We start from the raw sequence: 112,386 nt of genomic DNA, 5'->3' as shown, positions 1-112,386 counted from the left end.
GCGAACCACAGCAGGCCGCGGACGGGGTCGTACGCGGTGGCGTCGAAGGCTCGCAGGCCCATGCCGAGCAGGGCGCCGCCGAGGGCGGCCAGCGCGGCCCCCGCGACGAAGGCCAGGAGCTTCAGGGAGGGGACGGCCACGCCCGCCGCCGACGCGCCCGACTCGTGGTCCCGCATCGCCGCCAGGGCGCGGCCCGTACGGCCCCGGCGCAGCGCCCGCGTCGCCGCCAGCGCGACCGCCAGCAGGGTCAGCTCCAGGACGTAGTAGGCGCGGTCCCCGTCGAAGCCGGCGGGGCGGCCGAGGGCGAGTCCGGAGGTGGCGTACGGCTGGGCGAAGACGAAGCGGCTCACGCCGACGCCGACCGCGAAGGTCGCCAGGGCGAGGGCCAGGCCGTGGCGGCCGATCGCGGGCCAGCCGGTGAGCAGGCCCAGCGGGGCCACCAGGAGCACCGCCACGGCCAGCGCGGCCAGTTCCGGCAGCCGGGGCAGGCCCGGGAAGCGGCCGGCCGCCAGCAGGGCGGTGAACAGGGCGCCCAGGCCCGCGTACGCCGTCTGCCCGAGGGAGATCTGGCCGCCGCGGCCGGAGACCACCACCAGGGACAGCAGGATCACGCCCAGGGCGGGAACCTGCACCGACGTGTGCAGATCGGAGCCCGCGAAGCCCAGCGGGAGCAGGAACAGCGCCGCGGCCACGATCCACGCGCCCGGCGGAGTCGGCACGCGCGCGGTGGCCGGGCGCGGCAGCGCGTCGCGCGCGCCGACGCCGGGCAGGACGAGCGCGGCGACCAGCAGGGCCACGACGAAGAGGTTCGCGCCGACCGCCTGGAGCAGCGGCGCGCCCCAGCCCGTCGGATGCAGCCGCGTCAGCTGGGCCTGCGCGATCCCGATGCCCAGCGCCGCCGCGACCGCGACCGGCAGGCTCCGCATCCGGGCCGCCACCGCGACCGCCACGACCTCCATCACCAGCAACGGCAGCCCGTACGGGTCCAGGCGCACGTACGGCGCGAGCAGAACGCCCGTCAGACCGGCCGTGAACGAGCCGAACGCCCAGCCCGCCGCGGCCACCCGGTCCGCGTCGATCCCGCCGAGCACGGCCAGCCCCCGGTCGTCGACCACGGCCCGCAGCTCCCGCCCGAACCGGGTCCGGCGGATCACGGCGCCGACCCCGGCCGCCAGCACGACGACGACCGTCAACTGCCCCCAGGGATCGGCCGGCGCGAGCTCCGGCGCGTCGTCCCGCGCCCCCTGCCCCCACACCAGCGCGGCTCCGCCCACCAGCAGCACGAACACCCCGATCGAGGCGACCAGGGTCTGCGCCGGGTCGCCGCCGAGCACCGCGAGCGGACGGAAGACGAACCGTTCCAGCACGACGCCGACGGCCGGGGCGAGGAACAGCAGCACGACGACCGCGGCGAGCCATGGCGGCCAGCCCCACACCACCACGCACTGGCGCAGCGCGTAGGCGCACACCATGGCGATCGCGCCGTGCGCGAAGTTGAGCACGCCGGTCGCCCGGTAGGTGACGACCAGCCCGATCCCGGTGAGCGCGGCGGCGCTGCCGACCGACAGACCGGCGAGCGTGAGGTCGTAGGTGAGGGAGGACGTGAGGGACGACATGAGAGAGGACATCAGAGGGCCCTCATCCGTCGGCGTGGTCGGGCTCGCAGATGGGGCACGGGTCGAGGTCGCCGCTCGCCAGCAGCGTGCCGTCCACCGGCACCGCGGTCGCCTTCCCGGCGACCAGCGGGCAGTCCGCGCGGTGCCACAGCGTGCCGCCGGGCACCATCCGCAGCTCGCCGCTGACCGCGAGGGGCGCGCTCGCCGCGGGCTCCTGCGGCGGCGCCGGATCGGCGGCCACCAGCAGGCCGTACAGCTCCTCCACGCGCGCGGTGGCCACGGCGGTGCGGCCATAGGTGAGCAGGACCGCCCCGGCGACGAGCAGCGCCGCGCCGGGGATCGTGCAGGAGGCGAGGTAGGGCAGCTGCCGGGCGGCGTAGCGCTCGCCGGAGACGCCGTACCAGCCGACCGCGCACAGCACCGCGCCGACGGCGACCGCGGCCCAGCCGGCCCACAGGACGGGGTGCGTGGTCCGCAGGACGGGCTGCATGGTCCGCAGTCGCGCTGTCCGCATCACTGGCTCCCACAGGTCGGGTCTTCGCGCATGCGCCTGTCCGCAGTTTCGGGTTCGCCGACGGACTTGCACTATGCCTTCTGGAAGCTGACCCTGAAAGCACCGGGCGGCCATGGCCCGGACCGACACCCGGTGGTGAGCCAGATGGTTCTCGGGAGCGACCGCAGGCGGGGGAACGCACGGCGGGCGAGCGGCGCGTTGGCGGCCGTCCTCGTCCTCGTGCTCGCCCCGGCGCTCACGGCGTGCGGCGACGGCGGCGGCAACGGAGGCGCCGAGGCCGGCACCGCCCCGCAGACGTCGAAGAGCGCCGCCGCGTCCGGCACCGCGCCCGCCGACCCTGCGGCCGCCGAGCAGCGGATCCGGCAGAACTGGGTGAAGTTCTTCGACCCGGCCACCTCCGCCGAGGACAAGCAGGCCCTGCTGGAGAACGGCGAGCAGATGGGCCCGGTGCTGGAGGCGTTCAGCGGTGACCAGCGCGGCGGACAGGTCGCGGCGAAGGTCGAAAAGGTCGAGTTCACCGGGCCGACCGGGGCGACCGTGACGTACGACCTCACGCTGAACGGCGCGACCGCCCTGCCGGGCGCTTCGGGGACGGCCGTCGAGCAGGACGGCGTCTGGAAGGTGTCCGTCAACACACTGTGCGCGCTGGTCCGGTTGAGCGGAGATGCGGCCTCGTCGGCGGCTCCGGGCTGCTGAGACCGCCGCCGCGGCGCTGCTGCTCCTGCTGAGCGCGGCCTGCGGCAGCCGGCTCCCGGAGAGCGACTTCGCGCCCACCCGGGCTCCCGCGCGGTCGGCGATCCGGGTGGGCGTCATCACCAGCGCCACCAGCCCCGTCGGCGGCAGCGCCTTCACCGGCCCCCGCGACGGCGCGCGGGCCTACTTCGAGCGGCTCGACGCGCGCGGGGGCGTCGACGGCCGCCAGGTCGAGGTGCGGCTGTGCGACGACGGCGGCAGCGGCGTCGGGAACAACGCCTGTGTGCACCGGCTGATCGACGAGGACAAGGTCGTCGCCCTGGTCGCCACCACCGCCCTCGACTACGCGGGTGCCTCCCGTGTCTCCCACGCGCGCGTGCCCGACATCGGCGGACAGCCCATCGGGGCCGCCTACGACACCTGGCCGCACCTGTACGGCGTCTACGGCAGCCTCGCGCCCCGCGCCGGCGCCCCGGGCTGGGACGGGCTGCTGTACGGCGGCACCGAGGTCTACCGCTACTTCAAGCGCGAGCAGGGCGCCCGTACGGCCGCCGTCGTCTCCTACAACCAGGCCGCGTCCGCCGCCTACGCCCGGCTCGTCGCACGCGGTCTGAAGGCCGAGGGCTACCGGGTCGTCAGCGAGCAGGTCGACTTCGCGCTGCCGAACTTCCGCGCCGCCGCGGCCGACCTGAAGGACCAGGGAGCCGACCTGGTCTTCGACGCCCTCGACACGCACGGCAACGCGCGCCTGTGCGAGGCGATGGACGAGGTGGGCGCGAAGGTCACCGCCAAGGTGACGAACGTACAGAACTGGACGTCCACGGTTCCCGAGGACTACAAGGACTCCCCGAACTGCCGCAACGCCCTGTGGGCGACCGGATCGAGCCGCGACTACGAGGACGTCTCGCAGCCGGCCGTACGGGAGTTCCGGGAGGCCACCGCGGGCCTGAAGACGCACTCGCAGTGGCAGCTGGAGGGGTGGGCGGCCGCGATGTGGTTCACGGAGGCGGCCAGGGCGTGCGCCGGGGACGGCGTCACGCGCGCGTGCGTCGACGACTTCATGGACCACAGCGAGGGCTTCACCGCCGACGGACTGCTGCTCCCGGTGCGCTTCGAGCGGCTGGCGCGGCCGCCGGGGACCCGGCGGACGTGTCTGTCGGTGGCGCGCTGGGAGGACGGCAGGGGGTGGGTCTCGCAGGGGGAGATGACGGACACCTGCTTCGACGTGCCGCAACTGCCGTACCCGCCGTAGGGCGGAGCGGACCGGTCGGGGTCGGCGGAGGTTGTGTGGGGAAGCCGTGCATTTCCTATGAGGCGTCAGTTATCGCGGGCCGGCGCCGGAATCGGAATGGAACGGCGTCCGGGGCGGTTCTTCGGGCGCTTTCCGGCGGGTTTTTCGAAGCGTCGTCGCGACACGCGGAAATTGCGTTCGAATGTGTGCGGAAGGCCTGCGTAAGGAGTCCGGAACCGCTCGTACGTGTGACGGAGTTCGACCGAAACGTGTGTCGTGATCCTGTGACAGAAGTGTGACCGGAGTGATCCACATCGTCGCTTCGGGGTTCCCGGCGGGCGGCTCGCGGCCTAGCGTGGCGGTATGGCACCGAATCCCACTCCGCCAGCGGAGCCCCAGGACAGTCCGGACGGATATGTCGGCCTCGACGCCGAGCGGGCCGAGCGTCTCGCCCGGGAACGGGGGTGGTCGTCCGTGCGCTCGCTGGAGCCCGGGGCGATCGTCACCATGGAGTACCGCTTCGGGCGGCTGAACTTCGAGGTGCGGGCCGGGCGAGTGGCGCGGGCCTGGAAGGGCTGAACGGAACGAGCACCACGACGAAGGCCCCGGTTCCTGGGATCAGGAACCGGGGCCTTCGCCGTGCGGGACCGGGCTGTGCGTACCGGGGTCCCGCCGTTTCGGGAGGTCAGCCGCCGGTGAGGGGGCGGGCCGCCGAGGCGGTCGTACCGCGCGGGAGGCGGTCGGAGTGGGGCGGCCGGCGGCTGCCGATCGGGGTGACCGGGGTGCGCTCGGAGCGGGCCGAGTGCGGGCCCGGCGCGAGATAGGCCGGCGCACGGGGCGAACGGGCGGCCGTGACCGTCTCGCGGGCCGCGGGGGCCTCCTCGTCCTGGGGTGCGGTGCGCGGCTTGAAGGAGACGGGCACGGCGACCGGGGCGGGCGGTGCGGGGCTGCCCGCCCGCGTCGGTTCGAGGACGGGGGAGGGGGCCGTGCGGCGGTCGCGCCAGCGGTCGCGCAGGTCGAGGATCCGGACCTCGGCGCGGGCGATCAGCGGCTCGCACCAGGGCAGGGCCAGCAGGACCAGCAGGCCGGCCGCCCAGCCCAGCACCACGTCGCTCAGCCAGTGCGTACCGAGGTAGACGGTGGTGAGGCCGACGCCGAGCGAGACCACCGCGGAGACCGCGGACAGCCAGCGCCGGGCTCTCGGGGTGGAGGCCAGATACGCCAGGATTCCCCAGGTCACGACCGCGTTGGCGGTGTGGCCGCTGGGGAATATATCGCCGCCCAGGCCCATCTCGTTGGCGCCGATGGTTGTCGCGTAGTGGGGGCCGAGCCGGCCCATGCCGAGCTTGGCGGCGCCGACGGTGATGTTCAGCAGCAGCAGCGAGGCGCCCAGGGTCAGCAGCGGGCGCAGGGTGTGCTGACGCCAGGATCTCCAGCCGAGCCAGGCCGCGACCATCACGGCGGTCGGGCCGCGCTGGCCGAGGACCACGTAGTAGTCGAGGAACGCGTGGATCTCCGGCCACTGCTGGTACGGCCGGAAGAACATGACCTGCCAGTCGAGGCGGACCAGCCACGAGGTGACCACGATGAGCCACACGATCGCCAGATAGAAGGCCAGGGTCGCGGAGAGCAGGGCGACCCGGTGCCTGCTCATCTTCGGCACGTCGATGTGGGCCGGTCGTTCCGGCTCACGGTCGAGCCTGGCGAACACCCGGTCCAGACGGGTGAGGTTTCGTTCGGTACGCACCTAAACGACGTTACAGCGAGTGAGCTCTGGACCCGGCCGATTCCGCTGGTTTGTGATGACGATGTGATGTGGGATTGCTCTCAGAAGGGCGTTAATTCCTACGGAATCGGTAATCCTCGAACACGCTTCCCTTCAATTCCTTTGATCATTCCAAGGGATAGTTTTAGGGAACTTATGAATGAGTTCACCCGGAGATTGACTGCCATTATCCGACCGGTCCGGGGGCGGCCAGTCGATCATGGCCGGGGTCGTCCGGTCGTCGGGCGGGTCAGGGGGGACCGGAGCCGTTCAGCCACCACGCGCCGTACACGGCCGAGGCGACCGCGACGCACGCCACGACCGGCGCCGACCTGGACGTCCGCAGCCGGGCCAGGGCCAGGGCCGGGGGCAGCAGCAGGGGGAACGCGGGGAGCAGCAGGCGCGGTTTCGAGCCGAAGTAGCTCGACGCGCACAGGGCGAGCGCGAGGACCACGCCGGCGTACACCAGCAGGGGGAGCGGCTGGCGCTGCCGTACGCAGACGACGTACAGCCGGATCAGCAGGGCGACGCCCACTATCAGAGCCAGACCGGCCAGTGCCGACGGGAAGGACGTGAACTTGGCGGCGACGAAGCGGGCGAAGGCGTAGCCGCCGTCGAACCCGTTGCGCCAGCCCGCCTGGACGTGGAGGTAGCCGAGAGGGCCCTCGCCGGTGCGGTGCCCGACCCAGAGGACGTAGCCGACGGCACCGAGGGGCGCGAGGAGGAGACCGAGGGCGCGCCGTGCGGGGTGCGCGCTGTCGCTCGTGCGTTCGCGCGGAGGAGAGGCGTCCGGCGGCGGGAGCGGGGCGCTGAGAGGGGTGCGTGCGCCGGGCGCGTGCGCCGCGCTGCGGGTTCGCACGAACGAGCCCTTCGAGAAGACCGAGCCCTTCCGGAAGACGGAACCCTTCGGGAAGAACGAGAGCACGCCCGCCGTCCACACCGCCGCGACCACCGCGAGACCCACCGGCCGGGTCAGACCGGACAACGAGGCGAGCAGCCCCGCGGTCACCCACCGGCCGGTGAGCACCGCGTACAGCGACCAGGCGGCCAGCGCGGTGAACAGCGACTCGCTGTACGCCATCGACTGCACGATCCCGACGGGCAGCACGGCCCACACGAGCACCGTGCACACGCCCGCCCGGCGCCCGTAGACGTGATCCGCGACCGCGAAGATCCCCCAGGCCGCGGCGAGCGAGGCGAGCAGGGAGACGACGAATCCGGCGTCGGCGTACGACAGCGGGGTCACCGCGTGCAGCAGCCGCTCCAGCCAGGGCAGCAGCGGGAAGAAGGCCAGGTTGGAGTGGACGTCGCCGTTCGGCAGGCGGACCTCGTAGCCGTATCCGAGCTCGGCGACCCTCGTGTACCACAGGGCGTCCCAGCGGGCGGTCAGCAGCGTGTACGCGCTCTTGTCGCGGGCGGCGCTCCCGAGGGCGAGCGCGAGCAGGCCGAGGGCGCGCACGGCCGCGTACCCCAGGAGAGCGGGGGCCGCCCGGCGCAGGGCCGGGGGGCAGGGGAGCGCTACGCGCGTCGCTGGATCGGTCACGGGCCCGATTATCGACCGGGCGCGCGGCGGGCCCGGTCGGCGGTGCGGGGAGTGGCGTACGCCACATGGGTTCGCCTTGGAGTGTGAGAGGTCCGCCACGTGGCCCCGGCGCGAACTCGCGTACGCTGCGTTCCACTCGTGTTCGTTTGCGCGGGCCGGAGACCACCGCTCCTCTCCGGCCGTAGTCGCGGGGAGTCCCCACCCCGTGAGCCCGCCGGATCGAGGGATCACCTGGGAGGTATCCGCATGTCCCGGACGACCACGGCCGCAGCCAATCGTTGGGTCGTCCTCGTCGTACTGTGCGTCAGCCTGCTCCTGGTCGCCGTCGACGCGACCGTCCTGCACGTCGCGGTGCCCGCCGTCACCGAGGACCTCCGGCCCGGCGCGATCGAGCTGCTCTGGATCGTCGACACCTATCCGCTGGTCTGCGCCTCGCTGCTGATCCTGTTCGGCACGCTCGGCGACAAGGTGGGCCGCAGGCGGATCCTGCTGCTCGGGTACGCCCTGTTCGGCGTCGCCTCCGCGATGGCGGCCTTCGCCGGAACGGCCCAGATCCTGATCGTGGCGCGGGGGCTGCTCGGCGTCGGCGGCGCGATGATCATGCCGGCGACGCTGTCGATCCTGCGGCAGGTCTTCCCCGACCGGCGCGAACGGGCGCTCGCGATAGGCATCTGGAGCGCGGTCGCCGCGGTCGGCGCCGCAGTCGGGCCGCTGCTCGGCGGCTTTCTGCTGGAGCACTTCTGGTGGGGTTCGGTCTTCCTCGTCAACATTCCGTTGATGCTGGTCAGCCTGCCGATCGGACGGCTGCTGCTGCCCGAGTCGAAGGGCGCGGGCGACGGGCCCTGGGACGTGGTCGGCGCGCTGATGGCGGCGGCCGGACTGTTCGGCGTGGTGCTCGGCGTGAAGCGGCTGGGCGGCGGCGAGCTGGGGCCGTTCACCGTGCTGCCGCTGGCGGTCGGCGCGGTGCTGGTCGCGCTGTTCGTACGACGTCAGCGGCGGCGCGCCCAGCCGCTGGTGGACCTGCGGATGTTCTCGCGGCCGGCGTTCAGCACCTCCGTGGGCTGCATCGTGCTGGCGATGCTGGCGCTGGTGGGTCTGGAGCTCATCGCGGCGCAGTACCTCCAGCTGGTGCTGGGTCTCTCCCCCCTGGAGACGGGCCTGCGACTGCTGCCGCTGACCTTCGCCGCGATGGCGGCGGGGCTGGCGGGGGCGCGGCTGCTGCGGCGGTTCGGGCCGCGGCGGATGGTGTGCGGGGGGTTCTGCCTCACGGCGGTCGCGGTGCTGACGCTGACCGCGATGGGCGGCACGGACAACGCGGGGCTGCTGCTGTTCGGGTTCGTGCTGCTGGGCTTCGGTCTGGAGACGACGCTCTTCGCGGCTTACGAGTCGATGCTGAGCGAGGCTCCGCAGGAGCAGGCGGGCGGGGCGGCGGCGATCGGGGAGACGTCGTACCAGCTGGGGGCCGGGATCGGGATCGCGCTGCTGGGCAGCGTGATGAACGCGGCGTACGCGCCTGGACTCACGTCCGTGCCGGGGGTGCCGGCGTCGGCGTCGGCCGCGGCGGGGCATTCGCTGGGGGAGGCGTATGAAGTGGCCGGGCGGCTCGGGGGGCCGGCGGGTGTCGCCCTGCGTCATACGGCTCGGGACTCTTTCGTGCACGGACTGCATGTCACGCTGCTGGTCAGCGCGGGGTTGCTGCTGCTGGGCGCGGTGATGGCGTTGCGGTTGCCGCGGATCATGCAGTGCGAGTCGCCCGCGGCGGCCGTGGAGGTTCCTTCCCCCAGGGAAGTCGCGGAGTCCCGCGTCTCCGCGTGAATCTCCCACCCGGGCGCCGCCCGTTTGCTGTCTCCCGAAGGGCGGCCGTCTCCCGTGGGGGCTCTTCGCCGTCGGCGGCTTGCGGTGTAACGTCTGCGGCGTTGGTGTAACTAGCGGTGCTAGTTTTTCGGAGGCTCATTCATGTCCGCGTCCGCTCCCCTGCCCCCCTTCGACCCCGCCGACCCCCTCGGCATCGACGACCTGCTGGAGCCGGAGGACCTCGCCGTTCGGGACACCGTGCGGAGGTGGGCCTCGGATCGGGTGCTGCCGTATGTCGCCGAGTGGTACGAGCAGGGGGAGCTGCCGGGGATCCGGGAGCTGGCCCGGGAGCTCGGGGGGATCGGGGCGCTCGGGATGTCGCTCACCGGGTACGGGTGTGCGGGGGCCAGTGCCGTGCAGTACGGGCTCGCCTGTCTGGAGCTGGAGGCCGCCGACTCCGGGATCCGGTCCCTCGTCTCCGTGCAGGGCTCGCTCGCCATGTACGCGATCCACCGGTTCGGCTCCGAGGAGCAGAAGCAGGAGTGGCTGCCGCGCATGGCCTCCGGCGAGGTCATCGGATGCTTCGGGCTGACCGAGCCCGATCACGGGTCCGACCCCGCCGGCATGCGGACCCACGCCAAGCGCGACGGCTCCGACTGGGTGCTCGACGGGCGGAAGATGTGGATCACCAACGGGTCCGTCGCCGGGGTCGCCGTGGTCTGGGCGCAGAGCGAGGACGGGATCCGCGGGTTCGTCGTGCCGACCGACGCTCCCGGGTTCTCCGCGCCCGAGATCAAGCACAAGTGGTCCCTGCGGGCCAGCGTGACCAGCGAGCTGGTGCTCGACGAGGTGCGGCTGCCCGCCGACGCGGTGCTGCCGGAGGTCACCGGGCTGCGGGGGCCGCTCAGCTGTCTGTCGCACGCCCGCTACGGGATCGTCTGGGGGGCGATGGGAGCGGCGCGGTCCTGCTTCGAGACCGCCGTCGAGTACGCGAGGACGCGGGAGCAGTTCGGGCGGCCCATCGGAGGGTTCCAGCTCACCCAGGCCAAGCTCGCCGACATGGCGGTCGAGCTGCACAAGGGGATTCTGCTCGCCCATCACCTGGGGCGGCGCATGGACGCCGGCCGCCTGCGTCCCGAGCAGATCAGCTTCGGCAAGCTCAACAACGTACGAGAGGCCATCGACATCTGTCGTACGGCGCGGACGATTCTGGGGGCCAACGGGATCTCGCTCGAGTATCCCGTCATGCGGCACGCGACCAACCTCGAGTCGGTGCTGACCTACGAGGGCACCGTCGAGATGCACCAGCTCGTGCTGGGCAAGGCGCTCACCGGACTCGACGCCTTCCGCTGACCCACCGGGGTGGGGCAGGGCCGGTGAGCGGCCCTGCCTCAGCTCTGGTTGAAGAAGCCGTCCGTGCGGTGCGCGGCCGGGTCCCCGTTCACGATCTCGGTGTTGGCGGGGGTCAGCAGGAACACACGGGTCGACACACGCTCGATCGAACCGCGCAGACCGAAGATCAGCCCGGCCGCGAAGTCGACGACGCGCTTGGCGTCGCCCGCCTCCATGGCCGTGAGGTTCACGATGACCGGGACGCCCTCGCGGAACAGTTCGCCGATCGCCCGCGCGTCCCGGAAGCTGTCCGGGGTGACGGTGCCGATGCGGCGGCCCTTCTCCTCGGCCGTGTCCGTGGCCACCTTCACGCGGGGGTCGGTGACCCAGGCGTCTCCGGAGTCGGTCCCCTCGGAATAGTCGTCGTCGTAGTAACGCTCGTCATCGTTGTCGTCGACGAGGCCAAGCCAGGCACTCGCCTTGCGCACCGATCCCATGGACGCCTCCTCTCACAGCGGTCCTTCTTGCTTTCCGCATGACCCATGGTCGTCCATGATGCGGATGTCGCGCCAAGTGGATAGACGCCGCGCGGGGGGTTTGTGACGGTACTGGTGCACAGCGAATACGTCGAGAGCCCGCGTCTCCCAAGGGTCCTGCCGTGCACGGCTGCTGACTGAGAGTGAAATATGATTCTTCGTGGCGTACGGGTGACGAGCGGTGCGTACGGGTGAAGTACGCGTGACCAGGACGAGCCGATCCGGCCGATCCGGCATGACGATCGGCCGATACGATGCGGCAGCTCAAAGCACTCCACCATCGTACGGACCACGGGGGTCGTCGTGTTCGGAATCGTCAGGCCGTGCAGTCACCGTCTCGGCGAGCAGCTCAAGACGCAGTGGATGGCCCACTTGTGCGGGCTGTGCCTTGCGCTGCGCGGCGACCACGGGCAGTTCGCGCGCATCGTCACCAACTACGACGGACTGCTCATATCGGTTCTGACGGAGGCTCAGGCCGTCGAGCGGGCCGGGGGCGGGGCCGCAGGCGGGTGGCGGCGTACGGCGGGGCCCTGTCCGTTGCGCGGGATGCGCACCGCGTCCGTCGCTCAGGGTGAGGGCGCGCGGCTCGCCGCCGCCGTCTCGCTGGTGCTGGCCTCCGCCAAGGTGCGCGACCACGTCGCCGACGGGGACGGGGTGCTGGCCCGCCGACCGGTCGCGGTCGCCGCGCGCAGAGTGGCCGCGAGCTGGGGGCGGGCAGGGGAACGGACCGGGGCGGCCGTCGGGTTCGACACGGCCGTGCTGGTGGACGCGGTCGACCGGCAGTTCGGGATCGAGACGCTGGCCGGGCCCGGCACCTCGTTGCTGACCGTCACCGAGCCGACGGAGACCGCCACCGCCGCGGCCTTCGCGCACACCGCGGTCCTGGCGGGCCGCCCGGGCAACGCCCAGCCGCTCGCCGAGGCCGGACGCCTCTTCGGGCGGCTGGCGCATCTGCTGGACGCCGTGGAGGACCGGGCCGCCGACGCGGCCGCCGGGGCCTGGAACCCGCTGACCGCCACGCAGACCCCGCTCACCGAGGCCCGCCGGCTCGCCGACGACGCGCTGCACGGGATACGGCTCGCCCTGCGGGACGTCGACTTCGCCGACGGAAAGCTGGCGCATCTGCTGCTCGCGCACGAGCTGGGGCGGTCGGTGGACCGGGCGTTCGGGACGCAGTCGTGCGGGCATCCTGCGGGGCATCCGGCGCAGGGCGCTTTCGGGCCGCCGACCGGGCCGTACGCCCCGCAGGGCCCGGTGGACCCGAACGCTCCCGGCAACCCTTTCGGCGGCAACCCCTACGGCGGTGAGCCGCCGCGTCCCGACAAACGGGGCTTCTGGGCCGGATGCGCCGTGGCGCTCGGGTTGTGCTGCACCTGCAAGGCGTGCTGCGCCGACGAGTTCGAGGGGCCCTGGTCGAGGAAGAAGCGTGAGGGGTGGTGCAGCAGCGGCTGTGACGGCGGCTGCTGCGACTGCTGTAACTGCTGCGAGGCCTGCGAATGCTGTGAGTGCTGCGCGTGCGACTGCTCCTGCTGACGCCTTTGCCGACGCCTGTGCTGACGGAGCGTCATTGAGTCCGTATACGTCAGCTGTAGGTCGGCCCGGACATGCGGGGCCGACCTGTGCGTATCGCCGCGCCGCATTTCGGTGAGGTAAAACAAAAACATGATCGGGTGACCGGCGTTGTGTGAGGGTCGTTGGGCGGGTGCAGAACCATTTCGCCTCCCGCCTCCCTCTTAAGGCACTTCAGTGGACGCAGTTCATACCCCACGTTTCCCGCGCACTCCCCGTGGCTCTCACGCCCCCCGCACCATCCGCACCAGACTTCTGAGGATCCTGATCCTCGCTCTCGCGGTCCTGCTGGCCCTGCTCGGCGTCGCGGCGGCCGAGCAGATCTCCGCCTACCGCAACGCCTCCGCCACCGCGGACAACGCCCGGCTGGAGATCACCCTCCAGGGCCTCGTCCACGAACTGCAGAAGGAACGCGGACTCACCACCGGATACGTCGGCGGAGTCCGCCAGTTCGGCGGCAAGCTGCCCGCCCAGCGCAAGGCGACCGACACCGCCCGCACGGCTCTCGGCCAGGCGCTGAAGGGGCGCGACGACGCGGCCGCCGGCTCGGTCCGCGAGTCCCTCGACCGGATCGACGGACTGGTCGGCATCCGGAGCGCCGCCGACGGCGGCACCGGCGTGGTGAAGGCCACCTTCGACTGGTTCACCACCACGATCACCGTCCTCGACCGGCTCGACCTCGGACTCGACGAGGTCCACGACGGCCGACTGCGCGACGCCTATCAGTCGCTCCAAGTCCTCGGCAACGCCAAGGAGTTCACGGGCGAGGAGCGGGCCATCGTGCTGGGCTCGGTGCGCGCGGGCGCATTCCGCGACGGCGACTACAGCCGCTTCATGGAGATCCGCGCCGGCCGGCTGGCCGCCCTCGACGCCTTCCCGCGCTCGGCGACCGCGGCGCAGGAACGCCGGCTGGACACGGCGATGACCACGCCGGACGCGGAACGCGCCTGGTCCTACGAGTCCACCGCGGTGCACGGCGGCGGACGGCTGAAGTGGAGCGACCTGCCGCCCATGGCGTGGTGGGACTCCACGACGTCGACCATCAACGGACTGCGGAACGTGCAGATCTCGCTCGGCGTCGACGTCGAGAACCGTGCCGCCGAGCTGGAGAGCGCCGCCCAGCGCGACCTGCTGCTGTTCCTGCTCCTCGCCCTCGCCACGGTCGCCGCCCTCGGCGGACTCGCCCTGGACTGCGTACGATCCGTCTCCGCGCCGCTCGCCGAACTCGCGCAGCAGGCACGGAAGGTGGCGAGCGAGCAGTTGCCGACGGCCGTCGCCGCCGTGCAGAACGCGCCCTCGGGCGAGACTCCCGAGCCGCCCGCCGCACTCGCCGTGGCGGACAACGCCGGGGCCGAGGTGCGGGAGGTCGCCGAGGCGTTCGACCGGGTGCAGCGGGCCGCGTTCGACCTCGCCACCGAACAGGCCGTGCTGCGTCGCAACGCCACCGACTCGCTGGTCAGCCTGGGCCGGCGCAACCAGAACCTGGTACGCCGTCAGATCAGCTTCATCAACAAGCTGGAGCACGAGGACGCCGACCCCGCGACCCTCGCCAACCTCTTCGAGCTGGACCACCTGGCCACCCGGATGCGCCGTAACGCCGAGAGCCTGCTCGTGCTCGCCGGCGAGTCCAGCCCCCGCCCCTGGGCCACCCCGCTCGCCGTCACCGACGTGCTGCGCGCCGCGCTCTCCGAGGTGGAGGAGTACCGCAGGGTCACCCTGCGCCGGATCGAGCCCGCCCAGGTCAACGGGGCCGTCGTCGCCGAAGTGTCCCATCTGCTCGCCGAGTTGATCGAGAACGCGCTGAGTTTCTCGCCGCCGGACTCCGACGTCGAGGTCGAGGGGCGGCGCACCAGCGCCGGGTATCTGGTCGCGATCGTCGACCACGGCCTCGGCATGGACGCCCAGATGCTCGCCGAGGCCAACGTACGGCTGTCCGGGACCGCCAGCTTCATGGCCGAACCCACCAGGTTCCTGGGCCACTTCGTGGTCGGCGCGCTCGCCCGCAAGCGCGGGATCGAGGTACGGCTCGGGGAGGCCCCGGCCGCCGGCGTCGTCGCCCGGGTGCTGATCCCCGCGGGGCTGCTGACGGAGGCGGCGGTGACGGTCAGGTCGACGGGTGCGGGTGCGGGGTCGACGGTTGCGGGGTCGACGGTTCCCGCACCGAGGAAGGCAGAGGTGGAGAAGAAGGAGGAGGCGGTCGAACCCGTGCCCGTGCCCGAGAAAGCGCAGGCCGCTCCGGTCGCCGCCAGGGGCGGGTCCGCCGCCCGGACCCGTAACGGCCTGGTGAAGCGGCCGCAGCGCAGCGCCATCGCGGAGGCGGTGAACGAGACCGACCGGACCGTCCGGCTCGCCCCCACCGCGCCGCCCAGCCCCGACCGGACCCCCGAGCAGGTCTCCGGGATGCTCTCCACCCTGCGCAGTGCGCACATGCGGGGCGGGATCAGCGTCGAGAAGGAGAAGCAGCGGAACGCCGAGAGCAGCACCGAGAAGAACACCGCGACGAACGAGGGTGCCGCCCAGTGACCGCCGTCGACACCCAGCACGACTCGCAGACCTTCAACTGGCTGCTCGCCAACTTCGTCCGCAGCACCGACGGGGTACGGGACGCGGTCGCCGTCTCCTCCGACGGACTGCTGATCGCCGTCTCGGACGGGCTCGGCCGCACCGAGGCCGACCATCTCGCGGCGATCGTCTCGGGCCTCAGCAGCCTGGCCCGCAGCGCGTCCAAGCGGTACGGCTTCGACGGGGTCAAGCTGATCATGATCGAGATGGGGCGGGGCTTCCTGCTCGTCTCCGCGATCCGCGACGGCAGCTGTCTGGGGGTCCTCGCCGACTCCAGCGGTGAACTCGGCCTGGTCGGCTATGAGATGGCGGTGCTCGCGGAGCGGGCGGGCGATCTGCTCACGCCGACGCTCATCGCCGATCTGCGCCAGGTGCTGCCGCGGTGAGCGGCTCGCAGCCGAGGGACGTATCTCCTGTCGAGGACGCGGACTTCGTACGGCCGTTCATCATCACCGGCGGCCGGGCCGAGCCGCTCCAGGCGGATCTGCGCCTGGAGACGCTGGTGGTCGCCGTGGGCGCGCCCGACGAGACGCTGGCGTTCGAGCGGCGGCACATCGTCGCGGTGTGCGAACGGCCGACGACCGTCGCGGAGGTCGCCGACCGGGTCGGCGTCCCCCTCGGAGTGGCCAAGGTGCTGATCTCCGACCTCGTCGTCGCCGGACAGCTCGCGTGCCGGCACCCCGCGGAGCTACCGCTCCAGTTGCTCGAAAGGATCAGGGATCATGTCCGGGCGCTCTGACAAAATCGTGCCGCTCGCCGTGAAGATCGTGGTGAGCGGGGGACTCGGGGTCGGCAAGACGACCTTCATCGGAGCCGTCTCCGAGATCGAGCCGCTCGACACGGAGGCGGCGATCACCCAGGTGTCGGTGGGGGTCGACTCGCTCGAGGGCGTGGAGTCCAAGACGACGACCACCGTCGCACTCGACTTCGGGCGCATCACCCTCGATCCGACCATCGCGCTGTATCTGTTCGGCACGCCCGGGCAGGACCGGTTCTCGTTCCTGTGGGACGACCTGGTGGAGGGCGCGCTGGGCACGGTGGTCCTCGTGGACACCCGCCGGATCGAGGAGTGCTTTCCCGCGGTCGACTACTTCGAGTCGCAGGAGGCGCCCTTCGTGCTGGCGGTGAACCGGTTCGACGGGGCCGAACGGTTCGAACTGGACGAGGTCCGGGAGGCGTTGGGCCTGAGTACGGACGTTCCGGTGCTGGAGTGCGATGCGCGGGACCGCGGCTCCGTACGGGATGTGCTCGGGGCGCTGATGGACCGGGTGATCGGGGTGCGGGCTGCCTCCAGGAAACGGGCGGTGGTGGTGCGGTAGCCGCCATAGGGGGGTGAGGGGAGGGGAAGGAAGGAGAGGGGTGCGCGTGTGAAGGCGAAGACGGGAAGGAACGAAGACGGCAAAGAGGGCAAAGAAGGCAGAGATGGAAAGCTGAAGACGGAAAGCTGAAGACGGGAAAGAGCGGGGAGAACGCGAAAGACGCCCGTCCGGTCAGGGGAGCAAGGCGCGCAGGGGGTCAGCTCAACAGGAACAGGACCACACTCGACCGAAGTCGATGTGGGAGCGGGTGACCAGCCACTGCTGTGGATGCATGGGCCAAGTGGAACAGGTCTCCGGTTGCCCGTCAACCGACCTGAGACGTACCGCTCACCATGCGGACACCCTTGACAGTGAGGGGAAACGCGGCCGTAGTCTCACTCCACGGCCCTGCTGAGGGGCTCGGCCGTATCTCTTCGCCGTGTGAAGGCACTCCACCGGAGCCTTCCCATGCCTTCTGACGCCGTCGCCCCCGCGCTCCTCGCATCGGTCTCACCGCGATGAGGCCCTCTCTCGTGATCGTCGGGGCCGGGCCGCGGGGGACCGGTCTGATCGAGCGGATCGCCGCCAACACGCCCGAGCTGTACGCCGGTTCGGGCCTCGACATCCATCTCGTGGACCCGCATCCGCCGGGCGCGGGACGCATCTGGCGGGCCGCGCAGTCGCCGCTGCTGTGGATGAACTCGCACGCCGAGGACGTCACCATGTTCACCGACGAGACGGTGGCGATGGACGGGCCGGTGCGCCCCGGGCCCACGCTGCACGAATGGGCCGGCCTCGACGGACGCACCTTCGCCGACCGCCGGATCCAGGGCGCCTATCTGCGCTGGGTGCATGAGGAGGCCGTCGCCGCCCTGCCCCCGGAGATCGCCGTCCACCACCATCCACGGCGCGCCCTGCGGGTGAGCGGATCCCGCGAGGGCCGCCAGCAGGTGTGGCTCGAGGGCCGCCCCCGGCCGCTGCTCGCCGACCTCGTCGTCCTCGCCCTCGGCCATCTCGACGCCGAACTCGACGACGAGCAGCGGGCGTTGGCCGCCTACGCCCGCGAGCACGACCTCACCCATCTCCCGCCGGACTTCACCGCGGACAGCGACCTGTCCGCGCTGCGGCCCGGCGAGCCCGTCCTGGTCCGCGGCTTCGGCCTCGCCTTCGTCGACCTGACGGTCCTGCTCACCGAGGGGCGCGGCGGACGGTACGAGGGGGACGACACCTATCTGCCCTCGGGGCGGGAACCGGTGCTGTACGTCGGCTCGCGACGCGGAGTGCCGTACCACTCGAAGATCGGCTACGACTGGACCGGGGAGCGGCCGCCGCTGCCCAGGTTCCTGGGGCCCGCCGAGATCGAGGGGCTGCTCGCGTTGCCCGGGGGGTTCGACTTCCGGCGGGACGTCTGGCCGTTGGTGGAGAAGGAGTTGGGGTTCGCGCACTACCACCGGCTCTTCACGGTCCATCCCGAGCGGACCTCGATCGCCTGGACGGACTTCGAGGAGAAGTACGCGGCCGCCTCCGACACGGTCGAGCGGGAGAACCTGGTCGCGTCCGCCGTGCCCGACCCCCGTGACCGGCTCGACCTCGCCGCGCTCGACCGGCCGCTGGACGGGGTGCGGTACGCGACGCACGAGGAGTTCCAGGACGGGCTGCGCCAGTATGTCGAGGACGACCTGAACCGCCGTCACGATCCCTCCTACAGCCCCGACCTGGCGGTCTTCCTCGGACTGCTCTCCGTCTACGGGCAGTTGGTACGGCTCGGGGACATCGGCTCCTGGTGGCACGGCTTCTTCAGCTACCTGGCTTCTGGGCCGCCCGGACCCCGGCTGCGGCAGCTGCTCGCGCTGTCCCGGGCCGGGGTGGTGAAGTTCGTCGGCGCCGACATGGCCGTACGGGCCGAGGGCGGGGTGTTCCGGGCGTCGAGCGACACCGTGCCGGACTTCTCCGTCGAGGCGCGGGCGCTGGTGGAGGCCCGGTTGCCCGAGCCCACGCTGCGGCGCGCGCTCGACCCGCTGCTGCGCGAGCTGCACGCCGACGGCGCCGGGGAGACGCCGGACGGGCTGCTGCGGGTGGACCGGATCGACGGGCGCGTCCTGGACCGGGACGGCCGCCCGCATCCGCGGCGCTTCGCGCTCGGACCGCACACCGACGGCCGTACGCCGGGCGCGTTCACCCGGCCGCGTACGGGAGGGCCCGCCTTCCGGCAGAACGACGCCGCCGCGCGCGCCGCCCTGGTGTTCCTGCGGGACCTGGGCGCCGACGCCGTCGGATGAGCCCACTCCACGACCAGCCAAGGGAAAGGTCTCCTCATATGACGTCCTCACACGTGACGTCCTCGCACGGCCGGGGCCTGCTGCATCTGGCCGCGGGCGTCGACCAGCCGGGGGTGCGCGAGGCCGACTCCTACGTCGAGCTGGTGCGGCTCGCCGAGCGCGGCGGGCTCGACTTCGTGACGCTGGACGACGCCTCCGCCGGCCCTGGCTCCGGCCCCGGGTTCGACGCGTCGGCCGTGCTGTCCCGGGCCGCGCTCGTCACCCATCGGGTGGGTCTGGTGCCCGCCTTCGCCAGACCCGTCACCACGCTCACCGAGCCCTTCGCCGCCCTCGACCAGGTCAGCCGGGGCCGGGCCGGCTGGCGGCTCGGCCTGCCCGGCACGGAGGGCACGAAGGGGAAGGCCCGCCTCCCCGGCAGCCGGCAGGCGGGCGACGCCGAGACCTGGGACGGCGCGGCCGCCCGCTTCACCGACCGGGACAAGCCGCGCCGGACGAACCACGTCGACTCAGCCGCCGACTCATCCCCCTCATCCCCCTCATCCCCCTCATCCGACTCAGCCGGTTCAGGCGGTTCAGTCGGCTCGTCAGGTTCAGCCGGCGCGGCGGACGATTCCGCGCTCCGGTCTCCGCAGGACCACCCCCGTCCCCCGCAGGAGCATCCCCGTCCCCCGCAGGGCTACCCCGTACGGGTCGTCGACGCCGTCGACGCCGCCGAGGAGCACGGCCTGGTCACCGCGGCCCGGTACGCCGACGTCGTGCTCGTCCCCGCGGCGAGCTCCGCGCAGGCCCGGGCCGTGCGCGACCTGCTGCGCCGGGAGGCCGCCGAGTCCGGCCGGGACCCGGACTCCCTGCGGGTCCTGGTCCGCCTGCTGATCGACCTCGGCGACGGGGAGCACGCGGCCGAGCCGAGCCATGGCGGGGGCGGCCCCCGGCAGACGGCACAGGGCCCCCTCTACCGCGGCGGTCCCGTCGACCTCGCCGACCTGATCGCCTCCTGGCACCAGGACGGCGCCGTCGACGGCTTCCACCTCACTCCCGTGGAACCGCGCCGCGACCTGGAACGCCTGGTCAACGGCACGGTCGCACTGCTCCAGCACCGCAGCCTGTTCCGCACCTTCTACCCGGGCAGCACCCTCCGCGAGCACCTGGGTCTGGGCCGACCGGCCCAAGCCCAGTACGCAGCGGGGACGATGTGAGGAAAGGATCAAGCACATGACGACAGACGCGGTCGACGACTTCAAGCAGTGGCGCGAGCAGCGCATAGAGACGCTCTCGGCGCCTTACGGGCCGTTGGCCCTCACCGGCACGTACTGGTTGGAGGACTATCCGGACGGTCGACTTCGGGACACCCCCGGGGTCTGGGCGGCGGAAGAGGACGCAGTGGTGCTCACCGCAGTCGAGGACGACGGGCTGAGCGTGGACGGCAAGCCGTTCAGCGGGGAGGTGCGGCTCGGCGCCGACGGGGGACCGGCGGGCGAGGCCCGGGTCGCGTACGGCGAGCGACGGCTGGTCGTGCTGGTCCGCGAGGGAGTCTGGGGGATACGCGACTTCGACCCCGCCGCCGAGGCCCGGCGCCGGTTCCGGGGCGGAGGCGGGGTCGACGTCGCCCCGTACGAGCCGCGCTGGTCGGTGCCGGCGCGCTTCACGCCGTACGGCGAGGAGCGGACCGTGCGGGTGCCGAACGCCGACGGACGCGAACGGGGTCTCGGGCTCGGCGGGGAGCTGACGTTCCGGCTCGACGGGCAGGAGCACACGCTCCAGGCGAGCGTGCAGGGCGACGGCTCGCTGTGGGCGGTGTTCGCGGACGCCGGCAGTGGGGTGAGCAGCTACCGGTTCCGATTCCTGCACCCCGGCGCACCCGCCGCGGACGGACGCACGACCGTCGACTTCAACCGGGCCGTACTGCCTCCGTGCGCCTTCGCCGATGCCTTCATCTGTCCCTTCCCGCCGCCCGGCAACACCCTTGCCGCGGTGATCGAGGCAGGGGAGCGCAACCTGGCCTGAGCCGGGGCAAGAGAGATGCAAGGGGGGTCAACTCGCCCAGTTCGTCCCGGATCCGGCGGCCGAAAGGCGCTCTTGCGCCGACCGGCCGTTCGGCCGAATACTCCCCCACAGCGCTTGTCAGGGGCACGGCGTGTCCGTTGTGCGGACGAACGTCGGCCCTGGCTGCGCCTCACGGGCCCCGACCCCACTCGACGGGCCCCCGAATTCCCCTGGGAGGGAACGAAAAGTGAGGATCAAGCGCACCACCCCCACCCTGTCCGAGAGCGGCGCCACGAGACGCACCCGTCTGATGGCCGTCGCCACCGGACTCGTGGCCGCGGCCGCCATCGCGATCCCCAACGCGAGCGCGGCCGACTCCGCCACCTTCAGCACCGCCCAGCTGAAGAGCGCCAGCAGTTCGGTGCTCCAGGCGGACGTCCCGGGCACCGCCTGGGCCGTCGACAGCAAGACCAACCGGGTCGTCGTCACCGCCGACAGCACGGTCTCGGCCGCCGAGCTCGCCAAGATCAAGGAGCAGGCGGGCGGCAACGCCGGCGCGCTCACGATCAAGCGCACGCCGGGCCAGTTCAAGAAGCTGATCACCGGCGGCGACGCCATCTACGGCGGCGGCTACCGCTGTTCGCTGGGCTTCAACGTGCACAGCGGGAGCACCTACTACTTCCTGACCGCCGGCCACTGCGGTGAGGTCGCCACCACCTGGTACTCCAACTCGGGCCAGACCTCGACGCTGGGCACGAACGTCAGCTACAGCTTCCCGACCAACGACTTCGCGCTGGTGCGGTACACCAACACGTCGGTCGCCCACCCGAGCACGGTCGGCACTCAGACCATCAGCAGCGCGGCCACCCCGAGCGTGGGCACGACGGTCTACCGTCGCGGCTCCACCACGGGCACCCACAGCGGCCGGGTCACCGCCCTGAACGCCACCGTCAACTACGGCAGCGGCGACATCGTCTACGGCATGATCCAGACCACGGTCTGCGCCGAGGGCGGCGACAGCGGCGGCCCCCTGTATTCGGGCACCGTGGCCTACGGTCTGACCTCCGGCGGCAGCGGCAACTGCACCTCCGGCGGCACGACCTTCTTCCAGCCGGTCACCGAGGCGCTGAGCTACTACGGCGTGAGCGTCGGCTGACGGTCCCGTCCGACAGCCGGTAGCCGGAAGTCGGCGGCACGGCCGCCGGTGGTCGGCAGGGTGAGGCGAGCCCCCGCACGCAACCGGCGTGCGGGGGCTCGCCCTTGTCCGGAGCGCGGGGTTACCGTCGGAGTACAGGTAGTGCTTCGGACCCCTGGGGGCCGGCATGGTCGTGGAGTTGGCGGCGGCGGGAGCGGTGCTCGTGTCCGCCGGAGTGGTGTACGTGACGGCGGCGGCCCGGGTCGTCAAGCAGTACGAACGGGGTGTGGTCTTCCGCCTCGGGAAACTCCGGCCCGAGGTGCGCGAACCGGGGCTCACCCTGATCGTTCCGGGCGTCGACCGGCTCCGCAAGGTCAACATGCAGATCGTCACGATGCCGGTGCCCGGGCAGGAGGGCATCACCCGGGACAACGTCACGGTGCGCGTCGACGCCGTCGTCTACTTCAAGGTGACCTCGCCGGCCGAGGCGATCGTCCGGGTGGAGGACTACCGGTTCGCCGTCGCGCAGATGGCGCAGACCTCCCTGCGGTCCATCATCGGCAAGAGCGAACTGGACGATCTGCTGTCCAACCGCGAAAAGCTCAACCAGGGGCTGGAGTTGATGATCGACAGCCCGGCCGTGGAGTGGGGCGTCACCATCGACCGGGTCGAGATCAAGGACGTCTCCCTGCCCGAGACGATGAAGCGGTCCATGGCCCGGCAGGCCGAGGCCGACCGCGAACGGCGGGCCCGGGTCATCAACGCCGACGCCGAACTCCAGGCGTCGAAGAAGCTCGCCGAGGCCGCGAAGGAGATGTCCGAGCAGCCCGCCGCACTCCAACTGAGACTGCTGCAGACGGTCGTGGCGGTCGCCGCCGAGAAGAACTCGACGCTGGTGCTGCCGTTCCCGGTGGAGCTGCTGCGCTTCCTGGAACGGGCCCAGCAGCCGCTGCCCACGGCGCCCGCACCGGAGAGGGCATCGGGCCAGGAGTAGCCGGCGAACGGGGTGGTGAAGGCGCGGAGGGCGTGCGGTGCCCACCCTGTGCGCGTGCGGAGGGCGACCTTGTGTGCTCCCTGTGCGGTTCGGAAGAGTGGCTGCCCGTCAACCGGCCTTCCGGCCCGTACGGTCCCCACGACCGCCCGGGTCGCCCCCCACAGGAGGACAAGAGTTGAAGCACCGACGCATACCCGGGCGCCGGACGGTCACGGCGGGCGCGGGCGTCGCAGCGCTCGTCGCCGCAGGCGTCACCTTCCAGTTCCAGAGCGCGAACGCCAGCGAGCCCGCGCAGACTTCCCGGCCCACCGCCCTCTCGGCCCTGGCGGCCGGAAAGCTCGCCTCGGCGCTGGGCGAGGACCTCGGCGCCGACGCGGCGGGCGCCTACTACGACCCGCAGCGTAAGAGCCTCGTGGTGAACGTGCTCGACGCGGCCGCCGCGAAGACCGTCGAGGCGGCCGGCGCGCAGGCCAGAGTCGTCCAGAACTCCCTCGCCGAACTGACCGGCGCCCATACGACCCTCAAGGCCCACGCCGACATCCCCGGCACCGCCTGGGCGACCGACCCGCGCACCGACAAGGTCGTCGTCACCGCCGACCGCACCGTCTCCGACGCCGCGTGGGCCAAGCTCGCCAAGGTCGTCGACGGCCTCGGCTCGGTGGCCGAACTCCAGCGCACCAAGGGGGAGTTCACCCCCTACGTCGCAGGCGGCGACGCGATCACCGGCTCGGGCGGGCGCTGCTCGCTCGGCTTCAACGTGGTCAAGGGCGGCCAGTCGTACTTCCTGACCGCGGGGCACTGCACCGACGCCATTTCCACCTGGTCGGACTCCTCCGGCAAGGAGATCGGCGTCAACGAGGCCTCCAGCTTCCCGGGCGACGACTACGGACTGGTCAAGTACACCGCCGACGTCGACCACCCGAGCGAGGTCGACCTCTACGACGGCTCGGCCCAGCGGATCACGGGCGCGGCGCAGGCCACCGTCGGCATGAAGGTCACCCGCAGCGGCTCGACCACCCAGGTCCACTCCGGCACGGTCACCGGCCTGGACGCCACCGTGAACTACGGCGACGGCGACGTCGTGAGCGGGCTGATCCAGACCGACGTCTGCGCCGAGCCCGGCGACAGCGGCGGCTCCCTCTTCTCGGGCGGCAGCGCCGTCGGCCTCACCTCCGGCGGCAGCGGCGACTGCACCTCGGGCGGGGAGACGTTCTTCCAGCCGGTGACGGAGGCGCTGTCGGCGACGGGGACGCAACTCGGCTGAGGCGATGCCGCACGCAGGCCCCGCCTGGTGGACGGCGGCGCCGGCGGTGCGATCTGCGTGCCGTCAGCCTCTTCTTCCGGCGCTCACACCGCGGCGACGGTCGCCCGCCCCGACACCAGGTCGAGCGCGATGTCCACGATCATGTACTTCCACCACCCTGCGGTCGGCGAACTCGCCCTCCCCTTCGAGGCCATGCCCATCCCCACCGAGCCCGGCCTCACCCTCACCGCCCTCAGCGCCGAACCCGGCACCCCCGCCCATGACAGCCTCCAGCTCCTCGCCAGCCGGGCCGCCACCTGCGACCAGGAGGACCGGTTTCGTCAGAAGCCAGTGTTCTTGGCGCGAGCGGTCAGTCCGCCAGAGTCGCTGGACGTAGAGCCTCCGGCCCGAAACGCCGGCGGGCGCGATCCGCGGCGGCTTCGGCTGCGCGGGCACGGGTGTCACCAGGATCCAGAGAGAGCTGGCGGTGGGCGCTTTTGGTCGGCCCCAAGCGGTCGGCACGGATGGCGAAGGCCCGGACTCGTGCCCGCTGCAGCCCCAGGGAGGTCAGCAGGCTCAGGGCAGTTGCGGCAAGAGTCGGTGAGTGGTTGGTGGGTTCCGACAGCGCGCGCGTACGGGTGGTGGAGCTGTGGTCGGCGTACCGCACGGTGAGCGTGAGTCGGCCGGCGGTCTGGCTTTCACCACGCAGGCGTTGGCCGATCCGGTCGGCGAGTGCCAGGACCGCTCGGTGATGCTGTGCCGGGTCCAGGCAGTCCCGCTCCAGCATGAGATCGGCAGCCAGGTGCGCCGCCGGTTCCGAAGGGCTCACCGGACGAGGGTCGTGACCGCGGGCGCGCTCGGCCAGCAGCCGGGCCGAACCGACTCCGAGAAGGCGTTGCAGGGTTGCCGCGGGTATGTCGGCGATCTGGCCGATGGTGTGCAGCCCGTATCTGCTGAGCGTTTCCGCTGTTGCGCGCCCGATCCCCGGCAGGGCGGTGACCGGACGGGGGGACAGCCAAGTGGCGGCCTGCCCGTCGCGGATCCAGGTGGTGTCTCCCGGTGCGGCCGCGTCGGCCGCCATGGCTGCCAGCATGCGGTTGTCTGCCAGCCCAGCGCTGCTGTCGATGCCGTAGAGGGCCTTCAGGCGGAGCTTCGCCAACTGGACGACGTCGTAGGGGGACAGGCCGAAGTATCTGAGTGCCGACGTCAGGTCGAGCTGGACGGCGTTGGGTGGGACGGTCTGGACGTGAGGCGTGATACCAGACATCAGTTCGATTATATCGGCCCACTGAGCCTCGGTCAGTGAGGCGTGCAGGTGGAGGTGGGCGATGTGTCGCCGACGGGTGGTCATCCTGCGCTCCCCGGGCTGCGGTGGCCGAACTTCTTCAGGTCGGCCGAGCGGGTGCCGGCGGGCTGGAGGTCGGCGTAGGGGTGGAGGCGGGCGCCGGTGGTGCCGTTGGCGAGGGTGCGGTGCGGCTGGGCGGGGGCGGGGGCGGGCTGCGACTGGCCCGGAGCCGACTGGGCGGGGGTCGGGTGCGGGCGGTCGGCGCCGAGGAGGGCGAGGGCGGCCTCGGGGCCGTGGTCGCGGCGGGCGGTGGCGATCTCGTCGAGGTCCCAGGCCATGGCGCCGACGACGGTACGGCGGGTGCCGCGCACCTGGACCGTGCCGCGGACCAGGAGCAGGCCGCTGTGGAAGACGGTGTGGGCGCAGGCCGGGTGGGAGTCCTCGAAGAAGGCCAGGTCGACCAGGCCGGAGCCGTCCTCCAGGGTGACGAAGATGATCCGCTTGCCGCTGGCGATCGGCGGGGTCTGGGTGGAGGCGCGTACACCGGCGACCAATACACGCTGCCCGGCACGCAGGTCGGCCAGGTGGGCCGCGTCGGTCGCGCCGATCTCGCGCAGGAGACGGTGGTGGTGCTCCATCAGATGCCTGGAGACGTCGATGCCGAGGGTGCTCAGCTCGGCGCTCAGGGCTTCGCGTCCGGTCATCTCCGGCAGACCGCTCGGCTCCGCTCCTCCAACAGCGCCTGTGTCGATGGGCAGTTGACCCTCGTGCGCGGTCCGGGCGCGGGACTGCCGGTACAACTCGGTGATCTGGAGCAGGAGATCACGTCGGGTGAGGCGCCCGTCGTGGAGGCAGTTCAAGGCGCCGATCTCGGCGAGGCGTTCGGCGACGGGTCTGTTGGGGCGGGCCCGCTGCCAGAAGTCCGACAGCGATCCGTACGGTTGCCCCTCCTCGATCCGCGCACACTCCTCCTCGCTGATGCCGCGCACTCCGGACAGCGCGAGCCGCACGCCCCACTCCTCCTTCTCGGTCATCTCCACGGTGTGCTTCACCTTGGAGCGGTTGACGTCGACGGGCAGGACGGGGACACCGCGGCGGCGGGCGTCGGCCACCAGGACGCGCTTGGGCCACATCCCGGGGTCGTGTTCGAGCAGACCGGCCAGCAGGAACGCCGGGTGGTGCGCCTTGAGCCAGGCGCTCTGCAGGGCGGGGACGGCGAAGGCGACCGCATGCGCCCGGCAGAAGCCGTACGCGCCGAAGGCCTCGACGGTCCGCCAGACCTCGTCCCGGACGGCCGCGCTGTAGCCACGCGCGCGTGCCAGCTTGTGGAACCAGTCCCTGATCTTCGGCAGTCGGTCCTTCTCCCCGAGCGCCCGCCGGGCGATCTCCGCCAGCGCGTAGTCGCAGCCGGTCATCACCGACAGCGTCTCGATGATCTGCTCGTGCCAGATGGTCACGCCGTAGGTGTCGGCGAGCACCGGTTCGAGGTCGGGGTGGGCGTAGGTCGGTGTGCCGCCGTGGCGGGCGGCGATGTAGCGCTCGGGCATGCCGCCGGCGACCGGGCCGGGGCGGAAGAGGCTGATGTCGGCGATGACGTCCTGCGGATCGCGGGGCTGGAGCCGGGACAGGAGGTCCTGCTGGCCGGGTGACTCCAGCTGGAACAGGCCCAGGGTCTGGCTCTCCTGGATGAGCTTGAACGCGAAGACGTCGTCGAGCGGCACCTGCTCGGGGTCGTCGAGGTCGATGCGGTTGCCGGTGGTGCGTTCGATCTCGGTGACGGCGTGGGCCATGGCGGACTGCATCCGCACGCCCAGGACGTCGAGCTTGATGTTGCCCAGCGCCTCGATCTCCTCCTTCGCCGCCATCGCCATGGGGTAGTCGCCCTGGGGCGTGGGCTGCACCGGCAGCCGGTCCAGGAGGGTCGCGTCGCTGATGACCACTCCGCAGGGGTGCATGGCCATGCCGTGGACCAGGGAGTCGAGGCCCTCGGCCAGCTCCCACAGCGGTCCGTACCGGTCCGCCTCGGCCGCCAGCTGCCGCAGTTCCGGCAGTTCGGCGAGCGCGTTCGTGATATCCGAGGCCCGCAGGTGCGGGAAGCTCTTGGCGATCCGGTCGACGTCCGCGGGCGCGACGCCCAACGCGAGACCGGTGTCGCGCAGGGCGCGGCGGGCCCGGTAGGTCTCGGGCATGGCGGTGACCGCCACCCGCTCCTTGCCGAACCGTTCGAAGATCGCGTCATAGCACTCCAGCCGTCGCGCGGACTCCACGTCGATGTCGATGTCGGGCAGCGACCTGCGGCGCACGCTCAGGAAGCGTTCGAACAGCAGACGGTGGTCGAGGGGGTTGGCGGTGGCGATATCCAAGGCGTGGCAGACCATCGAACCGGCGCCCGAGCCGCGGGCCGCGACCCGGATGCCCTTCTCCCGGATGTCGGCGACGACCTGGCCGACGGCGAGGAAGTACGCGTCGTAGTCCAGCTGGGAGATCACGGCGAGTTCCTGGTCCAGTCGGTCGAGCGCCGCTCGGTCGCGGTCGAGGCCGCGGCGGGCCAGGCCGGCCTCGCAGCGCAGGCGCAGCAGCTGTGCGGCTCCGCCCGCCTGGGGCTCGGCGCCGAAGAGCGACGGTTCCGGGAAGTGCGGGGCGCCCAGCCCGAGGTCCGCCGCCGGGTCGACGGTGCACGCGGTCGCCGTGGCGGCGGTGTCCGCCAGCAGGCGGCGGGCCCTGCGGGCATCCGTTCCGGCGCATTCGGCGACCATCCGTGCGACGACCGTCATCGCCCTCTCGTCCTTGAGCCAGCGCTGTCCGCTGTCCAGGCGACGCCGGTCGATCGGCCTCAGCAGTCGTGCAGCGTCCAGGACGTCGGCGAGGCGGTGCTGGTCGGGGTCGGCGTAGCGGACGGCGTTGGAGAGCACGGCGGTGGTGCGGGTGCGGTCGGCCAGGGCCAGGGTGCGGGCGGCCAGGCGCAGGGATCCCGGTCCGGTGCCGAAACGTTTCTGCGCGACGGCTTCCAGCCGGACCTCCCTCCCGAAGATCTCCCGCCACGGCGCCAGCAGCTTCATCGCGATGTCCTCCCGGCCCACCGTCAGTGCCCGGACCGGCTCCGAGAGCGGTCCGAGCAACACCGTCAGCCCGGGGCCGCCGTACGCGCGCAGCGCCTCCCACGGCACCGCCACCGGCGCCGCGCCGGACGCGGTCCCGGCGTGCGCGGCCGACGTGATGCGGCACAGTCGCGCCCATCCGGCCCGGTCCTGTGCGAGCAGCGTGAACCGCAGCGGCGGCTCGACGACGTGCGCGCCGCCGTGCGCCGGGGTGCGGCGGCGCCGGCCGGGCGGCGGGGGCGCGAGGGCCGCCACGGCCAGGTCGATGCCGAAGACCGGCCGGACCCCGGTTCCGGCGCAGGCCTGCGCGAACCGCACGGCCCCGGTGACCGTGTCCCGGTCGGTGAGCGCGAGCGTCGTCATGCCCCGCTCGGCCGCCCGCCGGGCGAGCTGCTCGGGGTGGGCGGCGCCGTAGCGAGCGGAGTAACCGGACGCGACGTGCAGATGGGCGAAGCCCGCCATGCCGTACCTCCATCACTCCACCCCTTTTCAGTCATTTCGGCCATACGCCCGATATGTTCATCGTACGCTCGTTCGATTACTCTAGCCTCGTCGACCCTGGTCAGCGACTAGATTCGAACACATAAACGATTCCTTGGCGAGACGAGCCGCGGCCGAAACAGGAGCCGGAACAGGAGCCGCTCCGTCACCTCCCCGACCGGGAGGAGCAGTTGGAGGAGAACGGTGTTTTCCGGGGGCGGCGATATCGGGGGCGTCGGCCGCCCGGGGGGACACAGGGTGCCCGCATGGCATGGCGGCGACTCTCGAGGTCGCCGACATCGTGGAGGAACTGGCGGGCCGGCCGACGGCCGTCGAGCGTTGCCGGGACGCGATCGGCCGCTTCCTGAAGGCGCCCTCCGAGGCCCACCGGGAGCTGCTGCGGGCGGCTTGCCCGGGCATTCCGCCGCACCGGCGCGTCCACAGCCTGGGCGGCATGGACCACCCGGACTGCCCCGTGCGGATCCTGCTCACCGAGCTCGGCGAGCCCGTCGACGGGGACGGCCCGGTGGCGACGGACGCGCTGCACCAGTGGGCGCTGGACTGCTTCGCACGCGGGGAGGGGGGTGTGGCGCGCGAGAGGGGACGGCACGCCGACGACGCGGTCACGGCGGGCCGACCGGTCGTCGCCCTGCACCGGCGCTACTTCCGCGACGGCCGCCCCGCGGAGCTCGACCTGGCCGCCCTGCGCAACGACTTCCCGGTCCCCGTCCGCTACGGCGGCGACACCTGCCCCTCCGTCCTGCACGGCTGCTGGGCGCTGTCCACGGCGGAAGAGGCCGACCGCGTCGCCGTACGCGAGGCCCCCACCGCCGACGAGGCCCAGGGGCGGGGCGGCTGGGCCGTACGGCGCGACGGCTGGACGGACGTACGCCTCGCCGTCATGGCCGGTCTGCTGCGCGCCAAGCCGTACTGGCGTGACGCCGGCGGCGACCGGGGCCGCAACCGGGCGGGCCGGCTCCTCGAACTGGTGCGCGCCGAGCTGCTCGCCGAGCGGATCAGCTGGCCCACGGGGGAGTGATCTGCGTCCCGTCGGCCAGTCGTGCCGTCAGGCCGACGGACGTGGTGACCCAGGAGATCGCGGTGTGATCGGTCGGGTTCTCGACGGTGAGCGTCGCACCGGCGTTGACGATCACCGTGTCGCCGGCCGAGACCTGTTCGGTGCGGCCGTCGAGCGTGATGAGCAGGTCGCCGACGAGCAGGTGGAAGATCTCCTCCCGGTCGACGGTGTGCGCGAGCCCCTTGGTCCCGGCCGGAATCTCACCGCGCCAGGCGCACAGCTCCTTGCTGCCGGTGAGGGGAGTGGCGTACGAGACGAAGCGGGCGCCGTGGATCTCGTGGGTGACGGCGTCCACGGAACGGATGACGGGCATGGGAGTGCCTCCTGGCGGGCGATGTGTCGGGTGGGCTGTCGAGGGCGACGCGCCGGGTGGCTTGTCGGCCGATGTGCCGGGTGGTTCGTCGGGTGACGTGAAATATGGTCAAGCAGCTTGACTATATGGCTCCATAGTCAAGCTGCTTGACCAGTTCGTCAAGGTGTTTCAATGCGGGCGTGCAGAACTCCGAAGCCCTCGCCCTGGCCACCGCCCTGCTCGCCGCCGCCGGTGGGCTCACGCAGCGCATCAACGACGGTGTCGTCGCCCGTGGTTTCGAGCTGCGGCCCGCCCATGGCTTCGCCTTCGCCCGGCTCGCCCCGGGCGACGCGACGGTCACCGACCTCGCCGTCCATCTCGGGGTCACCAAGCAGGCCGCCAGCCAGCTCGTCGACGAGCTGGTGCGCAAGGGGTACGTCGAGCGGCGGCCGCATCCCGGGGATGCGCGGGCCCGGCTGGTGGTGCTCACCGAGCGAGGGTGGGACTGCACCCGGGCCGCCGAGGAGGTGGCCGGCGAGGTCGTGCGGGCCTGGGCGGATGTGCTGGGGGAGGGTGAGGTGCGCGTGTTGCGCGACTGTTTGATGCGTATTGCGCCCTACGGTCCCATCAGGCCCGCCTGGTGACGGATCGTCAGTGGTCCTTGAGTCGCTGACTACCACTGGAAGTTTTTACTGACGCGTAACTTCACACGTCTGCTACTCATCCGTAACTTGATGGGTGAACAGCATCCTGGTGATCCGGATCACAGGGCGTAAGGCCATCGCACCTCCCTTGAGCCGCAAGGAGATCACACGATGCTGCCCTGGAAGCGCGTGCTCAGACCGTTCGCCGCACTGCTTCTGGCCGCCGCCGCGGCCACCGTCCCCGCCACCGCCGCCCATGCCTCCGTCGAGTCCGTCGCAGCCTCGGCCGCCTCGTCGAGCGGCTGGAACGACTACAGCTGCAAGCCCTCCGCCGCCCACCCCCGTCCCGTCGTCCTCGTCCACGGAACCTTCGGGAACTCGATCGACAACTGGCTGGCCCTGGCCCCCTACCTGACGGTCCGCGGGTACTGCGTCTACTCGCTCGACTACGGCCAACTGCCGGGCGTCCCGCTCTTCAACGGCCTCGGTGCCATCGACAGGTCGGCCGAGCAGCTCTCCGCCTTCGTCGACAAGGTGCTCGCCGCGACCGGTGCGTCCGAGGCCGACCTCGTCGGTCACTCGCAGGGCGGGATGATGCCGCGCTACTACCTGAAGTTCCTCGGCGGAGCCGCCAAGGTGAACGCGCTCGTCGGCATCGCCCCCGACAACCACGGCACCACGCTCAGCGGGCTCACCAACCTGCTGCCCTACTTCCCGGGCGCCGAGGACCTGCTCTCGGCCGCCACCCCCGGCCTCGCCGACCAGATCGTCGGCTCGGCCTTCCTCACCAAGCTCAACGCGGGCGGCGACACCGTCTCCGGCGTCCACTACACCGTCATCGCCACCAAGTACGACGAGGTGGCCACACCGTGGCGCAGCCAGTACCTCAGCGGATCCGACGTACACAACGTCCTGCTCCAGGACCTGTGCCCGCTGGACCTCTCCGAGCACGTGGCGATCGGGCTGTTCGACCGGATCGCCTTCCACGAGGTGGCCAACGCGCTCGACCCGTCCCACGCCACCGCCACCACCTGCGCGTCCGCCCTGAGCTGACGGCGGGCACAGCACGGAGGGCGGATCGTTTCGCCGGGGCCTGTCCGACCTGAGCCGCCGGTCAGGCCCCGGAGTCATTCGTCGCGGGCGCCCGGTTCGGCGCCCCGGTCCCGGCTCGGCGGCCGGGCCGGTGGGGGCCCGCCGCCCGCCTGCGCACCGACGCGAACAGCAGCGCCGCGCCCAGCGCCAGGACGGTCGCGCCGCCCACCGCCAGATACGGGACGCCGGCGTCGCCGCCGGTCTCGGCGAGGTCCTCGCCCGAGCTGCTGCTCGAGCCGGCGCCGGACCCGACCGCGGTGCGCCGGTCGTCGTCCGCGGCCACGGGGGCCGCCGTGGCCGCGGACGACGAGTCCGTGGACGACGAGTCCGTGGCCGGGGCGGCCGAAGGGGAGGCGGTCGGGTCCGTCGTCGTGGCCGCGTCGTCGTCACCGTGACCGTGGTGCTCGATCGTCGACCGGTCGGCGCCGTCCTGGATCTGCTCCTCCGAGGGCGCGGAGGCGGCCGGCGCCGCGCCGGAGCCGTCGCCGAACGTGACGTCCGAGCAGGAGTAGAACGCCTCCGGGCTGTCCGAACGCTGCCAGATCGCATACAGCAGCTGGCGGCCGGACCGTGCGGGCAGGGTTCCGGAGAACGTGTAGAACCCGCCCGACGCGACCGGGTCCGTGGCGGTCGCCACCGGGTGCTCCAGATCCAGATCGGCCCAGGCCAGCGGCTGCGCCGGGTCGTAGCCAGCCTTGGTGAGATACACCGTGAAGGTCCCCTTGTGCGGGGCGGTCACGCGGTACTCGAAGGTGTACGACCCACCGCGCACGCTCGTCGCCGGCCAGTCGGCGCGGGCCAGGTCGAGGCCCTTGAACTCCGCGTCGTTCGCGCTGCACAGCCGGCCGTCCGGGATCAGCTCCTGGTGACGCCCGTTCGCGTCGCCGATGCGGACGCCGTTCCAGTCGTACAGCGCCTGCGTCCCGCCGGCCGCGACCGCCGCCCTGCACGCGTCCGACCTCGGGTTCTCCGGACCCTCCGCATAGCACTGGGCGACGCGGCTGACCGGGTCGCCCAGCGAGCCGTGCGCCGCCGCGGGCACGGCGGACAGCGCGGTCAGGGCCAGCGGGGTCAGGCCGACGGCGACGGCGGCGGCCTTGCGGCGTGCGGGCATGGCGGATCTCCTCGGAACCGGAACCGGTGGTGACGTACTCACGTACGCGGTGCCGGAAACAAAGAAACCGTGAAATCGCCTGCTCGGGGCCGCTCGCAGCGATCTTTAGGGTCGCCTTAAGGAAGCGCTGAGACTGAGCTCAGGTAGTCGGCCGCCAGCGAGCCGCCAGCGAGCCGTCAGCCGGCTGGCAGCCCGGTCGTCAGCCGTCCGGCCACCAGGTGCGGGCGATGTCCTTGCGCACCTCGGGGCGGCCCGCGGGCCGTTCGTCCGCCTCGTCGCGGATCCGGCGCGATTCCGTCTTCTTCAGGGGCTTCTGCACGGTCGTGCGGCGCATGGCTGCCTCCTTCAGGATCACCGGGATCCGCGTTCTCACGGAGGTAGACCCTTTCCGGGAGAGTTCCTCATCGCACCTGATCTGTCAGTGGCGGCTGTCACGATTCGAGTGTCAGTGGCAGGTGTCACTCTTGGGCACATGAGGGGAAACAGTGACGAAATGACTACGGCAGGCGTCGACTGGGACGCGGAGGCGGCCGCCTTCGACGAGGAACCGGATCACGGGCTGCGCGACCCCGAGGTGCGCGCGGCCTGGGCGGAGCGGCTGCGCAGCTGGCTGCCGGGGCGCGCGTGCGACGTCCTCGACCTCGGCTGCGGCACCGGCAGTCTGTCGCTCCTCGCCGCCGAGCAGGGACACCGCGTCACCGGCGTCGACCGCTCCCCGAACATGATCGACCTGGCCCGCGCCAAACTGGCCGGGCGGGACGCGGCCTTCCTCCTCGGCGACGCGGCCGCGCCCCCGGTCGGCGAACAGCTCTTCGACACCGTGCTCGTACGACATGTGCTGTGGGCCCTCCCCGACCCCGCCCGCGCCCTGCGCCACTGGCGCGACCTGCTGCGCCCCGGAGGGCGGCTCGTGCTGGTCGAGGGCGTGTGGGGCACGGTCGCCCCCGTCGGCATACCGGCGGACCGGCTCACCGCCCTCCTCACCCCGCTCGCCGGGCGCACCCGCGTGGAGCGGCTGTCCGACGACGCGCGGCTGTGGGGCGGGGCGGTGGAGGACGAGCGGTACGCGGTGGTGGCGACGGTGTGAGCGGCCGTGTCCCCGTGCAGCCTCCCCTAGGCCAGCAGCGACTCCAGGCCGCCCTCGACGGTGGCGAGCACCTCCAGCTCGTCGAGCGCGGCCACGGCCGCCGCCGCTGCCTCCGGGTCGGTCGTCGTGAGACCGCTCTCCTCGAACTCGTCCTCGTCCAGCCGCAGTACGTCCGTGCCGTCGGCGGAGCGCCACAGGTCCAGGTCGAGGTCCTCGACGATCAGCTCGGCACCGGACAGCGTCGCCGGGCGGGTGATGTCGCAGTACCAGCCCTTCAGGGCGCCGCTCGCGTCGCGGACCTCCTTCACCGCGTACCAGCGGTCCCGCCAGTAGTACTCGGTGAAGACGTCACCCGCCTCGAAGCGTACGAAGCCGAAGTCGCGCACACCGTCGCCGGCCCAGGCGGCGCGTACGGCGATGCGCGTGCCGTCGTCCGACAGCAGCTCGGCCGCGTAACGGATCTTCGTGCGGCCGCGCTTGAGGAGGACGACGTCCACCTGGCGGGCCCGGTCAGCCGAGTTCGCGGACATACCGCACCTCCGTCGCCTGGATCTCGTATCCGAACCACTTGTTGACCGCGAGCATCGGTCCGTTGCCCGCGTCGTTGCCCGTCCACGCCTGCGCGTACCCCGCGGCGCGGGCGCGGTGCAGGGAGTCGTTCTTGGCGAGCTTGGCCAGGCCCCGGCCGCGGAAGGCGCGGGCGGTGCCGGTCATGGCGGTGAAGTAGCGGGGGCCGCCCGCGGTGTGGGCGACGCTGAAGGCGACGGGGCGGCCGTCGGCCACGGCGACCGAGGTCAGCTCCCGGTCGAGGTGGGGATGGCTCCAGTGCTGCGCGATCCACGCCGCGTAGTCGGTGGCCTCGGTGTCGATGTCGCTCGGCTCGTCGGACCCCGCCTCCGCGTCCAGGGCGAACAGCGGGCGCGGATCGTCGGCGAAGTCGGCGGCCGTGCGCAGCTCGACGCCGGGCGGCGGGTCCTGGCGCGGCGGCAGCGCGGCCCCGGCCAGGTCCAGGCGCAGGAAGTGCGCGCTGCGGCTCGCCCGGTAGCCGCGGCGCTCCGCGTGGGCGCGGTTGCCGGGCTCGTCCAGCACCCAGGCGAACAGCCGGGTCGCCCCGTGCGCCGCCAGCTGCTCCTCGGCGGTGCGGGCCAGCAGCGTGCCCGCGCCGCGTCCGGTGTGCGCCGGGTCCACGTACACGTTGAGGTAGCCCTGGCCGGGCTTCGGGCTGTTGTGGGCGAGGCCGAGCTGGGCGGTGCCGACGATCTCGCCGTCCTCCTCGGCGACGAGCTTGCGGGAGCGGGCGTCGGGGTGGGCGTGGGTGAGGTCGTGGACCACCGACTCGGGGGTGAAGAGGAGGTAGGGCAGAGCGAGGTGCCGGACCCGGACGAAGCCTTCGATGTCGGGCCGTGCGTCGGGGCGCAGCTCGCGCACGATGACGGTCATGTCAGCGCACGCTACGGGCGGGCCGCGCCCGGACGCCTCTCATTTTCAGGTGGGTGCGTGCGGGGTGGGTGCGGGCAGGTCGGGGGTGGGGGGAGGACGGGCGAGGGACGGGTGCGGTTGGGGGAGGACGGGCGAGGGACGGGTGCGGGACAATCGGCCCGTGACCTTGAAGATCCACATCGATGACAGCGCCGCTCCGTACGAGCAGGTGCGGGCGCAGATCGCCGGCCAGGCGCGCTCCGGCGCGCTGCCGGTCGGCTACCGGCTGCCGACGGTGCGCGGGCTCGCCGAGTCGCTCGGCCTCGCCGCGAACACCGTCGCCAAGGCGTACCGGGCGCTGGAGGCGGACGGGGTGATCGAGACGCGGGGCCGCAACGGCACGTTCGTCGCCGCCGCGGGCTCGGCGGCGGAGCGGGAGGCCGCGGGAGCCGCACAGGCCTACGCGGAGCGGGTGCGGCGGCTCGGACTGACGGAGGAGCAGGCGTCGGCGGCGGTGAGGGACGCCCTGCGGGCGGCGTACGAGGCGTGACCGTGCCGTTCACTGCGCGCCGCCGCCGGACCGTGCCGCGCCCGGAGCTCGGGCCGGGCCCTAGAGATACAGTCCCGCGTCCGTCCCGCCCCGCGGCTCCGGCAGTGAGGTCGGGGAGACGCCCCGGCGCAGCGCGTACAGCTCTGCCAGGGTCGCGCCCTCGCGGCCGACGCCTTCCTCGGTGCCCAGCCAGTCCGTCGCCTCCCGGCGGGTCAGCGGGCCGACCTCGATCCGGGCCAGACAGCGGCCGGGGCGGACGACGGCCGGATGCAGGCGCTCCAGGTCCTCGTTGGTGGTGACGCCCACCAGGACGTTGCGGCCCTGGCCGAGCAGGCCGTCGGTCAGGTTCAGCAGCCGTGACAGCGCCTGGCCCGCCGTGTGCTTGGCCTCGCCGCGGATCAGCTCGTCGCAGTCCTCCAGGAGCAGCAGCCGCCAGCGGCCCCTGCCCGCGGCGTCCTCCTCGCCGATGGCGATGTCCATCAGATAGCCGACGTCCGAGAACAGCCGCTCGGGGTCCAGTACGCAGTCCACCTGGCACCAGTCCCGCCAGGAACGGGCCAGCGTGCGCAGCGCGGAGGTCTTGCCGGTGCCGGGCGGGCCGTGCAGCAGGAGCAGCCGGCCGGCGATGTCGTCCGGGGTCGTCCCCATCAGCTGGTCCAGCGCCTCGGCGACGGGCGTCGTGTAGTTGGGGCGGACCTCGTCCCAGGTGCCCGCGGAGATCTGGCGGGTGGTGCGGTGCGGGCCGCGCCTGGGGGAGACGTACCAGAAGCCCATGGTCACGTTCTCCGGCTGGGGTTCGGGCTCGTCCGCCGCGCCGTCCGTGGCCTCGTTGAGCACCTCCGCGGCCAGTTCGGCGGTGGTCGCCGTGACCGTGACGTCGGCGCCGCGGTTCCAGCGGGAGATCAGCAGCGTCCAGCCGTCGCCCTCGGCCAGCGTCGCGCTGCGGTCCTCGTCGCGGGCGACGCGCAGCACACGGGCGTGCGGCGGCAGCAGGGTCGCGCCGGAGCGCACGCGGTCGATGTTCGCCGCGTGCGAGTACGGTTGCTCGCCCGTCGCGAAGCGGCCGAGGAACAGCGCGTCGACGACGTCGGACGGGGAGTCGGAGTCGTCGACGTTGAGCCGGATCGGCAGTGCGTCGTGTGGGAGTGCGGACATGCCGCCATGATCCGGCACAGGGACCCCGTCTGCACCCGGTTTCCGCAGTGCGCGCGGTGTGTCGTCTGCGTCGGGCTATGTCCGGCTGTGTCCGGCGCCCCGACGGGCCCTGCCACCAGGCAGTCCCGCCGGAGCCGCCGGCCGTTCACACCGCCCGTTCACACCGGCCGCTCACGCCGACCGTGCGCGCCGACTTCTCACACCAGCCGATGGAGCTGCCGTGTCCTGCGCACCACCGCGTACCCCTTGGTGAGCGCCCGGTCCCTGGCGAAGGTGCGGGCGATCGCGCGGCCGTCGAGGAGCCGCTCGAACTCCTCGGCGTCCGTGGACCGCCGTACCGTCACCCGCCGCAGGGCGTACGGCCCCTGGGCGCGCCGGGCGAGGGAGTTGCCCACGGCGAGCGCCTGGGCGAACCCGTGTCCGCGCACCGCCGTGCGGATCCGGCGGCTGGAGTAGCCGTACGGGTAGGCGAACGACTCGGGCAGGGCGCCCAGTTCGTCGCCGACGAGGTACCGGCAGCGGGTCAGCTCGGCGCTCAGGGTGACGTCGTCGAGCTGGTCGAGCTGTGGATGGGTGTGGCTGTGGCCGCCGATCTCGACGCCCGCGTCGGCCAGTTCGCGCACCTGTCGCCAGTCCAGCATGGCGTCCAGGCCGCCGCCGGTGTCGTACGCGCCCCGGATCCAGCCGGTGGACACGAACAGCGTGGCCGGGAAGCCGTGCCGGGTCAGGACGGGGAGGGCGTGCCGGTGCACGCCCTCGTAGCCGTCGTCGAAGGTGAGGAGCACCGGGCGGGCGGGCAGCGGCCGGCCGGCCCGCCAGCGGGCCGCGAGGTCGGCCGTGGTGAGCGGGGTGAGCCCGCGGTCCGCGATCACCGCCAACTGCCCGGCGAACGCCTCCGGCGTGACCGAGAGGGCACGGGTGGCGTCGTTCGGCTCGGCGGCGACCGCGTGATACATGAGGATCGGAACACTCGCCTCCCTCATGCGGCGGGCTCCTGGTCCGCCGGCCGCTCCGCCGACCGGGGCGTTGCGCCGTCCGTCGGCCCGTCCGTCGGCCGGTGCGCCGCCTCGTCCGTCGGCCGATTCATCACCGAGTCCGCCTTCCGGTCCGCGGTCCCGTGTGTTGCCTCGCCCGCCTCCCGGTCCGTCGGTCGGTGTGTGGCTTCGCCTGTTGTCCGGTCCGGTGGTCGGCCGGCCGTCGGGTCGATCGGCACCACCGTGAACGTCGTCCCGGCCCGGCGGGCTCGTACGCTGCCGATCGCGTAGCCGCCGGCCGCCGTGAGGACGCCGGTGACGATCGCGGCCGCGCGGCGGGCGCCGCCGGGGCGGGCCAGGAGTTGGTCGCGCAGACCGCGGGCGACTCCGGCCGGCAACACCCGGGTGGTGTACCGGCGTTCGGACTCCAGGCCTTTGTCGACGCCGACGCTGCGGGCGACGAGCGCCTTGGACAGGCCCTCGGCGTAGGTGCGCGTGCGGAAGTACCCGAAGTGCTCGCGCGCCTCGGGCACCTTGTGGTGGATCACCGCACGGTCGTCGACGAGCAGGATCGCGTCGGGTCTCGCCCGGCTGAGCCGGATGCACAGCTCCGTCTCCTCGCCGCCCATCGGCCGCTTGTTGCCGTCGCGTCCGATGCCGCTGGCGAAACCGCCCGCGAGGTCGAACGCCGTACGCCGGAAGGAGGCGTTCCCGCCGAGGACGTTGCGCACCCGGACGCGGCCGGCCGGCAGGCCCCGGTACGAGCAGCCCACCACCCAGTCGAACTCCTCGGGGAACCAGTCGGGCCGCCGCCCGGAGGCCCACACCGGCACGACCTTGCCGCCGACGGCCAGGACGCGCGGGTCGCTGTAGGGGTCGGCGAAGCGGCGCAGCCAGTCCCGTTCGGCGACGGCGTCGTCGTCGAGGAAGGCGATGACCTCGCCGCAGGAGGCCGCGATGCCGGTGTTGCGGCCGGCCGACAGACCGCGCGGGCCCGCGTTGGGCAGCACCCGTACCTCGTCGGTCTCCTTGTACTCCCGGGCCAGCCGGTCCAGGAGCGTCGGGTTGTGGTCGACGACGAGCAGGGTCTCCAGGGCCGGGTGGGTCTGCGCCCGCACCGAGGCGACCGCCGCGAGGACGTCCTCCCAGCGGTCCTCGGTGTACACGCAGACGACGACGGAGATGCCGATCGCGCTCAAGACAGCTCTCCCCGCATGGAGTCTCCCCGCATGGAGTCTCCCCGCGCCGAGTCGAGCAGGGGAGAGCGGCGGCCGACGCGGCGCAGGGCCCGCCGGTTGGAGCGCTCCCGCAGGATGACCCGCAGCACCCGCAGTCCGTCGCGCACGGCGCGCAGGTTGCTCACGCCGTGGATGCGCAGGTACTCGTGGCTGGGTATCTCCTGCACCTTCAGCCCGGCCTTGACGACCCGGATGTTGATCAGGGTCTCGATCTCGAAGCCGGTGCAGTCGAGCTCGATCTTGTCCAGGCAGTGCCGCCAGAAGGCGTTGTAGCCGTAGCACAGGTCGGTGTAGCGGGCGCCGAACTTGCGGTTGACGATGGCGCACAGGGCCCGGTTGCCCATGCGCCGGATGAAGGTCATGTCGTCGGTGCCGCCGCCGTTGGCGAAGCGCGAGCCCTTGGCGAAGTCGGCGCCGGAGACGAGCGCGGAGACGTACGACACGATCTCGTTGCCGTCGGCCGAGCCGTCGGCGTCGACCATGACGATGATGTCGCCGGTGCACGCCTCGAAGCCGGTGATCAGGGCGTCGCCCTTGCCCCGGCCCTGCTGTCCGACGACCTTGACGCCGGGCCACAGTTCGCGTGCGACGCCGACGGTGTCGTCGGTGGAGTTGCCGTCGACCAGCACCACTTCGTGGATCCAGTCCGGCAGGGTCTTGAAGACGTACGGAAGGTTCTCGGCCTCGTTCATCGCGGGGATGACCACGCTCACCGGCGGCGCGATGGCCAGGTGAGAGGAGATCGGCCGGTAGATGACGGCGATGGACGGGTCGTCAAGATCCTGGCCCGATGTCGCCGGCTGCAGAACGGAACTCATGAGTCTGGTCCCTCTCGTCCGGTGGGCCGCCCGCCCCTGGGCGGCCCGGATCCACGTCCGGTTCGAAAGGGGGGTTTCTCGCCCATGGCGGAGTGATCTCCGCGCACACAAGGGCGAGCTGGCAAAGCTGACCGGCCACCGGCGAAAGACGGCGGCCGACCGCGCGGCACGGCCCGGTCACCAGTGCGGTCACCGAGCACGGCACCCCCCTACCGCGCTCCCGCCCCGATACCGTCGCGGTCCCTGAGCCCTCCCCTGGAGCCGTTGCCGACGGACCGACGCGAGTGAGAAGTATGACGGTATTGATGATTACGCCCGGATGGCAAGCCCTTGGCGGTCCTCTGCCGTTTTTGTTCGTTTGACCGTTACAGAACGGTGTGTCCCATTGGAAGGGGCGGACGCAGGCGGACGCAAATGTTCCCCGGAGGCGACGGAGGCCTCCGGGGAACGGGTCAACTCGGTTCGGCTTCGGTGGTGTTGGTTGTGCCGGTGGTGTGGTGCCGGTGTGTCACGGAACGATCTTCAGCAGCCGGTTCGGGGAACCGGTGCCCGGGCTGGTGACCTTGCTCGCGGTCGAGCCGTTGATCAGCGCCGTGGCGACCTGGGCCGGGGTGGCCGAGGTGTGGCCGGCCAGGTAGACCGCGGCCGCGCCCGCGACGTGCGGGGTCGCCATCGACGTGCCCGAGATGGTGTTCGTGGCGGTGTCGCTGGTGTACCAGCCCGCCGTGATGGAGGAGCCGGGGGCGAAGATGTCCAAGACGGAGCCGTAGTTGGAGTAGCTCGCCCGGGCGTCGGTGCTGGTGGTGGCGCCGACCGTGATGGCCTCGGCGACGCGCGCCGGGGAGTACGAGGAGGCGCTGGCGTTGTTGTTGCCCGCGGCGACGGCGTAAGTGACGCCGCTGGCTATGGAGTTCTTCACCGCCGTGTCCAGGGTGGTGGACGCGCCGCCGCCGAGCGACAGGTTGGCGACCGAGGGGCCGGAGTGGTTCGCCGTCACCCAGTTGATGCCCGCGATCACGCCGGCCGTGGTGCCGGAGCCGGCGTTGTCGAGCACCCGCACCGCCACGATCTTCGCGCTCTTGGCGACGCCGTAGGTGGAGCCCGCGATCGTGGTGGCCACATGGGTGCCGTGGCCGTTGCCGTCGGAGGCGGTGGTGTCGCCGTCGACCGCGTCGTAGCCGTACGAGGCACGGCCGCTGATCTGCGAGTGGGTGATGCGCACGCCGGTGTCGATGACGTACGCGGTGACGCCGCTGCCCGCGGTGTCCGGGTAGGTGTAGGTGCCGGACAGCGGGAGCGAGGTCTGGTCGACGCGGTCCAGGCCCCAGGGGGCGCTGGACTGCGTGGTGTCGGCCACCCGGACCGTCTGGTTCTGCTCGACGGCGGCCACCGCCGGGTCCGCGGCCAGTCTGCGGGCCTCGGCTGCGGAGAGGGTGGCGGTGTAGCCGTTGAGCGCGGCGGTGAACGTCTTGTCCACCGAGCCGCCGTACTCCTTGATGAGGCCCTTGCCCGTGGCCGAGGACGCCTTGAAGCCGGCGTCCTGCTTGAGCGTGACGATGTAGCTGTCCTTGACGGCGGTGGGGGAGCCGGCCGCGAGGACCCTGCCCTCGGCCGGGGCGGCCTGGGCGGGGAGCGCGGTGAGCCCGCCGACGAGGGCGGCGGCCGCGACGGTGGCGGCGGCGGTGACGCGGATCCTGGTGCTGCGCAGGTGTGCCATGACGGGGGAGTCCTCCTCCTGGCGGCGCTCGCCCGGGTGGGGCGCGCGCCTGTGGGGGTGCGCGCGGTGTCGCACGCACGGCGTCGAGCGTCGCGTTCCGCTCTCGGCCGAGGTAAAGCCTCGGTCAACTACAGGGGTAGAACAAGGAAGCTGAGGAGGCATCAACAGGATTGACATGCTCACGCAACAAAGTGGACGAAGAGCGTCTGGAAACGACCCCGGAGGGGTACGAAAAGTCTTGGCATGAACACTTCCGGTCAACACGCGTGGTTGGTACGACGGTTGTGGCAGAGATCCTGCTAAAGGGAGGTTCCATGAGACGTTCCCGACTTGTCGTATTCGTCAGCTCGCTTCTCCTCGCCGCCGGCACGGCCCTCACCGGGGCAGCCGCGGCGCAGGGCGCCCCACTCGCCGCGACCGGCGGGTACGCGGCCCTCGGCGACTCCTACTCCTCCGGCGTCGGCGCGGGCAGCTACATCAGCTCCAGCGGCGACTGCAAGCGCAGCACGAAGGCCTACCCCTACCTCTGGAACGCCGCCCACTCACCGGCGTCGTTCACCTTCGCGGCCTGCTCGGGGGCCCGGACGGGCGACGTCCTGGCGAACCAGCTCGGCGGACTGAACTCCGCCACCGGCCTCGTCTCGATCAGCGTCGGCGGCAACGACGCGGGCTTCGCCGACGTCATGACGACCTGCGTGACCAGCTCCGACAGCACCTGCGTCGCCCGGATCAACACCGCCAGGGGGTACGTCGACTCCACGCTCCCCGGCAAACTCGACACCGTCTACTCCACGATCAGCGCCAAGGCCCCCAACGCCCGGGTCGTCGTGCTCGGTTACCCCCGCTTCTACCAGCTGGGCGCCCTCTGCCTCGGTCTGTCCGAGACCAAGCGCTCCGCCGTCAACAACGCGGCCGACTACCTCGACGCCGCCCTCGCCCGCCGCGCCGCCGCCCACGGCTTCGCCTTCGGCGACGTGCGGACGACGTTCAGCGGCCACGAGATCTGCTCCGGCAGCTCCTGGCTGCACAGCCTCAACCTGCTCAACATCGGCGAGTCCTACCACCCGACCGCGTCCGGCCACTCGGGCGGCTATCTGCCCGTGCTGAACGGCGCCGTCTGAGCCGACAGCGGTCCACGCGTACGCAGTTCACGCGCACGCAGTTCGCTCGGAAACCTCATTCGTACGTCGAGGACGAGGGCGAGGGGGAGGTCCCGGTCGACGGGGCCTCCGTCTCGCAGGTCACCGAGAACGGCACGAAGTCGGACGTCGCCTCCACCGGATCGCGCACCTCGACGCCGATCGCGTTCCGGTACGTCCCGCTCTCGGCGTAGGTCGACACGATCACCCGGTCCTGCTGGGACTTGCCTCCGCCCGCCGGGAAGTCGAGCGTCTTCCAGGTCTGCCCGGACAGCTCGCCGTCCTTCGACACCCAGCGGTAGGACACCGTCGCGGGCAGCCGCCCCACCGTGATCGTCGCCGTGAAGGCGGGCGCGCCGGAGTCCTGCGGCGGACAGGCGCCCGAGTAGTCCGTGTGCGAGCCGGCCACGGCGACCGTGACGCTCTGCTCGGGAGCGGCGGACGAGGCGCTGTGACTGGGGCTGGGAGAGGGGCTCGACGGCTCGTCGCTCTTGCTCTCCTGCGGCTGCGTCGGAGTGGAACTCAGCCCGTCCGTCTGGCTGTTGGTGACCCCACCGGTCCCGCCGCCCTTGCCGTCGTCCCGGTTCAGCAGTCCGTACGTCAGCCCGGCGGCCGCCAGCGCGAGGGCGGCGACCCCGGCGATCAGGACGGCGGCGGTGCGCCGGTCGCGCTTCGGCTCCCGCGGGCCGTCCGGCGGTGTGCCGGCGGACGGCGTGGTCGTCCACGGAGGCGGCGGGGGCGGGGGTTCCTGCCGGAGCCGGTCCTGTCGAAGCGGCTCGGGGCGGGTGACGACCGTCGGCGGATACGGCGTCGAGGGGCCCGTGCCCGACCGGGGGCTGCCGCCCGCCGCGACGAGCCGCAGATCCTGTTCGGCCCGGTCGGCGGGCAGCCGCTGTGCCGGGTCCTTGCGCAGCAGCCCCTCGATCACGGGCGCGAGCGGACCGGCCCGGCGCGTCGGCGGCAGCTCCTCGTCGACGATCGCGCGCAGGGTGTTCAGCGGAGTGTCGTAGCGGAAGGGCGAGTTGCCCTCGACCGCCGCGTACAGCAGCACGCCCAGCGACCACAGGTCCGACTCGGGCCCGGGCGTGCGTCCCAGCGCCCGCTCCGGCGCGAGAAACTCGGGGGAGCCGATGACCTCGCCGGTCATCGTCAGCGCGGAGGTGCCCTCGACGGTCGCGATGCCGAAGTCGGTGAGGACGACCCGGCCGTCGTTCGACATCAGGACGTTCGCCGGCTTCACGTCCCGGTGCAGCACCCCGGCCTCATGTGCGGCGCGCAGCGCCGACAGCACCTCGGCCCCGATGTACGCGGCCCGCGCCGGGTCCAACGGCCCCTCGGCGTCCAGCAGTTCGGCGAGCGAGATGCCGTGCACGATCTCCATGACGATCCATGGGCGGCCGTCCTGCATCGCCACGTCGTACACCGTGACCACGTTCCGGTTCGCGACCCGGGCCGCGGCCCAGGCCTCGCGCTCCAGCCGGGCGTACATCCGCTCGATGTCCGAAGCCGCGAGCCCGGCCGGGGCGCGTACCTCCTTGACGGCGACCTCGCGGTGCAGCACCTCGTCACGGGCCCGCCACACCGTGCCCATGCCGCCCTCGCCGAGCGGGGTCAGCAGACGGTAGCGACCCGCGATCAGACGTTCACTGCCCGGTACCTCGGTCACCGCGTCCCCCATTCGCACTTCGTATCCGGGCGAAAACCTCCGCAACTCCCCCAACGTAGCTCAGCCGAGTACGGATGCGGCCCCCTTGAGCACCAGTCCGGCCCCGAGGGCCATGACGAGGAACGCGGACCACAGGGATACGTTGCGGCTGATGAGCAGGGCGACGGGGTGCGAGGTCCAGCGCGACTGACGCTCCAGGAGACGGTTCGCTCCCGAGCCCAGCCGGACGACGGCGAACCCGGCGGCCGTCAGCGTCAGAGCCAGCCCGATGCCGTAGGCCACGACGAGCAGCAGCCCGAACCAGGCCTGCCCGAGCGCGGCCGCGCCGACGAGCACGACCACGGCGGACGGGCTGGGCACCATGCCTCCGGCGAAGCCGAGGAGGATCGTGCCGCGGAGGGTGGGCGCGATGGCGTGCGTGTGGGTGCGACCGCCGTGGGTGTGGGTGTGGGCACGGCCGTGATCGTGGGGGTGAGGGTGGGGATGGGGGTGGTCGTGCTGGTGCTCGTCGTGGGCGTGCTCGTCGTGGGTGTGGTGGTCGTGGGTGTGGTGGTCGTGGTCGTGCTCATGGCCGTGATCGTGGGTGTGCCCCTGATCGTGGCTGTGGTCGTGGTCGTGATGCGTGTGTTCGGCGGGGGCTCCGACGAGGGCGAGTTGACGGGCGGGGGGCTTCACGGGCTCGTGGGGGTGGCTGTGCCCGCCACCGCCGTGCCCGGGCTCGTCTCCGTGGTCGTGGTCGTGCCCGTGGTCGTGCGGGTGCCCGTCTCCGTGCCCGTGCTCATGGCCGGGCTCGTGCCCATGTCCCTGTCCATGGCCTCGGTTGTGCCAGGCCCGGCGTACGAGGGTCGTGCCCGCGAAGAGGACCAGCGCGCCGCTGGCCAGGCCCAGCCAGGCGATGACCGAGGGGGCCGCGGCGGACCCGGCGGTGACCAGCAGGCCGAGGGCGACGACCCCCAGGGTGTGGGTGATCGTGACGGAGGCGGCGAGGGGCAGGACGTCCTTCATCCGGGCCTTGCCGCCCCGGGCGGCCGCCGTCGCGGCCATGATGGTCTTGCCGTGTCCCGGGGCCACCGCGTGCATGGCGCCCAGGAAGATCGCGATCACCAGGGCGAGCGCGGCGAAGCCGACGGTGAGGTCCTGCCGGGCGACCAGGTTGTCCAGCGCCCGCGTCCAGCGGTCGGCGCCGCGCGGCAGGACGGACGCGGCGGGCGCGTCCCCGCCGGCCCCGTTCTCCTCGACGAGGGCCGCACCACCGGCCCGCACCTTCACGGACGCGGTCGCGGTGTCGGCGGGCGAGGAGAGCAACTCCTTGGGGTAGCTGGTCAGTTCGCCCGAGACCGACTTCTTCGGCACGTCGGAGTCGGTGAGCGTCATCCGGTCGCCGCGCGCGGTGATCTCCCGCCAGCCGGGTCCGGTGGACGCGCCCGCGCTGTGGAAGCCGAGGGAAACGCTGTTCTCCGAGGGCAGCGGGGCCGTCAGCCGGCACTCCACGCGCAACGTGTTCAGCCCGGCCTGACCGGGCCGCAGGACCGCCTTGCTCGCGCCCGCCGTCAGGGTGACCGCACGCCCGTCCACCGTGAGCCTGCTGCCGCTCGCGGCCGTGGCGCAGCGCTGCCGGGCCCACTCGGTCATCCCGAGCCGTTCGAAGTCCGGCTTCGCCTGGGTCGCCGGGATCTCCGCGAGGTCCTCGACATGGTCGACGCGGAGCTGTCCGGGGGCGGCGACGAGACCGTCGTAGCGGTTGACGGTGAAGTTGCCGAGGGGGTGCGCGCTCGCGCTGGTGGAAGGTACCAGCGCGAGCGCGCAGCCGGCCGTGAACACGGCCGCGCAGGAGGCGAACACACGACGGGGGTTCACTGGTTCGCCTCCAGCGTCTTGAGTGCCGTACGAGCCTTGGCGGCGCCCAGGGGGGAGAAGCCGGGGTTCAGCTTCAGGGCCGCCGAGAGGTGGGTACGGGCGTCCTCGGGGTGACCGGTGGCGCGTTCGATCACACCGCGGTGGTAAAGGAAGGACGCGTTGTGGTAGCCGGTCGCCGTGGCTTGCCTGGCGTAGGGGAGGGCCTCGGCGTCCTTGCCGTTGACGTGCAGGGCCCAGGCGAGGGCGTCCGCCGTGTGCACGGTGTGCCGGCGGGCCCATTCGGCGCGGGCCGCGCGCAGCGCCGCCGCCTTGTCGCCGTGGTCGGCGGCGGCGAGCGCGGTGTCGAGGTCGGCGTTGACGCCGTTCGCCCGGGCGAGGGCCGTCCATGCGTCGACGAGGGTGTACTGGTCCTGCGCCTTCGCCTCGTCGCCCTTCGCGCCCCGCGCCTCGTACAGCTCGCCGAGCTCGACCAGCGGGCCGGGCAGCGGGAAGCGGGCGACGACGTTCTCCAACCCCTTGATCGCCTCGGCCCGTCGGCCGTCGGCGGCCTGGGCGCGGGCGCGGCCCTCCAGTGCCGGGAGGTAGTTCTCGTCGGCGGCGAGGGCGCGGGCGTAGAAGCTGAGGGCCTCGGCGTACTCGCCCTGATTCCAGGCGAGTTGGCCGAGCTGGGCGGCGACGTAGGCGATGTCGCCGGGGGAGGTGGACGCGGACAGCGCCTGGTTCAGGACGCGGCGGGCGGTGGCGACGTCGCCGCGCAGTTCGTGGACATACGCGTAGCGGGTGAACACCGGGACGCCCGGGCGCCGTTCGTCGGCCGTGTCGGCGGCCTTCTCGGCTTCGTCGTAGCGGCCGAGCTCGACGAGGGCGTCGATCCGGGAGCACAGGGCGCGTTCGCTGTAGGGGTTCTGCTTCAGCGTCTGGTCCGCGTACTTCAGGGCGTTCGCGAAGTCGTGGCGGGCGGCGGCCAGGGCGGCCCGGCCGGCCAGCGCCGCGTCGTTGTCGGGGCGCAGGGACAGGGAGCGCTTCAGGGCCTGCTCGGCCTGCGGGTAGCGGGAGGGGTCGCCCTTGGTGCGGGCCTGCTCGACGTAGGCGAGCCCGAGGGTGGCCCAGCCGCCGAAGTCCTTGGGCTGGGCGCGGAGATGGGTCTGGAGCGCGGCGATGCCCGCGTCGAGGTCGGCCGAGGCGAGCAGCCCGGGCGAGACCGCCGCGGCCGCCGAGACCGGCGCGTGCCCGCCGTCCCGCACGGCCCCGAGCGCGATCGAGCCGGCGGTCAGCGCGATGGCCAACATCGCTGCACACGCCCCGAGTTCGACGACCCGCCAGCGGCGACCCGCGGCGGCGACCCGGCGAACGGCGGCGACCCGGACGTCGGGGTCGGCATCCCCACCGGTGTCGGGAGTCCCACCGGCTTCGGCATCCCCACCGGCGGCGGCGTCGGAGTCGACCTCGGCGTCGGCCGTACCGGCTCCGGCGGCCTCCGTGACCTTCGAGGTCTCCGAGGACTGCGTCTCCGCCGGTTCCTCCGCGGCGGAGCTGTCAGCGCTGGAGCTGTCCACGACGGAGCTGTCCGCGCCGGAGGCGCTCTCCGGTCCCGGGCCGTCGGTCGGCCGCTCGCGCTCCGGTTCACCGTCGTTCGTACGCGGGGACATGCCCTCTCCTAGCTCGCCTGGGGGTGGATCAGCCTGCATGTGCGGGGGGTGGCGCGGCCCGCGCCGTGGGGGATGAGTACGCGGGCCGCGCCAGTCGTCGGGCCGGGCCGGGGAGTGCAGGTTCTCCCCGGCCCGGCCCCGCTGGGGGTCCAGCGGAGGAACTAGTAGTTCCGCCGCATCCTGCGCCACCACATCAGGCCGCCGCCGATGAGGAGGATGCCCGCCGCGCCGGCGCCCGCGGAGGCGGCGATCAGCGGGGTGTTCTCCGACGTGGCGCCGGTCAGGCCGTCACCGAGGGCGCTCTTGGTGTCGGCGCTGCTCTTGGCGGTCTTGCCGCGCGAACCCTCGGTCGGCAGAGCGACGTAGGGGAAGTACTTCTCGAAGCTCTTGTCGTTCTTGTCGACCGCGTCGCCGAGGTCGTTCTTGGAGCCGACCAGTTCGCCCTCGACGACCTGCAGCGAGGCGTCGATCACGTCGTCGGTGAGGCGACGGCCGTTCGGGAAGCCCGCGTTGTCGCCGTCGAGCACGCCGAGTCGCTTGGGGTGCATGCTCGGCTTGATCGAGGTGTTGAGGCGCAGCTCCTCCGACGGCGTCACGTACGGCGGCTGGTTGAGGCCCTTCACACCCTTGAGGAACACGTCGACCAGGTCGTTGCGCGGCTCGGCCGGGGCCTTGATCTTGTAGATCGCCTCGATGAGCTTCGGCAGCTCGGGGTTGGTGACGTTCTTCAGGAACTGGGCGTCGTCCTTGGGCTCGGACGCGTTGAACTTGTCCTTGTCCTTGATCGGGTTGACGACCTCGTTGACCAGCGGGTTGCCGAGGCGGGAGACCTGCTCGTAGTAGCCCTGCGCGTTCCTGCGCTGGGTCGTCGACCAGATGCCCACGATCGGCTGGTGCTTCGACTCCGCGATCAGGTCGGTCGGCACCTGCAGGGCGATGGAGTTGACGTTGTAGCCCTTGAGGGTGTCGTTGCCGACCTCGGAGAGGTCACCGCCGTACAGCAGGTCGAAGACGCGCAGGTCCAGGAAGAACGGGTCGTCGGCCTGGCCGGCGAAGGTCTTCGCGTCGTTCGGCAGCTTGTAGATCGCCTGGTCGCGCAGCTTCGAGTAGTACGGCATGGACGCCTTGCCCACGTTCGACGGCGCCACCGGCACGTCGTCCGCGAGCTTCGTCTCGTGCTCGACCCTCTTGTTCTTCAGCTTGATCAGCTCGAGGTCGTACGTCTGCGTGATGTTCAGGTCGGGGTCGTCGAGGCTCTCGACGACACCGGTGTTGTAGAGGAACGTCTTCTTGTTCTTCGTGTGCGTGTTGAAGGTGTAGCGGAAGATCAGGTCGTCCTTCGCGTCACCGTTGTTGTCGATGTGCAGGTCGTACTGCGCGTCCTCGGCGAACTGGAAGAAGTTCGGGCCGCCGGCCGGCTCCTCGAACGGGATCCAGTTCGCGATGATGGTCGTCGAGTCCGGCTTGTCCGGGCTGACGAACGCGTACACGTCCGTGTTGTCGTACTGGGGGGTGCCCGAGATGAGAGGGGCTTCGCGGTGGCTGGAGGCGTAGGCCGCCCCCGGCGCCAGCGCCGCCGCGCCGGCGGCCGCGAGCCCCCCGGCGGCCAGTGCACCGCATATGAGAGTCGCGACGCCCCTGCGTCCCGCGCCGGTCCTGGAGATAGCTGTCATGCCGTCCGTCCTCCGCGTGCCTGCTTGCCTGACGGACAGTGATACGGAGCGGAGGGCGGGTTCGGATTGGTCGAAACTCAAAAACTTTTTATTTTCTGCTCACCCGCGTTTTAGGCCCGCCGATCCGTACCCATCCACCGGAGGTGTGTGCGCGTTGCGAATGCCTGGTGTGACGGGGCGGCCCGGCTGCGGCCGCGGAGAGGGGGACCGCATGGAGGCGGACGAGCTTCTGGTGCGCGTGGCAGGCGGCGACCAACAGGCTTTCGAACAGCTCTACGGGCTGGTGTCCGGGCCGGTGTTCGGTCTGGTGCGCCGGGTCGTACGGGATCCGGCGCAGTCGGAGGAGGTCGCCCAGGAGGTGCTTCTGGAGGCCTGGCGCTCCGCCGCCCGCTTCGACCCGAGCCGCGGCAGCGCCCTCTCCTGGATCCTCACCCTCGCCCACCGCCGCGCCGTGGACCGGGTGCGCAGCGCCCGCGCCGCCGTCGACCGCGAGCAGCGCGAGGCCCAACGCGCCCACCACCCCGCCTTCGACCAGGTGACCGAGGAGGTCGAGGCGAGCATGGAACGCGAGTGGGTACGCCGCTGCCTGAACCGCCTGACGGCCCTTCAGCGCCAGTCCGTCACCCTCGCCTACTACGACGGCTACACGTACCGTGAAGTGGCCGACCGGCTCTCGCTGCCGCTGGGCACGGTGAAGACACGGATGCGCGACGGGCTCACGCGGCTGCGCGACTGCCTGGGAGGCGCCGTATGAGTCTGCTGGGACTGTTCCGCCGCGAGGACCTGCACTCGCTGGCCGCCCCCTACGCGCTCGACGCCCTGGAGGCCGACGAGCGTCGCCGCTTCGAGAAGCATCTGAAGGGCTGCGACCGCTGCGCCGCCGAGGTCCGCGCCCTCTCCGAGGACGCCGTCCGGCTCGCCTGGTCCACGGCCGCCCCGGCGCCGGCCGCGATGCGCGACCGGGTGCTGGCCGCCGTACAGCGGACTCCGCAGGAGCCCGGGCGTGCGCCGGTGCGGGAGCACGCGCCTCAACTGCCTCCGCATGTCTGGGGCACGCAGCCGCCGCCCGGACGCTCCCGTGCGCCCCGCGCGCGCCGCCCGATGTTCGCGCCGTTCGCCACGATCACCGCCGCCGCGGCCCTCGTGGTCGCCGCCCTCTTCGCCGTGCAGGCCGAGCGGACGCAGGACCAGCTGGCCGCCGAGCGTGCGCAGTCACGTGAGATCGCCCACGTTCTCGCAGCTCCCGACGCCCGGGCGAACACCGGACAGGATTCTCAGGGCCGCAGTATCGGAGTGATCGCTTCCGCCTCTGAGGGGCAGGCGGTCGTCACCTTGAGCGGATACGGCACGCCGTCCGGCGGGCAGGTGCATCAGCTGTGGCTCATGCGCCCCAACGCGCAACCGCGCTCCCTCGGGCTCTTCGACGGCGACACGCCCTTGGTTGCCACCGGCCTGGACAAGGCGGCGACGTCACTCGCTGTGACCGTCGAGCCCGACGGGGGATCACCACAGCCCACCACGCAGCCAGTTGTCCAACTCACCCTGAAATCGGTCGGATTCGGAGAGTGATCGGAGAGGAGTCGTCAACCCCCTTACGGGGTAGGTGATTCCCGTGAGCTCGATACGCGCGTGCCCCGACGGGGCGATAGGGTTACCCTGCCCGGGCCGGGTGGACTCGTACGGGTGGGGAGTGACATGGAACAGATAACAGTGCATAGCAGGGCGAGGGTTCCTGCGATCACCTGCGGGAGCAGCGCGACCAGTTCGCGGCTGGACCGCCATCTCTCGGTGCTGGCGGGTCCCGCCATACCGCAGCGGGAGACCGTCGAGGCGACCTCGCTCATGCGGGAGCTGACCGCGCGCGAGCCCGCGCACGACCGCAGCGCCAGGACGGCACGGGTCCGCAGGGTCTCGCTCTTCGCGCCCCTGCGCCGACTGCGCCGTTCGCTGTTCGGCGGCAACAAGCACTGACCCCCGAGCCGACCCGCTCCCCGACCCGCGCTCAGGCGGTCACACCGTCCCGGCGCAGCGCTGCGATCTCCTCGTCCGTCATCCCCGCGGCACGCAGCAGCGCTTCGGTGTGCTCCCCGAGCGCGGGCCGTCTTCCCTTCGCACCTGGATCCCTTGCGCCTCCTTCCCGCCCGGCAGCGTGACCGGAGGCGCCGCCGCCCGTGACATCCCCCGTCGGGTTTCCCCGTCCGACGGGTGCGTCAGGCGCTCGGGTGCGCGTACCGCCGTACCGCCAGCGGGGCGAACACCGCGATCAGCAGCGCGCACCAGGCCAGCGACCCGGCGACCGGGTGCGCCACCGGCCAGGCGGAGCCGGCGGGGACGGGCGCGTTGCCGAACAGATCCCGCAGGGCCGTCGTCACCGCGCTGATCGGGTTCCACTCGGCGAGCGTGCGCAGCCAGCCCGGCAGGTTGCCGGTGGGGATGTAGGCGTTGGACAGCAGCGGCAGCATGAAGGTCGCGCTGCCCAGCTGGCCGGCCGCCTCCTCGCTGCGGGAGGCCAGCCCGAGGCAGATCCCGACCCAGGTGCAGGCGAACCGGAACAGCAGCAGCAGGGCCACCGCGCCGAGCGCCGCCGGCGCCGACCCCTCGACGCGCCAGCCGACCGCGAGCCCCACCAGGAGGAAGGGGACCGTGCCCGCCGCGGTGACGACCAGGTCGGCCGTGGCCTGCCCCAGCGGCACCGCGGCCCTGCTGATCGGCAGCGTGCGCAGCCGGTCCGTCACGCCCCGGTGGACGTCCTGGGCGGCCTGGAACATACCGGTCATGATCCCGTTGGCGGCGGTCGCCACCAGCAGGCCCGGCACGAGGAACGAGCGGTACTCGGCGCCGGGCATCGCCAGCGCGCTGCCGAAGACGTAGCCGAAGAACAGCAGCATGGTGATCGGCATCGTCTGGGTGAGGATCGCCAGCGCCGGGTTGTTGCGGATCCGCAGCAGCTGACGGCCCAGCATGGCCGTGCCGTCGTAGGCGAGCGTGCTCATACGGCGATCTCCTGGTCGGTGTCTCGGCCGGCGCCCCGGTGGGTCTCCGGGTCGGTCTGCTGCTCGCTCTGGTGCTCGGTCGTCAGGCGCAGGAACACATCGTCGAGGGTGGGCGGTTTGAGGCTCGCGTCCAGCAACGGCACGCCCGCCGTGTCGAGTTCGCGCACCAGCCGGGGCAGGGTGAGCGTGCTGTCCCGGGTGACCGCGCCGACCGCGCCCCGCGCGTGGTCGAACGTCGGTTCGCCGCCCGTGAGTTGATCGAGGACGCCGGCCGCTCTCGGCAGGGCGTCCGGGTCCGCGACGACGACCTCGGCGTAGGAGCCGATGAGCGCCTTCAGCTGCCGGGGCGAACCGGTCTGCGCGACGCGGCCCCGGTCCACCAGGGCGATGTCGTCGGCGAGCCGGTCCGCCTCCTCCAGGTACTGGGTGGTCAGCAGGACCGTCGTGCCGTCCTCCTTGAGGGCGCGGACGGCGTCCCAGATGTCGCCGCGGCTGGCCGGGTCGAGGCCGGTGGTCGGCTCGTCGAGGAAGAGCACCTCGGGACGGCGGATCAGGCTCGCCGCGAGGTCGAGACGGCGGCGCATGCCGCCCGAGTAGGTGGACGAGGGACGGTCGGCGGCCTCGGCCAGGCCGAAGCGGGCCAGCAGTTCGTCGGCGCGCTCGGCCGGTCCGCGCACCCGGTGCAGCCGTGCGAAGAGCCGCAGGTTCTGGCGGCCGGTGAGGTCCCCGTCGACCGAGGCGTACTGCCCGGTGACGCCGATGGCGCGCCGTACGGCCGCCGCCTCCCGGACGAGGTCGTGGCCCGCGATCCGGGCCGATCCCGCGTCCGGGCGCAGCAGGGTGGTCAGCAGCCGCACCGCCGTGGTCTTGCCCGCCCCGTTCGGTCCGAGGATCCCGCAGACCGTGCCCTGAGGGACGGCGAGTTCGAGGCCGCGCAGGGCGTGCACCTCTCCGAACCGCTTCTCCAGACCCTCACTAAGTACAGCGTACGTAGTAGTCATGGGTCGACCATAGCGCACTACGTACGGTGTACGTAACTACGATGGTGGGCGAGGTGATGATCGATGGCGGACCGAGCGGCCGTACCCGAAGTGATCTGGGCCCGTCCCGAGCGGACGGGCCGGGGGCCGAAGCCCGCGTACACGCGCGCCGACGTCGCCGCGGCGGCCGTGCGGATCGCCGACGCACAGGGACTCGACGCGGTGTCCATGCGGCACGTCGCCGCCGAACTGGGCTGCGGCACCATGTCGCTGTACAACTACGTCCCCCGTAAGGAGGACCTGCACGAGCTGATGGTGGACGCCGTCAGCGGCGAGCACGAGCTGTGGCAGCCCAGCGGCGACTGGCGGGCGGACATGCTGCGGGTGGGACGGCAGACGCGGGAGCTGATGCACCGCCACCCCTGGCTGCCCCGGCTGATGTCGCCGGTCTACGGCTTCAGCCCCAACGCGCTGCGCTATCTGGAGCACTGCCTGGTCTGTCTGGACCCGCTGGACCTGACGTACGGCACGAAGATGCAGCTGGTCGGGATGGTCAACGGAGTCGTCACGATGTACGTCGCGACCGAGCTGGCCGGCGCCGAGCGGACCCGGTCCCTGCCGTGGTCGCAGGACCAGGAGAACGCGGTGCGGATCGCCTACCTGGGGAGCCGGCTGGCGAGCGGGGCCTATCCGCGGATGGCGGCGGCGTTCACGGAGGACCCGGGGCCGATCGACATGGAAGCCGTGTTCGAACTCGCGCTGGAGCGGGTGCTGGACGCTTTCACGCCTCGGAGCCGAGGCGTTTCGGCCGTCCCTCCAGGGAAGGCTCCTCCCCGCACGGAGTGAGGGGGGCGGGCGCGTGGAGCCTTTGACGCCGGAGGACCCCGGCGAGGTCGGTCGGTACCAGCTGCTCGCCCGGCTCGGCAGCGGCGGCATGGGCCGGGTCTATCTGGCCAGGTCCGCCGAGAACGAGCAGGTCGCCCTGAAGGTGATCCAGCCGGAGCTCGCCAGGGACCCCGTGTTCCGCCGCCGGTTCGAACGCGAGGTCGAGGCGTCGCGGTCGGTGGCGGGGCCCTTCACCGCCGGAGTCCTCGACGCGGATCCGCGGGGGACTCCGCCCTGGCTGGCCACCGCCTACATCCGCGGCCCCTCCCTGCACGAGGCCGTGCGGGCCGGGGGCGCGCTGCCCGAACGGTCGGCGTGCGAGCTGGGGCTCGGACTGGTCCACGCGCTGACCGCCATCCACGCGGCCGGAGTCGTGCACCGCGATCTCAAGCCGGGCAACGTGCTGCTGGCGCCCGACGGACCGCGCGTCATCGACTTCGGCATCTCCCGGGTCGACGACGCCAGCGTGCTGACCCACACCGGGACCACGATGGGCTCCCCGGGGTACATGGCGCCGGAGCAGATCCAGGGCAAGGGCATCCGGCCCGCCGTCGACGTCTTCGCGCTCGGCGCCGTCCTCGTCTTCGCGTCCACCGGCGCCGGACCGTTCGGTGAGGGCGCCCCCGAACTGCTGCTGTACCGCATCATGCACGAGGAGCCGTATCTCGACGCCGTCCCGGACGGGCTGCTCGGCATCGTCGCCGCCTGTCTGGACAAGGACCCGGCCCGCCGTCCCGGACTGCACGAGGTCGCCGCCGCCCTCGGCTCCGGCCGCCCGCCCGCCCCGCTCTTCGGCCCCGGCTGGCTGCCCGGCGGTACGGCGGCGCCCCGCACCGGGGACCCGCGCCACATCCTCGTGCGCGTGCCGGGCCGCGGCGAGACCGGCGCCGGCCGCACCGCGTCAGCCGTCCAGCCCGGTTCCGCCCCGCCCGCCACGACCGCCGGTTCCGGCCCCGCCGCCGGCTCCGGCTCTCGCCCCGGCCCCGGTCCCGCCTTCGCCTCCGCTTCCGCCTACGGCCCCGGCCCCGGCCCCGGCCCCGGGTTCGGCCCGGCGTCCGCGCCCCAGCCGTCGCCCGCCGCGCCCGGCCGCCGCCGACTGCTCCTCGCCGCCGCCGGACTCACCGCCTCCGCCGCCCTCGGCTTCACCGGCTGGCGGCTGCTGGACGACGGCGCGGCGCCGAAGGCCGGCGCCGGGCTGTGGCGCTTCCCGGTCACCGGAGTCCTCGTCAACCACCCGCGGGTCGCCGGTGACCTGGTCTACGCGGCGAGCAACGACGGCACCCTCTACGCCGTCGACGTGTCCTCGGGCGAACAGCGCTGGTCCTACACGACCGGCGCGGCCCTGGGCTCCGCCCCCTGCATCCTGGGCGGCGTCGCCTACCTGGGCAGCGACGACGGCCGGCTGTACGCGCTCGACGCCCGGACGGGCAGGAAGCGCTGGGAGTTCCGCACGGGCGGGATCGTGCACTCGCCGACGGTGACCGGCGGGGTGGCGTACATCGGCAGCTCGGACGGGTACCTGTACGCCGTCGACGTGTCCGACGGCAGCCGGCTGTGGCGGTTCAGGACCGGCCACGACACCCACTCCCCGGTGATCGCCGACGAGACCGTCTACGTGGGGTGCAGCGACACACGCCTCTACGCCGTCGACGCCTCCCGGGGCACGCGGCGCTGGACGTTCACCACGGGCGGCGCCGTCTCCTGGTTCCCCGTGGCGACGGGCGGACTGGTGTACTTCGGCAGCACCGACCAGACCCTCTACGCCGTCCGCGCTGCCGGCGGCCGCGAGGTGTGGCGGGCCGAGGGCGTCTCCGCCCAGGCCGGCCCCCTGGTGGCCCGTGACACGGTCTACTGCGGCAGCGGCCGGGAGCTGCGCGCCTGGGACGCCACGACGGGGAAGAAGCGCTGGTCGCTGACGACCGACGGCGACGTCTGCGCGCCCGCCCTCGCGGACGGCGTCGTCTACGCGGGCAGCGGCGACCAGAAGCTGTACGCCGTCGACGCCGACACCGGCGCCCGGCGCTGGACCTTCACCGCCGGCGCCGAGGTCCACCCCCCGACGGCCACCGCCGACGCCGTCTACTTCGGGGGCGCGGACAGCCGGCTCTACGCCGTGCGCACGTGACCTCCCCCGCGCGCCGCCGTACGCCTTCACGCCCTCGCCGGCCCCGCGATGGCCGGAACCGGCCGACCACGGCGCGTGTCTGAAGCGATGCGTGACGTACGGCTGGGGCTCTCGCCGGGTGGGTGCGGTGCTCCGAGGGGGAGGATCGATGCAGTTCTCCGAGTTCTCCGGGTCCTCAAGGATCCCTGGGTCCTCAAAGATCCCTGGGTTCTCAAGGGCCCCTGGGGTCCCCGGGCTTCGGGACGAAGGGGCGCAGGAGTCGTATCGGCGCTGCGCCTGGATCACCGGACCGTTGTCGGCCCCGCAGGGCGGTGGCGGCGGACCGGTGCGGGTCGCCTTCCGCCGGGTCCTGAGCACCTCCCAGCGGGTCGTGCTCACCGCCCTGGCGCTGCTCACCGCGCTCAGCGGGATCGCGCTCGCCGGCTGGCTGCTGCTGCCCCGGCATGTGCCCGGCGGCGGCGCCGAGGCGGCGGGGGACTGGCGGCTCGTGCTGGCCCGGCTCGCCTTCTGCGTGGTCGTCGCCATCGAGGTCGTCAAGGTGGTGCAGGTCTTCGCCGTCTGGACGTTCGCCTGGCACGCCCGCGACCCGCTGCCGCTCACCCCTCCCACGGGGCTGCGGGTGGCGATGCTGACCACCGTCGTGCCCGCCAAGGAACCCCTCGACGTCGTCGAGCGCACCCTTCGGGCCATGCGGCGCGTCACCTACTACGGCGGCAGCGTCGACGTCTGGATCCTGGACGAGGGCGACGACCCCGCCGTACGCGCCATGGCGGCCCGGCTCGGGGTGCGCCACTTCACGCGCAAGGGGCGGCCCGAGTACCACCGGCCCTGGGGGATCTTCCGGACCCGCACCAAGGCCGGCAACCACAACGCCTGGCGCGCCGAGCACGAACGCGGCTACGACGTGGTCGCGCAGATGGACCCCGACCACGTCCCGCTGCCCTGCTTCCTGGAACGCTCCCTCGGCTACTTCCACGACCCCGACGTCGCGTTCGTCGTCGCGCCGCAGGTCTACGGGAACATGGACGACAACTGGATCGCCCACGGCGCGTCCGTCCAGCAGTACCTCTTCAGCGGGATCGTCGAGCGCGGCGGGAACGGACTCGACGCGCCCCTGCTCATCGGCACCAACCACCTCTACCGGGCGACCGCCTGGCGGAGCATCGGCGGCTACCAGGACTCGATCATCGAGGACCATCTGACCAGCATGCGCGTCCAGGGCACCGTCAACCCGGTCGGCGGCAACCAGTGGAAGGGCGTCTACACCCCCGACGTGATCGCCGTCGGCGAGGGCCCCACCAGCTGGACCGACTACTTCAACCAGCAGAAGCGCTGGGCCTACGGCGTCTGGGAGATCAAGCTCAACCGCCGTCTCACCGAGGGCATCCGGCTCCGCCCCCGCCAGCGACTGCTCTACACCCTGGTGCAGTTCTACTACCCCAGCGTGGCCGTGACGCTGCTCCTGGGCACCCTCGCGACCGCCCTCGCGCTGCTGCTCGGCGTCATGACGGCCGCACTGGAGGGGCCGGTCTGGCTGGGCCTGTGGTCGGCCGGGATGGGGAGCTGGCTGTGCCTGTGGTGGTGGCTGCGCCGCTTCAACCTCGCCGAGCACGAGCGGCGCGAACTCGGCGGGCTGGGCTTCGTCCTGGCGCTGTTCGCCGGCCCGGTCTACGTGGCGGCCGCGCTCTGCGCGCTTCTGCGCCGGCCCCTGGCCTACGCGGTCACCGCCAAGGGCGCGTTGCGCAGCGCCGACTCGCCCCGCACCTTCCGGCTGCACCTGATCTGGGCCGCGCTGGTCGCGGCCCCGCTGGCGGCCAGCTACGTCCTGGGCCACAGCAACCCGGCGCCGCGCCTGTGGGCGGTGCTGGCGCTGCTCACCGGGGTGCTGCCGCCCCTGCTGGCCGCGGGCGCGGCCCCCGCCGAGGAGAGCGGCCCATGAGGGTCACCGTGCCCAGGATCCTCGCCGTCGTCCTGGCGACGCTGCTCGGCGGCTATGTGTTCGTCGTCGGCCCGCACCTCGCGGGGGAGCAGGAGCGGCGGCGCACCGCGGCGATCGACGCCGCGCTGCCGCCCACCACGGGCCTTCGGCCGACCCCGGCGGACCGCGGCGGGCGGCCGCGGGTGTTCCCGGCCCGCGGGGACGCCTTCGTCGGCATCATGACCGACCAGGGCGTCCACGACCTCACCGAGGCGGCCCGCTTCACCCGCCGCACCGGACACCGCCCGCAGGTCTACGAGTTCTCCCTGGACTGGGCGAACGACCGCTTCGACGCACGGCGGTTCGACGACGTGGCCCGGCGCGGCATGATGCCCCTGCTCGCCTGGGAGCCCTGGGACCACCGCGCGGAGCCGGACGAGGAGGAACTGCGCGGCGAACAGCCCCGCTACCGGCTCGCCCGGATCGTCGACGGCGCCTTCGACCCGTACATCCGCTCGTGGGCGAAGGGCGTCGCCGCCCTCGGCTACCCGGTCGGGATCCGGTTCGCCCATGAGATGAACGGCTACTGGTACCCGTGGTGCGAGCAGTCCAACGGCAACCGTCCGGGCGAGTACGCGCGGGCCTGGCGGCATGTGCACCGCCTCTTCGAGCGGGCGGGGGCGACCAACGCGGTCTGGGTGTGGAGCCCCAACGTCCACTACGAGAACGCCACCCCCTTCGCCCGCCTCTACCCCGGCGACGCCTACGTCGACTGGGTGGGCCTCTCCGGCTACTACGGCACCCTCGGCAAGGAGAGCTACCAGTCCTTCGACCGGGTCTTCGCCGACTCCGAGCGGCGACTGCGCCGGATCACCGCCAAACCCCTGGTGATCACGGAGGTGGGGGCCACCGACACGGCCGGCCGCAAGGCGGAGTGGATCACCGGCATGTTCCGTTCGCTGCCCCGCCACCCCGGCATCATCGGCGTGATCTGGTACGAGGCGGTCCGCGTCGTCGACTGGCGGGTCACCGCCTCCGCGAGCAGCGTCCACGCCTTCGCCGCGGGAGCGTCCGCCCCGCGCTACCGCACGCCCTGGTCCCCGGACGCCGAGCCGCGCCTGCGGCTGTGAGGCCGCCTCGCGCAGTCGCCTCACAGCAGCGCGAACTGCCCCTCCGGGCCCTCCTCGTGATGGTCCAGGACCGTCGCCGGACGGCGCGCCGACTCCGGGACCGGGAGGACGCCCGCCGCGCGCAGCCCCGCCGCGGTGACCGTGCCGCCGGCGCCCGGGTCCGCGCCCGGGTCGGTGATGGTCGCCGCCAACTCCCGCTGCTGTGAGCGCAGTTCCACCAGCAGCGCCAACACCGTGATCAGCTCGAGGAGTTCGGAGGTCCACGTCTGCGGCCAGGTCGTCGGGCGGATCGCGGACAGGGCGCCGGCGGGTTCGGCGGGCTGTGCCGTCCGCGCCGCGAACCACTGCTCCAGGACCCGCACTCCGCCCGCCTCGACGTCCCAGGCCTCCGGCGGGACGGGGGAGATGCGGCCCTCGTCGAGACGGAGGGTCTCCTCGGCGCGGTCGTAGTGGAGGGTGAGGGGGCGGGCCGGGAGCGGGGCGCGGACGTAGGGGCGGCGGCCGCCGGGGAGTTTGGGGCGCTCTCCGTCCCGGCGCAGCAGCCACAGCGCACGGCGGCCCGACTCCACGCCCCGGGACCACAGTTCGGGGTCCCGGGTGAGGGGGACGGTGAGGTCGGGGCGGACCGCCGTCAGCGTCCAGGCCAGGAAGTCCACCGGATCGGGGGAATGGCCCAGGTGGTCCAAGAGGCCGGGCGTCAGGTTGGGTTCCGCGCCCCCGGGCCGCCGGAACAGCGGACGGATCCGGCCGGGCCGGACCAGCGGGAGCAGGGCGGAGACGACAAGGGGCGACTCGGGCCTGTCCACCGGCGTCTCCACCACGAAGACCTGCCGCTCGTCCGCCACCCGCCACAGCTCCGGCCGGGCCGCGTCGATCAGCCGGTGGTCGGGGATGAGCCACTGCTCGTCGAAGGGGGCGGCCAGCACCCGTACGGGCTCCGGGCAGGGGCCCGAGGCGCGCGCCAGCCTCTCCGTGCCGCCGGACCGGCCCGGCAGCCGTCCGACCGCCGTGTGCAGGGTGCGCGAGCGGGTCGGCTCGAACAGGGCCTCGCGGTCCGGGCCCTCGGCCTTCATCAGGGCGTCCCAGCGGGCCTTCAGGGAAGCCGGGTCGGCGGCCGTCGGCCACCCCCGGCCGAGCCGCGGCGGTGCGACGGACCACGGCATGAGGTCCGCCAGCGGCGGAGCGTCGTCGTCGGGCGTCACGCTGGGCATCGTACGACGGGCGCTCGGGGCGGGTCAGGTGGCGTCGAGGGTGACGGTGAAGGAGAAGCGGTCGCCGCGGTAGTGGATGACGGCCGCGTCCAGGACCCGGCCGTCCCCGTCGTAGGTCACGCCCGTGTAGTGGAGGATCGGGCTCAGCAGCGGGACCTGAAGGAGCCGGGCGGTCTCCGGGTCGGCGAGGCGGGCCTCGACCGTGTCCGTGATCCGGCTGATGTCCGCGCCGACGACGTCCCGCAGCACCTTGGTCATCGGCCAGCGCACCAGGTCCTGCGGGTCGATCCGGTCGGCGAGTTCGGGGCGGACGTAGTTGCGGGCGTGGTTGGTCGGCTCGCCCGTCGTGTCGTCGGCGCGCAGCCGGTGGTACGTCGCCGCCTCGGCCAGATCCGGGAAGTGCTCGGCGAGTTCGGCGGGGACGGCGGCGCGGCCGTGGGAGAGGAGCTCGGTCGTCATGCCGGACTGCTGGGCCACGATCGCGTCGACCGAGCCCAGCAACCGCACCGGCGCCCCCCGCAGCGCCCCGGGCTCGATGAAGGTGCCGCGCCGCCGGTGCCGGCTGATCAGCCCCTCGTCCTCCAGCTCCTTCAGCGCCTGCCGCATGGTCAGCACGCTCACCCCGTAGTGCCCCGCCAACTGCTCCTCGGTGGGCAGCCGCAGCGCGTCCCGGGGCGAGCGGCCCAGTATCGAGGCGCGCAGCGACTGCGACACCTGGTACCACAGCGGCAGCTTGCGGTTGAGGACGATGGAGTCCGGGGCGAAGGAGGTCACGGGTCATCCGTACCGGTAGGGGATCTTCAGTGCAAGGGACGGCCTTCGGCGCTGGGGACGATTTTCAGCGCGAGGGGCGGAAGTGCCGCTCCAGGCCCGACCACACGTCGTCGTAGCGCGGCTGCAGAAGGTCCGCTCCGGCCGCCTGCGGGGTGAGGGTGATCGGCCAGCGGGTCTCGAACATGAACGCGAGCCCGTCGTCGATCTTCTGCGGCCGCAGCTCGGCGGCGCTCGCCCGGTCGAAGGTCTCCCGGTCCGGACCGTGCGCCGACATCATGTTGTGCAGCGACCCGCCCCCCGGCACGAAGCCCCCCTTCCCGGCGGTCTTGGCGTCGTACGCGCCCTCGACGAGCCCCATGTACTCGGTCATCACGTTCCGGTGGAAGTACGGCGGCCGGAAGGTGTCCTCGCCCACCAGCCAGCGGGGCGCGAACACCACGAAGTCGACGCCGGCCAGCCCGGGGGTGTCGGACGGGGACGTCAGCACCGTGAAGATCGACGGGTCGGGATGGTCGTAGGAGATCGTCCCGATGACGTTGAAGCGGCGCAGGTCGTAGACGTACGGCACGAGGTTGCCGTGCCAGGCGACGACGTCGAGCGGGGAGTGGTCGTAGGTCGCGCTCCAGAGGTGGCCGCAGAACTTGTTGACCACCTCCACCGGGCCCTCGACGTCCTCGTACGCGGCGAGGGGCGCGCGGAAGTCGCGGGCGGCCGCGAGCCCGTTGGCGCCGATCGGGCCGAGGTCGGGGAGGCGGAAGGGGGCGCCGTAGTTCTCGCAGACGTAGCCGCGGGCGGTCGCGTCGAGGAGTTCCACGCGGAAGCGGACCCCGCGCGGGATCAGCGCCACATGTCCCGGCTCGGCGTGCAGCGGCCCGAACTCGGTGCGCAGCAGCAGCCCGCCCCGCTCGGGGACGATCAGCAGCTCGCCGTCGGCGTCGCTGAAGACGCGGTCCATGGAGGAGTCGGCGTGGTACAGGTGCACGGCCATGCCGGTGCGCTGGGTCGCGTCGCCGTTGCCGCCGACGGTCCACAGGCCCGCGAGGAAGTCGGTCCCGGGCGGCGGCTCGGGCAGCGGGTTCCAGCGCAGCCGGTTGGGGTCGGGGACGCTCTCGGCGAAGGGGCCGGTGCGCAGGCGCCCGTCGTCGACGCGGGTGAACGCGGGGTGCGCGGCCGACGGGCGGATCCGGTACAGCCACGAGCGGCGGTTGTGGGCGCGCGGCTCGGTGAACGCCGTACCGCTGAGCTGTTCCGCGTACAGGCCGAGGGGGGCGCGCTGGGGCGCGTTCCGGCCTTCGGGGAGGGCGCCCGCGACCGCCTCGGAGGCGTGTTCGTTGCCGAACCCGGTGAGGTACGACAGCTCCTCGGCGACCTTGCGTGCGTCCCGGCCGTCCCCGCTGTTCATGTGTGCTCCTTGCGCGCGATTCCTGTGCCGTTCATTCCTATGCATCACCGTAGGATTGCGTTTTCTCCGGCGCAAGAGGCCGACGGTCCGCTCGACGGTCTCCTCACTCAGGACGATCGTCCGACGGCCGGAACCAGCCTCCAGGGGGATCCGCGTGTCGGACCGGTGTTCTACGCTCCCGGGCATGTCGTGGACGCGCGCACCCCTCGCCGCGCTCGCGGTCTGTGTCCTGCTGGCGACCGGATCCGCGGGCTGCTCCTCCGGCGCCGCGCACGAGCCCGGGGGCGGCGCGAGCGTGGTGTCGCCCTCGCCCGTGGGCAAGGTCCTGCAGGACACGGACGGCGACGGGCGGCACTACCGCGAGGTGCAGAAGAAGGGGGCGCCCGAGGTCGGCGTCGAGGTGCAGCCGGACGCCGACGGCAGCTGGGACGTCCGGCTGAAGGTGAGCCGCTTCCGCTTCTCGCCTTCGGGGACGAAGCCGAAGGCGGTGCCCGGCCGCGGCATCGCCCGGCTCTACGTCGACGAGCAGCCCGTCGCCGATCTGCGCACCCCGTCCTACCGCATCCCGGCCGGCTACCTCCCGCACGGCACCCACCACGTCACCGCCCGCCTGTACGCGGACGACGGCACGGTGTGGGCGGTCGACGGCAAGCCGGTCGAGAGCACGGCCGACATCACGGCGTCGGAGAGCTCCTCTTGACGCGGCCTGCCTTGAGTGCACCCTGCACCCTTTTCCGTATGCGGGGGCGAGGTACCCCTGACCGCGGCGGAAAGGCATCATGAAGACCGTGCCCCAAGCGACATCGCTCCGCCGTGCGCCGGTCCAGCGGCGCAGTGCCGAACGGCTGACCAGAATCCTCGACGCCTGTGCCGACCTGCTGGACGAGGTCGGCTACGACGCCCTGAGCACCCGGGCCGTCGCCCAGCGCGCCGGCGTGCCCATCGGCTCCGTGTACCGCTTCTTCGGCAACAAGCGCCAGATGGCCGACGCGCTCGCCCAGCGCAACCTGGAGCTCTGGTCGGAGCGGGTCGCCGAGCGGCTGACGGGGGCCGAGGCCGGAGACTGGCGGGCCGCCATGGACGCCGTGCTCGACGAGTACCTGGCCATGAAGCGCACCGCGCCGGGCTTCTCCCTCGTCGACTTCGGCAACCAGATCCCGGTCGGCACCCGGCAGGCCGAACCCAACCACCGCGTCGCCGATCGCCTCACCGACCTCCTCTCCGCCTTTCTCGGCCGCGTCCCCGACGACGACCTGCGCCGCACCTTCCTGATCGCCGTCGAGACCGCCGACACCCTCGTCCAGCTGGCCTTCCGGGTGGACCCGGAGGGGGACGCGAAGGTGATCGGGGAGACCCGGGAGCTGCTGCGGGCGTATCTGGCGCGCGTGCTGGACCGAGCCGGCTCCTCGACCGACCTCCGGTAAACCCTCCCCACCCTTCATACCGGTCGGTATGCTCGGAGGAGAAGAGGCGCCGCCGCCCGCCAGGAGGCGCCGCTGCCCCCAGGAGGACCCGTGTCCCGCACCGCCCTGCGAATCTGCCCCCTGTGCGAGGCCACCTGCGGGCTGACGCTCACCGTCGAGGGGACGAAGGTCACCGGCGCCCGAGGCGACCGGGAGGACGTGTTCAGCAAGGGGTTCATCTGCCCCAAGGGCGCCTCCTTCGGGGCCGTCGACGGCGACCCCGACCGACTGCGGGCCCCCCTCGTGCGCCGCGACGGCGAACTGCGCGAGGCCACCTGGGAGGAGGCCTTCGACGCCGTCGCCGCGGGCCTGCGACCCGTCGTCGAACGGTACGGACCGCACGCCGTCGGCGTCGTCCTCGGCAACCCCAACGTGCACACCATGGCCGGCGCCCTCTACCCGCCGGTGCTGCTCGCGGGCCTGCGCACCCACAGCCTCTTCACCGCCTCCACGGTCGACCAGATGCCCAAGCACGTCTCCAGCGGACTGCTCTTCGGCGACGCCAACGCGATCCCCGTCCCGGACCTCGACCGCACCGACCATCTCCTGCTCATCGGCGCCAACCCCCTGGAGTCCAACGGGAGTCTGTGCACCGCACCCGACTTCCCCGGCCGGCTCAAGGCCCTCAAGGCCCGCGGCGGCACCCTCACCGTCATCGACCCGCGCCGCACCCGCACCGCCAAGCTCGCCGACCGGCACATCGCGATCCTCCCCGGCACGGACGCCCTGCTCCTCGCGGCGATGACCCACGTCCTGTTCGAGGAACACCTCGTCGACCTGGGCGAGTTGACCCCGCACGTCCAGGGCCTCGACGAACTCGCCGACGCCGTACGGGACTTCACCCCCGAAGCCGTCGCCCCCGCCTGTGACGTCGACGCCGACACCATTCGCGTCCTCGCCCGCGAACTGGCCGCCGCCGACACCGCTGCCGTCTACGCCCGCATCGGCAGCTGCACCGTCCCGCACGGCACGCTCGCCAGCTGGCTCGTCGACGTCCTCAACATCCTCACCGGCAACCTGGACCGGCCCGGCGGCGCGCTCTTCCCGCAGGCCGCCACCGACAGGACGCCCCGCCCGGCCGGCCCCGGCCACGGCTTCCAGCTCGGGCGCTGGCACTCACGGGTCGGCCGGCACCCCGAGGCCAAGGGCGAGCTGCCGCTGTCCGCGCTCGCCGAGGAGATCGACACCGCCACCGAGGAGGGCGAGCCGATCCGGGCGCTCATCGCGGTGGCCGCCAACCCCGTCCTGTCCGCCCCGGACGGCGACCGGCTCGACAAGGCGCTCGACTCCCTCGACTTCATGGTCAGCGTCGACCCCTACCTCAACGAGACCGCCCGCCACGCCGACGTCGTGCTGCCCCCGCCCCCGCCCTCGCAGAGCCCGCACCACGACTTCGCCTTCAACACCCTCGCCGTCCGCAACCAGGTCCGCTACACCCGCCCGGCCGTCCCCCTCGAACCCGGCAGGATGGCCGAGACCGAGATCCTCGCCCGGCTGACCCTCGCCGCGACCGGCATGCACGGCGCCGACCCCTCCGCCGTGGACGACCTCGTCGTAGGACAGACCCTCGGCAAGGCCGTCAAGGACCCCCACTCGCCGGTCCACGGCCGCGACCCGCAGCAGCTGGCCGCCCTCCTCACCGGCGAGAGCGGCCCCGAGCGCCGCCTGGACCTGATGCTGCGCCTGGGCCCCTACGGCGACGGCTTCGGCGCCCGGCCCGACGGGCTGAGCCTCGACCGGCTGCTCGACCACCCGCACGGCATCGACCTCGGGCCGCTGCGCCCGCGCCTGCCGCAGCCGCTGAAGACGCCCAGCGGGCGCATCGAGCTGCTGCCCGCGCCGATCGCCGGCGACCTGCCCCGGCTCCGTCAGGCGCTGCGGGAGCGGCCCGCCGGACTCGTCCTCATCGGGCGACGCCATCTGCGGTCCAACAACAGCTGGATGCACAACGTCCCCGCCCTCACCGGCGGCACCAACCGCTGCACCCTGCACATCCACCCCGAGGACGCCGAACGGCTCGGCGTGCGCGACGGGGAGCCGGTGCGCGTCAAGGGCGCCGGGGGAGCGGTGACCGCGCCCGCCGAGGTCACCGACGGCGTGCGCCGGGGCGTGGTGAGCCTGCCGCACGGCTGGGGCCACGACCGGCCCGGCACCCGGCTCAGCCACGCCGCCGCCGACCCCGGCGTCAACGTCAACCAGCTCCTCGACGGCAGCCTCCTCGACCCGCTGTCGGGCAACGCGGTCCTCAACGGCGTGCCCGTACAGATCGCGCCGATGGCGCCACCGAGCGTGCCGATGAGCTGAGCAAAGCCGTGACCTGGAGTTTTGCGCTTATTGCTCGCACGTCAACGTCTTGTTAACACCGTTTGAACAGACCTAACGTCAACGCACCGCCGACCCCCAGGTGGGATGTTCAAGGGCGAACGTTAGGTATCCACTCATGTTGACCATCCTCGGCTTCGCCATGATCGCGACCTTCCTGGTCCTGATCATGCTGAAGAAGATGTCGCCGATCGCGGCACTCGTGCTGATCCCGGCGCTGTTCTGCGTCTTCGTCGGGAAGGGGGGCGAGCTCGGCGACTACGTCATCGACGGCGTCACGAGCCTCGCCCCGACCGCGGCGATGCTCATGTTCGCGATCGTCTACTTCGGTGTGATGATCGATGTCGGCCTCTTCGACCCGATCGTCCGGGCGATCCTGAAGTTCTGCAAGGCCGACCCGCTGCGCATCGTCGTCGGCACGGCGCTGCTCGCCGCGATCGTCTCGCTCGACGGCGACGGCTCCACCACGTTCATGATCACCGTCTCGGCGATGTACCCGCTGTACAAGCGCCTGAAGATGAGCCTGGTCGTGATGACCGGCGTCGCCGCGATGGCCAACGGCGTGATGAACACGCTGCCCTGGGGCGGCCCGACCGCCCGCGCCGCCACCGCGCTGAAGCTGGACGCCAGCGACATCTTCGTCCCGATGATCCCGGCGCTCGCCGTCGGCCTGGCCTTCGTCATCGCGCTCTCGTACGTCCTCGGCCGCCGCGAGCGCAAGCGGCTGGGTGTGCTGACGCTGGACGAGGTGCTGGTCGAGGAGAAGGAGACCGAGACCGTCACCGAGACCGTGCTGGTCGGCGCCGGGTCCGGATCCGGCGCCGGTACGGGCACGGGCGCAGGCGCGAAGGCCGTCGGCGGCTCCGGTACCGGCTCCGGCGCGGCCCTCCCCGAGGAGTCGGACGACGAGGACGAGGCCTTCCAGGGCCTGGACCCGAACCGCGCCACCCTGCGACCCAAGCTGTACTGGTTCAACGCGCTGCTCACGGTCGGCCTGCTCACCGCCATGATCATGGAGTGGCTGCCGATCCCGGTGCTGTTCCTGCTCGGCGCCGCGCTCGTGCTCACCGTGAACTTCCCGCACATCCCCGACCAGAAGGCCCGCCTCGCGGCCCACGCCGACAACGTCCTCAACGTCTCCGGCATGGTCTTCGCCGCCGCCGTCTTCACCGGCGTCCTCAAGGGCACCGGCATGGTCGACCACATGGCCCGCTGGCTGGTGGACAACATCCCCGACGGCATGGGCCCGCACATGGCCTTCGTCACCGGCCTGCTCAGCCTCCCGCTCACCTACTTCATGTCCAACGACGGCTTCTACTTCGGTGTCCTCCCCGTCCTCGCTGAAGCCGGCCAGGCGCACGGGGTGTCCTCCCTGGAGATCGCCCGCGCCTCGCTGGTCGGCCAGCCGCTGCACATGTCCAGCCCGCTCGTCCCGGCCGTGTACGTCCTGGTCGGCATGGCCAAGGTCGAGTTCGGCGACCACACCCGGTTCGTGGTCAAGTGGGCCGCCCTCACCTGCCTGGTGATCCTCGGGGCGGGCATCCTGTTCGGCATCATCTGAACCGATCCCCGAGGCGGCGCCCGGAAAAGGGGCGCCGCCCGGACGACTGGAGGAACTTGTGAGGCCCGGCAGGAACCGCGGCTGGCTGCTCCGTCTCGTCATCGCCTTCGGCTTCGCGCAGGGGGCGGTGTCGATGGCCCGGCCCGCCGTCTCCTACCGGGCCCTCGCGCTGGGCGCGGACGAGCGGGCGATCGGCGTCATCGCGGGCGTGTACGCGCTGCTCCCGCTCTTCGCCGCCGTACCCCTGGGCCGCCGTACGGACCACGGCCGCTGCGCCCCCCTCCTCCCGGTCGGCGTGGTCCTGATCTCCGGCGGCTGCGCACTCAGCGGACTCGCCGGCTCCCTGTGGACGATGGCCCTGTGGAGCGGGGTGATGGGCCTCGGCCACCTCTGCTTCGTCATCGGCGCCCAGTCGCTCGTCGCCCGCCAGTCCGCCCCGCACGAACAGGACCGCAACTTCGGCCACTTCACCATCGGCGCCTCCCTCGGCCAGCTGATCGGCCCGATCGCGGCCGGCGCGCTGATCGGACGCGACGACATGGCGCACAGCAGCGCGCTCGCCCTGCTGGCGGCGGGCGCGGGCTGCGCGGTCGCGTTCACCTCGCTCTGGCGCATCGAGCACCGCGACACGACGCCCACGTCCCGTCCGGCGCCGGGCGAACGGGTCTCCGTCGGCCGCATCCTGCACGCCCGGGGCGTCCCCGCGGGCATCGTCATCAGCCTCTCCGTGCTCTCCGCGACCGACATCCTCACCGCCTATCTGCCGGTGGTCGGCGAACACCGGGGCATCGCCCCGTCGGTGATCGGCGTCCTGCTCAGCGTCCGCGCCGCGGCCTCCATAGCCTGTCGGCTCGTCCTCACCCCGCTGCTGCGGCTGCTGGGCCGGACCGCGCTGCTCACCGTGACCTGTCTGCTGGCGGCCCTGCTGTGCGCCGGGATCGCGCTGCCGGCGCCGGTCTGGGCGCTGGGCGCGATCCTCGCCGCGCTGGGCTTCTGCCTCGGCGTCGGGCAGCCGCTGTCCATGACGACGGTCGTCCAGGCCGCCCCGGACGGCGCCCGCTCCACCGCCCTGGCCCTGCGCCTGACCGGCAACCGCCTCGGCCAGGTCGCCGCGCCCGCGGCGGCGGGCCTGGTCGCCGGAGTGGCGGGCGTGGCCGCGCCGTTCGTGATGCTGGGGGTGCTGTTGCTGCTGTCGTCCGGGGTGGCGCTACGGTCGCCGGCCAAGCCCGCCCAGGCTTCGGGGCCGGCCGCCGGGGCCCTGCGTCCCGGGTCCGCTGTGGGCCGGACGAGGGACAACTGACGGGGCGTCGGGCGATGCTCCCGCCGCTGGGGGCCGACATGTGAAAGAGAGTCAGATGAAGTGCGATTTGTACGATAATCATCTGGCTCGGAGGAGCTCGCATGTACGTCACGCCCCGTCCACGCCGCGTCGGCGCCCGCACCGCCGCCCTCGCGGCCCTGACCGTCGCGGGGAGCGCCCTGACGGGGGCGCCGGCCTTCGCGGTCGCGCCCATGGCGCCCGGAGACAACGGCACGGTCAAGATCCACTCGGCGTCGGACCCGCGCACGCCGGTCGGTGACCCGAGGGACGAGCCCAAGGTCTGCGAGTTCTACATCGACGCCGCCCACTTCGACGACCTCGAGCAGGGCCAGAACATCAGCTACACCATCGAGACCCAGCCCCTGGACCCGAACGGAGCCACACTCCAGGGCCAGATCACGCTGGACCCGGACGGCACCGGCCACACCGGGGACATCGAACTGCCGGACGACCAGTACAAGCTCGTCTGGACCATCGTCGGCGGCAACGGTACGGGCAAGCAGAAGGTGTTCCAGGTCGACTGCGTCACCCCGCCGACCTCGCCCCCGCCGACCTCACCGCCGCCGACCACCGGGCCCCCGACCTCGCCGCCGCCCAACGGCAGCGGCGGCCCGCACGGCGGCCCGCCGGCCGGTGGTGGCGGAGCCGCTCGTGACGTCGCGGCCGGCCCGGTCGTCGGCGCGGTCGGCGTGGGCCTGGCCGCGGTCGGCGGGGCGGTCTGGTTCCGGCTCCGTCGCCGCCCGCATGGCTCCGCGTAGACGCTCCGCCGGCTCGGCGACGGGTGGACGCGCGGTTCGCCCGGCGGCGGGGAAGGGGAGTGTCGGCTCGATGCCGGGTGAGCGGTCCGCCCGCCCGGCGTCGGGCGGGCGGAGGGTTCGTTCGGCGGCGAGGGAGGGCGCTGCTCTCCCGGCGCCGGGTGGGCGTCGGGTTCGTTCGGCGGCAGGGGAGGGCGGAGTTCGCCCGATGCCGGGTGAGCGGTTCGGCCGCCCGGCGTCGGGCGGGCGAGGGGTTCGTTCGGCGTCGGGAGGACCTGCCGTCCGCTGGGCGCCGGGTGGGCGTGCTGTTCGTCCGGCGCCGGGTGGGCGTGCTCGCAGGCGCTGGTACCGGACGCGCGCCTTCCGTCTGACGCGGACGCTCGTCCTCGCCGCCACGCTGGCGGCGGTCGGCGTCTGGTCGGCCCAGGACGAGGAACTCCCGGCAGCGGTCTCGGCCGCGCCGGGGGGCTCCTCGGGGGTGGTCGACAGGGAGGCCCGGCCTGCGGGCGGTGCGGATGCCTGGCCGACGGGCGCTACGGCCGGCGGTGGGACGGGAGACGCCGGCCCGGAGGGGGAAGCGGCGTCCGGGGCGGGGAACGCAGGGGCCTCCGAGGCGGGCGCGGACGACGCGCGCGGGCCGCGGCGGGAAGAGCGGGGAGGGGCTTCTCCGGGGGCGCACCCGCGGGCGTCGGGTGGGGCGTCGTCGCCTGCCCGGTCGCCGGGCTCACGGTCGCCCCGCCCGCCGGACCAGGCGCTCCGTCCGAACCCCGTGCCGGACCACGCGCAGCCACCGCCGTCCCGCGAGCCGAGCCGCGCCGACCCCCGGCGTCCGGGAGGGGCGGGCCGCCCGGGCCGCTCAGGCGCCCCCCATCGCGCCAGTCACCCTCCCCTTGCCCCCCACCGCCTCCCACGCTCCCGCGCCACCCGTCTCGCCATCCCGTACGTCGACGTCGACGCCCCCGTCATGGAGCTCCGCCTCGACCGCCAGCGGCGGCTGACCGCGCCCCCGGTGGGCGACCCCAACCTGGTGGGCTGGTACGCCGACGGGCCGAGCCCGGGGGAGCCGGGGACCGCCGTGGCCGTCGGGCACCTCGACACCGACACCGACAGGGCTGTCTTCTGGGGGCTCTCCGAACTGAAGCCGGGCCGCATGGTCGAGGTCCGCCGCGCCGACGGACGGGTCGCCGTCTACACCGTCGACGCCCTCCGGCAGTACGAGAAGGCGCACTTCCCGAACAAGGAGGTGTACGGCGACCGGGGCCGCCCCGAACTGCGGCTCATCACCTGCGGCGGCCCGTTCCACCGCAGGACCGGCTACACGGGCAACCTCGTCGTCTTCGCGCACCTCGTCACCGTCCAGGAGCCGCGCGCCCCCGCCCCCGGCCACTGAACTGCAACGGAACTGAACTGAACCAAACCGTCCGGTTTCTCACAGGTGTGACCGTGACGTCCCGATCCTGGCGTGTCTCTTCCCCCGACCGCGCACAGTCCGTTAACTTCCGTGACTCACAAGCCAAGTGAGCCCCGGGACGCCTTCATGACACGCGCCATCTCCCTGCACGACGTCGGCAAGGTCCATGCGAAGGGCGTCCGCGTGGTGGACCGGCTGTCGCTGGACATCGTGCCCGGCGAGTTCCTCGTCCTGCTGGGACCCTCGGGCTGCGGCAAGTCCACCGTGCTCAGAATGATCGCCGGCCTGGAGCACATCACCGAGGGCGAGTTGCTCCTCGACGGCGCGTACGCCAACGACCTGCAGCCCTCGGAGCGGGACATCGCGATGGTCTTCCAGAACTTCGCCCTCTACCCGAACATGACCGGCCGCGACAACATCGGCTTCCCGCTGCGCATCGAGACGCCCGGCGCCGACCCGGCCCCCCGGGTGGACGCCACCGCCCGGATGCTCGGCATCGAGGACCTCCTCGACCGCTTCCCCGCCCAGCTCTCCGGCGGCGAACGCCAGCGCGTCGCCATGGGCCGGGCCATCGCCCGCCACCCCTCCGCCTTCCTGATGGACGAGCCCCTCTCCAACCTCGACGCCAAGCTCCGCAACCACCTGCGCGCCGAGATCTCCCGCCTCACCCGCGAGCTGGGCGTCACCACGGTCTACGTCACCCACGACCAGGCCGAGGCCATGTCGCTCGGCGACCGGGTCGCCGTCCTGCGCGGCGGCCTCCTTCAGCAGGTGGGCAGCCCGCGCGAGGTCTACGCCCTGCCGCGCAACGTCTTCGTCGCCGCCTTCATCGGCACCCCGCGCATCAACCTCCTGTGCGGCGTCGTGCGCGCCCCGCTCGACGGAGCGATGACCATCAGCCTCGGCAAGCAGGCCCTGCGCCTGCCCGAACCCCTCTCCCTGGACCACAAGCTGCTGCGGGTGCAGCAGGGCCGGGAGGTGATCGTCGGACTGCGCTCGGAGGCCGTGCGCATCGCCACGCCCGCCGAGGCCCGGCCCGGCGAGACCCACATCACCGGCCTGGTGGAGCATGTGGAGTTCCAGGGCCACGAGGCGCTCGTCCACTTCAACACCGGCTCCCGCCCCGCCGTCGTACCGGAGCTGGAGGCGCCGCGCCCCGTCCCGCGGCCCGACCGGCGCCGGCGGCGCGAGGGCGGAGTCCTGGACCGGCTGCGGGAGCGCGCGGGGAGTCTGCGGGCCGGCCCGGTCGTCGTCCTGGACGAGCCGCCGGAGCGGGACCGGCCGCCCACGTCCGCCGAGGGCCGCGCCCCCGGCGACCTGGTGGTCCGCACCACCCCCGACTTCGACCTCCGGTACGGCATGCAGGTCCCGCTCCTCGTCGACGTCGCCCACCTCTTCGTCTTCGACCAGCACGGCGACCGCGTCAGCCCGGCCCCGGCGCGGTTGCCGGACCTGGACGAGTGAGGGACGGGAGGTACGAGTGGGGCGCAGGTGAGGCGCGGCCGACATGACCGGGCGGCCCCTGGCGCCGAAAAACTAACGACGCTAGTTTAGGGCGCGGACGACGAGGCCCGCCCGGAGGGAACGCACACCATGAAGGCACACGACGGCATCTACCTCGACGGCGCCTGGCGCCCGGCCGCGGGCCAGGACGTGATCGAGGTGATCGACCCGACGGACGAGCAGGTCATCGGCCGCGTCCCGGCGGGCGACGCGCGGGACGTCGAGGCCGCCGTACGGGCCGCCCGCGCCGCCCTCGCCGGCTGGGCCGCGACCCCGCCGGCCGAGCGGGCCGCACGGCTGACCGCCCTCAGGGACGTCCTGGCGGCCCGCAAGGACGAGATCGCCGAGACCGTCACCGCCGAGCTCGGCGCACCCCTGCCCTTCTCCCAGGCGGTCCACGCGGCCGTGCCGATCGCGGTCGCGGGTTCCTACGCCGAGCTGGCCGCGACCCACCCCTTCGAGGAGAAGGTCGGCAACTCGACCGTCTTCCACGAGCCGATCGGCGTGGTCGCCGCCATCACCCCCTGGAACTACCCCCTGCACCAGATCGTCGCCAAGGTCGCCCCGGCCCTCGCCGCGGGCTGCACGGTCGTGCTCAAGCCCGCCGAGGACACCCCGCTCACCGCCCAGCTCTTCGCCGAGGCGGTCCACGAGGCGGGCGTCCCGGCCGGCGTCTTCAACCTCGTCACCGGCCTCGGCCCGGTCGCCGGCCAGGCCCTCGCCGAAAACCCGGGCGTCGACCTGGTCTCCTTCACCGGCTCCACCGCCGTCGGCCGGCGCATCGCCGCGACGGCCGGCGCCGCGATCAAGAAGGTCGCCCTCGAACTCGGCGGGAAGTCCGCCAACGTCATCCTCCCGAGCGCCGACCTCGCCAAGGCGGTCAACGTCGGCGTCGCCAACGTGATGTCCAACTCCGGCCAGACGTGCAGCGCCTGGACCCGCATGCTGGTCCACCGCGACCGCTACGACGAGGCGGTCGCCCTCGCCGCGACCGCCGCCGCCAAGTACGGCGACCGCATCGGCCCGGTCGTCAACGCCAAGCAGCAGGCCCGTGTGCGGGGTTACATCGAGAAGGGCGTCGCCGAGGGCGCGCGGCTGGTCGCCGGCGGCCCCGAATCCCCTCGCGAGCGCGGGTACTTCGTCGCCCCGACGGTCTTCGCCGAGGTCACACCGGAGATGACGATCGCCCAGGAGGAGATCTTCGGCCCGGTCCTGTCGATCCTGCGCTACGACGACGAGGACGACGCCCTGCGCATCGCCAACGGCACGGTCTACGGCCTCGCCGGAGCGGTCTGGGCCGGTGCGGAGAGCGAGGCGGTGGCCTTCGCCCGCCGGATGGACACCGGCCAGGTCGACATCAACGGCGGACGCTTCAACCCCCGCGCCCCCTTCGGCGGTTACAAGCAGTCGGGCGTCGGCCGCGAACTCGGCGTGCACGGCCTCGCCGAGTACCTCCAGACCAAGTCCCTCCAGTTCTAAGGAAGTCGGCAGAAACATGACCGTCCGCGCCGCCGTACTCCCCGCCGTCGGGGCCCCGCTGGAGATCACGGAGATCGAGCTCCCGGATCCCGGCCCCGGCCAGGTCCGCGTCCGCCTCGCCGCCGCCGGGGTCTGCCATTCCGACCTGTCCCTCTCCGACGGCACCATGCGGGTGCCGGTCCCGGCGGTGCTGGGCCACGAGGGCGCGGGGACGGTCGTCTCCGTCGGCGAGGACGTCGGGCACCTCGCACCCGGCGACGGCGTCGTCCTCAACTGGGCCCCGTCCTGCGGCCGTTGCCATGCCTGCGGGCTGGGCGAGGTCTGGCTGTGCGCCAACGCTCTCAACGGCTCCGCCGACGTCTACGCCCACCGCGCCTTGGACGGCAGCGACCTCCACCCCGGCCTGAACGTCGCCGCGTTCGCCGAGGAGACGGTCGTACCGGCCGCCTGCGTCCTGCCCCTGCCCGACGGCATCCCCCTCACCGACGCCGCCCTCCTGGGCTGCGCGGTCCTCACCGGCTACGGGGCCGTCCACCACTCCGCCCGCGTCCGCACCGGCGAGACGGTGGCCGTCTTCGGCGTCGGCGGGGTGGGCCTGGCGACCCTCCAGGCGGCCCGCATCGCCGGCGCCTCGAGGATCGTCGCCGTCGACGTCTCCCCGGAGAAGGAGGAGCTGGCCCGCGCCGCCGGCGCCACCGACTACGTCGTCGCCTCCGACCAGACCGCCCGCGAGATCCGCGCCCTCACCGGCAGACAGGGCGTCGACGTCGCCGTCGAGTGCGTGGGCCGCGCGGTCACCATCCGCACCGCCTGGGAGTCCACCCGGCGCGGCGGCCGCACCACGGTCGTCGGCATCGGCGGCAAGGACCAGCAGGTCACCTTCAACGCCCTCGAACTCTTCCACTGGGGCCGCACCCTCGCGGGCTGCGTCTACGGCGACTGCGACCCCGCGCGGGACCTCCCGGTGCTCGCCGAGCACGTCCGGGCCGGCCGCCTGGACCTGGGCATGCTGGTGACGGAACGGATCGCCCTGGAGGGCATCCCGGCGGCATTCGAGAACATGCTCGCGGGCAAGGGCGGAAGGGCGCTGGTCGTCTTCTAGGGATCCCCGGTTCTCTGGGGGCCCTCGCATGCCCGGGGGCCCAGGTTTTACTCGTGTCACATCAACTCCCGCACGGCCATTGACCCCATACCGTCCGGTCAGTATGTTCCCGGGAACGTCCCCACGCACCCACCGGAGTGTGCACGCATGGACACGTTCCCCACCGCTCACAGCACCCCCGTCAGGGCCCTCCCCACGAACCACCGCCGCCGGGTCGCCACCGCGGCCGCGCTCACGCCGACGCGTCGGCTTCCTCGGGCCGCGGCTCCTCCTGGACCGCGGCCCTCCCCGACCCCGACCTCGCCCGCGACCGGGACACCCCCACCCCCGCCAGGCACAGCGCCCCGCCCGCCAGCGTGAGCAGTCCCGGCACCTCGCCCAGCGCCAGCCATGACATCAGGACGACCAGGGCGGGCACCGCGTACGTGGTCGCGCCCATCCGGCTGGCGGACGTACGGGCCAGGGCGTACGCCCACGTGGTGAAGGCCAGCGCGGTCGGGAACACACCGAGGTAGACCATGTTGAGCGTCGCCGAGGCCGGCGCGTCGGCCGCCTCCGTCGCCAGTTGTCCGGCGAACGGCAGACAGACCACGGCCCCGACCAGACACCCGAACGTCGTCGCCTGGAGCGCGCTCGCCGTCCCGAGCGCAGGCTTCTGCGCGACGACCCCGCCGGCGTACGCGACCGCGGCCAGCAGGCACAGCGCCACCCCGAGCACCGACGCGCCGCCCCCGTCCGACATCGACAGCCCCACCGTGACCGCCCCCGCGAACGACACCGCCATCCCCGCCAGCAGCCGCGGCGGCATCGCGTCCCCGAGCAGCCGGGCGCCGAGCAACGCGATGAGAAGGGGGCCGACGTTCACCACCAGGGCCGCGGTGCCGGCGTCGACCTGCTGCTCGCCCCAGTTGAGGACGACCATGTAGAGGCCGAACCACAGCAGCCCGGACATCCCGATCCCGCGCCAGGCCGACCGCGGCGGCAACCCCTCCCGCCGTACGAGACAGATCGCCCCCAGCGCCAGGGCCCCGGCCAGCAGTCGCCCGAGCGCGAGCGCACCCGGTGAGTAGGCGGCTCCCGCGCTGCGGATCGAGACGAACGCGGAGGCCCACAGCACGACGGTGACCGTGGCGGCGCCGGTCGCCGGCAGCTTCGTACGACCACGGCCTTCCGTTGCGCGGAGGGGGTTCATCATGCTCCTGAGGTTAGGCGGCGACGCCGACGCGACGCCGGCGGAAATCGGACCGTGGACTGCTGAGCGGCGTTCGCTGCGACATCCAGGGGCGCGGGGCTGTATCGATGTGCGGCTCCGCCGCGTGGGCGCGACCAGCCGCACAGCACCCGCATCCGGCAGATCGCGGTTCCCGCTTCCCGGCAGTCGCCCATGCGAAAGCTCAGCGCAGCGCCCCCGCCTCGATGCCCAGCAGCCCGGACAGCGCGCGCTCGCCCTCCGCCGTCACCCGCACCGCCCGCTCGGAGCCGATGCGCACGCACCACCCGGCGTCGAGGACGTGCCGGCACAGGGCCGCGCCCGCGACGCCCGCCAGATGGGGGCGGCGCTCGGTCCAGTCGAGACAGGCGCGCGCCAGGGGGCGGCGGGTCCTGCGGTCGAGGGCGATGCCGGCGGCCTCGAACCACGCCACCCCGGCGTCCGTCAGCGCGAACCCCGTGTCCTGACGCAACGCCCCCCGCTCGGTCAACGCGTCCGTGACCGCGATGCCGAGCCGCCCGGCCAGGTGGTCGTAGCAGGTGCGGCCCCGGGCCATCGCCGAGCCCGCGCTCGCCTCCCGCAGCCCGCGCGGCCATGCGACACCGCTCGGGTCCACCTGCGCGGCCAGGTCCTCCAGCAGCTGCGCGACCCGGGCGTCGGCCAGCCGCACATACCGGTGCCGGCCCTGCCGTTCCTCGGCGAGCAGCCCGCCCGCGACCAGCTTGCCCAGGTGCTCGCTCAGCGTCGACGCGGCCACGCCCGCCTGCCGGGCCAGCTCACCGGCCGTCCAGGCCCGCCCGTCGAGCAGCGCCAGCAGACACACGGCCCGCGTCTCGTCGGCCATGAGCGCGGCGAGTGCGGCCAGCCCCGGCGCGCGTACGTCCCTGGCGGTCATGCGGTCCAGCATGCGCCCCGGACGCTTCGGCCCCCGCCGAACCGTCCTGGGACCTGCCCTAGTCGAGCCCCTCGTACTGCTGCGCCAGCCCGTCCAGCAGGGCCGTCAGCCCCGTCTCGAACGCCCGCTCGTCGATCTTCTCCTGCTGCTCGGCGAGGAGGTGCGCCTGGCCGAGATGGGGGTAGTCGGCGGGGTCGTACGCGCTCTGGTCGTCGACGAAGCCGCCGGCGAACGAGCCGAGCGCGGAGCCCATGATGAAGTAGCGCATCAGCGCGCCGATGGAGGTGGCCTGCGCGGGCGGCCAGCCGGCCGCGACCATCGCGCCGTAGACGGCGTCGGCGAGGCGCAGCCCGGCCGGGCGGCGGCCGGGCCCCTGGGCGAGGACCGGGACGATGTTCGGGTGGTCGCGCAGGGCGGCCCGGTAGGAGACGGCCCAGTCGTGCAGCGAGGTCCGCCACTCCCGGCCGTCCTCGAACATCGACAGGTCGACCTGGGCGCTCACCGAGTCGGCGACGGCCTCCAGGATCTCGTCCTTGGTGCGGAAGTGGTTGTAGAGCGAGGGCCCGCTCACCCCCAGCTCGGCGGCGAGCCGACGCGTGGAGAGCGCCGCCAGCCCCTCCGCGTCCACGAGCGCCCGGGCGGTGTCGACGATCCGGTCGGTGCTGAGCAAGGGCTTGCGCGGTCGGGCCATGGCGCACATAGTAGGGCTGCGCAACGAAAACTAGCAGTGCTAATTTAAGGTCCGGCTGCAAGCGGCTGCAAAGCGGCCGCAAAGCCTTCTTCAGTGAGGTGGTCTCGTGGTGAACCTGGGGCTCAGCGAGGAGCAGGAGGCCGTGCGGCAGCTCGCGAAGGACTTCGTGGACCGCGAGATCGCCCCGCACGTCGTCGCCTGGGACCGCGCCGAGGAGGTCGACCGGGGCATCGTGAAGAAACTCGGCGCAGTCGGTTTCCTGGGCCTGACGATCGACGAGGAGTACGGCGGCTCGGGCGGCGACCACCTCGCGTACTGCCTGGTCACGGAGGAGCTGGGCCGTGGGGACTCGTCCGTGCGCGGGATCGTCTCCGTCTCCCTCGGCCTGGTCGCCAAGTCCATCGCCGGCTGGGGGAGTCAGGAGCAGAAGCGGCGCTGGCTGCCGGGGCTGACCTCCGGCGAGCAGCTCGGCTGCTTCGGCCTCACCGAGCCCGGCACCGGATCCGACGCGGGCAACCTGACCACCCGCGCGGTCCGCGACGGCGCGGACTACGTCATCAACGGCGCGAAGACGTTCATCACCAACGGCACCTGGGCCGACGTGGTCCTCCTCTTCGCCCGCTCCACCGACGCCCCCGGCCACAAGGGCGTCTCCGCGTTCCTCGTCCCCACCGACACTCCCGGCCTGAGCCGCCGCACCCTCCACGGCAAGCTCGGCCTGCGCGGCCAGGCGACCGCCGAACTCGTCCTGGACGACGTCCGCGTGCCCGCCTCCGCGCTGCTGGGCGAGGAGGGCAAGGGCTTCTCGGTCGCCATGTCGGCGCTGGCCAAGGGCCGGATGTCGGTCGCGGCGGGCTGCGTGGGGATAGCCCAGGCCGCCCTGGACGCGGCCGTGAAGTACGCCGGAGAGCGCGAGCAGTTCGGGAAGACCATCGCCCACCACCAGCTCGTCCAGGAGCTGATCACCGACATCGCGGTCGACGTCGACGCCGCGCGCCTGCTGACCTGGCGCGTCGCCGACCTGATCGACCGGGGCCTGCCCTTCGCCACCGAGTCCTCCAAGGCCAAGCTGTTCGCCTCCGAGGCCGCCGTCCGCGCCGCGAACAACGCCCTCCAGGTCTTCGGCGGCTACGGCTACATCGACGAGTACCCGGCCGGGAAACTCCTGCGCGACGCCCGGGTGATGACCCTCTACGAGGGCACGAGCCAGATCCAGAAACTGGTCATCGGGCGGGCGCTGACAGGGGTTTCGGCGTTCTGAGTACCTTCTGAGTAGGAGGACGGATGTGCCGGCGGCCACATCCGGCGAAGCTTCTCCCCATGAGTGAGACACCGGTCAAGCAGCAGAGCACGGCGGCGTTCTACGGACAGGCCGTCGCCTCCTTCGGCATCGCCGTCGCGGCCACCGCCATCGGCATCTACAACCTCCACACCGACGCCTGGGTGCGCGGCTTCCTGGCGATCGCCGTCCTGTATCTGGTGACCTCCGCCTTCACGCTGGCGAAGGTGATCCGCGACCGCCAGGAGGCCGGGCAGATCGTGAGCCGGGTGGACCAGGCCCGCCTGGAGAAGCTCCTGGCCGACCACGACCCCTTCGAGAAGATCTGAGCAGGCACTCTAAGCGGGCGCTCACCTTCGGCGGTATGGTGTAGCTCCTGTACCGAGAGGGGCGAGTCAGCGATGAGTACGGCGGAGGAGACGGCCGACGGCGAGATCGAGCCGTGGGAAGAGGTCACCCCTGACGCGGCCCGGCGGCTGCTGGTCGCCGCCGTGGAGGCCTTCGCCGAGCGCGGCTACCACGCGACGACGACCCGTGACATCGCGGGCCGCGCGGGGATGAGCCCGGCCGCCCTCTACATCCACTACAAGACCAAGGAAGAGCTGCTCCACCGCATCAGCCGGATCGGTCACGACCGCGCGCTGGGCATCCTGCGGACGGCCGCGAGCGCCGAGGGCACCGCCACACAGCGCCTCGCGGAGGCCGTCAGCTCCTTCGTCCGCTGGCACGCCGGGCGGCGCACCACCGCACGCGTCGTCCAGTACGAACTCGACGCGCTCGGACCCGAGGCCCGCGCCGAGATCCTCGACCTGCGTCGGAAGGTCGACGCCGAGGTGCGCGGGATCATCGAGGAGGGCGCGGCGAGCGGCGAGTTCGCCGTCCTGGACGTCCACGGCACCACCCTCGCCGTGCTGTCCCTCTGCATCGACGTGGCCCGCTGGTTCAACGTCGACGGCCCCCGCACGCCCGACGAGGTCGGCGCGCTGTACGCCGACCTCGTGCTGCGGATGGTGGGCGCGGCGAAGTGACGCCCACGTGCGGTTACAGGTAGTACCGGGACACGGACTCCGCCACGCACACCGGCTTGTCCCCGCCCTCGCGCTCGACGGTGAAGGCGACGCTGACCTGGACGCCGCCGGCCACGTCGTCGACGCCGGTGATCGTCGCCGTCGCGCGCAGCCGGGAGCCGACCGGGACGGGCGCGGGGAAGCGCACCTTGTTCGTCCCGTAGTTGACGCCCATCTTCACGCCCTCGACCTCGATCAGCTGGGGCCCGAAGAGCGGCAGCAGCGAGAGGGTCAGATACCCGTGCGCGATGGTGGTCCCGAACGGGCCGGCGGCGGCCTTCTCCGGATCGACATGGATCCACTGGTGGTCGCCGGTGGCCTCCGCGAACAGGTCGATCCGCTTCTGGTCGACGTCCAGCCAGTCCGTGTACCCCAACTGCTCGCCCACCGCCGACCTCAGTTCGTCGACGGACGTGAAGATCCTCGGCTCTGCCATGTCCCGGCCTCTCGTGCGATGTCTAAGCAACTGCTTAGCATGGTCGGGTGCGGGGCCGCTGTCAACGGATCCCGGGTGTGACGCGGTGGGTAGGGTTCGAGGGGTGCCCCAGATTCCCGAGACGATCCACGAGCTCACGGTCGGCCAGCTCTCCGCCCGCAGCGGCGCCGCGGTCTCCGCCCTGCACTTCTACGAGACCAAGGGCCTGATCAGCAGCCGCCGCACCACGGGCAACCAACGCCGCTACCACCGGGACGCGCTCCGCAGGGTCGCCTTCGTCCGGGCCGCCCAGCGGGTCGGCATCCCGCTCGCCACGATCCGCGAGGCGCTCGCCGAACTCCCCGAGGAGCGCACCCCCACCCGCGAGGACTGGGCCCGCCTCTCCGAGGCCTGGCGCGCCGAACTGGACGAACGCATCAAGCAGCTCAACCGCCTGCGCGACCACCTCACCGACTGCATCGGCTGCGGCTGCCTCTCCCTCGACACCTGCGTCCTCTCCAACCCCGACGACGCCTTCGGCGAACGCCGGTCGGGCTCCCGCCTGCTGGTGGAGAAGAAGACCGGGCGGGGGAGCGGGAATCGCCGGCCGGCCCCTGCGACGCCTCGGGCGGGGTCGCCTACGGGGAAGGCGGCGCCGGAGACGCCGGGCGGCTGCCGCTGAACGACCGGGGAGGCCGCCGGGGCGACTGTGGAGGCCGCCGGGGCGTGCGCCCACCCCTGCGACGGCTCCCCCGCCGACGCCCCAGCCGACATTCCCCGTCGGCCCCCCGTCAGGTCCCCTCCGCTGCCGCTGAGCGACCGCGGAGGGTGCCGGGGCGTGCGCCACCCCTGCGACCGCCCCCCCGCCGACGTCCCCTGCCCATGCCCCCGCCGACGCCCCGGCCGACATCCTCAGCCGACCTTCCCCCATCGGCCCCCGCCAGGTCCCCTCACTCGTACTCCGTGCCGCCCTTCCGGGTCAGGTACGCGCCGCTCACCGCCTTGGCGATCGCCCTGCCGCCGGTGACCGGGCTGTACCGCTCGACGGTCGGGCGAATCACCACGCCCTCGCGCAGATGCAGCTCCCGACCGGACACCGTCTCGCGGCCGGTGGCGATCTCCAGGACGCGTTCGCTGTCGTAGGGACCCTCGAACAGCCTTGGCACCAGGGGAAGTTCGCCGTCCAGCAGCTCCGCCGCGTCCAGCCAGCGCACGGTGCCGTCGATCTCCGCGGAGACGTCGAACACGGCGTACCCGAGCGTGTCCCGGCGGCCGTCCGCGCCGTAGGTCAGGTCCTGCACGCCCGCGCCGTACACCTCGCCGAAGACGCCGATCCGGCGCGCGCCCAGTCGTTCGGCGAGGCGGGCCGCGGCCTCGGGGACGCCGTGGCCGCGCACGGCGCGCCAGTACAGGTTCCGCGGGTCCTCGGAGAGGGCCAGCGACTTCGCGCCGAAGCCCTTCGACGACACGTACACCCGGCCCTCGTCGGCGAGGTACGTCAGCAGGCACGCCGATCCGTGCAGCTTCTCGGTGAGGACCACCGGCTCGCCGGGCGTGAAGATGTCCGGGTAGCGCTGGATGTTCTCGATGTCGACCCAGGGCAGCAGATCCGGCGCGGACTCGACGTCGCCGCTCATCGTCGGCGGGATCGGCGGCGCCCACTTGACGATGCCGAGCAGTTCCGCGAAGTCGGTGCCCTCCTCCGCCGCCCGTGTCAGGTCGACGCCGGCCAGCGCCTGCGGCCGGCACACGATCCCCTGTGACAGCTCGCCCCGCAGCCGCACCGCCTTCACCCGGTCCGACCTGCTCCCCGCCAGCCGCCCGGTCAGCCCCAGCTCCTCGACCAGCTCGGCCGGAAGCACCGACTGCTCGGGTATGTAGAGAGCGGCCTCACCGGTGCGGTAGGCGCCCTTGGCGACGACGGCCCGGTACAGGCCGACCTGGGCCAGTTCGAGGGCGTCGGCGTTGGGGTGTTCGTGGACGGTCAGCACTTCGGCGGTGACGCGCAGCGTCGACATGCGGGCTCCTTCGGGCACATGGTCTCTTCAGGCGGGTTTCATCACCGTCGACTCTCCCCGCCGGAAAGAGGTGGAGCGACCCGATTAACGGCTGGTAGCGTCGCCCTCTTCGGCCGGCGGCGACGCCGTGCGCGGAGTCCTGACGGGATCGACTCCCTTGTCCTCACCCGCTCTTGCCGCCGCCCTCGCGGACATCGACACGGTCTTCAACGGCTTCGCCAGCCCGAACGAGACCGGCTGTGGCTACTGCCACGCGCCCGAGGAGACCGCGTATCTGCGCACGCCGTACACCCGCGTGCCGGTGGACGTGGTGCGGTACTACCTCTTCGAGGTGGCCGACCACTTCGACGACCACGCGGCCTCGATGCGGCGCCTGCTGCCGCAGGCGGCACGGTCTATGGCCGACGGCACCCTGAGCGCGATCGGCTATTCGCCCCACGGGTGGAGCCGGATGGGCTGGCGTTCCTGGCCGGCCGAGCAGTCCGCCGCGATCGAGGCCTTCCTGATCGCCTGGTGGCAGGACACCCTCATGACGCCCGAGCCGCCGTACGGCGTCGACGACGTCTTCGAGACCTGCGCCACGATCGCCGGGACCGTGACCCCGTTCCTGGACGGGTGGGTCCAAGGCCCGGTCGCCGACGCGCACCTGGCCCGCTGCACCGACGTCTGGCTCTACGACCTGCTGTCCGACTACTCCCCGTTCTCCTTCTGGTACGACGACAGCGAGGACGCCGGTATCGCGGCACTACGCGACTGGCTGGCCGGCCCCGGCGCGGTCCGCCTGCGCGCCCAGGGCGAGCCCGACCTCGCCGCCCGCGCCGAACTCCTCCCCCTCTCCTACGACGAGCGCTGGACGCACCCGTACTGGGGCAGTGCTTCGACCGCCGACTGAACTTCGACACCACTCGTCGCCGGTCCAGAAGGGGGGTGCGGCATCCCCTGCGCACCCCCGGCGTGCTCTCGGGCCGACACCGGTCGGCGTGCTCTCAGGCCGACATCGGCACCAGCAGCCGTCCGCGCCTGGCGTACGCCAGCGCCTCGGGTGTGAGCACGGGCCGCGGGACCAGGATTCCGCAGTCCACACAGACCGGACCCGCCGACGGCTCATGGTCCAGTTCGTACTTCCACAGCAGGCGATCGCCGCCGCACACCGGGCAGGAGGCCCCCGGCGCGCGCTCCAGCGCGGCGATCAGCTTGCGCAGCACGTCGGCCATGGCCTCACCGGGGTGGACCCGGGGGTCGTCGCACCAGGCCACCCCGAACCCGCCCCAGGTCAGCCGGTGCCAGTCGTCCACGGAGCCGGGCCTGCGCAACCCGTCGTGCTTCTCCTTCTTGCGGCGTTCGGCGAACTCGCCCTCGTAGGCCAGCCACACCGCGCGGGCCTCCTCCAGCTCGTCCAACGCGGCCACGAGCCGCGCAGGATCGGGGGAGCGGTCCTCGGGTCCGAACCCGGCCCGGGAGCACAGATGGTCCCAGGTCGCCCTGTGCCCGTAAGGGGCGAACCGCTCGAGGCACTTGCGCAGCGAGTAACGCCGCAGGGCCAGATCGCACCGCGGATCTCTCACCTGTCTCGCCAGACTCCGGAAACCGGCCATCGCCTTGCACCTCCGTCACATCTGCACCTGTACTTCGGTCACTTCGGCGTCGTCGTTGGGGGACGTCGACGAATAGACGTATCGACCGGCGATTCGGCTCCATCCGATTCACCGTTGCGTTCACCGTCCGATTCACCGTCCCCTTCACGGCCCGATGCGCGATCTGATGCGCCGTCCGATTTCGGATGCCCGCCGTCAGTCGGACGGGGCGACTCCAAAAAGTGACGCATGTTCATCTTCAATCCCGGGGATACCGGCGGTAACCTTCCGCGCACCCCCGTCGCTAGGAGCAGCCGATGCCACGGCGAACCCCCCGCACCGCCCTCGACACACTGAGAACTCCCGGCAGATTCCCCGGGTTCCTGAAGACCGCATCCGTATGCGCGCTCATCGCCGGTCTTCTGTCGCCGCTCACCACGGCGGCCGCGGCGGCCGACGCCACGGCCGCCAACGACTACTGCGGCGGCCAGTGCTCCGACATCCTGCCGCCCGGCGAGAACGGCAACGCCACCCTCGCCCAGATCCTGCTCAACCAGGCCTTCGGCACCCAGCCCGACCACGCCGAGGACCAGCTCGGCCCGTACGCCAACCTGGCCAAGGGCTACTCCACCCTCACCAACGCCACGATCAACACGTTCTTCAACGACGCGTCGTTCGGGGTAGCTTCCGATCAAGTCGCCTCCACGGAGAAGCCCGCCGGCCGCACGGACGTCACGATCGTCCGCGACAAGAAGACGGGTGTGCCGCACATCACCGGTACCACCAGATACGGCACCGAGTTCGGCGCCGGGTATGCGGCGGGTGAGGACCGGCTGTGGCTCATGGACGTCTTCCGCCACGTCGGCCGCGGCCAGCTCACCAACTTCGCCGGCGGCGCGGCCTCCAACCAGGGCCTGGAACAGCAGTTCTGGCGCAACGCCCCCTACACCGAGGCCGACCTCCAGGCGCAGATCGACAACGCCATCGCCTCCAACGGCGCCCGCGGCCAGCAGGCCCTCGACGACGCCAACGCCTACCTCGCGGGCATCAACGCCTACATCGACGCCTCCGACAGCGGCCGCTACTTCCCCGGCGAGTACGTCCTCACCGGCCACAAGGACTCCATCACCAACGCCGGCACCATCGACCACTTCAAGATTACCGACCTGGTGGCGCTGGGCTCGGTCATCGGCACGCTCTTCGGCTCCGGGGGCGGCGGCGAGGTCAACAACGCGATCTCGCTGCTCGCCGCGCAGGAGAAGTACGGCGTCGAGCAGGGCAGCAAGGTCTGGGAGGCGTTCCGCGAGCGCAACGACCCCGAGGCCGTCCTCACCGTCCACAACGGCGAGAGCTTCCCGTACGCCGCCAAGCCCGACACCCCGCAGGGCGAGGCCCTGCCGGACGCCGGGTCGGTGACCGAGGAACCGCTGATCTACGACGCCACCGGCACCGGAGCCGCCACCGCGGCCACCGCCGCCTCCGCCACGGCGACCGCGGCCGCCCTCACCTCCGCCAAGCGAGGCATGTCCAACGCCCTGGTCGTCAGCGGCAAGGCCACCGCCAGCGGTCACCCCATCGCCGTCTTCGGGCCGCAGACCGGCTACTTCGCCCCACAGCTGCTCATGCTCCAGGAGATCCAGGGCCCGGGCATCAGCGCCCGCGGCGCCTCCTTCGCGGGCCTGAGCATGTACGTGGAACTCGGCCGCGGCCAGGACTACGCGTGGAGCGCCACCACCTCCGGCCAGGACATCATCGACACCTACGCGGTCGAGCTGTGTCAGGACGACTACCACTACCTGTACCACGGCACCTGCACGGCCATGGACGTGATCGAGCAGAAGAACGCCTGGAAGCCGACCACGGCCGACGGCACCGCGGCCGGCTCCTACACGATGCGCGTCTACCGCACCAAGTACGGCCCGGTCGAGTACCGCGCGACCGTGGGCGGCAAGAAGGTCGCCTACACCACCCTGCGGTCCTCCTACATGCACGAGGCCGACTCCATCATCGGCTTCCAGATGCTGAACGACCCGGACTACGTCAAGAGCCCGCAGACCTTCCAGAGCGCGGTCCAGCACATCAACTTCACCTTCAACTGGTTCTACGCCGACTCCACGCACACCGCGTACTACAACAGCGGCAACAACCCGGTGCGCGCGAGCGGGGTCGACGCCGAGTTCCCGGTGTGGGCGCAGGCGGCGTACGAGTGGAAGAACTGGGTGCCGGCCACCAACACGGCCGACTACACGCCGGCTTCGGCGCACCCCAACTCCATCGACCAGGACTACTACATCTCCTGGAACAACAAGCAGGCCAAGGACTACGCCACCGCCTCCTGGGGCGACGGGTCCGTGCACCGCGGCAACCTGCTGGAGGACCGGGTGAAGAAACTGGTCGCGGCGGGCGGGGTCACCCGCGCGTCGCTCACGAAGGCGATGGCGGACGCGGCGCTCGCGGACCTGCGCGCCGAGGACGTGCTGCCCGACCTGCTGAAGGTGGTCACCAGCTCGACGGTCACCGACACCACCGCGGCCGCCGCGGTCACCAAGCTCCAGACCTGGCTCACCGCGGGCGGCAAACGAACGGAGACCACGGCCGGCTCGAAGACCTACGCCGACGCCGACGCGATCCGCATCCTGGACGCGTGGTGGCCGCTGCTGGTGAAGGCCGAGTTCGAACCCGGCCTCGGCACCGGCCTGTACACCGCGTTCACCGCCAACCTGCCCATCGACGAGACCCCGTCAGCCGCCCACGGCCCGACCGGGGCACACGCCGGAAGCTCCTTCCAGTACGGCTGGTGGAGCTATGTCGACAAGGACATCCGGGCCGTGCTCGGCGAGACCGTGCAGGGCGGGCTGACGCAGACGTACTGCGGCGGCGGCAGCCTCAGCGCCTGCCGGGACATCCTCATCAGCACCCTGAAGACGGCGGCCGGCAAGACCGCGGCCCAGGTCTACCCCGGCGACGACCTCTGCGCGGCGGGCAACCAGTGGTGCGCCGACTCGATCGTCCAGCGCACCCTGGGCGGCATCAAGCACGGCAACATCAGCTGGCAGAACCGACCCACCTTCCAGCAGGTGGTGGAGTTCACGTCACACCGGTGACGCCATGAGGGCGGTGGGTCGCGTCCTCAGTGGATACGGCCCGCCGCCAGCACCACCCGCGCCAGCTCGGGGTGCACGATGTCGCTGTGCGCCCCGGCCGGCGCCCCGCCGCGCCGGACCACGGCCTCCGCGTCGACGTTCACGCACCCCGACCTCGGCAGGGGCGAGGCCAGCGCCTCGGCGAGCGTGCACGCGTGCGTGCCCGGCACCGCCTGCACCCCGTCGTGCCCCATGGCGCCCCACTTGGCGCCCAGCACGCCCCCGATGCTCAACTCCGCCACGGCGCGCCCCTCTTCGAGCAGCCCCTCTTCGAGCAGCCCCTGTGCGTCGCGCGCCATCCGGGAGGCCAGCGGGTACATCGTGCCCAGCGCCTCGTCGAACCGCGAGTAACAGCACACCAGGGGGCCGTCGATACGGTTCTGCAGCCCCTGGAGCACCCCTCCCGCGCGCCCGTCGAACGGCAGCCGGGCGGCGAACGCGTAGTGGGAGAAGGCCCCCTGGAGCAGCGTCACCGACTTCACCGTCTGCACCCCCTCGGGCAGCCCGCGCAGGGCGAACGACACCAGCCGTCCGCCGAAGCTGTGCCCCACCAGATGCACCCGCACCGCCGGCGCGGCGGCCGCCAACCGCCCGATCAGCGGACCGAGTCCCCGCTCGCCGACCGTTCCCGCGCGCCGCTTCATCGCGTAGTACGTCGCCTGCCGCAGCAGCTCCTTCGCCCCGTCCCACGGGTTGGGCAGCGCGAACCCCTCCGCTCCGGCGGGGGATTCGAGACCGGCCAGCGCCCGCGCGAACTCCTCGCAGGCCCGAGCCGTGGACCCGGCGAGCATCTCCGGCTCGTCCTGCTCGTCCTGCTCGTCCTGCAGTTCCTCGTCCATCAGCGTGTCCGCCGCGCACCGGGCCTGCGGCCCCGACGGCGCCACCTCCACCAGCTCCCGCACCAGACGCCCGAACTCCTCCAGCTCCCCGTCCTCGGGCGGCCGCCCGTCGATCAGCCGCGCGATCCGCTCGACCACCGCGGCCCGGCCCGGGAACGTCTCGAGGAGCGCCTGCCGGGTGCCGTCGTCGAGCCCCGGGGCCGGGGCGACGACCGCCGAGTGCGGGAAGTCGGGGATCGGCTCGTCGCAGAAGCGCATCGACGGCCACACCACGCCGACGTACCCGATGCCCGCCTGCGGGGCGAGGACGGGGATCGGCGCGAAGAAGTGGCTGTAGAGCCGGGTCGCGTGGGAGCGGTCGCTGTTCCAGCCGTGCGAGAAGACGATCAGGTGCTGCACTCCGCGCTGCTTCACCCCGGCCAGCAGCCGGTCGCGCTGACCGGCGTCGACGTCGCCGTCCGCGTCGAAGGTCAGTTCCCAATAGGGCGTCACACTCATTGTCGGATCTGCCATGTCAGGCCTCCGTCCCCCGTAGCAGCGCACGATGTGGGCGCATCGTCCTGCTAACAGCCGACCTTGGCCATACGTCACGGCTCATCCGTACAACAGATACTCCCGCCGGGTCTGTCGGAACGCGGCCAGCTCCTCGCGCCACCCCGCGACCACGTCGTCGACGCCCGCCCCCGCGTCGATCGCGGTCCGCACCGCCGACGACCCGGTGAGCCTGTCGATCCACAGGTCGGAGCGCCAGGCGAAGCCGCTCCACACCCGCTTGGCGGTCACCAGCAGCGCGACGGCGGTACGCACGGGGTCGTAGGCGTCCCGGTCGTGCACATGCAGCTGCACCCCGCCGACGGTCCTGCCCTGGAACTTGGAGAAGACCGGCGCGAAGTACGCCTCCCTGAAGCGCACGCCCGGCAGCCCGAGTTCGCCCACCGCGGCCGCCCACCGCCCGTCGATCCCCTCCGCGCCGAGGAGTTCGAAGGGCAGGGTCGTGCCCCGGCCCTCGGACAGGTTCGTGCCCTCGAAGAGACAGGTCCCCGCGTACACGAGGGCCGTGGCGGGCGTCGGCATGTTCGGGCTCGGCGGCACCCAGGGCAGCCCGCAGGCGTCGTACCACCACGCCCGCCGCCAGCCGCTCATCTCCACCACGTCCAGCCTCACCGCCGAGTCGAGGAACTCCGCGTCGAACAGCCGGGCCAGCTCGGCCACCGTCATCCCGTGGGCCTGCGCGACGGGCTGCCGCCCGACGAAGCTCGCGAACTCCCGGTGCAGCACCGGCCCCAGGGCCGCCCGCCCGGTCACCGGATTCGGCCGGTCCAGGACGACGAACCGCTTCCCGGCCAGCCGCGCCGCCTCCATGCAGTCGTACAGCGTCCAGACGTATGTGTAGAAGCGGGCGCCCACGTCCTGGATGTCGAAGACGACCGTGTCGACGCCGGCGGCCGTGAAGACGTCCGCGAGCGGCTGCCCGCTCTTGAGATACGTGTCGTGGACGGGCAGACCGGTCGCCGGATCGTCGTGGCGTCCCTCGGAGCCGCCGGCCTGCGCGGTGCCCCGGAACCCGTGCTCGGGGCCGAAGACGGCGACGAGATCGACCCGGTCGTCGGCGTGCATGACGTCCACGATGTGGCGTACTTCCCCGCTCTCGGCTGCGCTCGCACCGGAGGGGCCCCCACCCGTGACGCCGGTGGGGTTGGTGACGACCCCGATCCGCTCTCCGTCGAGGAGGGCGTAGCCGTCGGCGGCGAGGCGCTCGAAGCCGGTCCGCAGCGGGCGGTTCACCGGCGTCGGCGTGGTGCACGCTCCCACCGAGGCCGGGGCCCCGGCCAGCAGAGTCCGTCTCGACAGCGTCATACGGGGCCCTCCGCGATCACGGCCGGTGTCATGGCTGCGCACGCTAGCGTGGGCCCCCGCGCCAGGGAACGAACCGAACCGGCCGCGCAGGAGGAGCAACCCTTCCGCCGCAACATACCGACCGGTTAGTCTGGCGCTGCAGAGCCGATTCGCGTCGCGTCGAAGGAGACCGATGGTGGAAGCCGTGCAGGATGCGGGAGTGGTCGTCACCGGAGCGGGGGGCGGCATCGGAGCCGCGCTGGCCCGTCGCTTCGCCGCCGAGGGCGCCAGAGTCGTCGTCAACGACCTGGACGCAGGACGGGCGCAGGCCGTGGCCGACGAGATCGGCGGCATCGCGGTCCCCGGCGACGCCTCCGCGATCGTCGGCCCGGCCCGGGAGGCGCTCGGCGGCACGGTCGACGTCTACTGCGCCAACGCCGGGGTCGCCTCGGGCGGCTCGGAGGCGGCCGAGGAGGACGTGTGGGCGCTCGCCTGGGACGTCAACGTGATGGCCCACGTCCGCGCGGCCCACGCCCTCCTCCCGGGCTGGCTGGAGCGCGGCCGCGGCCGGTTCGTCTCCACCGTCTCCGCGGCCGGACTGCTCACGATGATCGGCGCCGCTCCGTACAGCGTCACCAAGCACGGCGCGTACGCCTTCGCCGAGTGGCTGTCGCTGACGTACCGCCACCGGGGGATCAAGGTGCACGCGATCTGTCCCCAGGGCGTGCGCACCGACATGCTGGACGCCACCGGCAGCGCGGGCGACCTGGTGCTGAAGCCGACCGCGATCGACCCGTCGGACGTGGCGGACGCCCTGTTCAAGGGCATCGCCGAGGACCGCTTCCTGATCCTGCCGCACCCCGAGGTCGCCGCCTACTACCAGGCGCGGGCCGCCGACCCCGACCGATGGATGACGAACATGAACCACCTCCAGCAGAAGTGGGAGGCCTCCGAATGACCGCGCCCGTCTCCCCACAGCCCGTCTCCCCGCAGCCCGTCTCCCCGCAGCCCGTCTCCCGCTACGCGGCCAGGCCCTGGGTGGCCCTGCTCGACGACGCCCAGCGCGCCCCTGTCGACCCCGCCGACTCCCTGGTGCACGCCCTGCGGCGGTCCGTCGCCGAGGCCCCCGACCGCACCTGTCTGGCCTACTTCGACGGGCGGCTCAGCTACCGCGAGGTCGACGAGCTGAGCGACTCCGTCGCCGGTCGCCTCGTCGCCCGCGGCCTGGCGCCCGGCGACCGGGTCGCCGTCCTGCTGCAGAACTCCCCGCACTTCGTGATCGCGCTGCTCGGCGCCTGGAAGGCGGGCGCGACCGTCGTCCCCGTCAACCCCATGTACAAGTCGGGGGAGGTGGCCCACGTCCTGCGGGACGCGGAGGTCGCCGCGTTGATCTGCTCGGACCGGGCCTGGGAGTCGTATCTGCGCGAGACGGCTGACGACTCGCCGGTACGGATCGTGCTCACGGCCTGCGAGTTGGATTTCCAGACTCGTGGTGACGCGCGCGTGCTGACCTTCGAGCGGCTGCCGCAGGCGGAGGACGCCGAGGATCTCGCCGCCGTCGCCCGCGCCGGTCACAAGCCGCCCGCGGACCGCGATCCGGCCCCCGCCGACACCGCGCTGATCAGCTACACCTCGGGCACGAGCGGCGCCCCCAAGGGGGCCGTCAACACCCACGCCAACATCATGTTCAACGCCGAACGGCAGCGCACCGGCCTGCGGCTGCCCGAGGCGCCCGTCTACTATGCCCTCGCGCCCCTGTTCCACATCACCGGCATGGTCTGCCAGCTCGGCGCCTGTCTGAACAGCGCGGGCACGCTCGTCCTGACCTACCGCTTCGAGGCGGGCGTGGTGCTCGAGGCGTTCGCCGAGCACCGGCCGCACTACACCGTCGGCCCGTCGACCGCCTTCATGGCCCTGGGCGCGCACCCGGCCGCCACCCGCGACCACTTCTCCTCCTTCGTGCACATCTCCTCCGGCGGGGCTCCCGTGCCGCCGGCCCTGGTGGAGAAGTTCCGCGCCGGCTTCGGGCCGTACATCCGCAACGGCTACGGCCTGACCGAGTGCACCGCGCCCTGCGCCTCCGTCCCGCCCCAGCTGGAGGCCCCGGTCGACCCGGCCTCCGGGACCCTCGCCGTCGGTCTGCCCGGCCCCGACACCGTCGTGCGGATCGTCGACGAGCAGGGCGTCGAGACGCCCTTCGGGGAGCAGGGCGAGATCGTCGTACGGGGGCCGCAGGTGGTCCCCGGCTACTGGCGGCGGCCCGAGGCCACCGCCGAGACGTTCCCGGACGGCGAGCTGCGCACCGGCGACATCGGGTTCATGGACGAGCAGGGCTGGCTGTACGTCGTCGACCGCAAGAAGGACATGATCAACGCGTCCGGCTTCAAGGTGTGGCCGCGCGAGGTCGAGGACGTGCTGTACACCCACCCGGCGGTGCGCGAGGCGGCCGTCGTCGGGGTGCCGGACGGCTACCGCGGCGAGACCGTGAAGGCGTACATCAGTCTGCGCGCCGGCGTCGACGCGGACCCCGATACGCTCGCCGCCTACTGCAAGGACAGACTGGCCGCCTACAAATATCCGCGTCAGGTGGAGATCCTGCCCGACCTGCCCAAGACGGCGAGTGGGAAGATCCTCCGTCGGGAACTGCGTTCCCGCGCGAACGACAGTCAGTAGAGCGCGTACGACCGCCGGCGAGACTCGCACGACAGCCGGCAAGGCTCGCCGAAAGGCGTCAAGGAAGGCAGGTGGCGGCAGTGCCCAGGACGACGGACGGCGACGGGACCCCGGTGCCGCAGCGGCTCCTCGCCGCCGCCACCCGGCTCTTCGCCGAGCAGGGCTACGACCGCACCTCGGTGCAGGAGATCGTCGAGGCGGCCGGCGTCACCAAGGGGGCGCTGTACCACTACTTCGGCTCCAAGGACGACCTCCTGCACGAGGTGTACGCGCGCGTGCTGCGCGTCCAGCAGGAGCGGCTGGACGCCTTCGCGGACGCCGACGGGCCGATCGAGGAGCGGCTGCGGGGCGCGGCGGCCGACGTGGTCGTCACGACCATCGACAACCTCGACGACGCCAACATCTTCTTCCGTTCGATGCACCATCTGAGTCCCGAGAAGAACAAGCAGGTCCGCGCCGAGCGCCGGCGCTATCACGAACGCTTCCGCGCGCTCGTGGAAGAGGGTCAGAAGACCGGCGTCTTCTCCACGGCGACCCCGGCGGACCTGGTCGTGGACTACCACTTCGGCTCGGTCCACCACCTGTCCACGTGGTACCGGCCCGACGGCCCGCTCGGCCCCCAGGAGGTCGCCGACCACCTGGCCGACCTGCTGCTGCGGGCGCTGCGGCCCTGACGGTCCCATGGGCGTCCACGAGCGGTTTCTGACGGTCCTGGACTCGGACTCCAGGGAGACGTTTCTGCTGACCCTGGGACACCGGCTCGGCGTCTCCGCGCGCGGGATCTTCGTCTCAGACGCCCCCGACGGACTGCGGCAGGCCCAGGCCTGCAACGAGATGATGATCGCCCTCTGGGCGCAGGCGCGGGCGCAGGAAGGGGAAGAAGGGGCGCCGGGATACCCGGACGCGGACTTCCTGTCGGTCCTGCTCGAGAAAGCCGACGCGGGCGACGCACGACCGCACCTGCGCAACGCGATCGAGAGCGCCCTGCTCGCGGTCTGAGGGAAGTCCGGGACGAAGAGGAAGGCCCCGCCGGAAGGAGATTCCGGCGGGGCCTTCCGTGTTCTCACAGATACCTCGTTCTCACAGATACCTCGTTCTCACAGGCATCTCGTTCTCGCGGATACCTCGCTGTCACAGGTACTTCTTCAACTCCCGTCGCGCCAGCGACCGCTGGTGCACCTCGTCCGGCCCGTCGGCGATCATCAGCGTCCGCGCGCTCGCGTACAGCTCGGCCAGCGGGAAGTCCTGGCTGACACCGCCCGCGCCGTGCAGCTGGATCGCGCGGTCGATGATGTCGACCACCGCGCGGGGCGTGGCGATCTTGATGGACTGGATCTCGGTGTGGGCGCCCCGGTTGCCGACGGTGTCCATCATCCAGGCGGTCTTCAGCACCAGCAGCCGCAGCTGCTCGACGGTGACCCGGGCGTCCGCGATCCAGTTGTGGACCACGCCCTGCTGGGCCAGCGCCTTGCCGAAGGCGTCGCGGGAGACCGCCCTGCGGCACATCAGCTCGATCGCCCGCTCGGCCATGCCGATCAGTCGCATGCAGTGGTGGATGCGGCCGGGGCCGAGCCGGGCCTGGGCGATGGCGAAGCCGCCGCCCTCCTCGCCGACCAGGTTCGTCACCGGCACGCGCGCGTGGTCGAAGACCACCTCGGCGTGGCCGCCGTGGGAGTGGTCCTGGTAGCCGAAGACCTGCATGGCGCGCTTGACGGTGACGCCCGGTGTGTCGCGCGGGACCAGGACCATGGACTGCTGACGGCGGATGTCCGCGCCGTCCGGGTCCGTCTTGCCCATCACGATGAAGATCTTGCAGTCCGGGTTCATCGCCCCGGAGATGTACCACTTGCGGCCCGTGACGACGTACTCGTCGCCATCCCGCTCTATGTGCGTGGTGATGTTCGTGGCGTCCGAGGAGGCCACCTCCGGCTCGGTCATCGCGAACGCCGAACGGATCTCCCCGGCCAGCAGCGGCTCCAGCCACTGCTTCTTCTGCTGCTCGTCGCCGAACTGCGCCAGCACCTCCATGTTCCCGGTGTCCGGCGCGGCGCAGTTGAGAGCCGTCGGCGCCAGGTGCGGGGACCGGCCGGTGATCTCGGCGAGGGGCGCGTACTGGAGGTTGGTGAGGCCCGCGCCGTGCTCGGCGTCGGGGAGGAAGAGGTTCCACAGGCCCTGGCTGCGGGCCTCGGCCTTCAGCTCGTCGACCACCGCCGGGGTGTCCCACGGCGAGGCCAGCAGGGCGCGCTGCTCCTCGGCGACCGCCTCGGCCGGATAGACGTACTCGTCCATGAAGGCCAGCAGCTTGGCGCGGAGTTCCTCGGTGCGCGCGTCGAACGCGAAGTCCATGGCCGTCAGCCTTCCTGGAGAGTGGTCAGTCCGTGCTCGATGAAGACGGGGACGAGCTCCCCGATGCGGTCGAAGCCGCGCCCTACCGTCTGGCCCAGCGTGTACCGGTAGTGGATGCCCTCCAGGATCACGGCGAGCTTGAACCACGCGAACGCCGTGTACCAGGAGACCGCCGACACGTCCCGCCCGGAGCGCGCCGCGTACCGCTCGATCAGCTCGGCCGGCGCCGGGTGCCCGGCGGCCGAGGCGGTCGTGGAGATGGGGGAGTTCGGCAGCTCCAGGGGCACGCTGTACATCACCAGCAGGCCCAGGTCGGTCAGCGGGTCGCCGAGCGTCGACATCTCCCAGTCGAGGATCGCCCTGATCGAGTCGTCGTCGCCGATCAGGACGTTGTCCAGCCGGTAGTCGCCGTGCACGACCGCCGGGGCGGGGGAGGAGGGCAGCGCGCGGCCGAGCGCCGCGTGCAGCTCGTCGATTCCGGCCAGGTCACGGCTGCGGGACGCGTCGAGCTGCTTGCCCCAGCGGCGCAGCTGCCGGTCGAGGAAGCCCTCCGGACGCCCGAAGTCGGCCAGCCCGACCTCGGCGGGGTCCACCGCGTGCAGCTCCACCAGCGTGTCCGTCAGCGACAGCAGCGCGCCCCGGGTGCGCTCCGCGCCGAGCGGGGCCAGCTCCTCGGCCGTGCGGTACGGCGTGCCCTCGACGAACTCCATGACGTAGAAGGGCGCCCCGAGCACCTCCACGTCCTCGCACAGCAGCACCGGACGCGGGACCGGGACGCTGGTCGGGTACAGCGCGCTGATCACCCGGTGCTCGCGCTTCATGTCGTGCGCGGTGGCCAGCACATGCCCGAGCGGCGGCCGCCGTACGACCCACTTCGCGGAACCGTCCTCGCCGTCCCCGGCGTCCCCGACCTGGTAGGTCAGGTTCGACCGTCCGCCCTCGATCAGCCGGCCGGTGAGCGGACCCCGGACCAGACCGGGGCGCTCGCGCTCCAGCAGGGCGCGCAGCCGGTCGAGGTCGAGTCCGGGCGGGTGGTCGGGGCTCATGCGTCGCTCCTACGGACGATAGGACGAGAGAACGGGACCCGCCCATCATGCCGACCGGTCGGTATGGAGTCCAGGGGCGATGCCCAACGTGATCGGGGCCACCCTAGGCCGACGGCTCCCCGCACAGTAGCGCGGGAGCCGTCGGCCGATGCTTTTCGGACGTCTGGCGCGGTCCGGTCCGGTCCGTTCCCGGTCGGTCCGGTCCGGCCCAGTCCGGTTCGGTCAGTGGTCGTCCCAGTGGCCGTCGTGCTCGGCGTGCCGATGCCCGTCGTGCACGTAGTCCACATGGTCGCCGTGCGGCACGCGCGCGTGCCCGCAGTCCGCTCCGTGCAGGTGCTCATGGCCGTCGTGGGTCACATGGCCGCCCGGCTCGCACTCGTCCCAGTGGCCGTCGTGCGCCCGGTGCAGATGCCCGTCGTGGGCGTAGTCGACGTGGTCGCCGTGCTCCACGCGCGCGTGGCCGCAGTCCGGGCCGTGGGCGTGCGTGTGGGCGTCGTGCTCCTGGTGCAGAGTGGTCATGGTGTTCGCCTTCGGGGGTACGGGGGTGACGTATGGGGGCACAGGGATCGCGTGGATGCCGACGGACAGGCTGCCACGCGAACGGCGCATATCGGGGCATCCGGCTTGCGTGGCGTGCGAGTACCCCGGAGGGTCGGTGACATGAAGGGCATCAGCTACAGCCGCTACGGCGGCCCGGACGTCCTCGAGTACGGAGAGGTGCGCGACCCCAAGGTCGGCCCCGACTCGGTGCTGGTGAAGGTCCGGGCGGCGGCCGTCAACCCCGTCGACTGGAAGGCCCGTGAGGGCTACCTGGACCCGATCTTCGACGCCGTCTTCCCGGTGGTCCCCGGCTGGGACGTCTCCGGCGTCGTCGTGCAGCTCGGGTTCTCCGTCACGGAGTACGCGATCGGCGACGAGGTCATGGGCTACGTCCGCGAGGACTTCCTCTCCCGCGGCACCTTCGCCGAGTACGTCGGGGCCCCGGTGCGCACCCTCGCCCGCAAGCCGCGCAACCTCACCTGGGAGGAGGCCGCCGGCCTGCCCCTGGTCGGCCTCACCGCCTACCAGGTGCTGATGAAGGCGCTTCAGGTCAAGCGCGGCGAGACCGTCCTGGTCCACGCGGCCGCGGGCGGCGTCGGCTCGATCGCCGTGCAGATCGCCCGCCATCTGGGAGCCCGGGTGATCGGTACGGCGAGCGAGGCCAACCACGACTTCGTGCGCTCGCTGGGCGGCGAGCCCGTGACCTACGGCGACGGCCTGGCCGAACGGGTGCGCGGGCTGGCCCCCGAAGGCGTGGACGCGGCCTTCGACACGATCGGCGGCGAGACGCTGAAGGTCTCCGCCCATCTGCTGGCCCCCGAGGGCCGCCTGGCGTCGATCGCCGACGGGGACGTCGTCGGATACGGCGGCCGGTACTTCTGGGTCCGGCCCGACGCCGAGGACCTCACCCGGCTGGCGGAGCTGGCCGAACAGGGCGTGGTCTCCGTGCACGTCTCCGAGACGTTCCCGCTGGAACGCGCGGCGGACGCGCACCGGCTGAACCAGGAGGGCCGCACCCGGGGCAAGATCGTGGTGACGGTCGACTGGGACGCCGAGACCGACGAGGCCGACGAGGCCGACGGCACCGACGAGACCCCGTAGTCCTGGACGAGAACAGGCTGGGCGGCTCCTGCGAGGTGGGTCAGACGACCAGCGCCGCCGCGCACACCGCCAGCGCCACCGTGCACAGGGCTGTCGCGGTGGCGTAGCGGGGGGTGAGCGCGGCCGGGTCGGAGACGGCGGCGAGCGTGCGGATGCGGTGGTGGGCGAGGGCCAGGAAGCCCAGCCACAGCCCGCAGCACAGGGCGCAGGCGACGATCCCGGCGGTCGTCCCGCCTCCGTTGAGGGCGGTCTTCATGCCGAGCACCGTGGCGACGGTGCTCGACAGCGTCGTACGCCGCCAGGCGAGCCGGGTCCGCTCCGGCTGCAACCCGGGGTCGCGCTCCGCCCCGCCGCCGTCACCCGTGTCTCCTGGGGCTTCCGCCCGGCTCATCGGGCTCGCCCGTCCCACCCGGCGAGCACGACCACCACCATCGCCACGGCCACCACCGCGACCACCACGCTCAGCAGCGCCGGGAAGCGCGAGGCCGGCAGGTCCTCGCCCCGGCGCATCGCCCGCTCGCAGCGCACCCAGTGGTTCACCGCGCGCAGGGAGCACAGCACGCCCGCCGCGAGCAGCGCGAGCGCCAGCCCCACCCGCCAGCCCCAGCGCAGGTCAGGCAGGAACTGGTCCACCGCGAAGCCCCCGCCGATCAGCGCGAGCGCGGTCCGCAGCCAGGCCAGGAACGTGCGCTCGTTCGCCAGCGAGAACCGGTAGTCGGGCGTGTTGCCGCCGCGCCGGACCTGCTCGGGCGCGAACCACAACCGGACGTTCTGTACGAAGTCGATCACGCGAGGACCCTACCCGGGCCCCTCTCCGCGGGCTCCGTGCGCCTTGAGTCGCTGGTACGCCGCCAGGCCGTCCGGCACCCACTCCCAGTCGGACAGCCGCCGCTCGACCTCCTCCTCGGACAGGAAGTCGTGCCAGGCCACCTCCTCGACCTGGGGGTTCACCGGCAGCTCGCAGCGGACCTCGTACACGGCCGACCACCAGCTCCGGCCGGCCCCGTCGTCGTAGAGGAACTTGAGGACGAACTCCGGGCGGGGCAGTCCGTGCACCCCGAGCTCCTCCTCGGCCTCGCGCAGCGCGGCGTCGTCGTAGGTCTCGCCCGCGCCGACCACCCCGCCGACGAACATGTCGTACAGGGAGGGGAAGACCAGCTTGGTCGGGGTGCGGCGGTGGACGAAGAGCCGGCCCTCGGCGTCCCTGGCCCGGATGAAGACGCAACGGTGGCGCACACCCTCGGCGTACACCTGCCCGCGCGGGAGTCGGCCGACGACCTGGTCGTTCTCGTCGACGATGTCGAGGATCTCGTCAGCAGCGCTCATCCGCCCATCCAAGCAGGCGCGCCCACGGCCGCGGCGGCCGGCAGGCCACGGCTCACTGCGGCTGGAGGTTCGGAACCCGCTCCCGGGGGGCCGCGCCCCGCGGCATCGCCGGGTGCAGGCCGAGCAGGACGATGCCCGCGACGACCGCCGCCAGGCCCGCCGCCTCCCAGGCCAGCGCGCCGGTGTCGGTGCGCAGCCGGTCGCCGAGGAAGCCGACCCCGCAGACGATCCCGGCGAGCGGCTGGGCGGCGGTCAGCGCGGGCAGCGACATGCGCAGCGGGGCCGTCTCGAAGGCGCTCTGCACCAGCACCAGCCCGGTCACCCCGAGGGCGAGCACGGCGTACGGCTGCCAGCCGGTCAGCAGCTCGGCGAGGCCGCCCGCGGAGAAACGCTGCCCGCTGACCCGGGTGAGGGCGTCCTGGACGCCGTACAGCAGACCGGCCGCCAGAGCCAGCAGCACCGGGCCCGAGCTCAGCCGCGAGCGCTTGGCGTACGTCGTGAGCAGCAGGGCGACTCCGGTCATCACGCCGATGATCAGCCAGTGGCGCAGCGGATCGGTGACCGCGGTGCCGCCGCGCGGCTCGCCCGCCACGATGAACGCCGTCACCCCGCCCGCGAGCAGCGCGAGCCCCGCCCAGCCCTGGCGGCCCAGCGGCTGCCTGGTCTGGCGGCGGGAGAGGGCGAGGGCGAAGAGCAGGTTCGTGGCGAGGAGCGGCTCGACGAGGGAGACCTCGCCCTGGCCGAGCGCGACCGCGCCCAGCACCATGCCGGCCACCATCAGCCCGATGCCGCCGAGCCAGCGCGGCACCCGCACCAGGTCGAGCAGCAGGCGCGGGGACAGGAAGTCGCCGAGCGGCGCCTTCTGGGCGGCGTTCTGCTGGAGCACGAACCCGAAGCCCAGGCAGCAGGCGGCGCTCACGGCGAGAACCAGAACCAGAACCGACACGCTGCGTACCTCGATCATCCGGTCGGACCACGGACGGGATGCGTAGTGGCCGACTGTAGCGTCCCAGGGCCCTCGGAGCGCCTGGGAGTCCCGGAACATCTGTTCCGGACGGGCCCGGCACGGTGCTTTCCGGGGGGACCCGGAACCGGGCGGCTGACGCGGTCGCGGCGCCCGGCGGACAGGGCCGGGCAGCGTGGCGACCGTAAGGCCATGGTGAGCGCTCCGGGCGGTCGACGCCATGGCGTACGCCACATCGGCGCCGTGGGCCCCTCCGCCACCGGGCGTCCGACCAGGGGCGAGACGGCTTCCGGTCGTCTTCCGATCGCCTTCAACTTCCGTACGTCTCCGGGAAGTTGACACCTGTCATGTCTCCGTGACCCTTGACGCGAGCGTTGGGTGAGGATTTGCTGTGCGTGACCGGCCGATTGCGGGCCGATCATCAGAGTCGCCTGCCAGGAGCTTGAGGAAGTCCCGCGGTGCCCTTACCCCCGCTCTCCCGCCGCGGACGCGGGCCCACGGCCCGGACCCCCGACCCGGCCCTCGACGACGCCGAACTCGACGCCGTGCGAGCCGCGTTGGCCCAGGGCCGCTGGCAGTCCGCCCGCGCCCTGCTCGCCCGCACCCGCGACGACTGGGACCGCCGCGCCCACCGGGTCGTCGTCCTCGCCCGCGAACCGTACGCCGCGGCCTGGGCCCATGAGTGGCTGCACGCCGAGCCCGGCTGCGCCGACGCCCGCGTCCTGCTCGCCCTCGCCCAGGTCGGACGGGCCCTGCGCGGCACGGAGGACACGGCCCTCGCCCGCGCCGCCTGTCAGGACGCGGCCGCGCTCGCGCCCGCCGACCCCACCCCCTGGCTTGGCCTGCTCCTGCTGGAGAACGACGGCGGCGCCGACGCCGTACGGATCTTCGAGGAGGTCCGGGCCCGTCACCGCGACCACCACCACGCCCACCACCTGATGGTCGCCCGGCTCGCCGAGCGCCGGGCCGCCGACGGCCCGGACCCGCTGCACGAGGTCTACGACTTCGCTGTCTGGGCCGCCGAGCAGGCCCCGGCCGACTCGCCGCTCGCCATCCTCCCGGTCGTCGCGCACGCCGAGCGCTACCGCGTCCTGGCCGCCCACGGCTTCGCCCCCGCCGACCCGGCCGCCTCCGGGCACTGGAGCGACAGCCGGGCCCGGGACGTGATGAAGGCCGCCTTCGACTGGTGGCTGGAATGGGAGCACGACGGCCACCCCCGCCGCATGGTCGACCTGAACTTCCTCGCCCACGCCCTGGTCTGCGCGGGCCGGGCCGCCGAGGCCGCCGCCCTGTTCCAGCACATCGGGGACCATGCCACCGCCGAGCCCTGGTCCTACCCCGACCGCGACCCGTACACGGCCTTCCGCGCGGCCCGAGCAGGCGCCCTCGGTCTGAGAGCCGGGTAAGAAGTCACGGCGCGAGCCCGGCCGCGACCCGGAAACCTGGCCCCGGCCCGCCCCCGAGTGTTCGAATGGAGAGGTGAACCCCGAACCAACCGAGGAACGCGGCGCCCCTGACGAACGCGGGACCCCCGACGAACGCGGCACCCCCATAGGCCGCCGCGTCCTCCTCGGCACCCTCGGCCTGGGCGCCCTCGGAGTCGTCGCAGCGCCCCCGCTGCAACGCGGCCTGGAGGCGTTCCTCGGCGCGGCCGCCGACAAGGACCCCACCGGCCTCACCGGTCTGCTCCCCAACGGCGGCGGCTTCCGCTACTACTCGGTCACGGCCTCCGTCCCGCACAAGAACGCCACGAACTACCGCCTCACGGTCGACGGCCTCGTCGACCGCCCCGGCTCCTACACGCTCGCCGACCTCAAGGCCCTGCCGCAGACCCGGATGGTCAAGGACGTCCAGTGCGTCACCGGCTGGCGGGTCCCCGGCACCCCCTTCGAAGGGGTCCGGCTGTCCGCCCTCCTCGACGCCGCCGGCGTGCGCGCCGAGGCCGGCGCGATCCGCTTCACCTGCTTCGACGGCGCCTACACCGAGAGCCTCACCCTCGCCCAGGCCCGCCGCGCCGACGTCCTGGTCGCCCTGCGCATGCAGGACAAGGACCTCGGCCACGACCACGGCGGCCCGGTCCGCCTCTATGTGGCCCCCATGTACTTCTACAAGTCCGCCAAGTGGCTCTCCGGCATCACCGTCACCGAGAAGGTGAAGCCCGGCTACTGGGAGGACCGGGGCTACGACGTCGACGCCTGGGTCGGCCGTTCGAACGGACGCGACGATGCCCCTACGAGCTGACGCGCCGCCCGCGCCCACCCGGATCCACCGCTTCAGCCGGGCCGAACGCTGGGTGCACCGCCTCACCGCCCTGCTGATGGGCCTCTGCGTGGCGACGGCCGCCTGTCTGTACATCCCCGAGTTCGCCGAACTCGTCGGCCGCCGCGAACTCGTCGTCCGCGTCCACGAGTGGGCCGGCCTCGCCCTGCCCGCGCCCGTCCTGGCGGGCCTCGCCTCCCGCGCGTTCCGCGCCGACCTCGGACACCTCAACCGCTTCGGCCCGCACGACCGCCGCTGGCTGCGCGCCGCCCTGCGCCGGGACAAGCGGCGCGCGTCGCGCCCGGCGGGCAAGTTCAACGCCGGACAGAAGGTCTACGCCGCCTGGATCGCCGGGGCGACGCTGGTGATGCTCGGCACGGGCCTGCTCATGTGGTTCACCCACCTCACCCCGATCATGTGGCGCACCAGCGCGACCTTCGTCCACGACTGGCTGGCCCTGACCGTCGGCGTCGTCGTCGCCGGCCACATCGGCATGGCCCTGGGCGACCCGGAGGCCCGACGCGGCATGCGCACCGGGTCGGTGAGCCCCGAGTGGGCGGATCGAGAACACCCACTCTGGCGCCGCTGACCGCCCGGGGCGCCGCAAGCCTCCGCAAGCGTGCGGCGGCGACGAGACCGACGGCAGGACCGCTGCCCGGGCTCAGCCCGCGCTCAGCCCACGCCGAAGTCCAGCAGTACCTTGCAGGACTTCCCGCGGTCGGCGGCCAGCGCGAACGCCGACTCCGCTTCCCGCACCGGCACCACCGCGCTGACCAGCGCGTCGAAGGCGTCCCCTGTCGACGGCCGGGCCAGCAGGGCCAGCGCGTCGTCGAACTCCGTGTCGAAGCGGAACGCCCCGCGCAGCTCGATCTCCCGGCTGACCACCAGGTTCCCGGCGAAGGGGCTCTGCCCCGGCGGCAGCATGCCCAGCTGCACCACGACCCCGCCGCGCCGCACCCGCCGCAGACACGCCTCGAGCCCCGCGGCCACCCCGGACGCCTCCACCGCCACGTCCACCTCGCCAGGCCATCCCGGATCCGCCGGATCGTCGGCCCGTACGACGGTGTCGGCGCCGGCGGCGCGGGCGTAGGCCAGGGCCGTGGGCAGCAGGTCCGTCACGGTCACGTGGGCCGCGCCGGCCGCCTTCGCCGCCGCGACCACCAGACAGCCGATCGGCCCCGCGCCGGTGACCAGGACATGCCTCCCGGCCACCGGTCCGGCCCGCCGCACCGCGTGCAGCGCCACCGACAGCGGCTCGGCGAGCGCGGCCCGGCGCTGCTCGAGGCCGTCCGGCAGCAGGCGTATCTGCTCGGCGGGCACGACGATCTCCGCCGCGAACCCGCCCTGCACATGCGGGAGGCGTGCCGCGCTGCCCAGATAGCGGGTGTCCCGGCAGACGTTGCGCCGCCCGTCCGCGCACTCCGGGCACACCCCGCACGGGGTGGCGGGGTGCACGGCGACCGCCTGGCCGGCGAGCGGGCCCGTGACGGCCGTCCCCACCACCTCGTGGCCCAGCACCATCGGCTCCCGCAGCCGGAAGTCGCCGACCCCGCCGTGCCGCCAGTAGTGCAGGTCGGAGCCGCAGACCCCGCCGTACCGCACGGCGACCAGCACCTGCCCCGGGCCCGGCGTCGGCGACGCCAGCTCCTCGACGCGCAGATCGTCCTGTCCGTGGATCACGCAACCCAGCATCCCGTCCGTCCCCTTTTCCACTCCGATTTCCACTCCGACTTCTGTGTTCCAGTCCGACGGCCGGCCGGCCGTCGCTGGTGCGGATTCAGAGCACGCTCGTCATGCCGCCGTCGACGTACAGCACCTGTCCGCTGACGAAGTCCGCCGCCGGGGAGGCCAGGAACAGCACCCCGCCCACCAGGTCCTCGGTACGGCCCCAGCGGCCGGCCGGGGTGCGGCGGCGCACCCAGGCGCTGAACTCCTCGTCCTCGACGAGGGCCTGGGTCAGCTCGGTCTCGATGTAGCCGGGGCCCAGGCCGTTGACCTGGACGCCGTGCGGGCCCCAGTCCGCGCACATGCCCTTGGTGAGCATCTTCAGCGCGCCCTTGGTGGCCGCGTACGGCGCGATGCCGGGGCGGACCACCTCGCTCTGCAACGAGCAGATGTTGATGATCTTGCCGTGGCCGCGTTCCGTCATCCGCCGGGCGGCCTCCCGGCCGACGAGGAACGCGCTGGTGAGGTTGGTGTCCAGGATCCGGTGCCAGTCGGAGTCGGTGAACTCCAGGAGCGGCGCGCGCAGTTGCATGCCCGCGTTGTTGACGAGGATGTCCAGCGGGCCGACCCGCTCCTCGACGTCCGCGATCCCGGCGGCGACGGCCGGGCCGTCGGTGACGTCGAACACGGCGGTGTGGACGTCGGCGGCGGGCAGCCCGGCGTCGGCCAGTTCGGCGGCCGCCCGCTCGAGGCGTTCGCCGTCGCGGCCGTTGAGGACCACCGTGCAGCCGGCCTCCGCCAGACCCCGGGCGAGGGCGAGCCCGATGCCCCGGCCGGAGCCGGTGACCAGGGCCGTGCGGCCGCTGATGTCGAACAGGGGGTGACTCATGCGCGTACTCCTAGATGACCAGCGACTGGATGAGTGACTGGACGACCAGTGACTAGATGACCAGTGAGAGGAGCAGGACCAGGCCGCCGGCGACCACGGAGATGATGGTCTCCATGACCGACCAGGTCTTGATGTTCTGGCCGACGCTGAGCCCGAAGTACTCCTTGACCAGCCAGAACCCGGCGTCGTTGACATGGCTGAAGAAGAGCGAGCCGGCGCCGATGGCGAGGACCAGCAGGGCGGTGTGCGTGGTCGACATGTCGGCCGCCAGCGGGGCGACCAGACCGGCCGCCGAGACCGTCGCCACGGTCGCCGAACCGGTCGCCAGCCGGATCACCACGGCGATCAGCCAGGCCAGCAGCAGGGCCGGGATGGACCAGTCCTCGGAGATCTCCAGGACCATCTGTCCCACCCCGGAGTCGATCAGCGTCTGCTTGAAGCCGCCGCCCGCGCCGACGATCAGCAGGATGCCCGCGATCGGCGCGAGCCCCTTCTCGACCAGCCCGGATATGCGCTCCTTGGAGAACCCGGCGGGCCGGCCCAGCGTGAAGATGCCGACGAGCACGGCGGTCAGCAGGGCGATCAGCGGGGAGCCGACGACGTCGAAGACGCGCTGCACCGTGTGCGCGGGGTCGTCCACGACGATGTCGACCAGCGCCTTGGACAGCATCAGCACGACGGGGAGAAGGATGGTGGCGAGCGTGGCCCCGAAGCTCGGGCGCTTGTCCAGGTCCTCGGAGGGCCGCTGAGGAAGCATCCGGTCGGGCGCCGGGACGTCCACCCAGCGGGCGGCGACCCGTGAGAACACCGGCCCGGCGATGACGACCGTCGGGACGGCGACGAGCACGCCGAGGGCCAGGGTGACGCCCAGGTTGGCGCCGACCGCGTCGATCGCGACCAGCGGGCCGGGGTGCGGCGGGACCAGTCCGTGCATCACGGACAGACCGGCCAGCGCCGGGATGCCGATCCGCATCAGCGAGTAGTTGCCCCGCTTGGCGACCATCAGCACCACGGGGATCAGCAGCACCACGCCGACCTCGAAGAACAGCGGCAGCCCGATCACCGAAGCGATCAGCACCATCGCCCACGGCAGGGACCGGCCGCTCGCCTTGGCGAGGATCGTGTCGACGATCTGGTCCGCGCCGCCGGAGTCGGCGAGCATCCTGCCGAGGATCGCGCCCAGCGCGATCAGCACGCCCACACTGGCGACCGTCGCGCCCAGTCCGGCGCTGAAGCTGGCGATGACCTTGTCGAGCGGCGCCCCGGCGAACGCGCCGAGCGCGAGCGAGCCGATGGTCAGCGCCAGGAAGGCGTGCAGCTTGAACCGGGTGATGAGCAGGACGATCACGGCGATGCCCGCCAGGACGGCGATGCCCAGCTGCGCATGGCCGGCCGAGGTGATCGGCTCGACCGCGTCCGCTGCCAGCGTCTCGACACTGAGTCTGGTCACGGGGGGATTCCCTTGCGATATGAGGAGGGGAGGGGAGGGGAGAGAGGAGTACGGGGTGCGGGGGTACGGGGGTACGGCGGAGGGGCGTCCGGGGTCACACGGCCGGGTCGGGCAGCGCGACGAGCGCGGCCATGGCCCGTTCGGCGATGGCTTCGGGGGCGCCGGAGACGTCGACGTCGACTCCCGCCTCGTCCGCCTGGAGGGGTTCGAGCGTGGCGAACTGGGAGTCGAGCAGCGCGGTGGGCATGAAGTGACCCTGCCGGTGGGACATGCGGTCCTCGATCAGCGCCCGGTCGCCCGTGAGGTGCACGAACACCACGTCGGGCGCGGCCGCCCGCAGCCGGTCCCGGTAGGCCCGCTTCAGCGCCGAGCAGCTCACCACCCCGCCGAGCCCCGCCCGCCGGTCCGCCCAGGCGCCGATGGCGTCGAGCCAGGGCAGCCGGTCGGCGTCGGTGAGCGGGATGCCGGCCGACATCTTGTCGATGTTGGCCCGGGGGTGGAAGTCGTCGGCCTCCGCGTACGGGACGCCGAGCAGGGCGGCGAGCAGCGGACCGATAGTGGTCTTGCCGGTGCCCGCGACGCCCATGACCACGACGACGTGGGGGGTACTCATCGCTACCTCGCTGAATGACTGGGATGGCTGGAGGTGACTGGGATGCCGACGGACGCCGACTGTTGTCGACGACACTGAAACCGATTAGGTACGACAAGTTCAAGAGTCTGTGACAAATAAGTCTGACTTTTTGGGATCGTGATCTACCCCGTACTCTGAGTGCATGACCACTCCGGGCCGAGGTCTGCACGGCCATGTACTGGACACTCTCGGCCCCGCGATCACCGCGGGGGAGTACCCCCCGGGCAGCGTCCTGCGCACCGACGAACTGGCCCAGCGCTTCGACGTCTCCCGCTCCGTGATGCGCGAGGCGGTCCGCGTCCTGGAGTCCATGCACCTCGTGGAGTCCCGCCGCCGAGTGGGCGTGACGGTGCGTCCGAAGGCCGAGTGGAACGTCTACGACCCTCAGGTCATCCGCTGGCGGCTGGCCGGCGCCGACCGCCCGCACCAGCTGCGCTCGCTCACCGTCCTGCGCTCGGCGGTCGAGCCGGTCGCGGCGGGCCTGGCGGCGAAGCACGCCACCGCGGCGCAGTGCGCCGAGCTCACCGAGTGCGCGATCGGCATGGTCGCCACCTCACGCGGCCACCAGCTGGAGGGCTACCTCGTCCACGACGTCGCCTTCCACCGCGTGATCCTCGCCGCCTCCGGCAACGAGATGTTCGCCCGCCTGGGCGACGTCGTGGCGGAAGTCCTGACCGGCCGCACCCATCACGAGGTCATGTTCGAGGACCCCGACCCGGCCGCCGTCACCCTCCACGTCCAGGTCGCCGAGGCCGTCCGCGAGGGCGACGCGACCCGCGCGGAGCTGCTGACCCGTCAGATCGCGGTCGGGGCGCTCCAGGAACTGGACATCCTGGCACCGTAGTTCAGCCGACGAAATCCCCGTCCACGTACACCCACGCCCCGTCCACCCGCTCGAACCGGCTGAGCTCGTGCAGCGACCCGCCCCGGTAGGACGCCCGGAACTCCACGGTCCCGGTCGTATGGAACGCGGACCCGTCACCCGTGCCCAGGATCTCCAGTCCCGTCCACCGCATCCCCGGGTCCAGGTCGAGCCGCTCGGGCCGGGTCCGCGGATGCCAGGTCCGCAGCAGATACCCCGCGTCGCCCTTCACGAAGGCGCAGTAGCGCGAGCGCATCAGCGCCTCGGCGGTCGGTGCGGAAGCGGGGCCTCGGTGATAGCGGCCGCAGCAGCCGTCGTACGTCTGAGGCAGCCCGCACGGGCAGGAACGTGTGGTCATGGCCGTCATTCTCCTGCCCTGGAGGGCTAGACGGCCGCCCGGGTCTCCGGCATCGGCAACGGCGGCAGCGCCGCGCCGTACACCCACGCCTCGAACAGCTCATCCAGCGGCTCGGGCGCGAACCGGGCCGCGTGCGCCGTGAACGTCGACGTCGTCACCGCTCCGCCCCGGTGCAGCCCGAGCCAGGCGCGCAGCATCCGGAAGAACGCGTCGTCGCCCATCGCGCACCGCACCGCGTGCACGGTGAGCCCCCCGCGCTCATAGAGCCGGCCGTCGAACATCGACTTGCGGCCGGGATCGGCCAGCCGCAGGTCCTGCGGCTGCGCGGACAGCAACCGGTGCGCGGCGACGGCCAGTTGCTGCGCGCTGCGGCCGCCCGACCGCTCCGACCACAGCCACTCCGCGTACTTCGCGAAGCCCTCGTTCAGCCAGATCTGCCGCCAGTCCGCGATGGACACGCTGTTGCCGAACCACTGGTGCGCCAGCTCGTGCGCCACCAGCCGCTCCGAACCCCGCGCCCCGTCCACGTGGTTGGCGCCGAACAGCGACAACCCCTGGGCCTCGACGGGGACATCGAGCTCCTCCTCCGTCACCACCACCGCGTACTCGTCGAACGGATACGGCCCGAACAGCTGCTGGAAGAGGTGCATCATCCCGGGCTGCCGCGCGAAGTCCCGGGAGAACTCCGGCAGGAGATGCGCCGGGATGTGCCCGTGCTGCGGTACCCCGCCCAGCCCCGGATCGCCCAGCAGCACCGTCTGGTACTTGCCGATCGACAGCCCCATCAGATAGCTCGACGTCGGCGCGGACTGCTCGTACACCCAGGTGGTCGTGGACGCCTTCGTGGTCCGGGTGAGCAGCCGCCCGCCCGCCACCACCGAGTACGCCGACGGCGTGGTGATCGACAGCTGGTAGGACGCCTTGTCGGCGGGCCGGTCGTTGCACGGATACCAGGAGGGCGCCCCGGTGGGCTGGCTGGCCACCAGCGCCCCGTCGTCCAGCTCCTCCCAACCGATGCCGCCCCAGGGGCTGTTGACCGGCTTGGGGTTGCCGGACCAGTGCACCTCCACGGTGAAGGCGGCCCCGGCCCGCACCGGCTTGGCGGGCCGGACGCGCAGCCGGCCGCCCCGGTGGGTGTAGTGCGGCTGACGGCCGTCCACCCGGATCCGGCCGATCTTGAAGTCGGCCAGGTTCAGCTGGAATTCGGCGAGCGGCGAGCGCCCCGCGATGGCGTTGATCCGTGCCATGCCCGACAGCCGGTTCGGACCCGGCCGGTAGTCCAGCGTGAGCTCGTAACGGTGCACCCGGTAGCGGGAATCACCGTTGGCCGGGAAATACGGGTCCGGCCCGACCGACTGCTGAACTGCCACTTCCTCGTCCGCTCCCTGACCTGTGCTCGAACCGTCGCCGGTGGTACCGCCCTCCGACTCCCGATGGCCCACACGGCCCGCGCTCAGGCACGCCACGCCTCGATCGGGTTGCCGAGCCAGCGGGTGTCGTCCGGGACGGACTCCGCGGCCATGACGAGCGACGCGGGGCCCAGGGTCGTACGGGCCCCGATCGTGCTGCCGGGCAGCACGATCCCGCCAGGGCCCAGCGTGGCGCCCTCACGGAGGACCACAGTATCCGTCCGCAAGATCCGGTCGTGGAAGAGGTGGGTCTGCAGCACGCAGCCGCGGTTGACCGTCACCCCGTCCTCCAGCGTCACCAGGTCCGACTCCGGCAGCCAGTAGCTCTCCACCCACACACCCCGGCCGATCCGCGCCCCGAGCCCGCGCAGCCACGCCGTCATCGCCGCCGTGCCGGGCACGGAACCCGCCAGCCACGGCACGGCCACCACCTCGACGAAGGTGTCCGCCAGCTCGTTGCGCCACACGAACCCGCTCCACAGCGGATGCTCACCGGTGCGATGCCGCCCCACCAGCAGCCACTTCGCGACGATCGACAAGACGGCCGCAGCCGCCCCCGCCGCCAGCAGCACCAGCCCCGAAAGCAGCGGCGCCCACACCCCCAGCGCACACAGCGCGGCCGCCGTGGCCGCGCCCAGCGCCGCCGAGCACAGCACCGGCACGATCCTGCACAGCTCCACCAGCCCCCGCGCCCACAGCAGCCGCCTGGGCGGCTCGTAGGTACGGCTGTCGTCGCTGTCGGCCGCGTGCCGGGGCAGCTTCACCGGCGGCAGCCCCAGATACGACGTGCCCTTCTTGGCCTTCTTCGGCGTCGCCGACAGCACGCCGACCAGGCCGCCCTCCGGCACGCTCCGACCCGGCGCGGTCATCCCCGAGTTCCCGAGGAACGCCCGCCGCCCGATCTCGGCCCGCCCGATCCGCACCCAGCCGCCGCCCAGCTCGTACGGCGCGGTCAGCGTGTCGTCCGCGAGGAACGCGCCCTCGCCGACGGTCGTCAGACTCGGCAGCGCCAGCACCGTCGACACCTCGGCGCCCCGCCCGATCCGCATCCCCAGCAGCCGCAGCCACACCGGGGTGACCAGCCCGGCGTACAGCGGGAACAGCGTCTCGCGCGAGCGGTCCATCAGCTGTGTGACCGTCCAGGCCTGCCACCCGATCCGCCCGTGCGCCGGATGCGTGCCCTCCCGCAGCCCCAGGCTCAGCAGCCGTACGGCGACCAGCACCAGCAGCGCGTACGTCACCCCGTACGCCAGCGTGGCCGGGACCAGGGCCGCGGCCGCACCCGCGACGGCCTGCCCGAGCCCGTCGCCGGGCTGCACGAACACCGTCGCCACCAGCAGCGCGGCCACCCCGGCCGCCGCCGGCAGCAGCGTCAGCCCGAGCCCCGACGCCCCGTACATCGCACGCCAGAACCGGCCCCGCGGCGGCCGCTCCTTGGGCCAGTTCCGCT

At 72.5% G+C, this 112,386-nt stretch carries 102 protein-coding genes and 2 pseudogenes (2 of these 104 only partly in view); 55 read left to right on the top strand and 49 right to left on the bottom strand.

Translation table 11 applies throughout. The features are described 5' to 3' along the window. Positions 1-1,628, bottom strand: partial view of an ATP-binding cassette domain-containing protein gene (locus OG562_RS08080; RefSeq protein WP_266395367.1) — the 5' portion only. It extends 1,171 nt beyond the left edge of the window; the window shows 1,628 of its 2,799 coding nt (coding positions 1-1,628); it begins with the start codon at positions 1,626-1,628; its stop codon lies beyond the left edge, outside the window. Between the two features lie 10 nt (positions 1,629-1,638). After that, positions 1,639-2,130, bottom strand: a complete 492-nt coding sequence (locus OG562_RS08075) for a hypothetical protein (protein WP_266395365.1) — start codon at positions 2,128-2,130, stop codon at positions 1,639-1,641. 144 nt (positions 2,131-2,274) lie between these two features. On the opposite strand from OG562_RS08075, the gene OG562_RS08070 reads away from it, so the two are divergent. The 3 genes from OG562_RS08070 to OG562_RS08060 all read left to right on the top strand — a co-directional run bounded on the left by OG562_RS08070 (position 2,275) and on the right by OG562_RS08060 (position 4,633). Beyond that, on the top strand, positions 2,275-2,826 hold the full coding sequence (locus OG562_RS08070; RefSeq protein ID WP_266395363.1) for a hypothetical protein: 552 nt from the start codon (positions 2,275-2,277) through the stop codon (positions 2,824-2,826). Further along, a complete protein-coding gene (locus OG562_RS08065) occupies positions 2,795-4,075 on the top strand; it encodes an ABC transporter substrate-binding protein (protein ID WP_266395361.1) in 1,281 nt (426 codons plus the stop codon). The genes OG562_RS08070 and OG562_RS08065 overlap by 32 nt, the downstream gene beginning before the upstream one ends. Positions 4,076-4,417: 342 nt before the next feature. Next, entirely contained in the window at positions 4,418-4,633 is a 216-nt protein-coding gene (locus OG562_RS08060; RefSeq protein WP_266395359.1) for an I78 family peptidase inhibitor, read from the top strand. A 106-nt stretch (positions 4,634-4,739) separates the two neighbouring features. Here the strand turns inward: OG562_RS08060 and OG562_RS08055 are convergent, their stop codons facing one another. Together OG562_RS08055 and OG562_RS08050 are read right to left on the bottom strand one after the other, a co-directional pair. Further along, positions 4,740-5,801 carry a phosphatase PAP2 family protein gene (locus OG562_RS08055; RefSeq protein ID WP_266395357.1) on the bottom strand — a complete coding sequence of 354 codons (1,062 nt, stop codon included), beginning with the start codon at positions 5,799-5,801 and terminating at the stop codon, positions 4,740-4,742. Between the two features lie 268 nt (positions 5,802-6,069). Next, a complete protein-coding gene (locus tag OG562_RS08050; RefSeq protein WP_266395355.1) occupies positions 6,070-7,362 on the bottom strand; it encodes a mannosyltransferase family protein in 1,293 nt (430 codons plus the stop codon). A 246-nt stretch (positions 7,363-7,608) separates the two neighbouring features. Here OG562_RS08050 and OG562_RS08045 point away from each other — a divergent pair, with 246 nt between their 5' ends. Both OG562_RS08045 and OG562_RS08040 read left to right on the top strand, forming a co-directional pair. After that, on the top strand, positions 7,609-9,177 hold the full coding sequence (locus OG562_RS08045) for an MFS transporter (protein ID WP_266395353.1): 1,569 nt from the start codon (positions 7,609-7,611) through the stop codon (positions 9,175-9,177). A 141-nt stretch (positions 9,178-9,318) separates the two neighbouring features. Then, positions 9,319-10,509 carry an acyl-CoA dehydrogenase family protein gene (locus OG562_RS08040; RefSeq protein ID WP_266395351.1) on the top strand — a complete coding sequence of 397 codons (1,191 nt, stop codon included), beginning with the start codon at positions 9,319-9,321 and terminating at the stop codon, positions 10,507-10,509. Between the two features lie 38 nt (positions 10,510-10,547). On the opposite strand, the gene OG562_RS08035 is transcribed toward OG562_RS08040, so the two are convergent. Continuing rightward, positions 10,548-10,985, bottom strand: coding sequence for a cell division protein SepF (locus OG562_RS08035; protein ID WP_266395349.1), 438 nt, complete (start codon positions 10,983-10,985; stop codon positions 10,548-10,550). A 342-nt stretch (positions 10,986-11,327) separates the two neighbouring features. Here OG562_RS08035 and OG562_RS08030 point away from each other — a divergent pair, with 342 nt between their 5' ends. The 12 genes and pseudogenes from OG562_RS08030 to OG562_RS07975 form a co-directional block, all read left to right on the top strand. Continuing rightward, positions 11,328-12,557 (top strand): DUF5685 family protein, encoded by a 1,230-nt coding sequence (locus OG562_RS08030; protein WP_266395348.1) that lies wholly within the window; start codon positions 11,328-11,330, stop codon positions 12,555-12,557. 213 nt (positions 12,558-12,770) lie between these two features. Continuing rightward, positions 12,771-15,116, top strand: coding sequence for a nitrate- and nitrite sensing domain-containing protein (locus OG562_RS08025; protein ID WP_266395347.1), 2,346 nt, complete (start codon positions 12,771-12,773; stop codon positions 15,114-15,116). Then, on the top strand, positions 15,113-15,541 hold the full coding sequence (locus OG562_RS08020; RefSeq protein ID WP_266395346.1) for a roadblock/LC7 domain-containing protein: 429 nt from the start codon (positions 15,113-15,115) through the stop codon (positions 15,539-15,541). The genes OG562_RS08025 and OG562_RS08020 overlap by 4 nt, the downstream gene beginning before the upstream one ends. Further along, complete coding sequence (locus OG562_RS08015) at positions 15,538-15,894, top strand: DUF742 domain-containing protein (protein ID WP_266395344.1); 357 nt, start codon at positions 15,538-15,540, stop codon at positions 15,892-15,894. Before OG562_RS08020 ends, OG562_RS08015 begins: the two co-directional genes overlap by 4 nt. Further along, positions 15,878-16,474 (top strand): ATP/GTP-binding protein, encoded by a 597-nt coding sequence (locus OG562_RS08010; protein ID WP_266395341.1) that lies wholly within the window; start codon positions 15,878-15,880, stop codon positions 16,472-16,474. Before OG562_RS08015 ends, OG562_RS08010 begins: the two co-directional genes overlap by 17 nt. Positions 16,475-16,971: 497 nt before the next feature. Beyond that, positions 16,972-18,732, top strand: coding sequence for an FAD/NAD(P)-binding domain-containing protein (locus OG562_RS08005; RefSeq protein WP_266395339.1), 1,761 nt, complete (start codon positions 16,972-16,974; stop codon positions 18,730-18,732). A 38-nt stretch (positions 18,733-18,770) separates the two neighbouring features. Then, positions 18,771-19,928, top strand: a complete 1,158-nt coding sequence (locus tag OG562_RS08000; protein ID WP_266395336.1) for an LLM class flavin-dependent oxidoreductase — start codon at positions 18,771-18,773, stop codon at positions 19,926-19,928. Positions 19,929-19,944: 16 nt separating this feature from the next. Further along, complete coding sequence (locus tag OG562_RS07995; protein ID WP_266395333.1) at positions 19,945-20,736, top strand: DUF1684 domain-containing protein; 792 nt, start codon at positions 19,945-19,947, stop codon at positions 20,734-20,736. A 226-nt stretch (positions 20,737-20,962) separates the two neighbouring features. After that, entirely contained in the window at positions 20,963-21,871 is a 909-nt protein-coding gene (locus tag OG562_RS07990) for a S1 family peptidase (RefSeq protein WP_266395329.1), read from the top strand. Between the two features lie 166 nt (positions 21,872-22,037). Then, a complete protein-coding gene (locus tag OG562_RS07985) occupies positions 22,038-22,844 on the top strand; it encodes a slipin family protein (RefSeq protein ID WP_266395326.1) in 807 nt (268 codons plus the stop codon). 175 nt (positions 22,845-23,019) lie between these two features. Beyond that, the gene (locus OG562_RS07980; RefSeq protein WP_266395324.1) at positions 23,020-24,108 is read left to right on the top strand and encodes a S1 family peptidase; all 1,089 of its coding nucleotides are present in this window, start codon (positions 23,020-23,022) and stop codon (positions 24,106-24,108) included. Positions 24,109-24,255: 147 nt separating this feature from the next. Beyond that, positions 24,256-24,405 (top strand): annotated as a pseudogene (locus OG562_RS07975) (transcriptional regulator); the annotation flags it as partial. A gap of 52 nt (positions 24,406-24,457) precedes the next feature. Here the strand turns inward: OG562_RS07975 and OG562_RS07970 are convergent. Next, entirely contained in the window at positions 24,458-25,438 is a 981-nt protein-coding gene (locus OG562_RS07970; RefSeq protein ID WP_266395322.1) for an ImpB/MucB/SamB family protein, read from the bottom strand. Continuing rightward, a complete protein-coding gene (locus OG562_RS07965) occupies positions 25,435-28,932 on the bottom strand; it encodes a DNA polymerase III subunit alpha (RefSeq protein ID WP_266395320.1) in 3,498 nt (1,165 codons plus the stop codon). Before OG562_RS07965 ends, OG562_RS07970 begins: the two co-directional genes overlap by 4 nt. Before the next feature lie 289 nt (positions 28,933-29,221). On the opposite strand from OG562_RS07965, the gene OG562_RS07960 reads away from it, so the two are divergent. Further along, positions 29,222-29,989 carry a DUF1768 domain-containing protein gene (locus OG562_RS07960; protein ID WP_266395318.1) on the top strand — a complete coding sequence of 256 codons (768 nt, stop codon included), beginning with the start codon at positions 29,222-29,224 and terminating at the stop codon, positions 29,987-29,989. Here the strand turns inward: OG562_RS07960 and OG562_RS07955 are convergent. Further along, complete coding sequence (locus tag OG562_RS07955; RefSeq protein WP_266395316.1) at positions 29,967-30,341, bottom strand: cupin domain-containing protein; 375 nt, start codon at positions 30,339-30,341, stop codon at positions 29,967-29,969. The genes OG562_RS07960 and OG562_RS07955 overlap by 23 nt on opposite strands. A 179-nt stretch (positions 30,342-30,520) precedes the next feature. Between OG562_RS07955 and OG562_RS07950 the strand changes: the two genes are divergently transcribed. Next, a complete protein-coding gene (locus OG562_RS07950) occupies positions 30,521-30,964 on the top strand; it encodes a MarR family winged helix-turn-helix transcriptional regulator (RefSeq protein ID WP_266395314.1) in 444 nt (147 codons plus the stop codon). Positions 30,965-31,135: 171 nt separating this feature from the next. After that, complete coding sequence (locus OG562_RS07945; RefSeq protein ID WP_266395312.1) at positions 31,136-32,017, top strand: triacylglycerol lipase; 882 nt, start codon at positions 31,136-31,138, stop codon at positions 32,015-32,017. Between the two features lie 61 nt (positions 32,018-32,078). Here the strand turns inward: OG562_RS07945 and OG562_RS07940 are convergent, their stop codons facing one another. Both OG562_RS07940 and OG562_RS07935 read right to left on the bottom strand, forming a co-directional pair. Further along, positions 32,079-33,170 (bottom strand): lytic polysaccharide monooxygenase, encoded by a 1,092-nt coding sequence (locus OG562_RS07940; RefSeq protein WP_266395310.1) that lies wholly within the window; start codon positions 33,168-33,170, stop codon positions 32,079-32,081. 199 nt (positions 33,171-33,369) lie between these two features. Continuing rightward, positions 33,370-33,504, bottom strand: coding sequence for a hypothetical protein (locus OG562_RS07935; protein WP_107105240.1), 135 nt, complete (start codon positions 33,502-33,504; stop codon positions 33,370-33,372). Positions 33,505-33,642: 138 nt separating this feature from the next. Here OG562_RS07935 and OG562_RS07930 point away from each other — a divergent pair, with 138 nt between their 5' ends. Further along, positions 33,643-34,257 (top strand): bifunctional 2-polyprenyl-6-hydroxyphenol methylase/3-demethylubiquinol 3-O-methyltransferase UbiG, encoded by a 615-nt coding sequence (locus tag OG562_RS07930; RefSeq protein WP_266395306.1) that lies wholly within the window; start codon positions 33,643-33,645, stop codon positions 34,255-34,257. A gap of 26 nt (positions 34,258-34,283) precedes the next feature. On the opposite strand, the gene OG562_RS07925 is transcribed toward OG562_RS07930, so the two are convergent. Next, on the bottom strand, positions 34,284-34,787 hold the full coding sequence (locus tag OG562_RS07925; protein ID WP_266395304.1) for a DUF402 domain-containing protein: 504 nt from the start codon (positions 34,785-34,787) through the stop codon (positions 34,284-34,286). Beyond that, entirely contained in the window at positions 34,768-35,697 is a 930-nt protein-coding gene (locus OG562_RS07920) for a GNAT family N-acetyltransferase (protein WP_266395302.1), read from the bottom strand. Before OG562_RS07920 ends, OG562_RS07925 begins: the two co-directional genes overlap by 20 nt. A gap of 160 nt (positions 35,698-35,857) precedes the next feature. On the opposite strand from OG562_RS07920, the gene OG562_RS07915 reads away from it, so the two are divergent. Then, positions 35,858-36,226 carry a GntR family transcriptional regulator gene (locus OG562_RS07915; protein ID WP_266395300.1) on the top strand — a complete coding sequence of 123 codons (369 nt, stop codon included), beginning with the start codon at positions 35,858-35,860 and terminating at the stop codon, positions 36,224-36,226. Between the two features lie 60 nt (positions 36,227-36,286). Here OG562_RS07915 and OG562_RS07910 read toward each other — a convergent pair whose 3' ends face one another. From OG562_RS07910 to OG562_RS07890, 5 genes are all read right to left on the bottom strand, one after another. Beyond that, positions 36,287-37,381 (bottom strand): DUF5925 domain-containing protein, encoded by a 1,095-nt coding sequence (locus OG562_RS07910; protein WP_266395297.1) that lies wholly within the window; start codon positions 37,379-37,381, stop codon positions 36,287-36,289. A gap of 197 nt (positions 37,382-37,578) precedes the next feature. After that, positions 37,579-38,364, bottom strand: a complete 786-nt coding sequence (locus OG562_RS07905) for a polysaccharide deacetylase family protein (protein WP_266395295.1) — start codon at positions 38,362-38,364, stop codon at positions 37,579-37,581. Further along, the gene (locus tag OG562_RS07900; protein ID WP_266395292.1) at positions 38,361-39,554 is read right to left on the bottom strand and encodes a glycosyltransferase family 2 protein; all 1,194 of its coding nucleotides are present in this window, start codon (positions 39,552-39,554) and stop codon (positions 38,361-38,363) included. Before OG562_RS07900 ends, OG562_RS07905 begins: the two co-directional genes overlap by 4 nt. Further along, the gene (locus OG562_RS07895; protein WP_266395288.1) at positions 39,551-40,411 is read right to left on the bottom strand and encodes a glycosyltransferase family 2 protein; all 861 of its coding nucleotides are present in this window, start codon (positions 40,409-40,411) and stop codon (positions 39,551-39,553) included. Before OG562_RS07895 ends, OG562_RS07900 begins: the two co-directional genes overlap by 4 nt. Positions 40,412-40,919: 508 nt before the next feature. After that, positions 40,920-42,128: a S8 family peptidase gene (locus OG562_RS07890; RefSeq protein ID WP_266395286.1), complete on the bottom strand. Its 1,209-nt coding sequence runs from the start codon at positions 42,126-42,128 to the stop codon at positions 40,920-40,922. 314 nt (positions 42,129-42,442) lie between these two features. On the opposite strand from OG562_RS07890, the gene OG562_RS07885 reads away from it, so the two are divergent. Then, positions 42,443-43,249, top strand: a complete 807-nt coding sequence (locus OG562_RS07885; protein ID WP_266395283.1) for an SGNH/GDSL hydrolase family protein — start codon at positions 42,443-42,445, stop codon at positions 43,247-43,249. A gap of 55 nt (positions 43,250-43,304) precedes the next feature. Here the strand turns inward: OG562_RS07885 and OG562_RS07880 are convergent, their stop codons facing one another. The 4 genes from OG562_RS07880 to OG562_RS07865 form a co-directional block, all read right to left on the bottom strand. Beyond that, positions 43,305-44,933 carry a serine/threonine-protein kinase gene (locus tag OG562_RS07880; RefSeq protein WP_266395280.1) on the bottom strand — a complete coding sequence of 543 codons (1,629 nt, stop codon included), beginning with the start codon at positions 44,931-44,933 and terminating at the stop codon, positions 43,305-43,307. Between the two features lie 60 nt (positions 44,934-44,993). After that, a complete protein-coding gene (locus tag OG562_RS07875; protein ID WP_266395278.1) occupies positions 44,994-46,790 on the bottom strand; it encodes a sulfite exporter TauE/SafE family protein in 1,797 nt (598 codons plus the stop codon). Beyond that, positions 46,787-48,439 carry a tetratricopeptide repeat protein gene (locus OG562_RS07870; protein ID WP_266395275.1) on the bottom strand — a complete coding sequence of 551 codons (1,653 nt, stop codon included), beginning with the start codon at positions 48,437-48,439 and terminating at the stop codon, positions 46,787-46,789. The genes OG562_RS07875 and OG562_RS07870 overlap by 4 nt, the downstream gene beginning before the upstream one ends. A 161-nt stretch (positions 48,440-48,600) precedes the next feature. Continuing rightward, a complete protein-coding gene (locus OG562_RS07865) occupies positions 48,601-50,112 on the bottom strand; it encodes a DUF4331 domain-containing protein (protein WP_266395273.1) in 1,512 nt (503 codons plus the stop codon). Between the two features lie 211 nt (positions 50,113-50,323). Here OG562_RS07865 and OG562_RS07860 point away from each other — a divergent pair, with 211 nt between their 5' ends. The 3 genes from OG562_RS07860 (at position 50,324) to OG562_RS07850 (ending at position 52,083) form a co-directional block, all read left to right on the top strand. Then, a complete protein-coding gene (locus tag OG562_RS07860; protein WP_266395271.1) occupies positions 50,324-50,866 on the top strand; it encodes a sigma-70 family RNA polymerase sigma factor in 543 nt (180 codons plus the stop codon). Beyond that, the gene (locus OG562_RS07855) at positions 50,863-51,681 is read left to right on the top strand and encodes an anti-sigma factor (RefSeq protein ID WP_266395268.1); all 819 of its coding nucleotides are present in this window, start codon (positions 50,863-50,865) and stop codon (positions 51,679-51,681) included. Before OG562_RS07860 ends, OG562_RS07855 begins: the two co-directional genes overlap by 4 nt. A 126-nt stretch (positions 51,682-51,807) precedes the next feature. Continuing rightward, complete coding sequence (locus tag OG562_RS07850) at positions 51,808-52,083, top strand: hypothetical protein (RefSeq protein ID WP_266395265.1); 276 nt, start codon at positions 51,808-51,810, stop codon at positions 52,081-52,083. A 31-nt stretch (positions 52,084-52,114) separates the two neighbouring features. Here the strand turns inward: OG562_RS07850 and OG562_RS07845 are convergent. The 3 genes and pseudogenes from OG562_RS07845 to OG562_RS07835 all read right to left on the bottom strand — a co-directional run. Next, positions 52,115-52,284: pseudogene (locus OG562_RS07845) on the bottom strand (CoA transferase); the annotation flags it as partial. A gap of 38 nt (positions 52,285-52,322) precedes the next feature. Continuing rightward, positions 52,323-53,105, bottom strand: a complete 783-nt coding sequence (locus tag OG562_RS07840; protein ID WP_266395263.1) for an ABC transporter permease — start codon at positions 53,103-53,105, stop codon at positions 52,323-52,325. Next, on the bottom strand, positions 53,102-54,106 hold the full coding sequence (locus OG562_RS07835; protein ID WP_266395260.1) for an ATP-binding cassette domain-containing protein: 1,005 nt from the start codon (positions 54,104-54,106) through the stop codon (positions 53,102-53,104). Before OG562_RS07835 ends, OG562_RS07840 begins: the two co-directional genes overlap by 4 nt. A gap of 63 nt (positions 54,107-54,169) precedes the next feature. Between OG562_RS07835 and OG562_RS07830 the strand changes: the two genes are divergently transcribed. From OG562_RS07830 to OG562_RS07815, 4 genes are all read left to right on the top strand, one after another. Next, on the top strand, positions 54,170-54,931 hold the full coding sequence (locus OG562_RS07830; protein ID WP_266395258.1) for a TetR/AcrR family transcriptional regulator: 762 nt from the start codon (positions 54,170-54,172) through the stop codon (positions 54,929-54,931). Positions 54,932-54,944: 13 nt separating this feature from the next. Further along, the gene (locus OG562_RS07825) at positions 54,945-57,095 is read left to right on the top strand and encodes a PQQ-binding-like beta-propeller repeat protein (protein ID WP_266395255.1); all 2,151 of its coding nucleotides are present in this window, start codon (positions 54,945-54,947) and stop codon (positions 57,093-57,095) included. 292 nt (positions 57,096-57,387) lie between these two features. Next, positions 57,388-59,034: a glycosyltransferase gene (locus OG562_RS07820; RefSeq protein WP_266395253.1), complete on the top strand. Its 1,647-nt coding sequence runs from the start codon at positions 57,388-57,390 to the stop codon at positions 59,032-59,034. After that, positions 59,031-60,143 (top strand): glycoside hydrolase family 26 protein, encoded by a 1,113-nt coding sequence (locus OG562_RS07815; protein ID WP_266395251.1) that lies wholly within the window; start codon positions 59,031-59,033, stop codon positions 60,141-60,143. Before OG562_RS07820 ends, OG562_RS07815 begins: the two co-directional genes overlap by 4 nt. A 20-nt stretch (positions 60,144-60,163) precedes the next feature. On the opposite strand, the gene OG562_RS07810 is transcribed toward OG562_RS07815, so the two are convergent. From OG562_RS07810 to hmgA, 3 genes are all read right to left on the bottom strand, one after another. Continuing rightward, positions 60,164-61,354, bottom strand: coding sequence for a type ISP restriction/modification enzyme (locus OG562_RS07810; RefSeq protein WP_266395249.1), 1,191 nt, complete (start codon positions 61,352-61,354; stop codon positions 60,164-60,166). Between the two features lie 24 nt (positions 61,355-61,378). Next, the gene (locus OG562_RS07805) at positions 61,379-62,128 is read right to left on the bottom strand and encodes a GntR family transcriptional regulator (RefSeq protein ID WP_266395247.1); all 750 of its coding nucleotides are present in this window, start codon (positions 62,126-62,128) and stop codon (positions 61,379-61,381) included. 64 nt (positions 62,129-62,192) lie between these two features. After that, the gene (hmgA, locus tag OG562_RS07800; RefSeq protein WP_266395245.1) at positions 62,193-63,530 is read right to left on the bottom strand and encodes a homogentisate 1,2-dioxygenase; all 1,338 of its coding nucleotides are present in this window, start codon (positions 63,528-63,530) and stop codon (positions 62,193-62,195) included. Positions 63,531-63,714: 184 nt separating this feature from the next. Here hmgA and OG562_RS07795 point away from each other — a divergent pair, with 184 nt between their 5' ends. The 10 genes from OG562_RS07795 to OG562_RS07750 all read left to right on the top strand — a co-directional run bounded on the left by OG562_RS07795 (position 63,715) and on the right by OG562_RS07750 (position 76,447). Next, a complete protein-coding gene (locus tag OG562_RS07795) occupies positions 63,715-64,230 on the top strand; it encodes a hypothetical protein (protein ID WP_266395242.1) in 516 nt (171 codons plus the stop codon). 79 nt (positions 64,231-64,309) lie between these two features. Beyond that, positions 64,310-64,954, top strand: coding sequence for a TetR/AcrR family transcriptional regulator (locus OG562_RS07790; protein ID WP_266395239.1), 645 nt, complete (start codon positions 64,310-64,312; stop codon positions 64,952-64,954). 90 nt (positions 64,955-65,044) lie between these two features. Continuing rightward, positions 65,045-67,297, top strand: a complete 2,253-nt coding sequence (locus OG562_RS07785) for a molybdopterin oxidoreductase family protein (protein WP_266395236.1) — start codon at positions 65,045-65,047, stop codon at positions 67,295-67,297. Between the two features lie 136 nt (positions 67,298-67,433). Continuing rightward, positions 67,434-68,876: a CitMHS family transporter gene (locus OG562_RS07780; protein ID WP_266395233.1), complete on the top strand. Its 1,443-nt coding sequence runs from the start codon at positions 67,434-67,436 to the stop codon at positions 68,874-68,876. Positions 68,877-68,934: 58 nt separating this feature from the next. Further along, positions 68,935-70,176, top strand: coding sequence for an MFS transporter (locus OG562_RS07775; protein WP_266395231.1), 1,242 nt, complete (start codon positions 68,935-68,937; stop codon positions 70,174-70,176). Positions 70,177-70,277: 101 nt separating this feature from the next. Beyond that, positions 70,278-70,955: a hypothetical protein gene (locus tag OG562_RS07770; RefSeq protein WP_266395228.1), complete on the top strand. Its 678-nt coding sequence runs from the start codon at positions 70,278-70,280 to the stop codon at positions 70,953-70,955. Next, a complete protein-coding gene (locus OG562_RS07765) occupies positions 70,942-72,342 on the top strand; it encodes a class F sortase (protein ID WP_323187493.1) in 1,401 nt (466 codons plus the stop codon). The genes OG562_RS07770 and OG562_RS07765 overlap by 14 nt, the downstream gene beginning before the upstream one ends. A 147-nt stretch (positions 72,343-72,489) precedes the next feature. Continuing rightward, positions 72,490-73,827: an ABC transporter ATP-binding protein gene (locus tag OG562_RS07760; RefSeq protein WP_266395223.1), complete on the top strand. Its 1,338-nt coding sequence runs from the start codon at positions 72,490-72,492 to the stop codon at positions 73,825-73,827. Between the two features lie 129 nt (positions 73,828-73,956). Next, entirely contained in the window at positions 73,957-75,345 is a 1,389-nt protein-coding gene (locus OG562_RS07755; RefSeq protein WP_266395220.1) for an aldehyde dehydrogenase family protein, read from the top strand. Between the two features lie 16 nt (positions 75,346-75,361). Further along, positions 75,362-76,447, top strand: coding sequence for a Zn-dependent alcohol dehydrogenase (locus OG562_RS07750; RefSeq protein ID WP_266395218.1), 1,086 nt, complete (start codon positions 75,362-75,364; stop codon positions 76,445-76,447). A 232-nt stretch (positions 76,448-76,679) separates the two neighbouring features. Here OG562_RS07750 and OG562_RS07745 read toward each other — a convergent pair whose 3' ends face one another. The 3 genes from OG562_RS07745 to OG562_RS07735 form a co-directional block, all read right to left on the bottom strand. Continuing rightward, positions 76,680-77,642, bottom strand: a complete 963-nt coding sequence (locus OG562_RS07745; protein WP_266395215.1) for a DMT family transporter — start codon at positions 77,640-77,642, stop codon at positions 76,680-76,682. A gap of 199 nt (positions 77,643-77,841) precedes the next feature. Beyond that, positions 77,842-78,552, bottom strand: a complete 711-nt coding sequence (locus OG562_RS07740; protein WP_266395213.1) for a helix-turn-helix transcriptional regulator — start codon at positions 78,550-78,552, stop codon at positions 77,842-77,844. 58 nt (positions 78,553-78,610) lie between these two features. Beyond that, positions 78,611-79,243 (bottom strand): TetR/AcrR family transcriptional regulator, encoded by a 633-nt coding sequence (locus tag OG562_RS07735; RefSeq protein WP_266395211.1) that lies wholly within the window; start codon positions 79,241-79,243, stop codon positions 78,611-78,613. Between the two features lie 109 nt (positions 79,244-79,352). Here OG562_RS07735 and OG562_RS07730 point away from each other — a divergent pair, with 109 nt between their 5' ends. The 3 genes from OG562_RS07730 to OG562_RS07720 all read left to right on the top strand — a co-directional run bounded on the left by OG562_RS07730 (position 79,353) and on the right by OG562_RS07720 (position 81,550). Continuing rightward, positions 79,353-80,504, top strand: coding sequence for an acyl-CoA dehydrogenase family protein (locus OG562_RS07730; RefSeq protein ID WP_266409097.1), 1,152 nt, complete (start codon positions 79,353-79,355; stop codon positions 80,502-80,504). Positions 80,505-80,563: 59 nt separating this feature from the next. Further along, positions 80,564-80,851 carry a YiaA/YiaB family inner membrane protein gene (locus tag OG562_RS07725; protein WP_266395209.1) on the top strand — a complete coding sequence of 96 codons (288 nt, stop codon included), beginning with the start codon at positions 80,564-80,566 and terminating at the stop codon, positions 80,849-80,851. 72 nt (positions 80,852-80,923) lie between these two features. Next, entirely contained in the window at positions 80,924-81,550 is a 627-nt protein-coding gene (locus tag OG562_RS07720) for a TetR/AcrR family transcriptional regulator (protein ID WP_266395207.1), read from the top strand. Positions 81,551-81,563: 13 nt separating this feature from the next. Here the strand turns inward: OG562_RS07720 and OG562_RS07715 are convergent, their stop codons facing one another. Further along, complete coding sequence (locus tag OG562_RS07715; RefSeq protein WP_266395204.1) at positions 81,564-82,025, bottom strand: MaoC family dehydratase; 462 nt, start codon at positions 82,023-82,025, stop codon at positions 81,564-81,566. Between the two features lie 103 nt (positions 82,026-82,128). On the opposite strand from OG562_RS07715, the gene soxR reads away from it, so the two are divergent. Then, positions 82,129-82,686: a redox-sensitive transcriptional activator SoxR gene (gene soxR / locus OG562_RS07710; protein ID WP_266395202.1), complete on the top strand. Its 558-nt coding sequence runs from the start codon at positions 82,129-82,131 to the stop codon at positions 82,684-82,686. Positions 82,687-82,954: 268 nt separating this feature from the next. Here the strand turns inward: soxR and OG562_RS07705 are convergent, their stop codons facing one another. Next, a complete protein-coding gene (locus tag OG562_RS07705) occupies positions 82,955-84,022 on the bottom strand; it encodes an RNA ligase (ATP) (RefSeq protein WP_266395200.1) in 1,068 nt (355 codons plus the stop codon). 157 nt (positions 84,023-84,179) lie between these two features. On the opposite strand from OG562_RS07705, the gene OG562_RS07700 reads away from it, so the two are divergent. Next, positions 84,180-84,914 (top strand): hypothetical protein, encoded by a 735-nt coding sequence (locus OG562_RS07700; RefSeq protein WP_266395198.1) that lies wholly within the window; start codon positions 84,180-84,182, stop codon positions 84,912-84,914. Between the two features lie 94 nt (positions 84,915-85,008). Here the strand turns inward: OG562_RS07700 and OG562_RS07695 are convergent, their stop codons facing one another. Next, positions 85,009-85,617: a hypothetical protein gene (locus OG562_RS07695; protein WP_266395196.1), complete on the bottom strand. Its 609-nt coding sequence runs from the start codon at positions 85,615-85,617 to the stop codon at positions 85,009-85,011. Between the two features lie 296 nt (positions 85,618-85,913). Between OG562_RS07695 and OG562_RS07690 the strand changes: the two genes are divergently transcribed. After that, a complete protein-coding gene (locus OG562_RS07690; RefSeq protein WP_266395194.1) occupies positions 85,914-88,700 on the top strand; it encodes a penicillin acylase family protein in 2,787 nt (928 codons plus the stop codon). Between the two features lie 26 nt (positions 88,701-88,726). Here OG562_RS07690 and OG562_RS07685 read toward each other — a convergent pair whose 3' ends face one another. Further along, complete coding sequence (locus OG562_RS07685; RefSeq protein WP_266395192.1) at positions 88,727-90,091, bottom strand: serine-threonine protein kinase; 1,365 nt, start codon at positions 90,089-90,091, stop codon at positions 88,727-88,729. 81 nt (positions 90,092-90,172) lie between these two features. Beyond that, a complete protein-coding gene (locus tag OG562_RS07680; protein ID WP_266395189.1) occupies positions 90,173-91,435 on the bottom strand; it encodes a DUF1343 domain-containing protein in 1,263 nt (420 codons plus the stop codon). Positions 91,436-91,607: 172 nt separating this feature from the next. On the opposite strand from OG562_RS07680, the gene OG562_RS07675 reads away from it, so the two are divergent. The 4 genes from OG562_RS07675 (at position 91,608) to OG562_RS07660 (ending at position 95,086) form a co-directional block, all read left to right on the top strand. Further along, positions 91,608-92,372, top strand: a complete 765-nt coding sequence (locus OG562_RS07675) for an SDR family oxidoreductase (protein WP_266395186.1) — start codon at positions 91,608-91,610, stop codon at positions 92,370-92,372. Continuing rightward, a complete protein-coding gene (locus OG562_RS07670) occupies positions 92,369-94,087 on the top strand; it encodes a class I adenylate-forming enzyme family protein (protein WP_266395183.1) in 1,719 nt (572 codons plus the stop codon). The genes OG562_RS07675 and OG562_RS07670 overlap by 4 nt, the downstream gene beginning before the upstream one ends. Positions 94,088-94,167: 80 nt before the next feature. Next, positions 94,168-94,761 carry a TetR/AcrR family transcriptional regulator gene (locus OG562_RS07665; protein ID WP_266409095.1) on the top strand — a complete coding sequence of 198 codons (594 nt, stop codon included), beginning with the start codon at positions 94,168-94,170 and terminating at the stop codon, positions 94,759-94,761. A gap of 7 nt (positions 94,762-94,768) precedes the next feature. Next, the gene (locus OG562_RS07660; RefSeq protein ID WP_266395181.1) at positions 94,769-95,086 is read left to right on the top strand and encodes a hypothetical protein; all 318 of its coding nucleotides are present in this window, start codon (positions 94,769-94,771) and stop codon (positions 95,084-95,086) included. A gap of 132 nt (positions 95,087-95,218) precedes the next feature. Here the strand turns inward: OG562_RS07660 and OG562_RS07655 are convergent, their stop codons facing one another. From OG562_RS07655 to OG562_RS07645, 3 genes are all read right to left on the bottom strand, one after another. Then, positions 95,219-96,433: an acyl-CoA dehydrogenase gene (locus OG562_RS07655; protein WP_266395179.1), complete on the bottom strand. Its 1,215-nt coding sequence runs from the start codon at positions 96,431-96,433 to the stop codon at positions 95,219-95,221. 5 nt (positions 96,434-96,438) lie between these two features. Beyond that, positions 96,439-97,479 (bottom strand): phosphotransferase family protein, encoded by a 1,041-nt coding sequence (locus OG562_RS07650; RefSeq protein ID WP_266395177.1) that lies wholly within the window; start codon positions 97,477-97,479, stop codon positions 96,439-96,441. A 222-nt stretch (positions 97,480-97,701) separates the two neighbouring features. Continuing rightward, positions 97,702-97,998: a hypothetical protein gene (locus OG562_RS07645; RefSeq protein WP_266395175.1), complete on the bottom strand. Its 297-nt coding sequence runs from the start codon at positions 97,996-97,998 to the stop codon at positions 97,702-97,704. Positions 97,999-98,139: 141 nt separating this feature from the next. On the opposite strand from OG562_RS07645, the gene OG562_RS07640 reads away from it, so the two are divergent. Continuing rightward, on the top strand, positions 98,140-99,120 hold the full coding sequence (locus tag OG562_RS07640; protein ID WP_266395172.1) for an NADP-dependent oxidoreductase: 981 nt from the start codon (positions 98,140-98,142) through the stop codon (positions 99,118-99,120). 40 nt (positions 99,121-99,160) lie between these two features. Here the strand turns inward: OG562_RS07640 and OG562_RS07635 are convergent, their stop codons facing one another. The 4 genes from OG562_RS07635 to OG562_RS07620 are packed head-to-tail and all read right to left on the bottom strand — an operon-like array spanning position 99,161 to position 101,392. Next, complete coding sequence (locus tag OG562_RS07635) at positions 99,161-99,511, bottom strand: DUF202 domain-containing protein (RefSeq protein WP_266395169.1); 351 nt, start codon at positions 99,509-99,511, stop codon at positions 99,161-99,163. After that, positions 99,508-99,909, bottom strand: a complete 402-nt coding sequence (locus OG562_RS07630; RefSeq protein ID WP_266395166.1) for a YidH family protein — start codon at positions 99,907-99,909, stop codon at positions 99,508-99,510. Before OG562_RS07630 ends, OG562_RS07635 begins: the two co-directional genes overlap by 4 nt. A gap of 9 nt (positions 99,910-99,918) precedes the next feature. Further along, the gene (locus tag OG562_RS07625; RefSeq protein ID WP_266395163.1) at positions 99,919-100,446 is read right to left on the bottom strand and encodes an NUDIX hydrolase; all 528 of its coding nucleotides are present in this window, start codon (positions 100,444-100,446) and stop codon (positions 99,919-99,921) included. A 52-nt stretch (positions 100,447-100,498) separates the two neighbouring features. Beyond that, complete coding sequence (locus tag OG562_RS07620; RefSeq protein ID WP_266395160.1) at positions 100,499-101,392, bottom strand: DMT family transporter; 894 nt, start codon at positions 101,390-101,392, stop codon at positions 100,499-100,501. A 476-nt stretch (positions 101,393-101,868) separates the two neighbouring features. Here OG562_RS07620 and OG562_RS07615 point away from each other — a divergent pair, with 476 nt between their 5' ends. From OG562_RS07615 to OG562_RS07605, 3 genes are all read left to right on the top strand, one after another. Continuing rightward, complete coding sequence (locus OG562_RS07615) at positions 101,869-102,816, top strand: hypothetical protein (protein ID WP_266395158.1); 948 nt, start codon at positions 101,869-101,871, stop codon at positions 102,814-102,816. Between the two features lie 73 nt (positions 102,817-102,889). Continuing rightward, entirely contained in the window at positions 102,890-103,651 is a 762-nt protein-coding gene (locus tag OG562_RS07610) for a molybdopterin-dependent oxidoreductase (protein ID WP_266395156.1), read from the top strand. Beyond that, a complete protein-coding gene (locus OG562_RS07605) occupies positions 103,635-104,258 on the top strand; it encodes a cytochrome b/b6 domain-containing protein (protein WP_266395153.1) in 624 nt (207 codons plus the stop codon). The genes OG562_RS07610 and OG562_RS07605 overlap by 17 nt, the downstream gene beginning before the upstream one ends. Positions 104,259-104,341: 83 nt before the next feature. On the opposite strand, the gene OG562_RS07600 is transcribed toward OG562_RS07605, so the two are convergent. The 4 genes from OG562_RS07600 to OG562_RS07585 form a co-directional block, all read right to left on the bottom strand. Next, positions 104,342-105,361 carry an L-idonate 5-dehydrogenase gene (locus OG562_RS07600; protein WP_266409094.1) on the bottom strand — a complete coding sequence of 340 codons (1,020 nt, stop codon included), beginning with the start codon at positions 105,359-105,361 and terminating at the stop codon, positions 104,342-104,344. 85 nt (positions 105,362-105,446) lie between these two features. Next, on the bottom strand, positions 105,447-106,223 hold the full coding sequence (locus tag OG562_RS07595; protein ID WP_266395150.1) for an SDR family oxidoreductase: 777 nt from the start codon (positions 106,221-106,223) through the stop codon (positions 105,447-105,449). Positions 106,224-106,275: 52 nt separating this feature from the next. Beyond that, positions 106,276-107,673, bottom strand: coding sequence for a gluconate:H+ symporter (locus tag OG562_RS07590; protein WP_266395147.1), 1,398 nt, complete (start codon positions 107,671-107,673; stop codon positions 106,276-106,278). Between the two features lie 94 nt (positions 107,674-107,767). Then, positions 107,768-108,286, bottom strand: a complete 519-nt coding sequence (locus OG562_RS07585; RefSeq protein ID WP_266395144.1) for a gluconokinase — start codon at positions 108,284-108,286, stop codon at positions 107,768-107,770. Between the two features lie 163 nt (positions 108,287-108,449). Between OG562_RS07585 and OG562_RS07580 the strand changes: the two genes are divergently transcribed. Continuing rightward, positions 108,450-109,151, top strand: coding sequence for a FadR/GntR family transcriptional regulator (locus OG562_RS07580; RefSeq protein WP_266395141.1), 702 nt, complete (start codon positions 108,450-108,452; stop codon positions 109,149-109,151). Between the two features lies 1 nt (position 109,152). Here the strand turns inward: OG562_RS07580 and OG562_RS07575 are convergent, their stop codons facing one another. From OG562_RS07575 to OG562_RS07565, 3 genes are all read right to left on the bottom strand, one after another. Beyond that, positions 109,153-109,527 (bottom strand): YchJ family protein, encoded by a 375-nt coding sequence (locus OG562_RS07575; RefSeq protein WP_266395138.1) that lies wholly within the window; start codon positions 109,525-109,527, stop codon positions 109,153-109,155. A gap of 26 nt (positions 109,528-109,553) precedes the next feature. Then, positions 109,554-110,897 carry a M1 family metallopeptidase gene (locus OG562_RS07570; RefSeq protein ID WP_266395135.1) on the bottom strand — a complete coding sequence of 448 codons (1,344 nt, stop codon included), beginning with the start codon at positions 110,895-110,897 and terminating at the stop codon, positions 109,554-109,556. 83 nt (positions 110,898-110,980) lie between these two features. Next, positions 110,981-112,386: the final stretch of a Pls/PosA family non-ribosomal peptide synthetase gene (locus OG562_RS07565; RefSeq protein ID WP_266395133.1), read on the bottom strand. The gene runs 2,461 nt beyond the window's last position; only the last 1,406 of its 3,867 coding nucleotides appear in the window; the start codon falls outside the window, past its right edge; the stop codon is at positions 110,981-110,983.

Source organism: Streptomyces sp. NBC_01275 (assembly GCF_026340655.1).
Lineage (GTDB): Bacteria > Actinomycetota > Actinomycetes > Streptomycetales > Streptomycetaceae > Streptomyces.
Note: the sequence above shows the minus strand (reverse complement) of the source record. Positions and strands in the feature narration are given on the sequence as shown.

What these genes read in the sequence shown, in the direction of transcription:
- OG562_RS07650 (WP_266395177.1), bottom strand. Translation starts at nt 97,479, where the DNA reads ATGAGCCCCGACCACCCGCCCGGACTCGACCTCGACCGGCTGCGCGCC.
- OG562_RS08065 (WP_266395361.1), top strand. Translation starts at nt 2,795, where the DNA reads ATGCGGCCTCGTCGGCGGCTCCGGGCTGCTGAGACCGCCGCCGCGGCG.
- OG562_RS07770 (WP_266395228.1), top strand. Translation starts at nt 70,278, where the DNA reads ATGTACGTCACGCCCCGTCCACGCCGCGTCGGCGCCCGCACCGCCGCC.
- OG562_RS07760 (WP_266395223.1), top strand. Translation starts at nt 72,490, where the DNA reads ATGACACGCGCCATCTCCCTGCACGACGTCGGCAAGGTCCATGCGAAG.
- OG562_RS07600 (WP_266409094.1), bottom strand. Translation starts at nt 105,361, where the DNA reads ATGCTGGGTTGCGTGATCCACGGACAGGACGATCTGCGCGTCGAGGAG.
- OG562_RS07890 (WP_266395286.1), bottom strand. Translation starts at nt 42,128, where the DNA reads ATGGCACACCTGCGCAGCACCAGGATCCGCGTCACCGCCGCCGCCACC.
- OG562_RS07660 (WP_266395181.1), top strand. Translation starts at nt 94,769, where the DNA reads ATGGGCGTCCACGAGCGGTTTCTGACGGTCCTGGACTCGGACTCCAGG.
- OG562_RS07855 (WP_266395268.1), top strand. Translation starts at nt 50,863, where the DNA reads ATGAGTCTGCTGGGACTGTTCCGCCGCGAGGACCTGCACTCGCTGGCC.
- OG562_RS08000 (WP_266395336.1), top strand. Translation starts at nt 18,771, where the DNA reads ATGACGTCCTCACACGTGACGTCCTCGCACGGCCGGGGCCTGCTGCAT.
- OG562_RS07895 (WP_266395288.1), bottom strand. Translation starts at nt 40,411, where the DNA reads ATGAGTTCCGTTCTGCAGCCGGCGACATCGGGCCAGGATCTTGACGAC.
- OG562_RS07860 (WP_266395271.1), top strand. Translation starts at nt 50,324, where the DNA reads ATGGAGGCGGACGAGCTTCTGGTGCGCGTGGCAGGCGGCGACCAACAG.
- OG562_RS07605 (WP_266395153.1), top strand. Translation starts at nt 103,635, where the DNA reads ATGCCCCTACGAGCTGACGCGCCGCCCGCGCCCACCCGGATCCACCGC.
- OG562_RS07745 (WP_266395215.1), bottom strand. Translation starts at nt 77,642, where the DNA reads ATGATGAACCCCCTCCGCGCAACGGAAGGCCGTGGTCGTACGAAGCTG.
- OG562_RS07835 (WP_266395260.1), bottom strand. Translation starts at nt 54,106, where the DNA reads ATGACTACTACGTACGCTGTACTTAGTGAGGGTCTGGAGAAGCGGTTC.
- OG562_RS07885 (WP_266395283.1), top strand. Translation starts at nt 42,443, where the DNA reads ATGAGACGTTCCCGACTTGTCGTATTCGTCAGCTCGCTTCTCCTCGCC.
- OG562_RS08035 (WP_266395349.1), bottom strand. Translation starts at nt 10,985, where the DNA reads ATGGGATCGGTGCGCAAGGCGAGTGCCTGGCTTGGCCTCGTCGACGAC.
- OG562_RS08040 (WP_266395351.1), top strand. Translation starts at nt 9,319, where the DNA reads ATGTCCGCGTCCGCTCCCCTGCCCCCCTTCGACCCCGCCGACCCCCTC.
- OG562_RS08005 (WP_266395339.1), top strand. Translation starts at nt 16,972, where the DNA reads ATGAGGCCCTCTCTCGTGATCGTCGGGGCCGGGCCGCGGGGGACCGGT.
- OG562_RS07685 (WP_266395192.1), bottom strand. Translation starts at nt 90,091, where the DNA reads ATGGCAGATCCGACAATGAGTGTGACGCCCTATTGGGAACTGACCTTC.
- OG562_RS07580 (WP_266395141.1), top strand. Translation starts at nt 108,450, where the DNA reads ATGACCACTCCGGGCCGAGGTCTGCACGGCCATGTACTGGACACTCTC.
- OG562_RS07635 (WP_266395169.1), bottom strand. Translation starts at nt 99,511, where the DNA reads ATGAGCCGGGCGGAAGCCCCAGGAGACACGGGTGACGGCGGCGGGGCG.
- OG562_RS07985 (WP_266395326.1), top strand. Translation starts at nt 22,038, where the DNA reads ATGGTCGTGGAGTTGGCGGCGGCGGGAGCGGTGCTCGTGTCCGCCGGA.
- OG562_RS07595 (WP_266395150.1), bottom strand. Translation starts at nt 106,223, where the DNA reads ATGAGTCACCCCCTGTTCGACATCAGCGGCCGCACGGCCCTGGTCACC.
- OG562_RS07935 (WP_107105240.1), bottom strand. Translation starts at nt 33,504, where the DNA reads ATGCGCCGCACGACCGTGCAGAAGCCCCTGAAGAAGACGGAATCGCGC.
- OG562_RS07720 (WP_266395207.1), top strand. Translation starts at nt 80,924, where the DNA reads ATGAGTACGGCGGAGGAGACGGCCGACGGCGAGATCGAGCCGTGGGAA.
- OG562_RS07755 (WP_266395220.1), top strand. Translation starts at nt 73,957, where the DNA reads ATGAAGGCACACGACGGCATCTACCTCGACGGCGCCTGGCGCCCGGCC.
- OG562_RS07920 (WP_266395302.1), bottom strand. Translation starts at nt 35,697, where the DNA reads ATGACCGTCATCGTGCGCGAGCTGCGCCCCGACGCACGGCCCGACATC.
- OG562_RS07840 (WP_266395263.1), bottom strand. Translation starts at nt 53,105, where the DNA reads ATGAGCACGCTCGCCTACGACGGCACGGCCATGCTGGGCCGTCAGCTG.
- OG562_RS07625 (WP_266395163.1), bottom strand. Translation starts at nt 100,446, where the DNA reads ATGAGCGCTGCTGACGAGATCCTCGACATCGTCGACGAGAACGACCAG.
- hmgA (WP_266395245.1), bottom strand. Translation starts at nt 63,530, where the DNA reads ATGAACAGCGGGGACGGCCGGGACGCACGCAAGGTCGCCGAGGAGCTG.
- OG562_RS07810 (WP_266395249.1), bottom strand. Translation starts at nt 61,354, where the DNA reads ATGCCCAGCGTGACGCCCGACGACGACGCTCCGCCGCTGGCGGACCTC.
- OG562_RS07725 (WP_266395209.1), top strand. Translation starts at nt 80,564, where the DNA reads ATGAGTGAGACACCGGTCAAGCAGCAGAGCACGGCGGCGTTCTACGGA.
- OG562_RS07645 (WP_266395175.1), bottom strand. Translation starts at nt 97,998, where the DNA reads ATGACCACTCTGCACCAGGAGCACGACGCCCACACGCACGCCCACGGC.
- OG562_RS07930 (WP_266395306.1), top strand. Translation starts at nt 33,643, where the DNA reads ATGAGGGGAAACAGTGACGAAATGACTACGGCAGGCGTCGACTGGGAC.
- OG562_RS08075 (WP_266395365.1), bottom strand. Translation starts at nt 2,130, where the DNA reads ATGCGGACAGCGCGACTGCGGACCATGCAGCCCGTCCTGCGGACCACG.
- OG562_RS07715 (WP_266395204.1), bottom strand. Translation starts at nt 82,025, where the DNA reads ATGGCAGAGCCGAGGATCTTCACGTCCGTCGACGAACTGAGGTCGGCG.
- OG562_RS07735 (WP_266395211.1), bottom strand. Translation starts at nt 79,243, where the DNA reads ATGGCCCGACCGCGCAAGCCCTTGCTCAGCACCGACCGGATCGTCGAC.
- OG562_RS08060 (WP_266395359.1), top strand. Translation starts at nt 4,418, where the DNA reads ATGGCACCGAATCCCACTCCGCCAGCGGAGCCCCAGGACAGTCCGGAC.
- OG562_RS07865 (WP_266395273.1), bottom strand. Translation starts at nt 50,112, where the DNA reads ATGACAGCTATCTCCAGGACCGGCGCGGGACGCAGGGGCGTCGCGACT.
- OG562_RS07995 (WP_266395333.1), top strand. Translation starts at nt 19,945, where the DNA reads ATGACGACAGACGCGGTCGACGACTTCAAGCAGTGGCGCGAGCAGCGC.
- OG562_RS07675 (WP_266395186.1), top strand. Translation starts at nt 91,608, where the DNA reads ATGGTGGAAGCCGTGCAGGATGCGGGAGTGGTCGTCACCGGAGCGGGG.
- OG562_RS07945 (WP_266395312.1), top strand. Translation starts at nt 31,136, where the DNA reads ATGCTGCCCTGGAAGCGCGTGCTCAGACCGTTCGCCGCACTGCTTCTG.
- OG562_RS07765 (WP_323187493.1), top strand. Translation starts at nt 70,942, where the DNA reads ATGGCTCCGCGTAGACGCTCCGCCGGCTCGGCGACGGGTGGACGCGCG.
- OG562_RS07870 (WP_266395275.1), bottom strand. Translation starts at nt 48,439, where the DNA reads ATGTCCCCGCGTACGAACGACGGTGAACCGGAGCGCGAGCGGCCGACC.
- OG562_RS08070 (WP_266395363.1), top strand. Translation starts at nt 2,275, where the DNA reads ATGGTTCTCGGGAGCGACCGCAGGCGGGGGAACGCACGGCGGGCGAGC.
- OG562_RS07670 (WP_266395183.1), top strand. Translation starts at nt 92,369, where the DNA reads ATGACCGCGCCCGTCTCCCCACAGCCCGTCTCCCCGCAGCCCGTCTCC.
- OG562_RS07780 (WP_266395233.1), top strand. Translation starts at nt 67,434, where the DNA reads ATGTTGACCATCCTCGGCTTCGCCATGATCGCGACCTTCCTGGTCCTG.
- OG562_RS07850 (WP_266395265.1), top strand. Translation starts at nt 51,808, where the DNA reads ATGGAACAGATAACAGTGCATAGCAGGGCGAGGGTTCCTGCGATCACC.
- OG562_RS07640 (WP_266395172.1), top strand. Translation starts at nt 98,140, where the DNA reads ATGAAGGGCATCAGCTACAGCCGCTACGGCGGCCCGGACGTCCTCGAG.
- OG562_RS07940 (WP_266395310.1), bottom strand. Translation starts at nt 33,170, where the DNA reads ATGCCCGCACGCCGCAAGGCCGCCGCCGTCGCCGTCGGCCTGACCCCG.
- OG562_RS07905 (WP_266395295.1), bottom strand. Translation starts at nt 38,364, where the DNA reads ATGAGGGAGGCGAGTGTTCCGATCCTCATGTATCACGCGGTCGCCGCC.
- OG562_RS08010 (WP_266395341.1), top strand. Translation starts at nt 15,878, where the DNA reads ATGTCCGGGCGCTCTGACAAAATCGTGCCGCTCGCCGTGAAGATCGTG.
- OG562_RS07655 (WP_266395179.1), bottom strand. Translation starts at nt 96,433, where the DNA reads ATGGACTTCGCGTTCGACGCGCGCACCGAGGAACTCCGCGCCAAGCTG.
- OG562_RS07695 (WP_266395196.1), bottom strand. Translation starts at nt 85,617, where the DNA reads ATGGCCGGTTTCCGGAGTCTGGCGAGACAGGTGAGAGATCCGCGGTGC.
- OG562_RS07925 (WP_266395304.1), bottom strand. Translation starts at nt 34,787, where the DNA reads ATGTCCGCGAACTCGGCTGACCGGGCCCGCCAGGTGGACGTCGTCCTC.
- OG562_RS07970 (WP_266395322.1), bottom strand. Translation starts at nt 25,438, where the DNA reads ATGACCACCCGTCGGCGACACATCGCCCACCTCCACCTGCACGCCTCA.
- OG562_RS07680 (WP_266395189.1), bottom strand. Translation starts at nt 91,435, where the DNA reads ATGACGCTGTCGAGACGGACTCTGCTGGCCGGGGCCCCGGCCTCGGTG.
- OG562_RS07790 (WP_266395239.1), top strand. Translation starts at nt 64,310, where the DNA reads ATGAAGACCGTGCCCCAAGCGACATCGCTCCGCCGTGCGCCGGTCCAG.
- OG562_RS07910 (WP_266395297.1), bottom strand. Translation starts at nt 37,381, where the DNA reads ATGTCCGCACTCCCACACGACGCACTGCCGATCCGGCTCAACGTCGAC.
- OG562_RS08045 (WP_266395353.1), top strand. Translation starts at nt 7,609, where the DNA reads ATGTCCCGGACGACCACGGCCGCAGCCAATCGTTGGGTCGTCCTCGTC.
- OG562_RS07795 (WP_266395242.1), top strand. Translation starts at nt 63,715, where the DNA reads ATGTCGTGGACGCGCGCACCCCTCGCCGCGCTCGCGGTCTGTGTCCTG.
- OG562_RS07830 (WP_266395258.1), top strand. Translation starts at nt 54,170, where the DNA reads ATGGCGGACCGAGCGGCCGTACCCGAAGTGATCTGGGCCCGTCCCGAG.
- OG562_RS07740 (WP_266395213.1), bottom strand. Translation starts at nt 78,552, where the DNA reads ATGACCGCCAGGGACGTACGCGCGCCGGGGCTGGCCGCACTCGCCGCG.
- OG562_RS07585 (WP_266395144.1), bottom strand. Translation starts at nt 108,286, where the DNA reads ATGAGTACCCCCCACGTCGTCGTGGTCATGGGCGTCGCGGGCACCGGC.
- OG562_RS07960 (WP_266395318.1), top strand. Translation starts at nt 29,222, where the DNA reads ATGGCGGCGACTCTCGAGGTCGCCGACATCGTGGAGGAACTGGCGGGC.
- OG562_RS07815 (WP_266395251.1), top strand. Translation starts at nt 59,031, where the DNA reads ATGAGGGTCACCGTGCCCAGGATCCTCGCCGTCGTCCTGGCGACGCTG.
- OG562_RS07705 (WP_266395200.1), bottom strand. Translation starts at nt 84,022, where the DNA reads ATGTCGACGCTGCGCGTCACCGCCGAAGTGCTGACCGTCCACGAACAC.
- OG562_RS07955 (WP_266395316.1), bottom strand. Translation starts at nt 30,341, where the DNA reads ATGCCCGTCATCCGTTCCGTGGACGCCGTCACCCACGAGATCCACGGC.
- OG562_RS07965 (WP_266395320.1), bottom strand. Translation starts at nt 28,932, where the DNA reads ATGGCGGGCTTCGCCCATCTGCACGTCGCGTCCGGTTACTCCGCTCGC.
- OG562_RS07690 (WP_266395194.1), top strand. Translation starts at nt 85,914, where the DNA reads ATGCCACGGCGAACCCCCCGCACCGCCCTCGACACACTGAGAACTCCC.
- OG562_RS07750 (WP_266395218.1), top strand. Translation starts at nt 75,362, where the DNA reads ATGACCGTCCGCGCCGCCGTACTCCCCGCCGTCGGGGCCCCGCTGGAG.
- OG562_RS07575 (WP_266395138.1), bottom strand. Translation starts at nt 109,527, where the DNA reads ATGACCACACGTTCCTGCCCGTGCGGGCTGCCTCAGACGTACGACGGC.